Raw genomic sequence first — 114,712 nt, 5'->3', positions numbered from 1 at the left:
AGCACCCCGGCCCCGCCGAGCGCGCCGCCCCACCACCGGCCCGCCGCCCCCTCGTCGGCCGGACCGCTCACCGCGGCCGGGCGCGGGTCGCCGGTGGCGGCCGGGGCGGGCGAGGGCGGGTCGTCCAGCTCCCCCGGCTCGACCAGCCGGCCGACCGCCGCGTCGCGGGGTAGCGAGAAACCCCAGTCGAGCAGCGCCGCACCCTGCTCCCAGCCCCGGGCCGGCCGGGGCTCCGCGCCGAGCAGGGTCACCACCAGCCGACGTCCGTTCCGCTCGGCGGCCCCGACGTACGTGTGCCGGGCCAGGTCGGTGAAGCCGGTCTTGCCGCCCAGCGCACCCGGGTAGCGGTAGATCAGCTGGTTCTCGTTCTGGATCTCGAAGCCCTTGGCCTTGCGGGCGGGCTGGGCCGGGATCCGGGTCCGTTCGGTCAGCGCGTACCGGCGGAAGGTGGGGTCGGCGAAGCAGACCCGGGCGATCAGCGCCAGGTCGTACGCGCTGGTGAACTGGCCCGCGCCGTCCAGTCCGGACGGGGTGACCGCGTGCGTCTGGCGGGCGCCGAGGCGGCGCGCGTACTCGTTCATCGCGCGCACCCCGCCGGCCCGTCCCTCCGCGCCGCCGCCGAGGCGGGCCAGCAGGTTGGCCGCCTCGTTGCCGGACTGCAGCAGCAGCCCCAGCCAGACGGTCTCGATCGGGTAGCGACCGCCGGGCACCAGACCGACGGCCGACGATCCCGGCTCGATGTCCAGGTCCTCGTCGACGACCGTGACGACCTGTTTCGGGTCGAGCCGGGGCAGCATGGTCGCCGCCAGCAGCAGCTTCTGCACGCTCGCCGGGGTGCCGTACTCGTGCGGGCCGCAGCCACCGAGCACCTGCCCGGTGTCCAGGTCGGCGACCAGCCACGAGGTCGCGGTGACCGCGGGCGGGGCCGCGATCCCGGCGGGGACGACCAGCCCGGCGGTGGCCAGCGCCCGGCCACCCACCATCCGGTCCTCGGTCACCGCCGGCGGTGGCGACGGCCGCGGCGGCCGGGACACCTTCGGCGCCGGTGCCCGCGGGCAGGGCTGCGCCGGCTCGCCGGTCAGCGCGGCGGGCGGGGTGGGCGCGGTGGGCGCGGCGGCGGCCGCCGCCGGAGCGACCGCGCCGGCGGGCAGGAGTACGGCGGCCGCGGTGGCCACCAGCAGCCGAACCCTCATGCCCGTCACCCTAACGGGCGGGATTTCCGGTGACGCCGGCCCGCGGGAACCGAGCCGCCGACGCTGGTGCCGGAGGCCACCCGCCGTCCGGGACCATCGGCCCTGCCCACCGGGCCGCCCGTGGACGACGCTGGTGACCGGGTGCGGCAGCCAGCCGCCGGCCGGCGCCCGTGCCCGCCCGAGCCTGTCCGTCCGAGTCCACGGAGGTCGACCATGGAGGTCCTGTCGCTGTCCCAGCTCGCCGAGGAGCAACTGACGTCGGCACGCGAGGCGAGCAGCGGACGCAGCGGACGTTCCCTGCACCCCGGTGCGCACCACCGGCTGCGGCAGACCCTGGTGGCCCTGCTCGGCGGGCGGTCTCTGGACGAGCACGAGAGCCCGGGCGAGGCCACCGTGCAGGTGCTGCGCGGGCGGGTCCGGCTCACCGCCGGGGAGCAGTCCTGCGCGGGCGGACCGGGCGACCTGCTGGTCATCCCGCCGCGCCGGCACGCCCTGCACGCCGAGGAGGACGCCGTGGTGCTGTTGACCGTCACTCCCCGACCCTGACCGGCACGCCCGGTCCGGTCGGAGCCGCCCACCACCGGAGGCGGCCCCGGGACCCGCGGTGACGCGATCACCGGTGCGGGCGGCGCGCCCGCGCCGCGCCGTGCCGGCGGTCGTTTGGCTCACAAGCCGTTGCCCGCGGTGGCCGCGACCGACTAGAACCGGGTGACGATCGCCCGGACCGGCCGGCGACGGTGGCGAGGTGATGGCGTGGCTCTGATCTCCTTCGACGACACCGACGCGGCCGCCTTCGCCGCGACCCGCGAGCTGCCCCGCAACGGGCTGGACCGTTGGCGGCACGCGGTGGGCCAGCACCTGCGCCCCCGGGCCGGGATGACCGTGCTCGACCTCGGCGCCGGCACCGGCGCCTGGGCCGCCGCCTTCACCGACTGGTTCGGCGTCCGGGTGGTGGGGGTGGAGCCGGCCGAGGCGATGCGCTCCCGCACCACCCACCGGCCGCTGGTCGCCGGCGACGCGGCCGCGGTGCCGCTGCGGGACACCACAGTGGACGCCGCCTGGCTGTCCACGATGATCCACCACGTCCCCGACCTGGACGCGGCGGCCCACGAGCTGCGCCGGGTGCTCCGCCCGGGCGCACCGGTGCTGATCCGCTCGCCGTTTCCCGGCCGGCACCACCGGATCGCCCTGTTCCACTGGTTCCCCGAGGCGGTCCGCGTCCTGGACCGCTACCCCGATCTGGCCCGGGTGCGCTCGGCGTTCGCGGCGGCCGGCTTCCCGGTGAGCAGCGTCGAGCCGGTCGCACAGACCACCGCCGCCTCGCTGGCGCAGTATGCGCAGCGCCTCGACCGCCGGGCGCACACCCCGCTCCAGCTGATCAGCGACGACGAGTACGCGGCCGGGGTGGCGCGACTGGCCGCCGCCGCCCGGGACGACAGCGGCCCGGTCGTCGACCACCTCGACCTGCTCGTGCTGCGTTAGCGAGGTCGGCCCCGCCGGTCGCTCGCGCCGAAACGCGGCCCTTCGGTGGGCCGTGGTGGCCACCCCGCCGTCCGGCCTCCTCAGTGGCCCGGTGGCCCGGTGGCCCGGTGGCCCGGTGGCCTGGTGGCGTGGTGGCGTGGTGGCCTGGGATCAGCCGACCAGTCCCCGGTGGCGCAGGTAGTCGTGCAGCGCCGCCGAGCCGCCCAGCCGCCGCAGGCTGCGCCGGTGCAGGTCCTGCTCGCGCCGGGCGAGTTCGGCCCGGACCCGCTGCGGGCTGCCGGTGGTGCGCAGTTCGTCGAGGACGGCGGCGATGATGTCGAACGGATAGGCGCCCTTGCGCAGCAGCGCGACCACCTGCGCCGCGCGTAGCTCCGCCTCGTCGTACACCCGGTAGCCGGTGCCGCGCTCGCGCACCGGTCGGAGCAGGCCCCGCCCCTCCCACAGCCGCAGCTGCGAGGTGCGGACCCCGACCAGGCGGGCGACCACGCCGATCCGCAGGCCGCGCCGGGGCGCCGGCGCGGCGGTGGGCGGGGTGGCCACCACGGTCTCGAACGCGCCGAGCGCCCGCCGGATCTCGGCCCGCTCCCGGTCCAGCTCGGCATGCCCGGCGTCCAGCGCGGCCAGCGCTGCCGGCAGGTCACCGCGGTGCACCGCGGCCATCACCTCCCGGGTACGCGCCCAGCCGTGCCCGTCGGCCAGCCGCCGGGCCACCTCGAGCGCCCGGGCGTGCCCGGCGGTGAAGATCCGGTAGCCGGCCGGGGTTCGCGCGACCGGTGGCAGCACGCCGAGGTCGACGTAGTTACGGACCTGCTGCACCGAGATGCCGACGGTCGCGGCGAGGTCGACCGCCCGCAGCCGCCCGTCCCGCCCGTCCACCGGCTCACCCTACCGCTTACACGTCGTTTGAGACTTTGCCGGGCCTTTCCGGCGAGCTTGGCGCTGAGCTGCGCGGAAAACCCTCTATGTGCGAATGAATGAGACAATTGAAGGCTGCCAGACCCGTGGAAGCCCGGGCGGGATTCACCCTGCCCACGATCTCGCGAAGGGTTCGCATGCCGCAGCCAGCACGGTCCGCTGCCGACAGCCACGACATGATCGAGGTACGCGGAGCGCGGGAGAACAACCTCGCCTCCGTCTCGGTCGACATCCCCAAGCGCCGACTGACCGTCTTCACCGGAGTGTCCGGGTCAGGGAAGTCCTCGCTGGTCTTCGGGACCATCGCCGCCGAGTCGCAACGCATGATCAACGAGACCTACAGCGCCTTCCTGCAGTCGTTCATGCCGAGCCTGAGCCGCCCGGACGTCGACTCGCTGCGCAACCTCACCCCGGCCATCGTGGTCGACCAGGAGCGGATGGGCGCCAACTCCCGCTCGACCGTCGGCACCGCGACGGACGCGTACGCGATGCTGCGGATCGTGTTCAGCCGGCTGGGCAGCCCGCAGGTGGGTGGGGCTGGCGCGTTCAGCTTCAACCTGGCCGAGGGGATGTGCCTGACCTGCGAGGGCCTCGGCCGGGTCTCCGACCTCGACGTGCACGAGCTGGTCGACGTCGAGCGCTCGCTCAACGACGGCGCGATCAAGGTGCCGAACTTCGCCGTCGACTCGTGGTACTGGCAGACCATCGTCGGCTCGGGCCTGTTCGACCCGGACGCCAAGCTCCAGGACTACACGCCGCAGCAGTGGGAGGACTTCCTCCACAAGCCGGCCACGAAGATCAAGATGGGCAGCAACAACTGGACGTACGAGGGCCTGGCGGTGAAGGTGCGCCGGCTCTACCTGAGCAAGGACCGCGAGTCGATGCAGCCGCACATCCGTGCCTTCGTCGACCGGGCGGTCACCTTCACCACCTGCTCCGCCTGCGGGGGCACCCGGCTCAACGAGGCGGCACTGTCGTCCCGGATCGCCGGGGGCAACATCGCCGAGTGTTCCGCGATGCAGATCAGTGACCTGGCCGAGTTCGTCCGCGGCATCGACGACCCGTCGGTCGCGCCGCTGGTCGGCAACCTGCGCGACCTGCTCGACTCGCTGGTCGAGATCGGCCTGGGCTACCTCAGCCTGGACCGGGAGTCGGCCACCCTCTCCGGCGGCGAGGCGCAGCGGGTGAAGATGGTCCGGCACCTCGGCTCCAGCCTCTCCGACGTCACGTACGTCTTCGACGAGCCGACCGTGGGCCTGCACCCGCACGACATCGCCCGGATGAACGACCTGCTGCTGCGTCTGCGCGACAAGGGCAACACGGTGCTGGTGGTCGAGCACAAGCCGGAAACCATCGCCATCGCCGACCACGTGGTCGACCTCGGGCCCGGGGCGGGCACCGCCGGCGGCCAGGTCTGCTACACCGGCGACGTCGCCGGCCTGCGCCGCTCCGGCACCCTCACCGGCCGGCACCTGGACCACCGGGTCCGACTGCGCGAGCAGGTGCGCCGGCCCACCGGGCAGCTGTCGATCCGCAACGCCGACCTGCACAACCTGCGCGACGTCAGCGTCGACGTGCCGCTCGGCGTGCTGACCGTGGTGACCGGGGTGGCCGGCTCGGGCAAGAGCTCGCTGATCCACGGGTCGCTGCACCGCCGCGACGGCGTGGTGATCGTCGACCAGTCGCCGATCCGCGGCTCCCGGCGCAGCAACCCGGCCACCTACACCGGGCTGCTCGACCCGATCCGCACCGCGTTCGCCAAGGCCAACGGGGTCAAGGCCGCCCTGTTCAGCGCCAACTCCGAGGGCGCCTGCCCGACCTGCAAGGGCATCGGCCTGGTCTACACCGACCTGGCCATGATGGCCGGCGTCGCCTCGGTCTGCGAGCGGTGCGAGGGTCGGCGCTTCACCGACGAGGTGCTCACCTACCGGCTGCGCGGGAAGAACATCAGCGAGGTGCTCGCGATGTCGGCCGCCGAGGCCCGCGACTTCTTCCCCACCGGCCAGGCCCGGGTGATCCTCGACCGGCTGGTCGACGTCGGGCTCAGCTACCTCACCCTCGGCCAGCCGCTCAACACGCTCTCCGGGGGCGAGCGGCAGCGGCTCAAGCTGGCCATCCACATGGCCGACAAGGCGAGCACCTACGTGCTCGACGAGCCCACCACCGGCCTGCACCTGGCCGACGTCGACCAGTTGCTCGCCCTGCTGGACCGGCTCGTGGACGCCGGCAACACGGTGATCGTCATCGAGCACCACCAGGCCGTGATGGCGCATGCCGACTGGCTGATCGACCTGGGGCCGGGTGCGGGGCACGACGGCGGCCGGATCGTCTTCACCGGCACCCCGGCCGACCTGGTAGCCCACGGCGACACCCTGACCGCTCAGCACCTGCGCGAGTACGTCGCGGCGTGAGCCCGTGGTCCCGGTGCCCCTGCACCGGGACCACGGCGGCCAGCGACCGGACGCCGCGCCGGCGGTCGGCACGGTGGTCACGGTGGTCAGCGGCCCGACGCCGCGCCGACACGGCGCGCGTGCCCGTGATACCCGGACGGCGCCGGGCGAACCCGTTCATGACCGGCACCACAGGCCCGGCAAGCCTCGTGAGCAGCGGGTTCAGCGTGGTAGTCGGCGTAGCCAACGCCGCTGCCAGGGTGTCTCCACCGCGCGCGGACGGTAGTTCGCGCGTACCCACTGCACCGCCCGCTCGGCCGGCAGTCCGTCGAGGATCGCGAGCGCCGCGATGGCGGTGCCCGTCCGGCCGGTACCGCCACGGCAGGCCACCTCGACCCGCTCACCGTCGTGCGCCCGGCGCAGCGCCTCCCCCAGCGCGTCGAGCGCGTCGGCTCGGTCGACCGGGATCCAGAAGTCCGGCCACCGGATCCGCCGGTGCGGCCACTGCGGCGCCGGCCCGTCCGCCAGCAGCAGGGCGAAGTCGGCCGGTGTGGCCGGATCACCGATGCGTCGACCGCGCACCGTCACGCCGCTGGGCAGAGCGACCGCTCCGGTCTGCTCGGTCCATACCTGCTCGACACCCATCCGGGCATTGTCCGCTCCCCCGCGCCCCTACCGAAGCCCCGTTCGCCCTCGGCTGAGGGCGATCTCCACACCGGCTGTCGGCCGCTGCGCCGCGCCCGGCTCTCGGACTTGGCCGGCGCGCGGGGCTGCGGGCCGTCTGGCTCTCGGGGGCGGCACGGGCGGACGAGACAGCGCCGCCCCCGGGCCCGGACGGGCTCGGGGGCGGCGCTGGGGTGTCGGTGTGCAGGTCGCCTCTCGGCGAGTGGCGCGACGCGGCTCCAGCCGTACGGTATTCCGCGAAGGCAATATGGTGAGGCCCGGGGACACTGATCACACCGACACCTCCCTCAACCTACCGACCCCGGTTCTTGTTCCCGGCCAGGTGAGACTGATTTCTCAGGGCTGCCGGCGGGTCATCGGACGGCCCCGTCCCGGTCGAGGGCCCGCTGGTGACGGGCGAGCGCCCGGCGGTACGCGTGGTCGAGCAGCCGATCGACCTCCGGCAGCCGCTCGACGCCGGGGTTGAGGACGCACGCCCAGCCGTGCAGCCCGTACGCGGGATGGGGCTGGATCTCGTCCAGCCGGCTGAAATCGACTTCCGACCGGTGGTCGGGCAACCCCGCCGGCGGGTAGCCGAACCGGCGCTGGAACTCGGCCCGGCCCAGCTCGACGTTCAGCCGGTAGACGCCCGGCCGGTCGAGCCGGGAGTCCTCATCGAAGCCGGGCGTGTCGTGGTAGACGATGGTGGCGAACGGCCGACGCCGGTCCGGCCCGACGAAGAAGAACCGGTCACCCCAGTGCGTCTCGGGCACGCCCGACGTCTCGTCGGCCACCACCTGGGCGACGTCGGGCAGCGCGAGGATCCGCTCGGCGAGCGCCTCGGCGGACACCGGCTCCCGGCCCTCGTCGTACGACCAACCCACCGATGATTCACGTCCAGAAGTCATGGCCTCAACCGTATCCTTGAACTACCTTGTGAAGGTTCGAGGTCGCGTAGCACAGGAGAGTCCCCCTGAAGTCTCAATCCGGAGTACATGCCAAGGCGGGTGGTCACCGGCCGGTGGACCTCGCCCGCGAGCACGGCATCTCCACCCAGGCGGTCCGCAACTACGAACACGCCGGCGTCATCCCGGCGGCCCACCGCACGCCGAGCGGGTACCGCCGCTACTCGGCCCGGCACGCAATAGCTCTGCGGGCGTACCTCGCGCTGATCCCGGCGCACGGCTACGCGACCAGCGGCGAGATCATGCGCGCCGTCAACGCCGGTGACCTGGACACCGCCCTACGGGCGATCGACCGCAGCCATGCCCAGCTGCTACGGGACCGGGAGACGCTCGACGCCGTCGAGTCGGCCGTCGGCATCCTCGCGAACCCGCCGGCCACGGACCGGCCCGACCGTCCGCTGACGGTGGGCGCCCTCGCCCACCGGCTCGGGGTGACACCCGCGACGCTGCGGAAATGGGAACGAGCCGGCATCCTCGAGCCGGTCCGCGACCGCGCCACCCACCACCGCCTGTACGACCCGGACGACGTGCGCGACGCCGACCTGGCCCACCTGCTCCGGCGCGGCGGCTATCTGCTGGAGCAGATCGCCACCGTCATGCGGCGGGTCCGCGACGCCGACGGGCCGGAGGCGCTGGCCGGCTCCTTGGAGGGCTGGCGCGCCCGGCTGGCTGCCCGGGGGCGCGCCATGCTCCTCGCCGCCGCCCGCCTCGCCGACTACCTCCACGTCGAGGACGACGAACGCCGGGGCGCCGCCGCAACCGCCGAGCTCGCAGGCACGACCGGCTGAAACGACTCCGGCTGGAGGCCGACCAGCTGACTACGGATGCACCCCGGCCGGCGTCCATGATCGGATGCGGCCAGCCTGCTGCGTCCGGGTGCTCGGACACGCCGCAGGGCCGGCACCCGTTGGTGGGGTGTCGGCCCTGCGGTCGGTGGATGTGCTGCTGGCCGGCACCCGGTGTGGGTGTCGGCCAGCAGTCCCCCTATGAGGAAAGTGTTTTGGTGGGTTGGGTCAGCTGTTCCAGTGCTTGGCGACGAGGTCGGCGGCCTGCTGCTCCCACTGGGCGTAGTGGAACGGGTAGGCCGACACCTGCACGGTCTGCGCGGCCTTGGTCAGCGGCATGTCCTGCCACCCGTCGACCTGCTTGAGACCCTTCAGGAACGCCATCGTCGAGTACTCGGGGTCGGTGATCTGCTCCACCGTGCCCCAACCCGAGGACGGGCGCTGCTGGAACAGGCCCTGCGAGTCGTGGTCGTTGCGCTCACCCAGGTGACCCAGGTTCTCCAGCTTCGACTCCTGCAGCGCGGTGGCGATCGCCACCACGGCGGCCCGCTCGTCCATGTTGGACTTCTTCGTCGCCGCGATGATCGCCTTCACGTTCTCCACCTGCTCGTCGTTCAGGTCGATGCGCGACTGCTCACCCTGCACACCATGCGGGATCAGCTTCGCCTTGTCGACGCCCGGCTTGTCGGCCTGCACGCTCACGGCGACCGGCTTCACGGCCTCAACCGGGGCGGCCTCGGCGTTGGTGGCGGGGCCGGCGAAGATGCCACCGGCGAAAGCCAGACCAGCAATACCCAGAACGCTCTTACGCATGATCGTGGTCATCACAAGCTCCTTCGGGGGATGACGCCACCAAACCCAGGGGGACGGGCGAGGTAGCGCAAGCACCATCAGGCGCTCAAGACTTGGGGGAAGAACTCTTCGGCACTCGCGCGGCGGGGGATGCCCGTGGTGCCAGATGCCCGACCAAACCAGCGGGGCGGGGGTGCCCAGCCGCGGTGCCGGACTGTGTGTAACGACCGCCAGCCCACCATCATTCCGGGGCCACGACCCTCGACCAGCCGGAGCCAGGCGGGGTGTTGCTGCGATCGCCGGGGGATGTAACGACCCGCCACCCGCCATCATTCCGCCGAGCCCACCGGGCCGGTCGGTGCCGGCGACGTGCCCTTGCTCGATCGTCCGCATGATGTAACGCCCCCGACCCGGCCCCGATTCCACCACCCGGATGCCACCGGTCACACCCCCAAACCCGACAAACACCCCAGCAGGTGGGTCGAACCACCGACCCGGGCGAAGGGCTGGACGGCGTGATCGACACCGGGTCGCCGATATGGGGCCATCCCGGACGGGTCGATACCGCCACATCGGCGAAACGACGACGGGCCAGCACGCCCCCCCCGGAGCCCGATGCGCGGATGCGCGGAATGTTCGGATATCGGATGCCCGGGTGGACTTCGGGGGTTTGCAACACCCACCGGCAGGGAAGCAGCCGGCGGATCCGCAGGCGCTTCAGAGCTGCCCCGTCTGTAGGGGCGCGCGGCCCGTCTGCAGGGGCGCGGGACATCGTGCGCGAGCACGACGACCGGTCGTCGCCAGCCCAGTGGTCCCATGAACGGGGCAGCTCGACAGGACGCCGCACCAAGCATCAACCACGGCAAGGCCGTCGGCTCCTGGTAAGCCCGACAACGCGGCCGACAAGCACGACGTGGGTGTGGCCCGCCGTGACCGGCGCAGGGATCAAGCCTGACCGCCCGAAGCCGGTCACGGCGGGCCACACCCCAACCGCAACCACCCACCCACCGCACACGGACGCCGCGCCCCAACCAACCCCGCCAACGCACGAACCGGCAGCCACAACGGCACGGCTCAGCCCGGCGCGATTGCGGGTGCGGCCGCCAGCATCAAACCGAGGGGGACGGGCCGGTCAGACGCCCAGGTACCGCAGCACCGCGAGCACCCGCCGGCTGTACCCGGACGTCTGCGACAGGTCGAGCTTGTCGAAGATCGTGTTGATGTGCTTCTCGACGGCGCTCTGCGACACGTGCAGCCGTTCGGCGATGGTGGCGTTCGTGTGCCCCTGGGCCATGTGGTGCAGCACGTCCCGTTCGCGGGGCGTCAGCCGGGTCAGCGGATCGGCTGGTTCCGCGCCGGCGAGGACCCGGCGGACCACCTCGGGGTCCAGCGCCGTGGCGCCGGCGGCCACCCGGTCGAGGGCGTCGAGGAAGTCGTCGACCTGGGCGACCCGGTCCTTGAGCAGGTACCCGACCCCCTCCGGGTGGTCGGCGAGCAGCCGCGTCGCGTACCGCCGCTCGACGTACTGAGAGAGCACCAGGACCGCGGTCGCCGGCCAGCGACGCCGGATCTCCAGCGCCGACCGGAGGCCGTCGTCGGTGTTGGTGGGCGGCATCCGGACGTCGGTGACGACGACGTCGGGTCGGTGCCGTTCGACGGCGGTGACCAGGTCGTCGGCCGAGGCTACCGCCGCGACGACCTCGTGCCCCTCCTCGGCGAGCAGCCGGGCCAGCCCCTCCCGCAGCAGGGCCGAGTCTTCCGCCAGCACTATCCGCACGGCAGCTCCGCGAGCACCGTCGTCGGCCCGCCGGGCGGGCTGTCCACCCGCAGCCGGCCGTCCAGGGCGGCCACCCGGCGGGCCAGGCCGGTCAGGCCGGCGCCGGTCGGGTCGGCGCCGCCGACACCGTCGTCGTGCACCCGCAGCCGGATCGTCCCCGCCCGGCTCTCGACCTCCACGATGATCAGCTTAGCCGCGGCGTGTTTCGCGGCGTTGGTGAGCGCCTCGCAGGCCACGAAGTAGAGCACCGTCTCGACCGGACGGTCGGGGCGGGTCGCCACGTCGTACCGGATGCGCACCGGGATGTCGGAGCGGTCCGCGACGACGCGGAGCACCTCTCCCAGGTCACCGTCGTCGAGGGCGGACGGGTAGACCCGCCAGGCCACCTCGCGCAGCTCGGCGATGGCCTGCTGGGCGTCCTGGTGCGCCTGGGCGAGCAGGGCAGCGACGCGCTCGGGGTCGCGGCTGCGCCGGGCCCGGCCGAGCAGCATGCCGAGGGCGACGAGACGCTGCTGGAGACCGTCGTGCAGGTCCCGTTCGATGCGCTGCCGCTCGGCGTCCACCGCGGCGACGACCTCGGCGCGGCTGGTGGTCAGCTCTCGGACGCGCCGTTCCAGTTCGGCCCGGGAGCCGGCGTCGAGCAGCCGGCGGGCGAGCCGGACGTCCAGCGCCGCGATGCTGGCGACGGCCTGGACGTTGACCAGCAGCAGCGCGGCGCCGATGACGACCTGCACCAGGGCGTCGGCGGGTTCGAGCGTGCCACGCAGCACGGCCCACAGCACGATCACGGCCAGCACCACGCCGACGGCGAGCAGCCCGTACGCCAGGGCGCCGAGCGCACCGGGCAGCAGCCGGGCCGCCAGGTAGCCGACGTCTCGCCAGCCTGGTGTGGCCGGCCCGCCCGAGGCCACCTCGGTGGTGAGGAAGCCGGCCAACCGGCGGCGTTCCAGCCGGACCAGCCGGGCGGCGTACCGCAGGATCGCGGCGTGCGCCCGGCGGCGGGACGGCGGGACGACCACCGCGACGGCGGCCGCGACGGCCGCGACGACCAGGAACAGCAGTTCGCCGACGGCGGTCAGGATCCCGGCGGCGACGCCGATCGGCACCCTGGCCGCGCGCGGCAGCGCGGGCCGGGGCTGCTCCCGCGGATTCACCGCACCCCGTCGTAGTCCCAGCCGCTGTGCTGACTGTCGGTGTAGGCGCTGCGGTAGATGGTGCCCCGCCCGCGAGGGTCGGGCACGCCGGCGGCCGGCGGCGCGGACGGCGGCGGCGCGACCGGCTCCGCGCCCGCCCTGGCCCGCCGGCGCAGCCGGGAGACGACGAACCAGCCGAGGGCGGCCACGCAGGCGACGATGACGAGGTTCTGCAGGGCGCCGACGTACCCCTCGACGAGGTGCCAGTTGTCGCCGAGCAGGTAGCCGGCGAGCACGAAGGTGCTGTTCCAGATCAGGCTGCCCAGCGTGGTGTAGACGACGAAGGTCCAGACCGGCATCCGCTCCACGCCGGCGGGAATGGAGATCAGGCTGCGGAAGATCGGAATCATCCGCCCGAAGAAGACCGCCTTGACCCCGTGCTTCAGGAACCACGCCTCGGTCCGGTCCACGTCGCTGAGCTTGACCAGCGGCAGCCGTTCCGCGATGGCCCGCACCCGCTCCCGGCCCAGCGCGGCGCCGATCCAGTAGAGCGCGAGCGCGCCGAGCACCGAGCCGAGGGTGGTCCAGAAGATCGCGCTGACCACGCTCATCCGGCCCTGGCCGGCGACGAAGCCGGCCAGCGGCAGGATCACCTCGCTCGGGATCGGCGGGAAGAGGTTCTCCAGGGCGACGGCCAGGCCGGCGCCGGGGCCGCCGAGCCGTTCGACCAGGCCGGTGACGTAGCCGACCAGGCCGTCCTGGGGTGGTTCGGCCTGACCGGTGGCGGCGAGCAGGGCGTGCGGCGCGCTACGAATCATGGCCCACACGCTACGAACCGTTCCTGGGAGCCGGCCATGGGGCTGGCCGTCGATCCCGGCGGGCGGTCCGCACCGGGCGGGGTGCGGAAAACCACAGGGTCACCGCCTATCCTGCGGGTCCGTCGTGGAGAGGAGCCGCCATGCGTACGCCGTTGCGCATCGTCGTCGCGCAGCCGCCCTGTGTGGCGTACGACGTCGAGGTGAACGCGGCGACGCACGCCGCCATGGTCCGTGCGGCGGGCGCCCGGGTGGTGGTCTTCCCCGAGCTCTCGCTCACCGGCTACCAGCTGGACGCCCCACCGGTGGACGTCGACGACCCCCGGCTGGGGCCGCTGGTCGAGGCGTGCGCCGACACCGGCACGCTGGCTCTGGCGGGCGCCCCGGTACAGGGTGAGCACATCGCCATGCTGGCCGTGGACGCGACCGGAGCACGGGTGGCGTACCGGAAGATGTGGCCCGGTGGGGCGGAGAGCGAGCGCTTCTCCCCCGGCTCGGCGCCGGCGGTGCTGACGGTGGACGGCTGGCGGCTCGGGCTGGCGATCTGCCGGGACACCGGGATCGCCGAGCACGCGGCGCGGACCGTGGCGCTCGGCGTCGACGGCTACGTCGCGGGTGTCCTGGAGCACGCCCGGGACGCGGCGGTCGTCGCGGAGCGGGCGCACCGGATCGCCACCACGCACCGGGTGCACGTGGCGGTGGCCAGCTTCGCCGGGACGACCGGCGGCGGGTACGCCGAGGCGGCCGGTGGGTCGGCGATCTGGGCGCCGGACGGCACGGTGCTCGCCCGGGCCGGCGACGCGCCGGGCGGGACGGCCGGCGCGACCCTGGGCTGAGTCCGCCCCCGGCGCAACGGCGGTCACGCGTGCCGTGCCGCCCGGGCCGCGACGGTCCGGGCCGTCTCGTGGTGCGCGGCGGCCCGTTCGGGGTGGCCCAGGGCGGCCGCGAGGTCGCCGAGGTGCCCGGCCACCGGGCCGAGGGTGAGCACGCCGCTGCCCGCACCGGCGAGCTCGCCGGCGGCGGGGAGCAGTTCGGCGTAGGCGTGCCGCATGGTGGCGTGGTCGTCGAGGGCGAGGGCGGCCCGGGCGGCGAGGCAGAGGCGGGCCTCGCGGAGCAGGTCGTGCGGCGACTCGGGCAGGGCACGCAACGCCGCCGCTGCCTCGTCGTGACGGCCGGCCCGGAGCAGCACGAACGGCCGGGCCCACGGCTGGTAAGGCCCGAAGTCCCAGCCTGCCCAGTCGTCCGGGTCCCCTGGTCCGCCCGCTCCGGCGGCCGGCCGGCCCGCCTCGTCGTGCGGCCCGGTCAGCCCCAGGCAGAGCAGCGCCAGGGCGAGCAGCCCGTGCTCCATGCCGGGCATCCCGCTGCCCGCGAGCCGGGCCTGGGCGGCGCGGTACCCGGCCTCCGCCGCGGCCGGCTGCCCGTCGACGGCCAGCCGCAGGGCCGCGTACCAGCCGGTGAAGACTCCCACCAGCGGCAGGTCGTACCGCTCGGCGAGGCGGTCGGCGGCGCCGGCGTGGGCGTCCGCGGCGGCCAGGTCGGCGAGCGCGCAGTGGGCCTGGAGCAGGACGAGGTGACCGAGAACCTCGAAGCTCACCAGCTCGTGCCGGGCGGCCAGATCGACCAGTTCGGCGCCGATCCGGGCGCGTTCGGCCGCGAGGCCGGTGCGGGCGAAGGTGTGCAGGTAGCGCGCGTTCAGCGCGACCGCCAGCAGCCCCGGGTCCGCCAGCCGGCGGGCGATGGTCTCCGCCTCGCCGGCCGCCCGCCGGCCCCGGTCGGTGGTGGTGCCGCGCGACTCCAGGGCGAGCGTGCTCAGCAGCCGGCCGCGTCGTTCCGGCTCGTCCCCGCCGGGTGCGGCCAGCGCCTGCTCGGCGGCCCGGACCAGTTGCCGGGACAGCTGCTCGTCGTCGTTGCGGGTCCAGCTGGCGGGCACGTCGTACGCGGTCAGCAGGCTGGTGGTCAGGTCGGGGTCGTCGAGCCCCGCGGCGGTGGCGAGCGCGGTGGACCGGAGCCGGCGGGCCTCGTCGAGGTGACCGGTGACGGCGAGCGCCCGGCCCAACCCCATCACGGCCGCCAGCCGCCCGCGTACGTCGCCGCCGCCCGCCCGGTCGTGGGCGGCGACCGCCTGCCGCCACCGGCGGGCCGCCTCGTGCGGGCTGAACCGGCGCTCGGCCTGCTCGGCGGCGGCCCGGGCGTAACGCGCGGCGCGTGGCGCGGTGGCCCGACCAGCGGCGTGGGTGAAGTGGTGCGCCAGGGTGGCGACGTCGTCCGGGTGCAGCCGTTCGACGGCCTCACCGGCGGCGGCGTGCCACCCGGCGCGGCGCGGCGCGGACAGGTCGCCGTAGAGCGTGTCGCGCACCAGGATGTGGGTGAACCGCAGCTGGCCGTCGGCGCCGTGTTCGGTGAGGAAACCGGCATGCAGGGCGTGGTCCAGCGCGTCGAGCACGGTCGCCGGGTCACCGTTCAGCGCGGCCAGCACCTCCGGGTCGACGTCCCGCCCGAGGACGGCGGCCTGGCGCAGCACTGTCTGCGCGGCGTGCGGCAGCCGGCCCAGCCGGTGCCGGATGACATCCCGCACCCCGGCGGGCACCTCGCGCAGCGCCGGGTCACCGTCGGCGGCGAGCAGCCGCGCCAGCTCGCGGACGAAGAACGGGTTCCCGCCGCTGCGCTGGTGGACCAGGTGCAGCACGGACGGGTCGAGGTCCGGCCCGGCGACCGCGCGGGTCAGCTCGGCGGTCGCCGGCTCGGCGAGCCCGCCCAGGTAGACCCGGACCGGCTCGGTCCGGGCGACCCGGGCCAGCGCCGCGGTCAGCTCGGGACCGATCTCGGCGGCCCGGTACGTGCCGACGACCAGCACCGGGCCGGTGACCGGTTCGGGCTCGCCGACCAGGGCGGTCAGCAGGTCCAGGGTGTCCGGGTCGGCGCGGTGCAGGTCGTCGACGACCAGCAGCACCGGCGCCCGGGCGGCGGCCGCGGTGACCAGCGCGGCGACGGCCCGGTGCAGCCGGAACCGGCGCGCCGCCGGGTCTTCGACCCGGTCCGGACCGGGCTCCGGGAGGCCGCCCGCCGGGGGTGGACCGCCGGCCGACGGGGTCGCCGGTGCGCCGGGCCCGGTCTCCGCCGGTCCGGGCCCGGCCTGCGCCGGTGCGCCGGGCCCGGCCCTCGCGGGCCCGGACGGTCCGGCCGCTGCTGTGAGGGCGTCGGTGAGCTGGGTCCACGGTCCGGCGACGGGGGCGCCCTCGTACTCGGGGCTGCGGCCCCACGCGGTCGTCCAGCCGGCGGCCGACAGGCGTCGGGCGAGCGCGTCGGCGAGCGCGGTCTTGCCGGCGCCGGCGTCGCCGGAGACCAGCGCGAGCGCGGGCCGGCCGCGCCGGACGACCCGCTCGGCGGCCTGCCGCAGCTGGCCGAGTTCCGCATCCCGACCGACGAACGGCCGCCGGTCCGCCGCCTCGGTGACGGCCGGCGCCCGCCCCTCGACCTGCCCGGGGCCGGCGACCGACGTCGGCCCCTCGGCCGGCGCCGGACCGCCGGCCGGTTCTGGCCGGTCGACCGGAGCCGGCTGGTGGGCCGGCGCGGCGGTGGGCGGTTCGGGCGGGTTCAGGTGCGGGGCCTGGGCGAGGATGTCCGCCTCCAGCTGCCGCAACCGGCGGCCCGGGTCCACGCCGAGTTCGCCGACCAGGGTGGCGCGGGCCCGGCGCAGCGCGGCAAGCGCCTCGCCCTGGCGGCCGGACCGGTAGCGGGCCAGGGCCAGCAACGCCCAGGCGTCCTCGCGGAGCGGGTGGGCTTCGGTGTGGGTCCGCAGGTCGGTGGCGGCCTCGGCGGCGCGGCCCAGCGCCAGCAGCGCCTCGGCCCGGCGCTCCACCGCCAGCATGCGCAGCTCGTCCAGCCGGTTGATCTCCGCGCGGGCCCAGCCCTCGCCGGCGAACTCGGCGTACGCGGGGCCGCGCCACAGGGCGAGCGCGTCGGTCAGGCTGTCCAGTGCCGTACCGGCCTGGCCGGCGGCCAGCAGCCGACCGGACTCGGCGACCGCGTCCTCGAACCGCCAGGCGTCGACCGCGTCCGGCGCGGCCCGCAGCGCGTAGCCGGGCGGCGCGGTGACCAGGATCCGGGCGGGCTGTCGGGGCCGCCGACCGGGTTCCAGGGCCCGGCGCAGATCGGCGACGAACGTCCGGATCGCCGCGACCGCGCCGTCGGATGGCTCTGCCCAGAGGTCACCGACGAGCCGCTCGACCGGCACCACCCGGCCCCGGGCGATCAGCAGCCGGGCCAGCACCGCCCGCTGGCGGGGCCCCTTCAGCGGGACGGGGCCACCGGCGTCGACGGCGCGCACCGGCCCGAGCACGCCGAAGGCCACCCCGTCCGTCGCCGCCCCCGTCATGGCACCCAATCTAGGCCGGCGCCGGTGGCGAGGTGATCGCCCTGGTCGGCGGCCACGGCACTCATCCGCTGCTCATCCACCGCTGACTCCCGCCGGTCAGGCTCGACGGGTCCGAACGCCGGCGGCCCGCCGGTGACACCACACCTGACCTCCAGGAAGGCCCGTCGTGAACCAGAGGATCCCCGGATTCGACTACCGCCGCGTCACCGTCGCCGACGGCGTGGCGCTCAACGTGGCCGTCGGCGGCTCCGGCAGCCCGATCGTGCTGCTGCACGGCTTCCCGCAGACCCACCTCATGTGGCGGCACGTGGCCGCCGATCTCGCCGCCGACCACACGGTGATCTGCCCCGACCTGCGGGGCTACGGCGACAGCGACAAGCCCGGCGACCCCGACGGGACCGGGTACGCCAAGCGGACGATGGCCGCCGACATCGTCGCGCTGGCCCGGGCCCTGGGCCACGAGCGCTTCGCCCTGGCCGGGCACGACCGGGGCGCCTTGGTCGCGATCCGCGCCGGTCTCGACCACCCGGCCACGGTCACCCACCTCGCCTCGCTCGACGTGCTGCCCACCCTGGACATGTGGGCGGTGATGCGGGGCACCAGCGCCGCCGTCGGCTTCCACCTCTACCTGATGGCCCAGCCGCCCGGCCTGCCCGAGCAGCTGATCGGCGCCAGCCCGGACGCCTTCTTCGGCCACTTCCTCGACAGCTGGACGCGGGATCCGGAGGCCATCCCGGCGGAGGTGCGGGACGCGTACCTGGCGGCGTCCCGGGCGGCGGTCCCCTCGATCGTCGCCGACTACCGGGCGTCGGCCGGCATCGACGTGGCCCACGACGAGGCCGACCGGGCGGCCGGCAACCGGCTGCGGATGCCGGTGACCGTGCTCCAGCAGGACTGGGGCGCGGCGCTGGGCTTCGACGCCGCCGGGCTGTGGCGGGCGTGGGCGGCGGACCTGGAGCACCGCACCGTCTCCTGCGGGCACTTCATGGCCGAGGAGGCCCCCGCCGAGGTCGTCAAGGCGCTGCGCGCCCTGCTGGCCCGGTAGCCCTGCGCGGGCCGGTGTCGCGGCGGGCCGACCCGGACGGCACCGGCCCGTTCGTGTCGGACCGGCCGCCTACAGTCACCAACACTGGCGACAGGGGGCGGTGGCATGGGCAGGCAACCGACGACCGGGACGGTCCGCTCGGCGGACGGCACCACGATCGCGTACGAGCGCAGCGGCAGCGGACCGCCGGTCGTCATGGTCGACGCGGCCGGCGGTTTCCGGGAATTCGGCCCGATGCGGTCGCTGGCCGCGCCGCTGGCCGACGGGTTCACCGTGTACACCTACGACCGGCGCGGGCGGGGCGACAGCGGCGACACCCTCCCGTACGCCCCGGAACGCGAGGTCGACGACCTGCGCGCGCTGGTCGACGCGGCCGGCGGGCCGGCCTGCCTCTACGCGTTCTCCTCCGGCGCGGCGTTGGCGCTGCTCGCGGCGGCCCGCGGGCTGCCGGTGCGCCGGCTGGCGCTGCTCGAACCGCCGGTCGTGCTCGACGCCGGGCCGCCCGACGACGGCGATCTCGCCGCCGAGATCGGCGAACTGGTGGCGGCCGGCCGCCGAAGCGACGCGGTCCGGCACTTCCACGCGAGCATCGGCGTGCCGGAGGAGTTCACCGCCGGTCTTCCGCAGCATCCCGCCTGGCCGGCGGTGACGGCGGCGGCGCACACCCTGGTGTACGACCTGACCCTGCTGGGGGCGCTCTCCCCCGCCGACCTGGCCGGCGTCACCGCGCCGACGCTGGTGCTCGACAGCGAGGGCAGCGACGCCCAGTTGCGGGAGTGGGCGCGCGGCGTGGCCGAGGCGCTGCCGGCGGGCCGGCACCGCAGCCTGCCGGGCGGCTGGCACGGCATCGCCGAGGCGGACCTGGTACCCGTCCTGGCCGACCACTTCGCGGGCCGGAACTGACCGGCTCGCGTCCCGCCCTGGAGCCTTCGGGCGGTTATGGTGGCGGCGTGACCGCGTCGCTCCCCCTCGCCTTCGGCCACGACGGCGGCGTCCACCCGCTCGACGCCGGCCGGGTGCTGCGCCGCTACCGGCGCGGTGACGACGTCCGGCACGAGGCGGCCGCCCTGGTCCGGGCCGGGGTGACCGGATGAGCGGCCGGCTGGCCCAGCTCTGGCGGTACCCGGTCAAGTCGATGCTGGGCGAGCGGCTGACCGCGGCCGAGGTGACCGCGACCGGTGTGACCGGCGACCGGGGGCTGGCCCTGGTGCACCGGGAAACCGGCCGGGTGGCCAGCGCCAAGCATCCGCGGCACTGGCGCGGCCTGCTCACCCTCCGGGCGTCCGGCACCGCGCCCGGGCCGGTCCGGATCGCCCTCCCCGACGGGCGGACCGTGTCGAGTGTGGACGGCGAGGTGGACGAGGTGCTGTCCCGGGTGCTCGGCGCGCCGGTGACGCTGACCGCCACGCCGCCCGACGGGGCGGTGCTGGACCGGGCCCGTCCGGAGGCGGTGCTCGACGCCGGCGTCACCGCGGACGTGCCGGTGGACCTGAGCCCGCTCGGCACCGCCGCGCCCGGGACGTTCTTCGACTTCGCCCCGATCCACCTGGTCACCACCGCGACCCTGCGCCGGCTGGCGGCCGACGCCCCGGGCGGTGCCACCGGCCGGGACGGCGCCGGCACCAGCGGCCCGCTCGGCGACCCGACCAGTGCACCGGGCGACCGGGCCGGCGGCCTCCTCGGCCACCCGACCGGGGAGCGGGACGACCGCGCCGGCGGCGAGGCGCCCGGCGGCGGCTTCGAGCCGGTGCGCTACCGGCCGAACCTGGTGCTCGACGTCCCGGCGGACGGGTTCGTGGAGAACGAGTGGGTGGGACGGGAGCTGCGGATCGGGGACGCGCTGGTGCTGCGGGTGCTGGCGGCCACGCCGCGCTGCGCGGTGCCGACCCTGGCGCACGGCGAGCTGCCGCGGCAGGTGGCGGCGCTGCGGGCCCCGGCGCGGCTCAACCGGATCGCGCCCCTGCCCCAGCTCGACCCGCAGCCCTGCGTCGGCGCGTACGCGCTGGTGCTGCGGGCCGGGCGGATCGCGGAGGGAGCGCCGGTCGAGGTCGGCTGAGCCGGCTCAGTCGTCGTCCTCGTCGTCGCCGGGCACCCCGGTGACCCGGTCGAGCAGGTCGTTCAGGCGGTCCGCGGCGTCCGGCGAGATCCGCTCCCGCTCTTCCGCCTCGGCGATGCGCTTGCGCAGGTCCTCGATCCGCTTGGCGCGGTCCTTCGGCTTGCTGCGGGCCAAGTCGACGAGCTTGTCCCGCAGCTCCTCGACGGTCCGCCGGTCGATCTCGCCCCGGGCCTGGATCTGGGCGAGCAGCGCGGCGAATTCGGCGGCCAGTTGCCGGAACCCGACCGGCTGTGCCCCGTTGCTGGTCGACGGTGGGGCGCTGCTCGGCTCCGGCGCGGGTTCGCTGCTGGTGGGCGGTGCGGCCGGGGCGGAGGCGGACGGACCGGCCGTGCTCGGCGCGCTGCCGTCGCCGTCGGCGAGCACGAGCACCCCGACCAGGCCGAGCAGCAGCGCCAGACCGGCCGCGACCAGCCCGGTCAGCGCCCGGTTGGACCGGTCGGGAGCCCGCTCCGGCGGCGTCGGACTCGGCGTCGCACCCGCTGCGGGCCGGGGGTACGCCAGGGACCGGTCGACCAGGGTGGGCGGGTGTCCGGCCGGTGGGCGGGCGGCGGCGGGAACGGTCGGCAGGATGGCGGTGGGCGGGTCGGCCGGCTGGCCGGCGGCGAACCGGTTGGCCAGCTGCGCCGCGGTGGGGCGGCGGGCCGGGTCGGCGGCGAGGCAGGCCAGGGTCAGCTCGGCGATGTCGGCGGGCAGGCCGGGGATCCGCAGCGGGGGCACCGGCGTGTGCCGGGCGTGCACCTCCATCGCGTCCTCCCAGGTCTGCACGGGCAGCGGGGCCCGACCGGTGAGGGTGCGGTAGAGCAGCGCGCCGAGGGCGTAGACGTCGCTGGCCGGGTTCGGCGCGCCGGAGGTCATCCGCTCCGGCGCGAAGTACGCCGGCGTGCCCATCAGCAGTTCGCCGGTCTGGCCGGCGAGCGGGTGGTGCGGGCCGGCGAGGGCGGCGATGCCGAAGTCGAGCACCTTGGCGCCGGTGTCGGTGAGCATGACGTTGCCTGGCTTGATGTCGCGGTGCACCACGCCGATGCGGTGGGCGGCGGCGAGCGCGGCGGCGACCTGGCCGGCCATCCGCACCGCGTCGGGCCAGGCGAGCGGACCGGCGGCGAGCCGGTCGGCGAGGTTGCGCCCCTCGACCAGCTCCATCACCAGGTACGGCACCACGGTGCCGCCGGCCAGGGTGGCCTCGCCGTAGTCGTACACCTGGGTGACGTGCGGGTGGGTGAGCCGGGCGGCGGCGCGGGCCTCGCGCTGGATGGTGGCCCGCAGCTGCGGGTCGGCCGCCAGCTCGCCGGCGAGCGCCTTCACGGCGACCGGGCGCCCGAGCACGTCGTCGTCGGCGCGCCACACCTCGGACATCCCGCCGAGGCCGATGCGCTCGCGCAGGACGTACCGGTCGTGCAGCCGGAGGCTGGGAGTGAACGGCGACATAGGCGTCCAGTCTGCCTGGCCCGCCGGACCGGCCACCAGCCGCGGTGCCCGGTCCGGCCTCGGGCGTGCCGGATCGTGCCGGTACGTCCGGTGTCGCGGACCCGCGACACCGCTACGAGCAGCGCGGAGGTGCCGGCAGCGGCGCCGGCTGGATCCGGTCGGCGAGCCGGCGCAGCGCGGCGGCCGTGGCCCGCCGGGTGGGCGCGAGCCGGGCGGGCCGGGGCCGCTCGGGGCGCACCGGCGCGTCCGGCCGGGCCGAGTTGACGTGTCGGGTCACCGCGTCGATGGCGAAGATGTAGCCGGTGGGCTGTTCCATGGTCAACTCCTCGGGACGGGTCCGGTGGTCGACCGGACGACGAGTGCGGTGGGCAGCAGGACGTGCCCTGCCGCAGGCTCCGTGGGCGGGTCGAGCAGCAGCTCGGCGGCGATGCGCCCCTTCTCCTCGGCCGGCTGGCGGACGGTGGTGAGGCCGGCCTCGGCGGCCTCGGCGATGTCGTCGAAGCCGGTCACCGAGACCGGGGGCCGGCCGGCGTCGCGGTGGGCGGCGAGCGCGTCGAGCACGCCCAGCGCCAGCACGTCGGAGGTGGCCAGCACGGCGGTCGGCGGGTCGGCCGCGGCGAGCGTGTCGGTCACCGCCGCGGTGGCGGCCGCCCGGTTGTTGTCGGCGGCGTTGAGCACGGTCAGCTCGGACCAGGCGACGCCGATCTCGGCGAAGGCGTCGGCGAACCCGGCGAACCGGCCGTGGGTGGTGGGGTGCGGCGCGTCGTCCGGCCCGGCGAGCCGCAGCGGGCCGGGCGCCGCGCCCGGCAGCACACTGTCGCCGAGCAGCGCGACCCGCCGGTGGCCGAGCCCGGCGACGTGGGCGGCGATCGAGCGGGCCGCGGCGCGCTCGTCGATGCCGACGTAGCGGTCGGCGGGACCGGCGTGCGGCCGGGGCACGGTGGTGACGATCGGCAGGCCCCGCTCGCGGAGCACGTCGACCACCCAGCCCTCGTCGCCCACGCAGTAGACGCAGAACCCGTCGACCGCTGCGTTCTCCACCGCCCGCCGGGCGGCCGCCCCGTCGGGCGGCACCGGCACGAGCAGCAGGCTGGTGCCGTGCCGCTCGGCCGCCGCGGCGACGCCGGCCAGGAAGCGGACCGCGAACGGGTCGGTGAAGGCGTACGACAGCTCCGGCTCGAAGAGCACGCCGATCGCGCCGACGTAGCCGCGCCGCAGCGACCGCGCGGTGGGGTTGGGGCCGGGGTAGCCGATCCGCTGGGCGGTCTCCAGGATCCGCCGGCGCAGCTCGGCGGAAAGCTGGTCGGGACGACTGTAGGCGTTGGAGACGGTGCTGCGGGAGACGCCGACGGCGTCCGCCACGGCCTGCAGGGTCGGCTTCACCGGCACCCCCTTCTGGATCGATTCAGTCTGGATCGATTCAGAGACTAACCGGAGGACGGACATCGGTCAATGCGAAAGCGAGAACGCGCCGGCCCGGCCGGCGCGGCGGCGGTCAGGACCTGCGGGCGACCGCTCCGTACATGCTGACCTCGGCGGCCGACGGGCGGGGCCGCGGCTCGCCGTCGGCCCGCCACTCGGCGACCGAGGTGAGGCCGGGGTCGACCACCTCGAGCCCGGCGAAGAACCGGGCCACCTCGGACCGGCTGCGCAGGGTGATCAGGCCGTGCGGTCCACCGCCCCGCCCGGCCGCCTCCGCCTCCGCGGCGACCTCGGGCGGCAGGTAGTCGGCGGTGGCGTGCGACGCGGCCAGGTAACTGCCCGCGGGCAGCGCGTCGAGCAGCCGGCCGACCAGGCCCCACGGGTCGTCGGAGTCCGGGACGAAGTGCAGGATCGCCACCAGCATCAGCCCGACCGGCCGGGACAGGTCGATGGTGCGCCGCAGATCGGGATGGGCCAGGATCCGCTCCGGGTCGCGCAGGTCCGCGTCGAGGTACGCGGTCGCGCCCTCGGCCGAACTGGTGAGCAGCGCCCGCGCGTGGGCGAGCACGATCGGATCGTTGTCGACGTAGACCACCCGGGACTCGGGCGCGATGGCCTGGGCGACCTCGTGGGTGTTGTCGGCGGTCGGGATGCCGGTGCCGATGTCGAGGAACTGGCGGATGCCCGCCTCGCGGGCGAGATGACCGACGGCGCGCTGGAGGAAGCGGCGGTTCTCCAGGGCGGTGGTGCGGATGGTCGGGAAGGCCGCCGCGATGGCGTCGCCGGAGTCCCGGTCGGCCTGGAAGTTGTCCTTGCCGCCGAGCCAGTAGTTGTAGCGGCGGGCCGGGTGGGCCACCGAGGTGTCGATGCGGTCGCTGGGGTGGGCGGAGCCGGTCACGGCCCCCGGGGCGTCGGTGCTCACGGCTGCCTCCACGACTCTCGTGCCACCCGCCGGTGGGTCCGTCCCCTGTCGCTGGTCGCCCATGATAGTCCCGGTGGCGGCAGACAGTCGATCACCGCGGGTAGAGCTCGTCGCGGAGCCGGGCGAGCAGCTCCGGCGTCCGCTCCGGCGGCTCGGCCTCGACGCAGAGCCGCTCCATCGCCACCGCGTAGTAGTCGAGGTCGTCGCGCTTGTCGAGGTAGAGCGCGCTGGTGAGCTGCTCGATGTAGACGATGTCGGGCAGGTCCTGGTCGCCGAAGCGCAGGATGCTGAAGGCGCCGCCGGCCGCGGCGTGGCCACCGGCGGTGAACGGGACGACCTGCAACCGGATGCTAGGCGCCGACGTCGCCTCGATCAACGCGGTCAGCTGCTCGCGCATCACCGCCGGCCCACCGATCGGCCGGCGCAGCGCGGCCTCGTCGACCACCGCCCAGAGCTGGGGCGGGTGCGGGCGGCGCAGTAGCTGCTGGCGCCGCATCCGCAGGTCGACCCGGCGGTCGACCTCCGCGGCGTCGGCCCGGGGGTGGCCGAGCAGCACCACGGCCCGGGCGTACGCCGGGGTCTGCAACAGGCCGGGCACGAACTGCACCTCGTAGGTACGGATCAGCGCGGCGGCGGCCTCCAGCCCGAGGTAGGACTGGAACCAGCTGGGCAGCACGTCGCCGTAGCGGTGCCACCAGCCCGGGCTGTTGGCGTCCCGGGCGAGCTTGAGCAGCGGCTCCCGCTCCTCGGGCGCGGTGACGCCGTAGAGGGTGAGCAGGTCGGCGACGTCGCGCTCCTTGAACCCGACCCGACCCAGCTCCATCCGACTGATCTTGGATTCGGAGGCCCGGATCTCCCAGCCGGCGCCCTCCCGGGTCACCCCGCTGGCCTCCCGCAGCCGCCGCAACTGGGCGCCGAGCAGCATCCGCAGCACGGTCGGGCCGGTCGCCGGACCGCCCTCTGCGGAAACCATGGTCATGTGCCGCCCTCCGCACCTCGGCCGGACGCCCCCGCCCGGCCGACGTGTAAGCATGCCATGAACCCTCAGTGAGACGAACTCCTCCGAAGCGGTGGATCCGGTCCGGTCGACGGGACGGCCGGTCAGCCGATGAGGTGGTCGAAGTCGCCGTCGCGCGCGCCGAGCACGAAGGCGGCGATCTCGTCCACTGTGTAGATCAGCGCCGGCCCCTCCGGGTGGCGGGAGTTGCGCACCGCGATGCCCGCTCCGCCGGGCAGCTCGGCCAGCTCGACGCAGTTGCCGCTGGGGTTGCTCCGGCGGCTCTTCTGCCAGGTGAGCGGAGGCAGCTGGTTGATCGGAACGCCGTTGGGTGGCTGCTGCATCAAGCGGTGTCTTTCTCTCCGGGAGCCCGCCGGCGGCGGCCGGGGGTTGCCGCGGCGGTCGACGAAGGGCCTCCTGCACGTGCATCTGCTCTTGCATCTGCATCGGACGGCGAGCATGATAACGCACGTGAATGGTGCTCACCCGTTCACGTTGAGTTACTCCGAGCTGGGCTGGCTCGGAGTAGGCAGCCACCCGGCCGACGGCCGGCGGCGTTGCGGCGATGGGAGGGTTCGTGCCGGATCCGATGTCCGTGGCGTCCGGCATCTGCGCCGCTGGCGCGCTCCTCACCTCCTGGCAGCTGCGGCAGCGCGCGCTGCGCGCCGAAGCCGAGATCGAGCATCTCCAGGCCGAACTGGCGGCTGAACGGCACGCGGCCAGCCACGACCCCCTGACCGGCCTGCCCAACCGCCGCGCCTTCTACCGGCTGGCCGCCACCCTGCTCACCCGGGCGGACGGCCGGACGCTGATCGCGGTGGTCGTCGACCTCGACGACTTCAAGCAGGTCAACGACCGCTTCGGGCACGCCGCCGGCGACCAGGTGCTGATCATCGTGGCCGAGCGGCTGACCGCGTTCGCCGGCGACAACCTGGTCGCCCGGCTCGGCGGCGACGAGTTCGCCGGCCTGCTGGCCAGCCCGACCGTCGACCGGCGGTGGATCGACCACGCCACCCGGCGGCTCGGCGAGACGCTCGGCGCGCCCATCCCGCTCGGCGGGCGCAGCGTGCGGGTCACCGCGTCGGTCGGGCTCGCGCCGGTCACCGGCCCGGCACAGCTCACCGAGGCGCTCGGGCGCGCCGACGCCGCCATGTACCGGGCCAAGAGCCTCGGCACCGGTCGTCCGCCCCGGCAGCTGGTGGACAGCCCCCGCCTCGCCGAATGCTGACGGCGACCCCCGGCGGGCCGGTCAGGCTCGCGCTGGGCGCGACCCGCGCAGGGCGGAGCGGGCGAGGGTGACCAGCCCGTCCGGCGAGATCAACCCCCGGACGATGTCCAGCGCCTGCCGCCGCTCCCCCTCGGCCCGCGCCACGTCGAGCACCTGCCCGGCCCAGTCGCCCAGGTCGTCGAGCGCACGGACGGTGAGGAACCAGGCCAGCCGGGCCGGATCGGGCTCGGTGGGGCCGTAGCCGACGCGGAACGCAGCCTGCTGCGCCGCGGTGACCGGGGCGAAGGCCAGCACCCCGCCGAAGACGAACATCAGGTCGCACTCGGGCGGGGCGAGCACGGCGTCGTCCCAGTCGATCAGCCAGATCCGTCCGGCCGGCCCGAGCAGCAGGTTGCCCAGGTGCGGGTCGCCGTGGCAGACCACGGCCCGCGCCGGCCGGCCGCGCAGCTCGGCGCCGAGCGGCTCCACCGCGGCGGCCAGCTCGGCCACCGGGCCGGCGGCGGTCCGCCAGAGCCGGGCCAGTTCGTCGGCGAGCGGGTCACCCGGCCGGTGCCGGTTCACCCGTTCGTCGACCGCGCGCAGGGTGGCGAGCACCGCCGGATGGGTGCCGCCGCCGGGCGGCAGCAGGCCGGCCAGCTCGTCGGTCACCTCCGCCGCGTGCACCCGGGCCAGCACCTCGCCGTACGAACGCCAGTGGGCGTCGGTCATCGCGCCGCCGAGCGCCCGCTCGTCGGAGACCCAGGGCAGGACGGAGAGGCGGCGGTTGTCCCGGACGGTCCACGGTCGACCGTCGGGGCCGGGCAGTGGCGCGGGGATTCCCGGCACCCGCTGCCGGGCGAGGTGCGCCGACACGATCAGCCCGGCCGGCGTGCCGCCGCCGCTCAACTTGACCGCGTACCGGCCGCCGTCGGCGGCCTCGGCCCGCCACAGCAGGGCACGCCGGTCGGCGCCGAGGTCGACCGGCTCGGTGCCGGTGAGGCGCAGCCCGAAGTCGTCGTGCACCCAGTCGGTCAGCGGCAGCGGGTCTTCGGCCATCGGCACACCCTGCCAGCGACGGCGGGATGGGCGTACCGAATTTTCGACGCGCCCCGCGCGGCGCCGCGGCCGGTGCCGGCCGCGGCGCCCACCCCGGGTCAGACACCCCAGGAGCTGAGGTGTCAAGCAGCGGTGGGTAGGGCGGTTCGGTGTGACCAAGCGGTGGCTTGGTCGTAATGGGTGTTGGTCTTGAGGCAGCCGTGGAGGATGCCGACGAGGCGGTTGCCGATCTGGCGTAGGGCGGCGGGGTGGCTGACGTCGCGGGCGCGGAGTTCGTCGTAGTAGGCACGGACGGCGGTGTCGTGCAGGATCGCGGCGCCGGCCTGCATGTGCAGGGCGTCGACGAGTCGGTCGTTGTGCACGAACCGGGCGTGGACGGTTTTGGTTTTGCCGGATTGGCGGGTGATGGGTGCGGTGCCGGCGTAGTTCTTGCGGGATCTGGCGTCGGTGTAGCGGCCGGGAGCGTCACCGAATTCTGCGAGCACCCGGGCGCCGAGGATGGCGCCGATGCCGGGCTGGCTGAGGTAGACCTCAGCGTCCGGGTGCTGGCCAAAATGGGCCTCGACCTGGCCTTCCATGGTGCGGATCTCGGTGTTGAGGGTCTGCAGGATTGCCACTGTGGCCCGGACGGTCGCCGCGTATGCGCCGGTGACGATCTCGGACTGGCCCAGGTGCGCGGTGCGCAGTGCCTGCCGGATCGCTGCCGCCTTGGTGGGGATGTCGCGTCGGCGGGCCCGTTTGAGTGCGGCGCTGATCTGCGCCACGGTCAGCTTGGCCGCCGCAGCCGGTGTCGGGGCCTTGGCCAGCAGTTCCAGGGTGTCCGAACCGGTGAGCGTCAGGACCTCGTATGCCTGCAGCGCGGCGGGGAAGTACTCCCGCAGCGCGGCCCGCAGCCGCAGCGTGTGCCGGGTGCGTTCCCAGATCAGCGTCTGGTGGGCCCGGGCGACGACCTTGACCGCCTCGGCGATGTCGGAGTCCGCGGCGACCTGCCGCAGCTGGTGCCGGCGGGTCCGCACCATGTCCGCCAGGGTGCGCGCGTCGGCCTTGTCGCTCTTGGCGCCCGAGATCGACATCAGCTCCCGATGCCGGGCGGCCTGCTTCGGGTTGACCCCGTAGACCTGATAGCCGGCCGCGACCAGCGCCCGTACCCACGGGCCACGGTCGGTCTCGATACACACCAGCACCTGCGCCGGCGAGGCATCCTCCGGCAAGAACCCGGCCACCAGGTCATGGAAACGAGCCACGCCGTCCACACCCTCGGGCAGCCGCACGGCCCGCAACGTCCGGCCGCGCTCGTCCTGCACCTCTACATCGTGATGATCTTCTGCCCAGTCGTCCCCGACGAACAGCACACCCGCCTCCGCTTCACCACACCGACCACTCTCGGCAGCCCACGGAAGAGCCCGGCGGCCTAATGGACCAGTGCTCACGCGCAGCGGCGGGCACGACACCCCATCAGCCGTTCCTCTCCCGACCACGAGCGGGGGCACGCTCTGACCCCAGGACTTCCAAGTCCAGGCGAGGGGAGTGCTCACCCACCCGCGGCTACCGGTGTCGAGTCTGCCAACGGCTCACCCGACAGCTCCCATTAGGCCAGGGTCTTCAGGTACTCCGCGAGCGCGTTGTAGGACTCGGCGGCCCCCTGCTCCATCCCGGAGCTGACCATGCCGTCCCGCTCCTGCTTCGTGTCGAAGCGGGTTGTCCCGGTGACCACGGTCCGGCCGCCCTGCTCGGTGAAGACCAGCGTCTCCACCGCGACGTGCCCCGGCATGCCCTCGTACTCGAAGGTCTGCACGATCCGGTCGGGCGCCTCGATCTCGCGGAACTCGCCGCGGAAGCCGTAGGAGTTGCCGTCCGGGGCGTGCTCGACGAACCGGTAGCGGCCGCCGACCCGGAAGTCGATCTCGACGTCGAGCGGGTTGCCCCGTCCCCACCAGCGCTTCAGGTGCTCCGCCCGGGTGTGCGCGGCGAAGACCAGGTCGCGCGGGGCGTCGAAGGCACGGGTGAGGGTGATCTCGTGGTCGGAGGGAAGCTCCACGACCAGGTCACTGAGCTGACTCATCGCTGTTCTCCTTCAGTTCTCGCAGGTAGCTGTCCAACGTGTCGTAACGGTCGTCCCAGAGCCGGCGGTACTGGTCGACCCACTCGGCGAGCGTGCGCAGCGGCGTCGGGTCGAGGCGGCAGCGGCGCCACTGCGCCTCCCGGGTGCGCACGATCAACCCGGCCCGTTCCAGCACGTTGAGGTGCTTGGAGATGGCCTGGACGCTCACCGGGAACGGCTCCGCCAATTCGTTGACGGTCGCCTCGCCGGCCGCCAGCCGGGCCAGGATGGCCCGCCGGGTCGGGTCCGCGAGGGCGGCGAAGACGGTGCTGACCGGATCTGCTGACATCACCCTCAACCAACTGGTTTATAAACCGATAGGTTGAACATACTCGTCAGGCCGGCGCCACCTACTGGGTCGGCGAGGCGCTGCACAAACTCGACTACCGTGACGCCGGGCCGAAGCCGGACACCACCGGCCGCACCGCCAGGGCGCTGGCGCTCAACGCCGCGCACCTGACCCGGCTGCTGGCCGAGCAGCCGTACCCGCCGCCGGACGCGAAGAACGCCGGGGTCGGCCCCAGCCGGGAGCCGGCCTGACCACGGTGGTCGGTCACCGCCACCCGTAGCCGGCGCGCAGCGCCCGACCCACCCGGTCGAAGCGGGCGCGGTCCAGCACCGCGCCCTCCCGCCGGATGCTGTCCTCGCGCATGGTCAGCACCCGGTCCAGTCGCACCCAGCTGGGCCGGTTGTCCCGGTCCCAGGAACCCGGGCCGAGGGCCAGCCAGTGCCGCTGTCCGTCCCGCTCGCTCTGGCTGGACAACATCAACCCGAACAGCGTCCGGCTGTGCCGGCCGACCACCAGCACCGGGCGGTCCTTGCCCTGGCGCGGGTCGTCCTCGTACGGCACCCAGGTCCAGACGATCTCCCCCGGGTCGGCGTGCCCGTCCAACTCCGGGGCGTACGTCAACTCACGGCGCTGCAGCACGGCGACCTGGCGCCGACGGGCGACCTGGGCCGGCGCGGGCCCGGAACGCCGGGGACGCGGGACGACGGCGCCGCCCACCCGGCTGATGCGTGCCGCCACGTTCCTCAACAGACCTGCCACGGCGGGCAGCCTATCGCCCGCCCACCGCGGGGCCGGCGGAGGCCGCGGCAATCCGGTGGCACTCGCACGCGGTCCCGTCGATGATCGTCGGCATGTCCGTGCCCGCCCACCAGGTCCGCGCCCGCTACTGTGCGGAGACCATCACCGTCTACCAGGCGTACCCGCCGGAGATCGCCCGCGCCGCGCTGGCCGCCGGACGCTTCGTGTCACCGTTCAAGCGGGAGCGGATGACCTGGATCAAGCCGTCGTTCCGCTGGATGATGTACCGCTGCGGCTGGGCCACCAAGCCGGGACAGGAACGCGTGCTGGCCGTCGAGATCACCCGCGCCGGGTTCGAGTGGGCGCTGGCGCACGCCGGCCTGAGCAGCTACGACCCGCGCCGGTACGCCGACCGGGCCGCCTGGTCGCGCCAGCTGAGATCCAGCCCGGTCCGGGTGCAGTGGGACCCGGAGCGGTCGCTGCGGCTCGCCCCGCTGCCGCACCGGTCGGTGCAGGTCGGGCTCTCCGGCGAGGCGGTGCGGCGGTACGTCGACGAGTGGCTGGTCGGCCTGACCGACGTGACCCCGACCGCCCGCGCCATCCGCGAACTGCTCGACGCCGGCGACGACCCGGCCGCCGAGGCGCTGCTGCCACCCGAGCGCCCGTACCCGTTGCCGCCCGAGGTCGCCGCCGTGGTCGGCGCGACGACGTCGTGACGGACTCCGACCGGTGACGACGGCGGGTGGGTGTCGAACCGCTCAGGACACCGGTACGCGGCCGGCGCGTGCTTGACTGGGGCGGTCGGTGCCGGGAAGGGTGAGGGCGGTGGCGGATGATCTTCGAGGTACGGACGCGGAGCCTGCCCGGTAGGCCGGCGGCGATCGGCTCCGCCGGGACGTACACCCTGGTGGTGGACCGACCCGCCGACGGCGGCGGCGAGGGCCTGGGGTTCAACGGGGGCCAGTTGCTCTACCTGGCGGTGGCCGGCTGCGTCTCCAACGACCTGTTCCGGGAGGCGCGGGCGGCCGGCATCGAGCTGTGGCGGGTGGAGGTGACCGTGCGCGGCGACTTCACCGGCGACCCGGCGGTCTCGACGGAGATCACCTACGACGTACGGGTGGAGGGGAACGCCTCGGCGGAGCGGCTCGGTGAGCTGGTCGGCCGGGTGGACGCGATCGCGGAGATCCCCAACTCGCTGCGCGCGGGCACGGCGGTGCGGCTGGGCCGGGCCGACGTGGTGGGCGGCGTCGGTGCCTGATCCGGCGCGCGGCAGCGGGACCGGCGGGGTCGGTCCGTCTCGCCGGACCGCCGTTGGCGCCCTTCTCGCGCTGACCCTGCTGGCCGGCTGCACCGACGGCGGCTCGCCGGGCGGCACGCCGGCCGCCGGGCCGTCGGCGGTCGCCACCACCGCGACGCCGGGCCCGTCGGCCGCCGCGCCCGTGGTCGAGACCCGCGACGACTTCGCCGCCCTGTTTCGGCAGGCGGGGCTGCGCGGCACCTTCGTGCTGTACGACGTCTCCGCCGGCCGCGTCGTGATGGTGGATCGGGCGCGGGCCGAGCGCCGGTTCATCCCCGCGTCGACGTTCAAGATCCCGCACAGCCTGATCGCGCTGGAGACCGGCGTGGTCCGCGACGAGCACGAGAAGGTCCCGTACGGCGGCCGGCCGCAGCGCGTCGCCGCCTGGGAGCAGGACATGGGGCTGCGGGACGGGATCCGCGTCTCCAACGTCCCGGTGTTCCAGGAACTGGCCCGGCGGATCGGCGCGGAGCGCGAGCGGGAGTGGCTGAACCGGCTCGGCTACGGCAACGGCGAGGTCGGTCCGGCGGTGGACCGGTTCTGGCTGAGCGGGCCGCTGGAGATCTCGGCCGACGAGCAGGCCCGGTGGCTGGCCCGGCTGGCCCGCGGCGAACTGCCGGCCGACCCGGCCCACCAGGCGACCGTGCGGGACATCCTGCGCCTGGAGCGCGGCGCCGGGCACAGCCTGTACGGCAAGACCGGGCTCACCGACGCCACTGACCCCGGCACCGGCTGGTGGGTCGGCTGGGTCGAGCGCGGCGACCGGCTCTACACGTTCGCGCTGAACGTGGACGTCACCACCGACGCCGACGCCGAGCGGCGGCTGCCGCTGGGCCGGCGGTTGCTGCACCGCCTCGGCGCCCTGCCCACCGCCTGACGAACCCGGAGGAAAGCCGCCGGTGGTCGGGCCGCCCCGGACAGCGAATGGGGCTACCGGCAGTTCACCATCGCGGGCCCCGGCGGCCACCGCCTGCACCTGTTCCGCTTCCTCGATTGAATCCACGGCAATCGAGCATGGAGGGCGGCCCACCGACCGCGGGTGGCCAGCGCGAGGTCAGATGCTGTCTACTTCGTAGTGGCCGTGGCCACAGCGATCAGAGTGCTTTGAAAATGCATGCTACCTCCGGCACATGTCGTCCTCCGGGAATTACGCCAAGGACCGTAACCTGAACGATCGCATCCCGTCCATGGCCTTCGATCGCCTAAACCATCGAGGATGGCGAGGTGATTTACTTTTCGGTCATGGGCGGAACGGCGTTGGGGTTCTGAGTCCGTACCCGGCCGAGCGCGTCCAGCTCGTCGAACCGGCTGCCGGGCCGCCGCTGCGTACGAGCCGGAGACGCCGGGTACCTCGATGCGACGGCGATGGCCGCATGGATCGCCCACCCCGATTTCCATGTCGTCAAGTGACCCGGCCCAGCAGCCGGTGGCCTGCCGCTCCTGGACCGGATTCCACGTTTCGGTGGAGGCGCGCCCGGTCGACCTCGAGCAGCCGCTACCGGCCTCGTCCGGAACGCTGCCGGACGGGGCAGGCTACGGTCGAACCGCGAAGCTGGCGACGACGCTGCGCCCACACCAGGGGGGGAACATGGCCGAACTGCCCGATGACCTGCCGATCTTCGAGCGCAGCGCGGTACGGCTGGTGGTGCTCGACGGCGACGACCGGGTGCTGCTGTTCCACACCCGCGACCCGGACCACCCCCGGCTGGGCACCTGGTGGGAGCTGCCCGGCGGCGGGATGGACCCCGGCGAGACGTACCTGGACACGGCGGTGCGCGAGCTGCGCGAGGAGACCGGCATCGTGGCCGATCCCGCGCAGATCGGCCCGCCCACCTGGCGACGGCGCGCCAGCTTCGTGCACCGGCAGCGGCGGCACCTCCAGGACGAGGTGATCGTCCCGGTACGGCTGGCCGGACCCGGACCGGACGTGGACGAGGCAGACCGGCTCGACTACGAGCTGGAGGACTACTTCGGGTTCCGGTGGTGGCCGGTCGCCGAGGTGGTCGCCAGCGGCGAGCGGTTCTACCCCGGCCAGCTGCCCGCGCTGCTGACCGGCTTCCTGGCCGGCGAGGAGATCGACGAGCCGTTCGAGCTGTGGTCGTAGCCGGGCCGGAAACCGGTCGGCCGACGGTGGTGACGCGCGCCCGCGCGGCGGGCACAGTGGAGCGGTGACGACGGACATCCGCACTCCCCTGGCCCGCTACGCCGACCGCCTGCACGCCCGGGCCGGCGACGGGCATCATGTCGCCTCCCCGCTAGGCGCCTGGCTGCTGCTGGCGCTCGCCGCACCGGCGGCCACCGGCCCGGCCCGCGCGGCGCTGGAGGAGGCGCTCGGCACCGACGCGTCCACCGCCGCCGAGGCCGCTCACGCCCTGCTGGCGGCGCCGCACCCGCTGGTCCCCTCGGCCACCGCGTTCTGGCACCGGCCCGACCACGGGACCGCCGCGCTCGACCGGTGGCGGGCCACCCTGCCGGGGCCGACCGCCACCGGCTCGGTGCCCGACCAGGCCGGCCTCGACGCGTGGGCCCGCGAGCACACCCTCGGCCTGATCGAGGCGTTCCCGCTGAAGGTCGACCCGGAGGTGCTGCTGATCCTGGCCAGCGCGCTGGCCACCCGGGTCTCCTGGGCCGACCCGTTCGACGTGGCGCCGGCCGCCGCGTTGGGGCCGGACAGCGCCTGGGCCGGCCGGCTGGACCGGGTACTGCGCACCCCGCGGCGCGGCCACCGCTGCTGGATCGCCACCGACCAGCGGGCCGGTGACGTCGTCGTGCACGCCGCGCCCGCCCAGCCGGCCGGGACCGGCGACGGCGAGGCCGGGTTGCTGGTGGTCTCCGTCGCGGCCGCGCCCGGCGTGCCGGCCGGGGACGTGCTGGCCGCCGCCCACGGGATCGCGACCGGTGCCCTCGACGCACCGGGCGATCAGCCCCCGCCCGGCCGGCGTTCCCTGTTCGACCTCCCGCTCGGCGACACGCCGCTGTGGACGCTGCGGGAGGAGCCGACCCGCACCTACGCCCCGGACGGCCGCGAGGAGCGCACCGCTGCCGTCCTGCCCTGCTGGTCGGCGGAGAGCCGGCACGAGCTGGTCGCGCCCGAGCTGGGGTTCGCCGCCGCGAACGCGGCCTTCGCCGAGCTGCTGGACGTCGTTCCGGAGCCGGATTTCGCAGCGGCCCAGGTGGCGATGGCCCGCTACGGTCGGTACGGCTTCGAGGCCGCCGCCGTCACCGCGCTGATGGACTGGATGAGCCTGCCGCCGGAGGGCGTCGCCCGGGTCGCCGAGCTGCGCTTCGGCCACCCGTACGCGGTGATCGCGGTAGCCACCGACACGCGGACCGGCGGGGCGACCGGGCCGTGGCACGGCCTGCCGGTCTTCTCCGCCTGGGTCGCGGAGCCGGATGAGCTGCCGGCGGCCGACCTGGCCGACCGGTACGAATGACCCTCGGGGGGCCCGCCGGGCGGGCCCCCCGGGAACACTCACACCCCTGCCAGCACCTTCTCCTCCGCGCGCTCGGCGGCGCGGGCGGCGAGCCGCCGTTCCCGCTCCTGCGCGCCGATCAGGTCGTCCGGCAGCGAGTCGGGCACCTCGACGTCGAACCGGCGCAGCAGCCGGATCGCGAACCCGCCGAGGGTGACCAGCACCAGCGCCGCGCCGAAGCAGACGTACGCGAAACCGATGCCGCGGCCCTCGCCGGTGCCGATCACCGCGCCCACCGAACCGGCCAGTGCCCCGCCCGGGGCGAGCATCGGCTCGAACAGCGCGGTGGCCCCCGGCGCGAGCAGCGCGAAGCCGATCGGCAGGGTCGACCAGGAGATGGTCTGGTTCAGGCTGAACACCCGGCCGTGGAACCGCTGCGGCACCTTGACCTGCACGATGGTGGCGTAGATGGACTGCGCGGTGGTCATCGCCATGGCCAGCCAGAACGCGCCCACGCAGATCATCGCCACCGAGGCGTCCAGGCCGATCAGCACGCAGCCGACAGCGGTGCCCAGGTTGCCGATCAGCACGCCGATCATCCGCCGGTGCCGGGGCCCGCCCCAGATCGACATGAGCACGCCGCCGGCCACCGCGCCGCACGCCTCGGCCAGCGCCACCTGGGCCACCTGCGTCGCGGTGCCGAAGGAGAGCACCAGCGGCGTGGTGAGCACCAGCGCGGGCGCCAGGAAGATGTTGCCCACCGCGAAGTAGCCGAGCATCAACCGGAAGCCGCGGTGCTGCCAGGAGTAGCGCAGCCCGTTGGCGATCGCCACCAGCAGCCGCTCCTTGGGCCGCCACCCGAGCAGGTCCGGGAAGCGGACCACCGCCAACGTCAGCACCGCCACCAGGTAGCTCGCGACGTCGATCAGCAGGATGCCCTTGAGCTCGATGGCGGCGAGCAGCCCGGCCGCGAAGACCGGCATCAGCAGCATCGCGAAGCCGTTGGAGAGCTGGGTGATGCCCATCGCGTGGCCGAGGTAGCGCTTCGGCACCAGCTGTGGCACCGCCGACTGGAACGCGATGCGTTGGAACGATCCGGCGACCTGGCTCAACGCGACCAGGCCGTAGATGTGCCAGAGGGCCAGATTGTCGGTCCACAGCAGCGCAGCCAGGACGACCTGCACCGAGCCGGCACTGCTGCTGGCGATCATCATGATCTTCCGGCGGCTGACCCGGTCGGTGATCGCCCCGGCGACCGGCAGCATCAGCACACCGCAGATCAGCGCGAGCGCCCAGAGCAGCCCCAGGTTGGCCACCGACCCGGTCTGGGTGAACAGCCAGATCGGCAGGGCGAACGCGGTGAGCGCCGACCCGGTGGTGGAGACCAGCTGCCCGATGGTGATCGCGACGAACCGGGCCATCGACGGCTTGACCGTCGTCCCCGCCGGCCGGTCGGTCACGCCGACCCGCTGGTGGGCCGCCAGCACCCAGCCGGCGTCCTCGCCCCGCGCCTGCGGGCCGAGGTCCGCGACGTCGCCGGCCGCGACGGCCCGGTGGGTGCGGGTGACGATCTCGGCCAGCTCGTCGGCGCGGTACTTCAGGAAGAAGTGCCCGGCCTGGTCGAGCACCACCAGCGCCAGGGTGTCGCTGAGGAACTGCCACTCGGCGTACCGCTCGGTGTGGTAGTCGGTGACCGGATCCTCCGAGCCCACCACCGAGATAATCGGGGCACGCAGCTTCGCCGCCCCCCGGTCCAGCAGCCCGGTGAAGTACTCCTCCGACGCCCGGGAGTCGGCCCGCATGTTGCTGATGATCCGGTCGGCCTGCTCCGGATCCAGCTCGTCGGTGTCCACGCCCATGGACTTCAGCCAGCTGGCGTAGTGCCGGTTGCTGCGCAGCCGCTCCAGCCGGTTGCGCAGCGCGGCGAACGCCCCCTTGGGCCGGGCGAACGGGAACATGGCGCCGATGTAGAGCGCCTCCAGTTCCCGCCCGGCCGCCTCCACCTTGCGGGCCACCTCGGCGACGATCGCGCTGCCCACGCCGCAGTGGCCGTAGAGGGCGATCGGCCCCTCGATCCGCTCCAGGATCTCCTCGGCGACCCGGGTGGTCAGCTCGTCGAACGGCAACGCGTCCTCGCTGAGCCCGACGTCGTGGCCGGGGATGGCCAGCGACCAGAGCGCGTGCCCGGCGGGCAGCGCGTCGGCGAGCGGCTGGTAGACGATCGCGCTGCCGCCGCCGTACGGGACGCAGACGTAGGTGAGCACCCGCTGGGCGGCCGGGATGGGCCTGGTCAGCTCGTAGAGCAGCCGGCGCGGGCCCTCCGCCTCGCCGGTGCCGGACATGAACGCGGCCAGCTCGCGGATGGTCCGCTGCTGGAACAGGTCCATCACGCCGACCGGCCGGCCGCCGTGCTCCGCCTTGCGGATCTTGGCGACCACCTGGGTGGCGAGCATCGAGTGCCCGCCGAGGTCGAAGAAATCGTCGTCGATGCCGAGCGTGTCGACGCCGAGCACCTCCGACCAGATGCCGGCCAGCAGCCGTTCGGTGTCGTCGCGCGGCTCGACCAGCGCGACGGACGCCTCCCGGGTGACCACCGGCGCGGGCAGCGCCCGGCGGTCCAGCTTGCCGTTCGGGCTCAACGGCAGCGCGTCCAGGGTGACGAACGCGTTCGGCACCATGTACTCGGGCAGGGTCTCCTTCAACGCCGCCTTCAACGCCGCGTGCTCGGCAGCACCAACCAGGTACGCGGTCAGCCGCTTGTCGCCCGGGCTGTCCTCGCGGACGATCACCGCCGCCTCGGTCACCCCCGGCTGCTCGCGCAACGCGCTCTCGATCTCGCCCAGCTCGATCCGCAGGCCGCGCAGCTTGACCTGGTGGTCGATCCGGCCGAGGAACTCGATGACGCCGAGATGGTCCGCGCCGGGCGCGGTGCGCCAGCGGGCCAGGTCGCCGGTGCGGTACAGCCGGGCGCCCGGCTCGCCGGAGAACGGGTCCGGCACGAACCGCTCGGCGGTGAGCGCCGGCCGGCGGTGGTAGCCGCGGGCCAGCCCCACCCCGCCGATGTGCAGCTCGCCGGCCACCCCCACCGGGCACTCGTTGCCGGCCGGGTCGAGCACGTGCAGCCGCAGGTTGGCGATGGGCGCGCCGATCGGCACGCTGGTCAGGCCGGCCAGCAGCGCCGGGTCGCAGTGCCAGGAGCTGACGTCGATGGCCGCCTCGGTGGGGCCGTACAGGTTGTGCAGCCCGCACCACGGCAGCCGGGCGGTGAAGTCCACCGCCGAGGCCAGCGGCAGCTCCTCACCGGAGCAGATCACCCGGCGCAGCGCCGTCGCCGCCTCGACGCCGTCCTCGGCGAGGAAGACGGTCAGCATCGACGGCACGAAGTGGGCGGTGGTGACCCGCTCGGCGACCAGCAGGTCGCGCAGGTAGCCGGCGTCCTTGTGCCCGCCGGGCTTCGCCACCACCAGCCGGGCGCCCTCGCGCAGCGGCCAGAAGAACTCCCACACCGACACGTCGAAGCTGGCCGGGGTCTTCTGCAGCACCGCGTCGTCGGCGCCGAGCCGGTAGGTCGTCTGCATCCAGTCGAGCCGGTTGACGATGCCCCGGTGGGTGTTCGGCACCCCCTTGGGCCGGCCGGTGGAGCCGGAGGTGTAGATGACGTACGCCAGGTGCTCCGGGCCGGCCGCCGGCGCCGGGTCCACGGTCGGCTGGTCGGCCCAGACGCCCTCGTCGTCGAGGGCGAGCACGGTGGCGCCGGTGTCCGGCAGCACGTCGCGCAGGTGCCGCTGCACCAGCACCACCGGCGCGGCCGCGTCGGTGACCATGAACGCCAGCCGGTCGGCCGGGTACTCCGGGTCCAGCGGCAGGTAGGCGCCGCCGGCCTTCAGCACGCCGAGCAGCCCGGCGACCAGCTCGACCGACCGCTCGGCGCAGACGCCGACCAGGGTCTCCGGGCCCACCCCGGCCGCGCGCAGCCGGTGCGCGATCCGGTTCGCGGCGGCGTTCAGCTCGGCGTACGTGACCGAGCGGCCCTCGAAGGTGACCGCCACCGCGTCCGGGGTGGCGGCGGCCCGCTCCTCGATCGGCCCGTGCAGGGTCTGCTCGCGCGGGAAGTCGGCGGCGGTGTCGTTCCAGCTCGCCAGCAGCCGCCGCTCGGCCGGGGCGAGCAGGTCGAGCGCGGAGATCGGGGTGTCCGGCGCGGCGACCACCGCGTGCAGCAGCGCGGCGAGCCGCTCCGCCATCCGCTCGACGGTGGCCCGGGTGAACAGGTCGGTGTTGAAGACCAGCTTGGCGTAGAGCCCGTCGACGGTCTCCACCGCGTGCAGTTCGAAGTCGAACCGGGTGGCCCGCAGCTCCATCGGCTTCCAGTCGAACGTGACGTCACTGGCGTCGGAGACCTCGTTGAACCGGCCGATCTCGTAGTTCTGCAGCACGAACATGGCCTGGAACACCGGCGAGCGGCTGACGTCCCGGGGCAGCCCCAGCTCGTGCACCACCTTCGCGAACGGCACCTCGGCGTGCTCCAGGCCGTCCAGCACGCTGCGCCGGGTGCGCTCCAGCAGCTCGGCGAAGGTCGGGTCGCCGGTCAGCTCGGCCCGCAGCGGCACCATGTTGATGAACATGCCGACGACGTCTTCCAGCTCCGGCACCGACCGGCCGGCGACCGAAGCCCCGACGGCGAAGTCCTCCTGACCGGCGTGCCGAGCCAGGAACACCTGGTACGCGGCGAGCAGCGTCATGAACAGGGTGCCGCCGTACGAGCGGGTCAGCGCGAGCAGTCCGTCCGCGGCGGCCCGGTCCAGCCGCAGCTCCACGAAGTCGCCGGTGTAGGTCTGGGTGGCCGGGCGCGGCAGGTCCAGCGGCAACTCCAGCGGCGTGATGCCGGCCAGCCGCTGCTTCCACCAGTCCAGGTGCCGGCGGGCCGCCGACCCCTCCAGCTCCCGCGCCTCCCAGTGGGCGAAGTCGCCGTACTGGATCGGCAGCGCCGGCAGCTCGCCGCCGCGGTAGAGGGTGATCAGGTCGCGCAGCAGCACGTCCACCGACCAGCCGTCGCCGACGATGTGGTGCTTGCTGAGGAACAGCACGTGCTGGTCGACGTTCAGCCGGATCAGCAGCGCCCGCAGCAGCGGCCCCTCGGCCAGGTCGAACGGCTCCGTCGCGGCCGCCTCCACCAGCGCCTGCGCGGCTGTTTCGTCCGGCGCGTCCACGATGGTCAGCGGCACCTCGACCGCGTCCTGCACCACCACGGTCGGCCGGCCATCGGCGTCGGCCGGAAACCGGGTGCGCAGCGACTCGTGCCGGCGGGTCAGCCCGGCCAGCGCGGCGCGCAGCGCCGCGACGTCGAGCGGCCCGCGCACCCGCAGCGGCACCGCGATGTGGTACGCCGCCTCGCCCGGAGCGAGCTGGTCCATGAACCAGACCCGCTCCTGGGCGTACGACAGCGGCACCTCGGCGTCCGGCGGACGCGGGCCGATCCGGGCCGCGGGCACGGCGGACTGCCGCTTGCGCAGCCGCTGGGCGATCAACGCCTGGCGGGCCGCGTCCCGGGCCGGATCCTTCAGGTCGGTCATCGGGGATTGTCCTTCTCCGCCGCGAGCAGCGCGGCGACCTCGGTTTCGGAGAGCTCGTCGAGTTCGGCGGCGATCCGCTGCTCGATCTGGGCGGCCAGGTCGGCCACCACCGGGGTGCTGAACAGCGCCCGCATCGGCAGGTCGACGTCCACCTCGGCCCGGATCCGGGCCATCGCCCGCATGCCGCGCAGCGAGTTGCCGCCCAGGGCGAAGAAGTCGTCCAGGGCACCGACCTTGTCCACCTGCAGGATCTCGGCGTACACCTCGGCGACCAGCGCCTCGGCGTCGGTGCGCGGGGCGAGGAACCCGTCGGCGGCCGGCTCGGCGGCGGCCGGGGCGGGCAGCGCCGCGGTGTCCAGCTTGCCGTTCGGGGTCAGCGGCAGCGCGTCGAGCCGGACGAACGCCGACGGCACCAGGTGCGCCGGCAGGTCCCGGGCCAGGTCGGCGGCGAGGGCCGCCTCGTCGGCCGTGCCCACGAGGTAGCCGACCAGGGTCGGCTCCCCGGAGTCGGTACGGACCACGACCGCCGCCGCGGTCACGTCCGGCCGGGCCAGCAGCGCCGACTCGATCTCGCCCAGCTCGATCCGCATGCCCCGGACCTTGACCTGGTTGTCGCGGCGGCCGAGGTACTCCAGCGTGCCGTCGGGCCGCCAGCGGGCCAGGTCGCCGGTGCGGTACATCCGCTGCCCGGCCGGCCCGTACGGGCACGGCAGGAAGCGCTCGGCGGTGAGGCCGGGCCGGCGCAGGTAGCCCCGGGCCAGCTGGTCGCCGGCCACGTACAGCTCACCGACCACCCCCGGCGGGACCGGGTTGAGCGCCCCGTCGAGCAGGTACGCCCGCGTGTTCCAGGTGGGCCGGCCGATCGGCACCGCGCCGGCGGGCAGTTCCCCGCCCGGCGCGATCCGGGCGGCCACGCAGCCGACGGTCGCCTCGGTCGGGCCGTATTCGTTGATCATCGCGACGTCGCCGTGGGCGGCCCGCCAGCCGGCGAGCTGCTCACCGGTGAGCGCCTCGCCGCCGATCACCAGGTCGGTGGTGGGCGACAGCTCGGCGTCGAGCAGCGGCAGGTGGCTGGGGGTGACCTTGAGGAAGGTCGGCCGGCCGCCGGCCCGCGCGCCGGGCTCGTCGATCGCCGCGAGCCGGACCGCGCCGCCGGCGGTGAGCGGGCCGAGCAGCCCGGTGACGGTCAGGTCGAACGAGACCGGCGAGTGCAGCAGCGCGGTGCCGGCCAGCCCCGGGTAGGTGTCCCGGGCCCAGGCGAGGTACGCGGTCACCGCCCGGTGCTCCACCACCACGCCCTTCGGCCGGCCGGTGGAGCCGGAGGTGTAGAGCACGTACGCCGGGTGCTCCACGCGCAGCGGGGCGACGCGGTCGGCGTCGGTCAGGTCGTCGCCGTCGCCGTCGAGCGGGCCGTCGAGCACCAGCGCGCCGGCCGGCACCAGCGCGGCGGTCTCCGGGGTGGCCAGCACCAGCGCCGGCTCGGCGTCGGCGAGCAGGTAGGCGATCCGGCCGGCCGGGTAGCCGGTGTCCACCGGCACGTACGCGGCGCCGGACTTGAGCACCGCGAGGATGGCGACCACCAGCTCCACCGAGCGGGGCAGCGCCAGCGCGACCCGGGTCTCCGGGCCGGCGCCGCGGGCCACCAGCAACCGGGCCAGCCGGTTGGCGTCGGCGTTCAACCGGGCGTAGGTCAGTTCGGCGCCGTCGCGGACCAGGGCGGGCGCGTCCGGGGTGGCCGCCACCTGCCGCTCGAACTCCGCCACCAGGGTGCTCGGCGGCACGTCGCGGGCGGTGTCGTTCCAGGTGGACAGCACCAGGTCCCGCTCGGCGTCGGTGAGCAGCGGCAGCGCCGACACCCGCTGCGCCGGGTCGGCGACGGCGGCGGTGAGCAGCCGCACGTACCGGGCGACGACCGTCTCGGCGGTGGCCCGGTCGAACAACGCAGTCCGGTACAGCAGCCGGCTGGTGCCGGTGGTGATGTCGAAGGCCAGGTCGTCCTTGGTGGTGCCGAGCGGCGCCGGGTCGAGGCCGGAGTCCGGGATGTAGTTCAGCGCGGTCTGGAAGACCGGCTGCACCGACGGGTCCCGCTGCGGGTCGATCGCCTCGACGATCCGCTGGAACGGGGTGCCGCCCTGCTCCATCGCGTCGACCAGCCGGTCGCGGACCCGGACCAGCAGCTCGGCGAAGGTCGGGTCACCGGCCAGGTCGCAGCGCAGCGCCACCGGGTTGACGAACATGCCGATCAGCCGGGCCAGCTCCGGGTTGTCCCGGCCGGCGGTGGAGACGCCCACCACCACGTCCTCGTCGCCGGAGATCCGGGACAGCAGCGCGGTGAACGCGGCCAGCAGCACCATGTACGGGGTGGCCGCCGAGCCGGCGGCGAGCTGGCCGGCCCGGTCCAGCAGCCCGGCGGGCAGGTCGAAACGCACCTCGTCGCCGGCGAACCCCAGCTGCGCCGGGCGGGGCCGGTCCAGCGGCAGGGCGGTCACCGCCGGCGCGCCGGCCAGCTGCTCGCGCCAGAAGTCCAGCTGCCGGTCCAGCTCCGGGCCGGCGAGCTGGTCGCGCTGCCAGACCGCGTAGTCCGCGTACTGGATGGGCAGCTCGGGCACGTCGGCGGGCGCGCCGGTCAGCGCCGCCCGGCTGAACGCGGCCAGTTCCTCGGTGAACAGCACCGCCGAGTGGCTGTCGAACACCGCGTGGTGCACCACGAACAGCAGCGCGAGCTGGTCGTCGGTGAGCCGGAGCAGCCGCGCCCGCCACAGCGGCGGCGCGTCCAGCGGGATCGGGGTGCGGGCCAGCCCGGTCAGCAGGTCGTGGGCGTGTCGCTCGCGCTCCGCCGCCGGCAGGTGCCGCAGGTCGGTCTCGGGCAGGTCGACCGGCTCCGCGGCGCGGACCACCTGGACCAGGTCACCGTCCTGCGTGCGCAGGTGGGTGCGGAGCGACTCGTGCCGGGCGACGATCTGCCCGAGCACCGCGTTGGCCTGCTCCCGGGTGAGGCCGGCCGGGAACCGGCACGGGCTGGACACGTTGTAGACCGGCGAGCCGGCGTCGAGCTGGTTGGCCAGCCACACCCGCTCCTGGGCGAAAGAGGCCGGGAAGGTCCACTCGCTCATGACGCGGCCTCGCGGACCGAGCGCGGACGCATGTCCGTCCAGACGGTGTCGATGTGCGCCAGGCACTCCTCCCGGGTGCCGGCGAAACCGGCCTCGTACCACCCAGCGGGGAGGTCGCGCTCGGCCGACCAGATCGAGTACTGCTCCTCGTCGTTGCGGACGACCAGGAATCGGGTTTCGGCCATCACTTCGCTCCGTTGCTCTCGGGGGTGTGCGGTTCGGCCATCGCCACAGCAATCTTGCGGGGGCCGGTGAACGGCTCCCGCCCGTGCGCGGCGGTCATGTTGTCCACCACCAGCACGTCGTCGCGCTGGTAGTCGAAGCGGACGCTGGCCGCCCGGTACGCGGCCCGCAGGTGCTCCATCACGTCGGCGGGGATCTCCCCACCGTCGCCGTAGTAGGTGTTCGACGGCAGTTCGTCGGCGCCGAACATGGCCAGCAGCCCCTCCTGGTAGTCCTTCGGCAGGGTGCTGATGTGGAAGAAGGTGGCGTGGTTGAACCAGCGCGGGGTGTCCGAGCCGGGCCGGTGGTGCACCACGTCCCGCACCGCCCGGGTCCGCAGCCCGTCCTTGCCGCGCCACTCCAGCTCGATCCGGTTCGCCGCCGCGTACGCCTCGACCTCGGCCCGGTCGTCGGTGTTGAACACGTCCTGCCAGCGGGTGCCGAAGTCGGCGTGGAAGTTGCGCACCAGCATCCAGCGCCGGCGCACGAACTCCTCCCGCACCGCCGGGTCGATCTCGGCGTACACCCGGCGCACGTCGGCCAGCGGCGTCGCGCCCTGCGTCTGCGGCGGGGTGATGCAGTAGAAGAACAGGGTCAGCGGCCAGCGCGCCTGGTAGGAGTTCTCGTTGTGCAGGAAGATCTCCTCGTCCGGCGGATAGTCGGTCGAGGTGTAGACCCGGCCCTTGATGGCGTGCCGGGGTGAGGACCGTTCGGTGTAGACCAGCGGTTCGCCGGACAGCGCCCGGACCACCCGGTCGAAGCCGTCCACCCCGCCGACGTCGAAGCCGCGGAACAGCAGTCCGCCGTGCTCGGCCAGCGTCGCGCGCAGTTCCGCGCGGCGGGCGTCGATCAACTCGGTCAATTCCCGGCCGTCGTTCTCGACGACCACCGGCAGCGTGGCGATCGTGTCGTTCAATGCTCTGTCACTCCTGGTTTCTCGGTGCTCACGCGCGGGGCAGCCGCGGGATGGCGGGGATGGTGGCCGGGGTGGCCGGCTCGTCGGTGGCGGCGGCGGTGGCCCGCAGCTCCTCGATCCGGGCGGCGAGACCGGCGACGGTGGGCGTCTCGAAGAGGCTGCGCATCGGCAACCGCACCCCGGTCGCCTTGCGCATCGCCGCGATCAGCTGGACCGCGACCAGCGAGTTGCCGCCGAGGGCGAAGAAGTCGTCGTCGACGCCGATCTCCGGCACGCCCAGCGCGTCCCGCCAGACCCCGGCGATGGTGACCTCCAGTTCGGTGCTCGGCGCGGCCGAGCCGCCCCCGGTCGCGGCCGGCGTGGCGGCCGGCGTCTCCGGCTCGTTCTCCAGGCTCCCGGTGGTCACCCGGCCCGCCCGGTCGCGGATGTCCGCCACCGTCCGGGTGGCGATCACCACCTGGGCGCCCAGCCCGGCGGTGAGGCTGCGCCGGAACGCCTCCGCGCCGTCCACCGGCCGGATGTCCTCGGTCGGCCCGGCCGGCACCGGCTCGGCGGCCGCCGCCGGCGCGGCGGCGGCCAGCCCGCCGGTGACCGCGCCCTGGTCGACCCGGCGCAGCACGAAGTCGCTGATCGCGACGAGTTCCCGGCCGGCCGGGTCGAGCAGGGTCAGGTCGGCGGCGACCACCTCGTCGGTGGCGCTGTCCCGGTGCCGCAGGTGGCTGTGGAACTCGGCCGGCAGCGACCCGCGCACCACGATCCGCCCGTAGGACAGCGGCAGGTAGGTGCCCGCGCCCTGGCCCCGGCCGAACGCGGTCGCCACGTCGAGCAGCGCCGGGTGCAGCCCCCAGGCCGGCAGGTCACCGACAGCCTCGGCGGGGGCCGCGATCCGGGCCAGTTCCTGGCCGTCGCCGAGGTGGTGCTCGCGCAGCGCGGCCCAGCGCGGCCCGAAGGTCAGCATGCTGGTGCGGCCACGGCCGAACGACGCGTCGTCGTCCACCCGCCGGCCGGCCACGGCCGGCTCCCGCGCCGGCGGGGCCGGCTCCAGGGTCCAGCCCGCCGAACCGCGCACGTGGGTACGGGTCTGGCCGGCGGCGAGGCTGCGCACCGCAAAGTCGGCGCCGTCCTCGCTCGGGGTCAGTTCCACCCGGTACTGGGCGACGGTGCCGTCCGGCACCGAGAACGGCTCCAGGAACACCACGTCGCGCAGTTCCACGCAGGCGCCCTCGGCGGGGGCGGGCAGCGCGGCGGCCACCGCCGCGCGGACCGACTCCAGGTGGGCGGTGCCCGGCACCACCGGCACCCCGCCGATGCGGTGCTCGTCGAGCAGCCAGTGGGTGGCCGCGGAGACCAGGCCGTGCAGCACGGTGCCGTCGGGGCCGGTCACCTTGGTGGTGAGCACCGGGTGGTCGACCGGGGTGGTGACGGTGTCCCGCCCCGCGGCCCGGAACCCGGCCGGCGCGTTGGTCTCCACCGCCATGCCCACCTCGGCCCAGCCGCCCCAGTTCTGCGACACCACCGGCGCCCGCCAGCCCAGCCCGGAGCGGGCGTAGGCGTCCAGCGCGTTGTTGGCCGCGCAGTAGTCGACCTGGCCGAAGCCGCCGATCACCGCGGTGATCGACGAGCAGAGCACCACGAAGTCCAACGGCAGGTCGCCGAAGACCTGGGCCAGCGCGAGGGTGCCGGCGAGCTTGGGCGCCAGCACCCGTTCCGCCTCGGCCCGCTCCTTGATCTCGGCCATGCCGCCGCCGGGCAGGCCGGCCGCGTGCACGATGCCGTCGATCCCGCCGTACGCGGCCTCGGCCGCCGCGCGTACCCGGCGCAGGTCGGCCGGGTCGGTGACGTCGGCGGCGAGCACCAGCACCTCGGCCCCGGCCGCCTCCATCCGGCGGATCGCCGCGATCGCCCGGCCGGTGCGGTCCGCGCCGCCGTGCACGGTCAGGTGCGCGTCCCACTCCTCGCGGGCGGGCAGCCCGGATCGGGCCAGCAGCACCAGCTTCGCCCGGGCCCGCTGGGCGAAGTCCTCGGCCAGGGTGATGCCGATGCCGCCGAGGCCACCGGTGATGACGTACCGGCCGCCCTCGCGCAGCGCCCCCGGCTCGCCCTCGGCGTCCACGGTGACCTGCTCGTAGCCGGTCACCCAGCGGCGGCCGCCGCGCAGCGCCACCTCGGGCCGCTCCGGGTCGACCGGCCGGCGCAGCTCGGCCAGCAGCGCCCGTCCGCCGTCGTCGGCCGGGTCGGCGTCGACCAGCCGGACGGTCAGCCCGGGCAGCTCGACCGGGAGCACCCGGGCCAGCCCGGTCAGCGTGGCGTGCTCCGGCCGGCGCAGGTCGGTGCCGCTGACGTCGCCGATGCCGCTGGTCACCAGGTCGAGCGTGAGGGCGCCCTCGGCGCCGGTCAGGCCGGCGCCGGCCAGCGCCTGTACCAGGTGCAGCGCGCTGAAGAAGCCGCGGTCCTGGGCCGCCCAGGTGGCCGCGATGTCGGTGCCGGCCGGTTCGCCGTCGAGGGCGAACGCGTGCACCAGCCGGACCGGCACGCCGTCGGCGGCCAGCGCGGCCACCAGCGCGTCGTAGTCGTCCCGCACGCCGGGGCGCAGCCGCCAGCCGTCCCCGTCGGCGGCGAAGGCGTCGCCGGGGCGTACCGTCAGCGGCTGCTCCCCCGCGGCCCGCAGCGCCGCGACCAGCGCGTCGCCGCGCGGGCCGGCGACCAGGACCAGGCAGCGGCCCAGCCGCTCGGTGCGCGGCTCCGGCGCGGCCTGCCGCCACACCGGCACCGCGAACCACTCCGGCAACGGCCGTGGGCCGATCTCGGCCGGCGCCGCGGCGACCTGCTCCACCGGGTCCGGGTCGACCCAGTAGCGGCGGCGCTCGAACGGGTACGTCGGCAGCGGCACCCGCCGGGCGTCCGGGTCGGAGCCCAGCCGCACCGGGGTGCCCTGGCACCAGAGCGCGGCGGCGACGCCGAGCAGAGTGGCCAGGTCGCCGGTCGCGTCGCCCGGGCCGGGCAGGCTGCCCAGCGGGGTGAGCTTGCGCTGCGCCTCGGCCGCCTTGGCCACCTGCATCCGGGCCAGGTTGGCCAGCTGCCTGCCGGGGCCGCACTCGACCAGCTGCCAGGTGCCCTCGCCGAGCAGGGTGGCCACGCAGGCCCCGAAGCGCACCGGCTGGCGCAGGTGCGCCGCCCAGTACGCCGGGTCGGTGGCCTGCTGCTCGGTGATCCAGGTGCCGGTGACGTTGGACAGGAACGGGATCGCCGGCGCGCGCAGCGGCACCCCGGCCATCAGCGCGGTGAACTCGGCGAGGATCGGCTCCATCATCGGCGAGTGGAAGGCGTGCGACGTGCGCAGCGGCTTGGCCTTGCCCTTGAGCGTCTCGGCGAACGCGGCGACCGCCTCGGCGGGGCCGGCCACCACGCAGGTGCCGGGGCCGTTGACGGTGGCCACGGCCAGCCCGTCGGGGAGCCGCTCGGCGACCACCGACTCGTCCAGTGCGACGGCCAGCATCGCCCCCGGCGGCATGGACTGCATCAGCCGGCCCCGGGCGGCGACCACCCGCAGCGCGTCCGGCAGGCTCAGCACGCCGGCCACGGTGGCGGCGACGTACTCGCCGATCGAGTGCCCGATCATCGCGGCCGGCCGCACCCCGGCGGACTGCCAGAGCGTGGCCAGGGCGTACTCGACGACGAACAGGGCGGGCTGGGTGTAGCGGGTCTCGGTCAGCTTCTCCTGGGCCTGCGGGTCGCGGCCGAGGATCAGGTCGCGGATGTCCAGCCCCAGCTCGGGGCGGAGCAGCTCGGCGCAGGAGTCCACGGTGGCCCGGTAGCCGGGCTCCTCGGCGTAGAGCTGCGCGCCCATGCCGGCGTACTGGGCGCCCTGGCCGGAGAAGAGGAAGGCCGGCCGGGGCGCCGGGCCCTCGGCCACCCCGACCTGCCGTCGGCGCGGGGTGTTCAACGCGGTCACCGCGTCGGCCAGGTCGGTGGCCACCACGGCGACCCGGTGCGGGTACTCCTGGCGGCCGACCCGCAGCGTGTGCGCCACGTCGGCGAGGTGCTCCGGCCCCCGGTCGGCGGCGGACTCCAGGTGCTCGGCGAGTCGCCGTACGGCGGAGTCCAGCGCGGTGGGGGTCTTCGCCGACAGGTGCAGCAGCTGCGCCGGGCGGACCCGTCGGGACGGGCGGTGTGCCGCCGGGGCCTCCTCCAGCACCACGTGGGCGTTGGTGCCGCCGATGCCGAACGAGCTGACCCCGGCCCGCCGGGGTACGCCGTCGGTGTCCCACTTGGTCAGCGTGTTGGTCACGTAGAACGGGGTGTCGGCGAACTCGATGGCCGGGTTCGGCGTCTCGTAGTTGATGGTCGGCGGGATCAGCCCGTGCTCCATCGCCAGCACCGTCTTGATCACGCTGACGATGCCGGAGGGCTGACTCAGGTGGCCGATGTTGGACTTCACCGAGCCGATGCCGCACCAGCCCCGGTCGTCGGTGTCCTTGGTGTAGACGGCGGAGAGCGCGGCCACCTCGATCGGGTCACCCATCGCGGTGCCGGTGCCGTGCGCCTCGACGTAGCTGATGGTCCGCGGGTCGACGTCGGCCATCGCGACCGCCTGGGCGATCGCCTCCATCTGCCCGTCCAGGCTGGGGGCGGTGAAGCCGACCTTGCCGGCGCCGTCGTTGTTGATCGCGTTGCCGAGCACCACTGCGCGGATCGTGTCGCCGTCGGCGATCGCGTCGGAGAGGCGCTTGAGCAGGGTCACCCCGACGCCGCTGCCCCAGACGGTGCCGTTGGCGCCGGCGTCGAACGGGCGGCACCGGCCGTCGGGCGAGGTGAAACCGTCCATGCCCAGGTAGCCGACGTGCGGCAGTTCGATGTTCGCCCCACCGGCCAGCGCCATGTCGCACTCGCCGTTGCGCAGCGCCTCACAGGCCAGGTGGAACGCGACCAGCGAGGTGGAGCAGGCGGTGTGCACGGTCAGGCTCGGCCCGCGCAGGTCCAGCCGGTACGACACGTTGGTGGCGATGTAGTTGGGCGAGTTGCTGGTGGCGATGGAGACCGCACCGTGCGGGCTGCCACCGACCCGCTTGTTCCGGTACACGTAGCGGTGCAGGTAGAGGTTGCCGCCGGTGCCGGCGTACACGCCGACCGACCCGTCGTAGCGACCCGGGTCGTAGCCGGCGTCCTGCAACGCCGTGTAGCAGGACTCCAGGAACAGCCGGTGCTGCGGGTCGGTGACCTCCGCCTCCCGGGCGGTCATGCCGAACAGCCCGGCGTCGAACTCGTCGTACCCGTCGACCAGCGGCGCGCGGTTGACCCAGCCCGGGTCGTCGACCTCCGCCTCGGTGGCGCCCCGGGCGAGCTGCTCCTCCCGGGTGAGTTCGGTGCTCGACTCGACCCCGTCGACCAGGTTGCGCCAGAACTCGTTCACGTCGGCCGCGCCGGGCAGGCGGGCGGCCATCCCGACGATGGCGATCGGTTCGATGCCGTCGTCGGGCAGGTCGGTTGCGGTCGGGTTGCTCATCAGGCTGTCCTTCGTCACGCGGTGCCGCCGGGGCGGCGGGGTGGGTTACGGCGGGTACGGCTGCGTCGGGCGGCGGCGCGCAGCGCGGCGCGGGCCAGTTCCGGCCGGTCGGCGGCGCCGTCGAGGCTGGCGGCGAGCGCCCGGATGGTGGGGTGGCGGAAGAGGTCGAGCATCTTGATCGAGCGGCCGGTGGCGGCGGTCAGCCGGGCGTGCACCGCGGCCAGGGCGAGCGAGTGCCCGCCGATGTCGAAGAAGTTGTCGGTGACCCCGACCTGGTCGCGTTCCAGCACCTCGCGCCAGATGCCGGCGATCAGCTCCTCGGTGTCCGTCAGGCCGTCCGGGCCGGCCGGCAGCACGCCGCGGGGCGGCTCGGCGGCCGCCACGCTCATCGCGCCGAGCTGGGGGGTGGCCACGGTCGGCCGGGGCAGTTCGGCGGCCACCCGGCCGGTGGCGGCGTCCGGCGTGGTGGCCAGCGCGCCGACCAGCGCCACCAGGTCGGCGAGCAGCGCTTCGACCCGTTCGGCGTCGAACAGGTCCGGGTTGTAGACCACCTCCACGCCCCAACGGCCGTCCCGCTCGACCACGTAGACGGTGATGTCGAACGGCGACCCCGGCTTCGGCACGGCGACCGGCTCGGCGGTCAGCCCGGCCAGCGCGAGCCGCGGCGCGGCGAAGTTGAGCACGTTGAACAGCACCTGCACCAGCGGGGCGCGGGCGGTGTCCCGGCCCACCCCGAGGGCCTCGACGATCTTCTCCAGCGGCGCCCCCGGGTGGGCGGTCGCCTCGTGCAGTTCGGTCGCGCACCGGTCGACCAACTCGGCGAAGCTGGCCGCGCCGCCGCGTACCCGCACCGGCACGGTGTCGATGAAGAAGCCGACCACGTCGTCGAAGGCGGCCAGCCGCCGGTCGGCGACGATCGCGCCGAGCACGTGGTCGTCGGCGCCGGTGAGCCGGCGCAGCAGTTCACCGAAGCCGGCCAGCAGCACCGCGGCGACGGTCGTGCCGCGCCGCTCGGCCAGCGCGCGCACGGCCCGGTCGGTGGCCTCGGGCAACCGCACGGCCGCCTCGGCCCCGGTGTAGGTCGCCACCGCCGGCCGGGGCCGGTCGCGGGGCAGTTCGAGGACGGTCGGCGCGTCCCGTAGGTGCTCGCGCCACCAGTCCAGGTCGGCCGCGCCGCGGTGCCGGTCCCGCTCGGCCCGCCACACCGCGTAGTCCGCGTACGTGGCGGCCAGCGCCGGCAACCGCGGCGTCCGCCCGGCGACGGCCTGGGCGTATGCCGCCGCGAGGTCGTCGTAGAGCAGCTTCTCCGACCAGCCGTCGAAGACCGCGTGGTGCAGGGTGATCGCCAGCACGTGCTCGTCCGCGCCGAGCCGGTAGACGGTCACCTGCCAGGGCGGCCCGGTGGCCAGATCGAAGGCGTGCGCCGCGCCGGCAGCCAGCATCCCGGCCAGCGCCGCCTCGGCGTCGGCCCCGCCGGTCAGGTCGACCACCGGGACGGCCACGTCGGTCGGCTCCTCGCGGACCGCGTACGGCACGCCGGCGGTCTGCGGGATCCGCCAGCGCAGCACGTCGTGCCGCTCGGCGACCGCGCGCAGCGCCGCGCCCAGGGCGGCGGTGTCCAGCGGGCCGCGCAGCCGGTGCGCCACGGCGATGTTGTACGGCGCGCTGGACGGGGCGAGCTGGTCGACGAACCAGAGCCGCCGCTGCGGCGGGGAGAGGGTGGGCGGGTTGCCGGTGGTCAGCCCGTCGCCGTCGGCGGGAGCGGCGGCGCGGACCCGCTCGACGAGCCCGGCCAGGGTCCGGCCGGTGAAGACGTCCCGGGCGTCGACCTGCCGGCCGAGTTCGGCGCGGAGCGCGGCCACCAGCCGCATGGCCGCGATCGAGTTGCCGCCGGCGGCGAGGAAGTCGCTGGTCGGGTCGGGCGCGGCACCGAGCAGCCGGCCCCAGATCCGGGCCACCGCCGCCGCCAGCGGTTCGTCGACCGGGGCCGGTGCGGTCGGCTCGGCCGGGCGGCCGGACGCGGCCAGCGCGCGCAGCGCCGCCCGGTCCAGCTTGCCGCTGGTCGGGCTGACCGGCAGCTCGGCCAGGCGCAGCACCCGGGCCGGCAGCATCGCGGCGGTTAGCCGGGGCCCGGCGTACGCCCGCAGCAGCTCGTCGTCGGGCGTGTCGGCGGGGGTGAGGAACGCGACCAGCTCGGTGCCGGCCGGGCCGGGCAGCGCCTCCACCGCCACCCGGTCCACCCCGGGCAGGTCGGCCAGCACCGCCTCCACCTCGCCCAGTTCGATTCGCTGGCCGCGCACCTTCACCTGCCGGTCGGCGCGGCCCAGGTAGACGATCCGCCCGTCCGGTTCCTGCCGGACCAGGTCGCCGGTGCGGTAGAGCCGCTCGCCGGGCAGGTCGGAGAACGGGTCGGGGACGAACCGCTCGGCGGTCAGCGCGGGCCGGTTGAGGTAGCCGTCGGCCAGTCCGGGGCCGCCGATCAGCAGCTCGCCGGTCTCCCCCGGCGGCACCGGGCGCAGCCGCTCGTCCACCACGTACGCCCGGTGGTTGGGCAGCGGCCGCCCGATCGGCACCGGGTCCCGTTCGGCGGCGGTCAGTTCGCCGCTGACCGCGAGCACGGTGGTCTCGGTGGGCCCGTAGCCGTTCAGGAAGAGCCGTCCGGGCGCCCAGCGGGCGGCCAGCTCGGCGGGCACCGCCTCCCCGCCGCAGAGCACCACCCGCCAGGCCGGCAGCTCGCCCGGGTCGAGCATGGACAGCACGGTCGGGGTGATGAACCCCCAGTTCACCTCGTGCGCGGCGATGAACCGGGCGAGCCGCACCGGGTCGGCCCGGTCATCGGCGCCGAGCAGCTGGACGGCGCCGCCGAGCAGCAGCGGCAGGAACAGGTCCATGGTGGCCGCGTCGAAGCCGAGCGAGGCGATGCCGAGGCTGCGCACCCCGGCGTCGGCGCCGGTCAGCGCGGCGCAGCCGGTGACGAACTCGACCACGTTGCGGTGGGTGGTGAGCACCCCCTTGGGGCGGCCGGTGGAGCCGGAGGTGAACAGCACGTACGCCGGGTCGCCGGGGCGCGCCGGGCAGGGTGCCAGCGGAGCGGCGCCGGGCAGGCCGACCGCCTCGACGCCGGGCACGTCGCCGAACTCCGCCTCGGCGGCGTCGCCGACCACCACGGTCACCCCGGCGTCGGCGGCGATCTCCCGCAGCCGGCGGCGCGGCCCGCCCGGCTCCAGCGGCACGTAGCAGCCGCCGGCGAGCAGCACCCCGACCACGGTGACCACCAGGTCGGGGGTACGGGCGCCGCAGACGCCGACCCGGGTCTGCCGGCCCACGCCGCGCTCGCGCAGCGCGGCCGCCACCCCGGCGGCCCGGGCCAGCAGCTCGGCGTAGCTGAGCCGGGTGTCCCACTGGCGCACCGCCACCGCGTCCGGCGTGCGGGCGGCCTGGGCGCTGATCAGCTCGGCCAGCGTCGCGTCCGGCCAGGGCAGGTCTTCCCCGTGCACGGCGCTGATGGACAGGATGTCGGTCACCCGTTCACTCCCCGGTGGCTAACTGGATCGGTGATCTGCATCCGCAGCTCGCTGACGTAGCCGCGGCCCCGCGCGTCGGTCACCCACGAGTCCGCCGGGTCCGGCAGCAGCTCGCTCACGGTGACCGTGACGGCCGGGCCGGTCTTCGCGGCGGCGTCGACCATGGCGCAGAGCGACTGGGCGTGCAGCGGGCCGGTGAGGTCGACATAGCAGGGCTTGACCTCGGTGCCGACCTTGACGAAGACCCGCTCGGGCAGCCCGAGGCGCGCCCGCCAGCGGCGGACCGCGAGGAACCGCTCGGCCTCGCCGGCGACCCCGGCCAGGCCGGTCTCCGCCACCGTGGTCCGCCAGGTACGCCGGGCCACGACCAGCCGGTCGATGGTGATCCGGGGCGTGTGCGCGGCCGGGGCGAGCAGCTTGAACGCGTCCAGCAGCAGCGCGCCGAGCAGGGTCGCGAAGATCTCCATCACCGGCCAGCGGGTCCCGTCGGGCAGCACCGCGACCCACCCGTCGTCGCCGGGCTCGACCAGCGCCTCGGTGGCCCGCACCAGCCGGTCGACGTCCGCACCGTGCGCGGTGTCGATGCCGAACTGCCGGTCGGCGGGCCCGTCCAGCGCGTACGTCATCCGGGTGCTGTGCCGCGGGAAGCTCTCCGGATAGAGCACCCGGGCCCGGGCCGGGCCGAGGTCGGCGTCGAGCGCCGCCCGCAGCGCCGCCCGGTCGGGGTGGAACGGGGTCAGCACCGCGCTGTCGAACGGGACGTACGCCGGGTGCAGCTCGCCGAGGACGAGCAGGAACTCGCCCCGGTCGACCGCGTCCGGGCCGGCGGCGCTGAGCTGCACGTCCGGGCTGTGGATCCGGGCGGACGGCCAGCCGGGCCGATCGGCGTCGAACAGGGCGCGGGCCCGCTCGGCCAGGTCGGCGCTGCGCAGCCGCAGCTCGGCCTGGCCGGGGGCGGCCGTGCCCAGGCCGACCAGCTCCGCCCAGCGGGCGGTCAGTTCGGCGCCGGCGCGGGCGATCGGACCGTCCGGGGCGAGCAGCAGTCCCTGCGCGAGGGCCCAGACGTCGGCCAGCCGCACCGGCCCGTCACCGCGCAGTTCCGCGTGCAGGTCGGCCACGATCCGCTCACCGGCCGCGCCGACCTCGGCGGTCAGCCAGCGGGCGGCGGTCAGCACGATCGCCAACGGTTCGGCCAACGCGTCCAGCACCCGGGAGCCGACCGTGAAGTCCAGGTCGCGGGCGGTCTCCTCGTAGAGCACCGTGCGGCCGACGTACATCTGGCCGGCCTGGCGGGTGGCGGGCCGGCCGGTGACGGCGGTGAACTCGGTGTTCAGCGCGGCGAGCGCGGCACCGAGCCGCTCCGGGTCCCCGGCGGCAGCGGCCACCGCGTCCCGCGCCGCGCGCAGCCGGTCGAACGCGGCGGCCACCTCGGCGCGGACCGGCGGGTCGCCGATCGCGGCGATCCGCTCGGCCAGCACGCGCTCGGCCGCGGGGCTGACCGGCAGGCCGGCGTCCCAGGTCAGCAGGCTCCGCTCGACCAGCCGGTCGAGCAGCAGGTAGCCGTCGTCCGGACTGCGCAGGTCCCCGTCGGCGCACAGCCGCCGCACCAGCTCGATCGCCGGGGTACGCCCGTCGCAGGCGGCCAGCAGCCGCGCCTGGACGGCGGACAGCTCGGTCGGCGGCAGCAGCGGCCGGGTGACCTGCCGGCCGGACAGGCTCAGGTGCGGCGGCAGGGCCGGTGCCCACCACCGGCGCACCGCCAGGTCGTCGGCGAGCCGGTCGGCGTACGCGATCAGCGCCCACGCTTCGAAGTGGACCTCACGCCGGGACACCAGCGCCGGGCCGGGCCGCAGCCGGGTGGTCGGCTGGTCGGGGTCGAGCCGCCCCCAGCAGACCGGCCCGAAGAAGCCGATCGTCTCGGCCTTGCCGCAGTAGCGCTGCCAGTAGCGCAGCAGGCTCAGCTCGCGCTTGCGGCGGCGGACGTTGCGCACCGCCGGGTCGGTACGCAGCAGGCCGTCCAGCGCGATCAGCATCTCCGGGTTCTGCCAGGTGACCGCCTCGCGCAGCAGCGGGTCGGCGGCGATCTCGCCGCACACCGCCGAGCTGTCGGCGAGCGTCGCCGTGAACGCCTTGTCGAACAGGTCGGCGGTGTCCTCGCCGGCCAGCAGGGCGTCGGCGGCGGCGGCGACCTCGGGGGCGGCGAAGGCGTCCAGCCCGGCGGCCGGGAAACCAGCGGTGCGCAGCACGACGTCGCGCCACACCGACCAGCCGGTGTCGCCGAGCGGAATCCGGTGCCTCATGACGGCACTCCGCTTCGCTCCGTGCCGCCATGAGGCACCACCGCGCTGCACCGATGATTCACTCGCTGACGGCTCGCTCATCGAAGGGCCTCCCGCTCGTCGGCGTCCACGATGTGCAGGCGCAGCTCGCTGAAGTAGCGCCGGCCGGCCGCGTCGGGCACCCAGGCGTCCGCCACCGTGGGCAGCATCTCGCTGATCACCAGCGAGGTGTCGTCGCCGCCGTCGGCCCGGGCGGCCCGCACCATGGCGCAGAACATGTTGCCGAACGCCGGGCTGCTCAGGTCGACGAAGCAGGGCTTGGTCTCGGTGCCGAGCTTGACGTAGACCTGCTCGGGCAGACCGAGCCGGCGCCGCCAGTCCCGGACGGCGAGGAAGCGTTCCCGCTCACCGGTGACGGTGGCCAGACCGCTGCCGCCGACCGTGGTACGCCAGGTCTGCCGCGCCACCACCAGCTCGCCGAGGGTGATCCGGGGGGTGTACGGCGCGGCCGCGACCAGCTTGAACCCGTCCACAGCGTGCGCGCTGAGCAGTGGCGAGAAGACCTCGGTCAGCGTCCAGCGCTGCCCGTCCGGTGCGACGGCGAACAGCTCGCCGCCCTCGTCGACGACGGTCAGCTCCACGGTCGGCAGCACCCGGTCCGGGTCGGCGCCGGGCGCCGGCGCGAAGGCCAACTGCCGGTCGGTCGGCCCGGCCAGCGCCTCGGCGACCCGGCTGGTGCGCCGGGGCCAGTCGGTCGGGAAGAGCAGCCGGATCCGGCGCTCGCCGAGGTCCGCGGTGAGCGCGTCGCGCAGCCGGCCCACGTCCGGGTGCGCCGGAGTGAAGACCTGGCAGTCGAAGGACGCCCAGGCGGCGTGCAGCTCGCCGAGCACGACGGTGTAGTCGCCGCGGGCCAGCGCCTCCGCGTCGGCGGCGCAGATCTGCAGGTCGGGGCTGTGCAGCCGGGCGTTGGGCCAGGCCGGCCGGTCGGCCGGGAAGACCTCGGCGACCCGGGTGGCGAGGTCGGCCACCGGCAGCCGAACCTCGGTGGTCCCGGGTGACAGCGAATCCAGGCCGAACAGTCCGGCCCAGCGGCCGGCGAACTCGGCGGCGACCGCGTCGACCGGCCGGGTCCCGTCGCCCCAGAACAGGCCCTGAGCCAGGAACCACAGGTCGGACAGGGCGACCGGGCCGCCGCCGGACTCGGCGCGCAGCTCGTCGTGCAGTTCCCGGAACGCCGCGCCGTACGCCCGCTCCAACGCCGCGACCAGCCAGCGGGCGGCCTGGAGCAGCACCGCGAGCGGGGCGGCGATCCGGTCCAGCAGCGGCTGGCCGAAGACCACGTCGAGGTCCCGGCTGGTGTCCTCGTAGCAGAGGGTGCGACCGGCGTACATCTCGCCGGCCCGGCGGCGCGGCGGCTGCCCGGTCAGCTCGGTGAAGGTGGTGTCCAGGGTGTCCAGCGCCGCACGCAGCCGCGCCGGGTCGCCGGCCGCGGCGGCCACCGCGTCCCGGGCGGCGCGGAGCCGGTCGAAGCCGGCGCGGGCGTCCCGCCGCGCGGGCTCGTCACCGATCGCGTCGATCCGCCGGCCCAGCACGTCCTCGGCGTCCGGGCTGACCGGCAGCGCCGCGTCCCAGGTGACCAGTTCGCGCTCGACCAGCCGGTCCAGCAGCGCGTAGCCGTCCTCCGGGCGGCGCAGCCCGATCGCCGGGTCGGTTACCAGCTCACGGGCCGGGCGCCGGCCGTCGGCGGCGGCCAGCAGCGCCGCCTCCACGCCGGTGAGCGACACCGGCGGCCGGCCGGGCCGGCGGACGGTGCGGTCGGCGAGGCTCAACTGCGGGCAGAGCATCGGCGCCCACCAGCTGCGCACCGCGAGGTCCCGGCCGATCCGGTCGGCGTACGCGCTGAGCGCCCAGGACTCGAACCACACCCAGCGGCGCCGGGTCAGGCCGGGGCCGGGGCGCACCTCGGCGGTCTCCGTGCGGGCCGGGTCGAGGGTGACCCAGCAGCTCGGTCCGAAGAAGCCGACCGTCTCGTTCTTGCCGCAGTACCGCTGCCAGTACTTGAGCAGGGCGCGTTCCCGGTCGCGGCGCCGCACGTTGCGGGCCGGCTCGGGGCCGCCGCGGGCGAGGCCGTCCAGGGCGACCAGGGCGCCCCGGTTCTGCCAGGTGACCGCCTCCCGCAACAGCGGATCGCCGGCCAGCTCGGTGAGCCGGCGGCCGGTGGCCGCCACCGCCTCGGCGAACTCCTTGTCGAACTGCTCCACGCCGGCGCCGGTCGCCAGCAGCTCGTCGGCCGCCGCGGCGGCCTGCGGGGCGGTGAACAGGGCCAGCCCGTCGGCCGGGAACCCGGTGGTGCGCAGGATGGCGTCGCGCCACACCGACCAGCCGGTGTCGCCGAGCGGCACCCGGTGCCCGCCGGACACCGCCGTGGCGGCCGGGGCGCCGGACGGACCAGTCGCCGTGACCACGGTCGCGGGGGTCGTCGCCGCCGCGTCGGCGAGCGCCCCGTCGGCGAGCACGGTGTCGTCCAGCGCGGCGTCGGCGAGCGCCGGGTCGAGGTCGGCGCGGATCATGGCGAGCAGGTCGGGCAGCCGGTCGTGCAGGAAGAAGTGCCCGCCGTCGATGTCGCGCAGGGTGAAGCCGGCGGCGGTGTGCTCCCGCCACGCCGCGCTGTGCGCCCGGGTGACCGCCCGGTCCTGCCGGCCGCTGAACGCCACGATCGGCACCGGCAGCGGCTCCTCGGGGACGTAGCGGTAGCTGTCCACCCGGCCGAAGTCGGCACGCAGCAGCGGCAGCAGCAGCTCGACCAGCTCCGGGTGGTCGAGCAGCTCGGCCGGCAGCCCGCCACCGGCGCCCAGCCGGCGCAGCAGCTCGTCGTCGTCCACCCGGGACAGTCCGTCGAACAGGCTGGGCGCGGTGACGTGCGGGGCGCGGGCGCCGCCGACGTACAGCCGCAGTGGCAGCGGCAGCCCGGCCCGGCGCAGCTCGCGGACCACCTCGAAGCCGACCCGGCCGCCCATCGAGTGGCCGTAGATGGCGTACCGGGCGGCGGCACGCCCGGCGATGGCGTGCGCGACGTCGGCCACCCGGAACCGCGGGTCCTCGCTGATCCGGTTCTCCCGGCCGGGCAGCTGCACCGGCAGCACCTCGACATCCGGGCCGAGGCCGTCCTGCCAGCGGCGGAACGCGCTGGCGCCCGCACCGGCGTAGGGCAGGCAGAACAGCTGGACCGGTGCCGGTTCCCGGCGGCCGGCGGAGACGAACCAGTTCACCGCGCGCCTTTCTGAGGGGGGTCGATCCAGTACCGCTGGCGCTGGAACGGGTAGGTGGGCAGTCCGGTACGCCGGAGGGTGCCCTCGGGGTGCAGTGCCGCCCAGTCCACGTCCCGGCCGGCGACCCAGGCCGCGGCCAGCTCGCGCAGCTCACCCGCCGGCCCGGCCACCCGGGCGTCGGTGCCGAGCAGCTCGTCCAGCGCGGCGACCGCGCCGCCCGGGTCGGTCGCCACCACGGCCGCCCGGCAGCCGAAGGCCCGCCGGCCCACGGCCAGCGTGGCGGCCACCTCGGCCAGCACCGGTCGGGTGCCGGCGAGGTGCTGGCGCAGCCGGGTCAGCGCCGACCGCAGCGCGACCGGGTCCCGCGCGGACACCGGCAGCAGGTACGCCGCGGCGTCCGGGACGTCGACCGGCTCGACCGGCGGGGGTTGCTCCACCACGACGTGCGCGTTGGTGCCGCCGACGCCGAACGAGCTGACCCCGGCGACCCGGCGCGCCGCGTCGGGCCAGTCCCGCGCCTTGGTCGGCACGTAGAACGGACCGGCGGCCAGGTCGACCTCGGGGTGCGGGCGGGTGAAGTGCAGGTTGGGCGGGATCACCCCGTGCCGCACGGCGAGCACCGCCTTGATCAGCCCGGCGATGCCGGCGGCGGCGTCCAGGTGACCGATGTTGGTCTTCACCGAACCGAGCGCGCAGGTCTCGGCGGGACCGGCGCCGGCGTACACCTCGTGCAGCGCGGCGACCTCGATGGCGTCGCCGAGCGGCGTACCACTGCCGTGCGCCTCGATGAAGCGGACCTCGCCCGGCGCGACCTCGGCGGCGGCGAGCGCGTTGGCCACCGCGGCGGCCTGCCCGGCCGGCCCGGGCACGGCGAAGCCGGCCCGGTCGGCGCCGTCGTTGGTGACTCCCCAACCGGGCAGCACCGCGTAGATCCGGTCGCCGTCGGCCTGCGCGTCGGCGAGCCGGCGCAGCGCCACCACGCCGACGCCGGAGCCGAAGCCGGCGCCGTTGGCCGCCTGGTCGAACGCGCGGCACCGGCCGTCCGGCGAGGCCAACCCGCCGGGGGTGTGCCGGTAGCGGGGCCAGGTCACATTCACCCCGCCGGCCAGCGCGATGTCGCACTGGTAGTCGGCCAGGCTCTGAGCGGCGAGGCAGACCGCGACCAGCGAGCTGGAGCAGGCGCTCTGCACGGCGACCGCCGGCCCGGTCAGCCCCAGCCGGTACGCCACCTGCCCGGGCAGGTGGTCGGTGAACTGCCGACCGACCAGCCGGGCCTCCCAGTCGTCCGGGTCGACGTCGCCGACGACGGCCGGGTTGTCCATCAGGTGGAACAGGAAGTAGCGGTTGGCCGAGGTGGCCGCGTAGACCCCGACCAGCCCGGGGAAGCGGGCCGGGTCGTGACCGGCGTCCTCCAGCGCCTCCCAGGCGGTCTCCAGGAAGAGCCGGTGCTGCGGGTCGGTGCGCGCCGCCTCCTGCTCGCCGAAGGAGAAGAAGCCGGCGTCGAAGTCGGCCACCCCGTCCAGCCGGCCCGCCGCCTTGACGTGCCGGGGGTCCTCGCGCAGCCGGGAGCCGATGCCCAGGGCGGCCAGCTCCTCGTCGGTGTGGTCGTGGATCGAGTCGACACCGGCGCACAGGTTCCACCAGAAGGTGGCCACGTCGGGGGCGCCCGGGAAGCGACCGGCCAGGCCGACCACCGCGATCTCGTCGCCGGTGTAGTCGCGGGCGGCGGTGGTGGGCGCGGCCGGCGGCGGCATCGGCACGCGCACCGGTTCCGGCGGCGCGTCGAGCAGCCGGGCCTGGTCGGCCACCGTGGGGTGGTCGAAGAGGCGCAGCAGCGGCAGCCGCACCCCGAACCGCTCGGCCAGCCGCTGCTGCACCTGGCCGAGCAGCAGGGACTGCCCGCCGACGTCGAAGAAACTGGCGGTGCGGCCGACCGCGGCGCGGCCGAGCACCGCGCACCAGATGTCGTGCACGATCCGCTCGGTGGGCGTGGTGGGCGCCTCGTCGGGCGGCACGTCGGCGGCCGGGTCGGGCAGTGCCCGCTCGTCGACCTTGCCGGTGACGGTGAGTGGGAACTCCTCGACCACCACCACCGCGCGCGGCAGCGCGTAGTCCGGCAGCCGCCGGGCGAGGGCCGCGCGCAGGGCCGCCACGTCGAGCGGCCCACCGGCCGGCCGGGCGTACGCGAGCAGGTCGCCGTCGCGGGCGATGGCGCGCACCGCGGCGACACCCGGCTGTTCGGCGAGCACCGCCTCGATCTCGGTCAGCTCGACCCGGAACCCGCGTACCTTGACCTGCCGGTCGAGCCGGCCGAGGCAGACCAGCTCGCCGCCGGGCAGCCGCTCGGCCAGGTCGCCGGTGCGGTACGTCGGCACCCCGTCCGGGTCCACGCCGAACCGGTCGCTGTGCTGGTCGAGGTAGCCGGGGGCGAGGTGCCGGCTGCGCACCACGAGTTCGCCGTCCGGGGCCAGCCGCAGCTGGTAGCCGGGCAGCGCGGTGCCGATCGGCAGCGGCCCGGTGGCGGCCGGGTCGGCCGCGGCCAGCGGCAGCGCGTACCGGGCCGCGAAGGTCAGCTCGGTCGCGCCGTATCCGTTGACCAGCAGGCAGTCCGGGGCGAACCGGTCGCGGCCGCGCGCGGCGTCGGCGTGGGTGGCCTGCTCGCCGCCGAGCAGCACCACCCGGACGTGGTCGAGCCGGCGCTCGCCGAGGGTGTCGAGCAGGAACCGGTAGACGGTGGGGGTGGAGTGGTAGACGGTGACCCGGTGCCGGGCGAGCTGCTCGACGGCGTGCGCCAGGCCGTGCCGGCGCAGCTCCACCGGCACGACCGCGGCGCCGGCCAGCAGGGCCGGGTAGAGGTCGGGGATGGCCGCATCGAAGCTGAACGAGGCGAGCAGGCTGAGCCGGTCGGCCGGGCCGAGGTCGAGAGTGGCGATCTGGTTGTCGACGACGTGCAACAGGTTGTGGTGGGTCTGCCCGACCGCCTTGGGCACGCCGGTGGAGCCCGAGGTGAACAGCACGTACGCCAGGGCGTCCGGCTCGACCGGCACCGGGCGCAGCGGGGCGGGTGGTGGTGCGTCCACGGTGAGCACCCGGGCGTCGGCCCGGTCGGCGGTGAGCCGACGCGCGAGTTCCCCGTGCTCCGCTCCAGTCAGGACGGTGCCGACCGCGGCGGCGGCGAGCATGTGCCGCAGCCGCTGCTCGGGGAACCCCGGGTCCAGCGGCACGTACGCGCAGCCGACCGCGAGGGTGCCGAGGATCGCCGCGATGGTGGGCGTGCCGTGCGCGGTGAGCAGGGCGACCCGGTCGCCCGGCCGGACGCCGGCAGCGGTGAGCGCCGCGGCGTACCCGCCGGCCGCACCGGCCAGGTCGGCGTAGCTGAGCTGTTCGGACTCGCCGAGCACGGCCGGCAGTTCGGGACGACGTGCGGCGACGCCGCCGAACCGATGGATGACCGTCGATTGTTCCATTTCAGACTACGGACGTCGCCCCGCAACAGGACAGCAGACAGCGTTCGACAAGGCCGACCATGATCCCCCCAGGACTCAACAGTGGGTTGAGCATATGGCTCAATACCTGGGAAGAAAGATCATCGATTAGAGTCGGGCCGAAGAGCCGAACGGGCCCTCGGACGAGGGACGAAGAATATCGTCCGATCATCCCCCTAGCGCGTAGAGGACCTACCGCCTAAGGGTCTACCGTCAAGTAATCTTACGGTAAAACGGGGCTCCGGCCGCGAAAGTTCCCGAAATGTAGGCCATGTCCACACTCCGACACGGCCACTGCCGATGCCCGACTGCTCATCCGTCGTACGGCGGAACCGGCAGGATCGTGCCGTCGGAACCGCGCGGAAGCCGCCCCACCATTTCCCGGAACTCGCCGACCGTCACCGCCTGCCGCAGCGTCGCGAAGACCGCGCCGGCACCGGCCCGGGCGGCCGCCTCGTCGACCCCGGCCCGCTCGCCCACCCGGCGCAGGAACTCCGCCGGCCCGAACGCGGCCGACCGGCCCTCGATTGCCCCGGTGCCCGGCGCCAGGTAGTCGCCCAGCTCGTCCGGGAGCTGCCCGGCCAGATCGTCAGCCTCGCCGCCGGTCACCCGCTCGGCCATCGTCTGCAGCACGGCCCGGGCGATCGCGGCGGCCTGCTCGGGCGGCAGCCCGGAGCGGCGGGACACCGCATCCACGAAGCGGGGAAAGCGCACGGCGCCTCCTGTCGTCACCGGCCCCGCGCATACCCCCGCCCCACCCCGACAAACGCCGGGCGCGCGCGACCTCAGCGCAGCCCGGCGGACGCCCGCAGGTGGTCGAAGATGAGCTGGTCCACCGGCGAGACGCGGTCCCGGTCGGCGTAACCGAGCCAGCCGACCTCGGCGATCTCGCTGGCCGCCCGCAAAGTGCCCCGGTACTCCGCCGCGTAGCAGGTCATCCGGCCAGCGTGCCCGCCGGGTGGCCGTGCGCCTGCGCGGTGAAGGTGCCGACGTGCACGGCGCTCTCCGGCAGCACGACGACGCTCAACTCCTCGGCGATCTCCCGACAGAGCGTCGCCAGGTCGGTCTCGCCCGGCTCCCGCTTGCCGCCCGGCAGGTACCAGACCTCCCGGCCGTGCGAGCGGGTGCTGAGCACCCGGCCACCCTCCAGGCGGATCCAGGCGATCTTGTCGACGTACCCGACAGCTCTCCCCCTCCGTCTCAACCCACCGACTCATGATCGGCTGATGCGGAGCAGGGCGACACGCCGGGTCAGCCCCTGCGGACCGTCACCCGATCATGAGGTGTGCCCGCCCGCGCGGGTGAGCAGCGCGCCGCGCCAGTCCAGCCGCGCGACGAACTGCCCGGTGAGCGGGACGAACTGCCCGGTGAGCGGCAGGAAGATCGTGCTGGCGAAGCCCGCGACGATGGTGACGGCGAGCAGGGCCCGGTCACGGCGGGGCGGCGCGTACCAGGAGACGATGACCGCGAACGCCGGTTCGTAGAGGACCATCGCACCGGTGACGCCGTTGCCGATCATCACCGCGTAGAGCTGTCCGACGGTGTCCACCTGGGACCAGGCGATCAGCAGTGCCGCGGCGGCCAGCGACCCGCCGGTCATCAGGCCGCGCCCGCCGTGGCGGTCGAGCCACCGTCCGACCGGAACGGCGGCGAGCGCCCCGGCGATCACGGACGCGGTCAGCGCGCCGGTGACGGCGACGGTGGACGCGCCGAGGGTCGCCGCCATCGGCGCCAGCAGCACCGCGTACGCGTAGTAGAGGATGCCTTGACGTTCTCCCCGCCCTAAAGGGCGGGGATTCCCTCCGCGCTGCGCGCGGAACAGCGCGCGGCGCCCGAGCGGATTCCTGCTTCACGGCGCGGCGCCGGCACGGATGCCGGTCTTACCTGCGCTCCACAGGCGTTTGAGTTGTCCCAGCGTCCCTGGGCCAACACATTGATCGCCGCGTTCACGTCCCGGTCATGGGTCGCCCCGCATGGGCAGGTCCATGACCGGACGTTGAGCGGCTTGGGTCCGTCGATCCGGCCGCACGCCGAGCAGGTCTGCGACGTGGGTGCGAAACGGTTAACCTTTGCGAACCTCCGCCCGGCGCGGGCGGCCTTGTACTCCAGCATTGCGGTGAAGCTGGCCCACCCGGCGTCGTACACGGACTTCGCCAGCCGGGTACGGCCGAGACCAGCCACGCACAGGTCCTCGACGTACACCGCTTGGTTGTCGCGGATGATCGCCGTGGACAGCTTGTGCTGCCAGTCCCGCCGGGTGTCGGCCACCCGGGCGTGCGCCCGAGCCACCTTCTTGACGGCCTTCTTGCGGTTGCTGCTGCCCCGCTGCTTGCGGGACAGATCCTGCTGCAACCGCTTGAGCTTGCGGGCCGCGCGGCGCAGAAACTTCGGTGCCGTGACCTTCGTGCCGTCCGAGAGGACCGCGAAGTGCGTCAGCCCCAGGTCGATACCCACCTCGGAGTCGACCGGCGGCAGCGCTTCGTCTTGCTGCGTCGTGACGACAAACGACGCGAAGTACCGCCCAGATGCGTCCCGGATAATCGCCACGGAGGACGGCTCGGACGGCAGGGACCGAGACCAGCGCACCGCGAGGTCGCCGATTTTCGGTAGGCGCAGGCGGCCATTGTCGAGGACCGTGAACCGGGAGTTCTTGGTGAACCGGATGGCCTGCCGGTTGTCCTTGCGCGACCGGAACCGCGGCGGCGCGACCGTGCGGCCCCTGCGTTTGCCAGACAGGGAGTTGAAGAAGTTCCGGTACGCGGTGTTCAAGTCCGCGAGTGCCTGCTGCAACACCACGGCCGAGACCTCGCCCAGCCATGCCCGCTGCGGGGTCAGCTTGGCCTCGGTGATCAGCCGTCGGGACAGCTCGGCGTCGCAGATGTACCTCTCGCCCTGCTCGCGTGCCTGCTGGCGCAGGCGCAGCCCGTCGTTGAACACCACCCGCGCGCACCCGAACGCCCGAGCCAGCTCGATCTGCTGGCCGGGCGTCGGGTAGACGCGGAAGTTGTAACGAAGCTGCACATCGGACAATCTACCATTGGTCTATGGCTGGCTCCCTGGATGTTCGCACCGGTAGGCACTGTGTCTTCGTCCTGCACGCCCACTTGGTCTTCGTGACGAAGTTCCGGCACAGGGTGTTCACCGACCAGCACCTGACCCGCCTAGAAGAGATCATGCGGGCGGTGTGCGCCGACTTCGAGTGCGACCTGGTCGAGTTCAACGGCGAGGGCGAGCATGTGCACCTGCTGGTCAACTTCCCGCCGAAGGTCGCCTTGTCGAAGCTGGTCAACAGTCTCAAGGGTGTGTCCTCGCGACGGATGCGGCAGGAGTTCCCCGACCTGGTACGCCACTACCACCAGGCCAACAGGCTGTGGTCCGCCTCGTACTTCGCCGGGTCCGTCGGCGGTGCCCCCATGACCGTTCTGCGCCAGTACATCAAGCAGCAGAACAGGCCAACTTAGAGCACGCTCGGGCCTAGGCGGCCCTCCCGCGCGGGCCTTCACCCCCGCCCTAAAGGGCGGAGCACTGGCCCGCATCTCGGTAGCCGATGGTCTGGGTGACGGCCAGCGCGGCGACCATCCGGCCCGGGCGCCGCACGGGGCGCCCGCCGATCCCGGCGTCGGTGGGCGCCCCGGTGGCCGTGGCCATCAGCCGCCGCAGCAGCCGGCGTCGCCACCGACGGTGGTCAGTGGGATCAGGTTGACCGGCGCGGCGAGCAGGCCACCGCTGACGCCGGTGGCCAGCCCGCGGCCCGCTGGCCGGGCAGCCGGTGCGGTGCCGCAGCAGCTGTCGCCGCTCACCGCTTCCGCCGGGTCGCTGTTGCACACGCCGGTCTCCGGCAGTTCCAGCCGCACGTCGCGGGCGGCCGCCCAGTCGCCGGCCAGCGCGGCGACCACCGAGCGGGCCTGCTCGTAGCCGGTGGCCATGAGGAAGGTCGGCGCCCGCCCGTAGCTCTTCATACCCACCGCGTAGTAGCCGGGCTCCGGGTGGGCGAGTTCGTCGGCGCCGTGGGGCGGGACGGTGCCGCAGGAGTGCTCGTTGGGGTCGATCAGCGGGGCGAGCGCCCGGGTGGCGCCGAGCACGGGGTCGAGGTCCAGCCGCAGCTCGGCGGCGATGGAGTGGTCGGGGCGGAAGCCGGTGGCGGCGACGATCCGGTCCACCACGACGGACTCCTCGCCACCGTCGCCGGCCCGCACCACCACGGCGACCCGCCCGCCGGCCGGGTTGAGCGTGTGCACGGAGAAGCCGGTGAGCAGCCGGATCCGGCCGGCCTCGACGTGCTCGCGCAGCCGGGAGCCGAGGGCGCCCCGGGCCGGCAGCGCGTCCGCGTCGCCGCCGCCGTAGGTGCGGGCCGGGCTCGCGCTCCGGATCGCCCAGGTCACCTCGGTGCCGGGCGCGCCGGTCGCCAGCTCGGCCAGGGACAGCAGGGTGTTCGCCGCCGAGTGGCCCGCCCCGACCACCAGGGTGTGCCGGCCGGCGAACCGGTCCCGGTCGGCGCCGAGCACGTCCGGCAGGGCGTGCTCCAGGTACGCCTCGGCCTCGACCTCGCCGCGGGCGGGCAGGCCGGAGGCGCCGAGCACGTTCGGCGTACCCCAGGTGCCGGAGGCGTCGACCACCGCGCGGGCGGTCAGTTCCTCGCCGTCGGCGAGCCGGACCAGGAAGGGGGTCTGCTCGCGGCCGGCGGTGCGCAGCCGGTCCAGGCCGAGCCGGCTGATCGCCACCACCCGGGCCCGGTACCGCAGGTGCGGCTTGAGCTGCGGCAGTTCGGCCAGCGGCTGGAGGTAGTCGGCGGCGAGCTCGGCGCCGGTCGGCAGGGCGTCGGGGTCGGGGGCGACCCAGCCGGCCTCGTCAAGCAGCCGCCGGGCGGCCCGGTCGATGTTGTACCGCCACGGGGAGAACACCCGCACGTGCCCCCACTGCCGCACCGCCGCGGCGGCGGAGTCACCGGCCTCCAGCACGGTGAAGGGCAGGCCGCGCTCGTGCAGGTGTGCAGCCGCGGCGAGCCCGACCGGCCCGGCGCCGACGACCACGACGGGCAGTTCGTCCAGGACGTTCATCAGGAAACTCCTCTGTCTTGAAGATGATCGAAACAAAAGGGCGGACGGCGGCCCGGGGCGGGCCGGTCACGCGGTGGTCAGGTGATGACGGGGCTGCGTCGTTCCAGCAGCACGACGTCGCGCCACCGGCCGTGGTGCCGACCGACCCGCTCGCGGACGCCGATCACCCGGAAGCCCGCCCGCTCGTGCAGCGCCAGGCTGGCGACGTTCTCCGGGAAGATGCCGGACTGGATGGTCCAGATGCCGGCCGCCTCGGTCGAGGCGACGAGCGTGTCGAGCAGCAGCCGGGCCACCCCGCGCCCCTGCGCGGCGGGGTCGACGTAGATCGAGTGCTCGACCACCCCGGCGTAGACCGCGCGGGTGGAGGTCGGGGTGACCGCTACCCAGCCGAGCACGGCGTCGGCACCGTCCGCCGCCACGAAGCGGTGCGCGGGCAGCCGGCCCGCGTCGAACGCGGCCCAGGTCGGCGCCACGGTCTCGAAGCTGGCGTTGCCGCCGTCGAGGCCCGCCTGGTAGATCGCCAGGACCCGGTCGGCGTCCTCGGGTCGCATGGGTCGGACGGCGAGGTCGGCCATCAGCAGGCTCCGTTCGGGCTGGGGGCCGGTCGGCCCATGACCACGTCGGCGGCGGACGGGAAGCAGTCGACACAGGCGTCGTTGACGCGGTAGAGGCGGGCGGTGCCGACCGGCTCGGCGAGCACGAACCGGACCTCGGTGAGGATCTTCAGGTGCTGGGAGACGGTGGACTGGGCCAGCCCGATCGCCGCGACGATCTCCCCGACGCTCATCGGCCGGGCCTGGCGGGCCAGGTACTCCACGATCTGCACCCGGGTCGGGTCCGCCAGCGCCCGGAACCACGACGCGTACGTCCGCGCCGTCGCCCGGTCCAGCAGGTCAGCCATTCCCACCCTCTCTATCGTTAATCGCCGATCGACGATGAAAGTGTAGCGGGTGACGACGCGGCCAGCCGCACCGTGGCCACCACCAGCCGCGCCAGGGCGGTCATGGTGCCCGGATCGACCCGGTCGGCGGTGTCCGCGGGGCTGTGGTAGCCGGCCATGCCGGCGCCGATGCCGACGGCGGCGAGCCCGGCGCCGCCGTAGCGCCGGTTGTCCGAGGCCACCGGCCCGGCCGCCAGCGGTACGCCGGCGTGCCGGCCGGCCTGGTCCAGCAGCGCGAGCAGCCGGTGGGCCGGCCCGCCCGCCTCGACGGCCGCCGCCCGGCCCAGCCGGCCGGCTCCGTCGACGTTGACGACGAGCGGGTCGGCACCGGCGGCCCGCAGTCGGCGGGCGTGGCGCGCGGAGCCGAGGGCGCCGATCTCCTCGGCGTCGAGCAGGGCGACGGAGAGCCCGACGCCGTCGCCGGGCTCGGCGGCCAGGATCCGGGCCGCCTCGAGCACCACCGCGACCCCGCTGGCGTTGTCCGACGCGCCCGGCTGCCGCAGGCCGGGGTGGTCGCCCACGCCGTCGTAGTGCGCGGTGAGCAGCACGTCGGCCCGGCCCGGCGCGGCCCGGCGGACGGTGGCGTGGATGTTGGCGCCGGTGACGTCGAGCCGGCGCAGCGGGGCGTCGGCTGCCAGCCAGCCCTGCTCGCCGGCCGCGGCGAGGAGCGCGCGGTGCGTGGCGGGGTCGAGGGTGAGGGCCGGCACCGGACCCGGGTCCGGGCCGGCGAGGGTGGTGTACTGCCAGCCGTCCGCGTCGACAGGGCGGCCGACCAGCAGTCCCGCGGCGCCGTGGGCGTATCCGTAGGCGTCGAAGAGGCGCATCCCCGCCGGCACCACCAGCCACCGGCCGGCCGGGTCGCCGGCGCCGGCCACGCCCAGCCCGCCCCGCCGGACCTCGGCGGCGTACGCGGACGCGAGGTGGACGGCGACCTGCCGGCCGGCGGTGAGGCGGTGCGCGCCGGCGCCGGCGCCCCAGGTCACCGTGGGCGCGGCGGACAGCTCGGGCACCGCCCGCACGGGAAACTCGTCGGTGTCCACCGTCGCGCCGAGCGCGGCGAGGTGATCGGCGAGCCAGGCCCGGGCGGCCGCCCCGCCGGCGGAGCCGACCCGCCGGCCGGCGAAGCGGTCCGCGGCGAGCGTGGCGACGGTGGCCGCCATCCGGTCACCGGAGATCTCCTCCGGCGGCGCGGTCGGGTCCGCGGGGATCATCCGCAGCACCCCTGTCCCGCGCCGACGGCAGCGGTCTTCGCCTCGGTGCCGCAGCAGGCGCCCGCGGTTTCGGCCTCCTGCCGGGTGCCGCAACACGGCCGCGACGTCGCGGGCAGGTTGGCGGGCGGCAGGATCGAGCCGACCGCCTGCGCGGGGCTGCCGCAGCAGTCGCCGGAACCGGTGACCGCCAGGGCGGCGGCCGGGTCGCCGGCGAACCCGCCGGTCGGCTGGATGTTCTCGTTCATCGTGGTCGCCGTCCCGTCGCTCATCGAGGGCTGATCAGGGTGTGGACGCTGGCGCGCACGCGGTCGTAGCGCCGCTCCGCACGCTCGGTGGCGGTGGACACCTGGGCGCAGGAGTCACAGAAGCGCACTTCCGCCCGAGCCGCCGCCGACCGCCGGACCTTGCCGAACATGACGATCCCCTTTCCATGGAGCCTGTCTTGACGTCCGTCTAAGCAGAGACTTGCACGCTGATTAGAGAGATGTCAACCTAGAGGCATGTCAAAGCAGCCGACACCGCTGACCGTGCTGGACACCGACACACCGTGCTGCCAGCCGCTGGCGCAGCACCGGGTGCCGGCGGAGACGGCCACCGTTCTCGCCCACGCCTTCAAGGCCCTCGGCGACCCGGTCCGGCTCCAGCTGATGTCCATGATCGCCTCCGCCGAGGGCGGCGAGGCCTGCGTCTGCGACCTCACCCCCGCCTTCGACCTCACCGGGCCGACCATCTCCCACCACCTGCGGACGCTGCGGGAAGCGGGCCTGGTGGACGCGGAGCGACGGGGCACCTGGGTCTACTACCGGGCCCGCCCGGGCGTGCTGCGCCAACTCGCGGCCCTGCTCACCGTCGAGACGACCCCCGCCAGGTAGCCGAATCCACCCGACTCACGGCCGGCCGCCGGCAGCCGCGCGCGGGGCCGCCGGCCGGCGTCGCGACCGGCCCGACACGTGTGCGGCGAGCGCGGCCATCACGTACGCCGCGTCGCGCCCCACCCCGCGCAGGGTGTTCGACGAGAACGACCGCTGGAACTCCAGACCGAGGTAGCCGAGCCCGGGATGGGTGGTGGAGATCCCACCGCGCTGTCGGGGCTGGCCGCCGTCGAGGGTGCCGAGCGGTGCCAGGTAGTCCAGGTGCGGGCGGTAGCCGGTGGCGAAGACGACGGCGTCGACCCGCTCGGCGCCGCCGTCACCCCAGAGCACCCCGTCGTCGGTGAACGCGGTGAACATCTCCCGCCGGGCCGGCGCGCCGGCGGCGATGGCGTCGCGGTAGATCCCGGTGTCGAGCACGGCGGCGTGCCGGACCAGTCGGGTGAGCACCGGGCGCGGCAGCAGGTCCGCGCCGGTGACGCGGAGCCAGTGGTGCAGGTCCCGGCCCCGGATGCGCTGCGGCAGGAACCGGACGGGTGCGCGGGCGGCCAGGGTGACGTCCGCGTACCCGGCGAGCTCGTGGGCGACCTGCACCGCCGAGTTGCCGGCCCCGACGACGACGACCCGCCGCCCCGCGTACGGTTCCGGCCGGCGGTAGTCGGCGACGTGGCACAGCTCGCCCGCGTACCGCTCCTGGCCGGGCAGGACCGGTAGGTAGGGGTTGCCGAACGAGCCGCTGGCGGCGACGACCCCGGCCGCCGCGAGTTCGTCACCGGCGTCGGTGTGCACCAGGTAGCCGCCGTCGGGCCGCGACCGTACGCCGGCGACCCGGACCCCGGTGCGAAGGTCGGCGTCGAGACGGGCGGCGTAGCGCCGCAGGTACGCCACCACCTCGCCGCGGCTCGGGTAGCGCTCCGGGTCGCCGCCGAAGTCGAGGCCGGGCAGGGCGCTGTAGCGCGCCGGCGAGAAGAGGGTGAGGCTGTCGTAGTAGTCGGGCCAGGATCCGACCGGCTCCGCGCCGGCGTGCAGGACGACGGGACGGAGGCCGGCGGTCAGCGCGGCCCGGGCGGCGGCGAGGCCGGACTGGCCACCGCCGACGATGACCACGGGTTCGGTTCGAGGAGTCACGCAACCGATCATATCGTCATTTTGTTGAATGACAATATGATGATGGTGAGGGAAGGTGGGAGGCATGCAGCAGGCGACGTCCGGACGCCCCACCCACTCGACCGCGGCCCAGGTCGACGCCCCGTCCGGGCTGGCGCCGGAGACCCAGGAGTTCCTCAGGGCGCTGGGCAGCCCGACCCGACAGCGGATCATGATGCTCTTCGCCCAGGGGGCCGAACTGTCGGTGGGCGAGGTGGCCGAACGCACGGGCATCAGCCAGGCCACGGCGTCCCAGCAGTTGACGCTGCTGCGCAGGGGCCGGGTGGTGACGTCGCGGCGGGACGGGAAGACCGTCTACTACCGGGCGGACCGCGACGGCGCCCTCGCCGCCCTGGCCGAGCTGCAGTCCTACCTGGCGACCTGCTGCTGAGCAACCAGTCACGCCACGTCGGCCAGCCGGCGAACCCGCCTGACACCAGGCGCCACCCCCGCTTGACGTGCTGTACCCCGACGCCGGCGCCGCCGCGGACCAGGTCGTCGTACCCGCCGGCGACCAGGCCGCCACCGACCGACCCCGTTGATCAGCAGTCGTCGGCGAGCACGTCGAGCAGTAGCGCCGCCGTCCAGCCGAACGCCGGCGAGCCCAGGCCGGCCCCGGTGTCCGGATGGAAGTACTCGTGGCAGCCGGCCCGGGCCACCAGGTCCAGCATCGACCCGCGCAGCCCGCCGGCCAGCTCGGGCCGGTCGTGGGTGAGCAGCCCGCGCCGGACCAGCCAGGTCATGTTCAGCCAGCTCGGCCCGCGCCAGTAACGCAGCGGCTCGAAGTCCGGGGCGGTCCGGTCGTAGCTGGGCAGCGGGCGGTCCATCCGGCCGGCCACCCCGAACCGCGCCGAGCACGCCTCCACCACCAGCGCGTCGACCTGCCGGGTGGGCAGGTCGGGCAGGGCCAGCGGGGCGAGGCCGAGCACCGTCCGGGCCGGGACGAGCCGGCCGGTACGCAGGTCGAGCGGCTGGAACGTGCCGGTCCCCGAGTCGTACAACCGCCACACCAGCGCCTCGGTGATCCGGGCCGCCCGCCGCCGGTGCGGGCCCGGATCGGCGCCGACCACCGCGGCGATCCGGGCGAGCGCGTGCTCGGCCAGGCCCAGCGCAGCGTTGAACAGCGGGCACTCCACCAGGAACGGGTGCCCGCCGGCCAGCCCGTCGTCGCGGTAGCCGTGGTCCCGGTAGGCGGCGACGATCGCCAGGTAACGCGCGTAGTCCAGGTCGGTGGGGCGGTGCGCGGCGTCGGCGTGCGCGGTGTCGTGCCGGCGGTACGCGCGCATCACCGCCGCGTCGGCGGGCACCGCCGCCATCGGGGCGTCCCAGGCGGGGCTGTTGTCCAGCCCCGACTCCCACGGGTGCACGATGGCGGCCAGCCCGCCCCGGCCCACGTCGCGCCGCTCGGTGAGGTAGCGCTGCTGGGCCACCAGCCGCGGGTAGAGCCGGCCCAGCGCCGCCCGGCTGGCCGCGCCGGGGTCGCGGCGGTGCACCAGCCAGGCGGCGAGCGCGTGCACCGGCGGCTGGACCAGCCCGGAGGTGGCCACGGCCGGCGCGGCGGCGGCCACCTCGGTACGCCAGAGGTCCGGCCCGGGAAAGTACGCGCCGACCCGCGTCGCCGGGTTGAACACGATGTGCGGCACCCGCCCGTCGGCCCACTGGGCCCGGAACAGGCTGTCCAGCTCCCGCCAGGCGTGCTCCGGACGTACGTGCGCCAGCCCGATCGCGATGAAGGCCGAGTCCCAGCTCCACTGGTGCGGGTACAGCGTGCGCGAAGGCACCGTGTGGTCGTGCTCCCAGTTGCCGTCCAGCGTGGCCAGCGCGAGGCGGCGCAGCCGGGTGCGGGTGCCCACGCCGGCCGCACCCGCGCTCACGCCGGCACTCCGCTTCGCTCCGCGCCGGCCGGAGGCACCACCGCGCCGCACCGGTGATCCGCTCGCTGCCGTTCCCTCATGCCGCCGCCTGCCGGGGCTCGGCGTGCCGCAGCACCGTGGCGGCCTGCTGGAGGGCGCGTACCGGGTCGCCGCGCAGCCGGCACTCCAGGGCCAGCCAGCCCCGGTAGTCGATCTCCAGCAGGGTACGCAGCAGCGCCGGCCAGTCGAGGTGCCCGGCGCCCGGCTGGTAGCGGTTGGAGTCGCTGACCTGCACGTGCCCCAGGTAGGGCGCGGCGGCGCGCAGCGCCCGGTGCACGTCGTCCTCCTCGATGTTCATGTGGAAGGTGTCGGCGACCACCCGTACCGACGGCAGCCCGACCGCGGCGCAGAGCCGGACCGCCTCGTCGAGCCGGTTGACCATGTGGTCCTCGTACCGGTTGAGCGGCTCCAGGAAGAGGCTCACCCCCTCGGCGCGGGCGTGCTCGCCCAACTCGCCGAGGGTGTCGACGAGCAGTTGCCGGTCGCCGGCGGGCGAGCGGGGCGGGTCGAACGGCGGCAGCCGCCGGGAGAACATCCCCCACGCCGCCGGGGTCATCGCGCCCATACCGCCGAGCTCGGCGATCACCGACAGTTGGGAGCGCAGGTTGCGCACGGCGTCGCGGGACCGCTCGGCGTCGAAGTCGCCGATGAAGTGGTCCATCTCGACGCAGACGGTGGGCATCACCACCCCGGCGGCGCGGGCCCGGCGCAGCTCGGGCAGCCGGCGGGCCAGGGCGAGATCACCCCGCCCCCGCAGCTCGATGGCGTCGTAGCCGAGTGCGGTGGCCAGGGCGTACTTCTGGATCAGGTCGGTGCCCGGCAGGAGCTGCTCCTGGCAGGCGATCGGGATGGTCATCTCATTCGCGGCGTGGATCCCAGCTCTTCAGTGCCGGGCGAACGCCGCTCCCTCCCCTCGGGCAACGTCTTATCTGGACTGCAGGCATGATCTGGGTGTGGGTGACGTGGTGCGACGGGCAGCTCACCCTCGCCAAGATGGACGCGCCCCTGGCCATCGCGTGGTAGCGGCCCCTGCCGGAGGGAGCCGAGCCGTCGACGGTCACCGTGTCCCGCGATGCGGCAGGCCGGCGGCACGTGGCGATCCTGGTCGAGGATCCCGGCGTGCAGCCCCTGCCCCCGCAGGCCACGGCGGTCGGCGTGGACGCGGGCATCACCAGCCTGCTCACCCTCTCCACCGGCGAGAAGATCACCAACCCGCGACATGAGCGCGTCGACCGGCGCAAGCTGGCCAGCGCGCAGCGCAACCTGTCTCGCAAGACCAAGGGCTCCGCCAACCGGGCCAAGGCCCGCCTGGCGGTGGCCCGTATCCACGCCCGCATCGCCGACCGGCGGCGCGATCACCTGCACAAGCTGTCGACTCGACTCGTCCGCGAGAACCAAACAGTCGTGATCGAGGACCTCAGCGTGCGCAACCACCGCCTGGCCCGCGCCATCTCCGACGCAGCCTGGTCGGAACTGCGCCACATGCTGGAATACAAAGCCGCCTGGTACGGGCGCACCGTGATCGCCATCGACCGCTGGCATCCGAGCACGAAGACCTGCTCGGCATGCGGACGGATCAACACCACGATGACCCTCGCCATGCGCGTCTGGACGTGCCCCGGCTGCGGCTCGGAACACGACCGGGACGTCAACGCCGCCAACAACATCCTCGCCGCCGGGCTGACGGAGAGGTAAAACGCCTGTGGAGGGCCGGTAAGACCCCACCCGCACAAGCGGCGAAGGCACGACCCAGCGAAGCAGGAACCCCCTCGGGCGACCGAGGGAATCCCCGCCCTTCAGGGCTGCGGAAGATGTCAACAGAACCTCAGCACGACTTGGACGGCATCAGCGTCACCGCGGTCGAGCAGCGCCAGCGCGTCGGCCACCGCGCCGGCGTCGACGACGTGGCTCACCAGCGGCAGCGGGTCGACGCTGCCCTCGGCCACCAGGTCCATGAAGGTGTGTGCGACGCGGGCACCGGTCCACCGGCCGGCCAGGCCGGGCGCCGGCGTCGGCCCGGACACCTGGGCCGCCACCAACTGGATCCGGTTGTGATGGAACTCCTCGCCCAGGCCGAGCCCGTCGGCCTGGCCCTGGTAGAAGCCGGCGGCCACGACGCGGCCGGCGTGGGTGGTGGCCCGGATCGCCTCGTGCAGCGCCGGGTACGCGCCGGACAGTTCCAGGCAGACGTCGGCGCCGCTGCCGCCGGTGGCCCGGCGCAGCACGTCGGCCGGGGACTCGGTGGTCGCGTCGACGACCAGCCGGGCGCCGAACCGCCGGGCGTGCGCCAGCCGGCCGGCCACCCGGTCGACGGCGACCACCCGGGCGCCGGAGAGGGTGGCGAGCCGGGTGGCGAGCAGCCCGATCACGCCCTGCCCGAAGACCCCCACCCAATCGCCGAGGTGCAGGTCGCCGGCGAGCACGGCGGTGAGCGCGATGGCGCCGGGCCGGGCGAAGACGGCGGCGAGGGGATCCAGGCCGGCCGGCAGCGGATGCGCCAGGTCGGCCGGCAGCACCGCCTCGGCGCGGTGTCCCCAGATGCCCCAGACGAGTTGCCCGGGTTGCCGGTCGGTGACCTCGGGCGCGACCTCGACGACCTCGCCGACCTCCTCGTAGCCGAAGCCGACCAGCGGGTAGGGCACGGTGGTCTGCCGGGGCACGAACATCCGGCTGACGTCGTCCCAGTCCTTGCTCAGTCGCGGGTTGCTGCCCCGGTAGAGGGTGAGTTCGGTGCCGGCCGAGATGCCGGAGTAGCAGGTGCGTACCCGGACCTGGCCCGGCCCGAGCGGATCCCGGGGGCAGGGCTCGAGGCTGATCCTGCGCGGCCCGGCCAAGGAGACAACCCAGTTGACCATGAGTCACATCCCGGTAGCACTGGGTTCCATCCTAGAACAAAAAATCGGCATATGTCTTGTAATTGATCAATCGACGGCGTTGAATCCCTCATGTACCCTTCGAGAGGAGTGCCACCGATGTCAGCACCTCCGATGCGGATGCTCGCCGCCACCCTGATCGTGACCCTCACCGGGGCCAGCCTGCTGGCCTGCGGCGACGACGATTCCGGCGACGACAGCAACACGATCACGGTGTGGAGCCTGGAGGACGTGGCCGACAGGGTCACCGCCACCAAGGCGATCATCGCCGACTTCACCGCGAAGACCGGGATCACCGTCGACCTGGTCACCGTCAACGAGGACCAGTTCCCCTCCCTGATCGCCGCCAGCGCCGCCGCCGGCGAACTGCCCGACGTGGTCGGCTCGGTGTCGCTGGCCGGCGTACGCACCCTGGCCGGCAACGAGCTGCTGCACCCCACGGCGAACGGCGAGGTGGTGGATTCGCTCGGCCGGCAGACGTTCTCCCCGCGGGCGCTGGAGCTGACCTCCGACGACGGCAAGCAGCTCGCCGTGCCCAGCGACGGCTGGGGGCAGCTGCTCGTCTACCGCAAGGACCTCTTCGCCGCCGCCGGGCTGCCCGCCCCCGACACGTACGAGAAGATCACCAACGCCGCGCGGACGCTGCACCGCGGCGGCGTCGCCGGCATCACCGCGGCCACCGCCCCCGGCGAGGTGTTCACCCAGCAGACCTTCGAGCACCTGGCGCTGGCCAACAACTGCCAGCTCACCGACGACTCCGGCACCGTCAAGCTGGACTCGCCCGAGTGCGTCGAGGCGTTCCGCTTCTACGGCGACCTGATGCGCAACTGGTCGGTCAAGGGCGGGCAGGACGTGGACACCACCCGGGCCACCTACTTCGCCGGCAAGGCCGCCATGCTGATCTGGTCGCCGTTCATCCTCGACGAGCTGGCCGGGCTGCGCAACGACGCCAGACCCACCTGCCCGCAGTGCCAGGCAGACCCGACCTTCCTGGCGAAGAACAGCGGCTTCGTCACCGGGATCCAGGGCCCGAACGGCAGCGCACCCGCCCAGTACGGCGAGATCAGCTCCTGGGCGGTGCTCGACGGCGCGGCGACCGACGCGGCGAAGTCCTTCGTGTCGCACCTGCTCGACGAGGCGTACCCGCGCTGGTTCGGCATGTCGCCGGAGGGCCGCTTCCCGGTCCGCAAGGGCACCCCGGCCGAGCCGGAGAAGTTCCTCACCGCCTGGAACACCAGCCAGGCCGGGGTGGACGCGAAGAAGCCGCTCGCCGAGGTGTACGGCGACGAGGTGCTCGCCGGGCTGCGCCGCAGCCCGGACACCTTCCAGCGCTGGGGCCTCGCCCAGGGGCAGGGCAAGCTGGTCGGCGCGATCCTCGGCGAACTGCCGGTGCTTAAGGCGCTGAGCGACGTCGTCGCCGGCAGGTCCGACGCCGCCGCGGCCGCCGGACGGGCCAAGAAGGACGTGGAAGCCGTCAAGGCGGGCGTCAATTGACCACCACCGCACCCGGTGCCGGCCGCTCCCCCACCCGGGAGCGGCCGGCACCGGCCCGCCGCCGCAAGCCGCTCACCCTGCGCCGCCGCGAGTCCCGGGCCGGGCTCGCGCTGGTCGCCCCGACCGTGCTCGTCGTCGTCGCGGCGATCGGCATCCCGATCGTCTGGACCGTGGTGCTGGCCTTTCAGCGGGTCCGCCTGGCCACCCTGCGCCGGACGGGGCTGTTCGGCGAGTTCACCCTGGACAACGTCGAACGGGTGCTGAACACTCCCGGCTTCGCCGAGACGCTCTGGACCACGCTGGTCTACAGCGTCGGCGCCACCGCCGGCTCGATCGCGCTCGGCCTGGTGGCGGCGCTCGTGGTCCGCCGGCCGTTCCGGGGCCGCACCCTGGTCCGCGCGTCGATGCTGCTGCCGTACGTGGCCCCGGTGGTCGCGGTCACCTTCGTCTGGCAGGTGATGCTCGACCCGCAGCTCGGCATCGTCAACGACTGGGGCCGACGGTTCCTCGGCTGGGACACCCCGGTGCCCTTCCTGTCCCAGGAGTCGACCGCCCTGGCCACCGTCGTCGCGTTCGAGGCGTGGCGCTATTTCCCGTTCGCGTTCCTGTTCCTGCTCGCCCGCCTCCAGGCGGTGCCCGGCGAGCTGGAGGAGGCCGCCCGGGTGGACGGGGCCACCCCCACCCAGCGGTTCCGGCACATCCTGCTGCCCCAACTGATGCCGGTGATCGCCATGCTCGGCGTGCTCCGGTTCATCATGACCTTCAACAAGTTCGACGACGTCTACCTGCTCACCGGCGGTGCGGCCGGCACTGAGGTGGTCAGCGTCCGGGTCTACGAGTTCCTCACCGCCCGTACCGACATCGGCGCGGCGGCGGCCCAGGCCGTCGTGCTGGCCGTGGTGCTCGTCGTGTTCGTGCTGATCTACCTGCGCTTCTTCGGACGGAGGGTCGGCTGATGGACCGCGACCGGGTCGAGACGGTGAGCCTGCGCTGGCTGCGCCGGCTGGTGATCGCGGCGTTCCTGCTGGTCACCGTCCTCCCCTTCTACTACATGCTGGTGCTGTCGGTACGCCCCATCGAGCGGCTGCTGCTCGACCCCGGCTCGCTCGTCGTCGGTCTCGGCGAACTGACCGTCAGCACGTACACCGAGGTGTTGCGGGCCGCCGACGACGGCGGCCAGGGCTTCCTCACCTTCATGCGCAACAGCGGGCTGGTGGCGGTCGCGGCGACCCTGCTCACCCTGCTGGTGTCGATCCCCGGCGCGTACGCCGTCGCCCGGCTGCGGTTCTTCGGCCGCCGGCAGGTGCACTTCCTCTTCCTGGCGGTCTACCTGTTCCCGTCGATCGTCATCGCGATCCCGCTCTTCGTGGTCTTCACCCGGGCCGGGCTGCGCGGCTCGTTGTTCGGCCTGATCCTGGTCTACATCTCGCAGACCCTGCCGGTCTCGGTCTACATGCTGAAGAACTACTTCGAGACCATCCCGGTCAGCCTTGAGGAGTCCGCGGCCATCGACGGGGCCGGCCGGCTCGGCGTCATCCGGCGGGTCAGCCTGCCCCTCGCGATGCCCTCGATCGTGGCGGTCGCGCTCTACGACTTCATGATCGCTTGGAACGAGTTCCTCTTCGCGCTGCTCTTCCTCGTCGACAAGCCCAACCGGTGGACCGTGTCGCTCGGGCTGGCGCAGCTCGCCGACGGGGTCGAGGTGCCCAAGACGGTGCTGATGGCCGGGTCGGTCATCCTCACCCTGCCCATCGTGATTCTCTTCTTCGCCAGTGAGCGGCTGCTCACCGAGGGTCTCACCAGCGGCGCGGAGAAGGGGTGACGGACTGCCGTCGGCGCGGGGCGCCGGTGACGCCCCGACACCGCCCGGTCACCCGGCGCACAGCTGCACAAACTGGCCGGTCAGTTACCCCACGGGCCGCCCCGGAGGCCGTAGCATCGGGGCCGGCCCGCCCCCGGGCGGCCCGGGGGAAACCGCGCGCACAGCTTCTACCGACGCAGATAGAGGATCCGGCGATGAGTCAGACAGGGCAGGAGAACCACACGGGCACCGCTGGCGAGGACTACACCCGCCGCCTGCAGCGACTGGGTGGCGCCCGGTGGAAGCAGGTGCTCGACGTGCAGGCGCCCTACCGCTGGAACCTGCGCCGGCTCCAGTTGGGCCGCACTCTCGACGTCGGCTCCGGCCTCGGCCGCAACCTGATCAACCTGGGCGCCGACAGCGTCGGCGTGGACCACAACCCCACCTCCGTGGCGCACTGCCGGGAACTCGGGCTGGAGGCGTACACCACCGAGGAGTTCCTCGCCTCCGAGTACGCCCGCCCGGACGCCTTCGACTCGATGCTCGCCGCGCACCTGCTCGAACACATGCCGGCCGAGCAGGCCCGCGAGGTGATCTCGATGTACCTGCCGTTCCTGCGTTCCGGCGGCCGGGCGGTGTTCATCACGCCGCAGGAGCGCGGTTACCGCAGCGACGCGACGCACGTCCGGTTCGTCGGCTTCGCCGAGGCGGCGGAGACCTGCCGTGAGCTGGGCCTGACCGTGGAGCGGCAGTACTCGTTCCCGTTCCCCCGCGTCTTCGGCAAGATCTTCACCTACAACGAGTTCATCACGGTGGCCCGGCTGCCGTGACGCTCCGACCCCCTCGCTAGCGTGGGGGCATGGCGAACCCGACCCGCTGGGCGACCGACACCGGCCCGGAGCACTCGCAGTGGTACATCGACCGGTTCCGCCGGCTGGCGGCCGAGGGCGCCGACCTGGCCGGTGAGGCCCGGTTCATGGACGCGATGGTGGCGCCCGGGTCGCGGATCCTCGACGCCGGCTGCGGGACCGGCCGGGTCGGTGCCGCGCTCGCCGCCCGCGGGCACACCGTGGTCGGGGTGGACGCCGACCCGGCGCTGGTCGAGGCCGCCCGGGCCGACCACCCCGGGCCGCGGTGGCTGGTCGCCGACTTGGCCGAACTGGATCTGGCCGCGGCCGGCGAACCCGAACCGTTCGACGCGGCCGTGGTCGCCGGCAACGTGATGGCCTTCGTCGCGCCGGGCACCGAGCCGGCGGTGCTGGCCCGGATCACCGCGCACCTGCGTCCCGACGGCGTGGTGGTGGTCGGCTTCGGCACCGACCGGGGCTATCCGCTGACCGAGTTCGACGCCCACGCGGTGACGGCCGGGCTGCGCCTGGAGCACCGTTTCGCGACCTGGGACCTGCGGCCGTGGCGGGCGGACGCCGACTTCGCCGTCAGCGTGCTGCGCCGCCCGGCCTGACGGCCCTCAGGTCGGGGCGGCCACCACCCGGGCCGCCGCGGGGTCCAGGGTGGCGCCGGCGGGGACCAGGCTGACCAGCCCGGCCGGCAACCGGACCGGCCGGACCTCGCGGTAGCCGAGCATGCCGAGCACCTCGCCGACGGCCAGCACGTACCGCCGCCCCAGGTCGGTGACGACGGAGACCGCGCCGCCGGTCGCCCCCGGCCCGGCGACCGACTCGACGACCGCGCCGCGCCCCGGCTCGACCAGGACATGGTCGGCCAGCACCCCGCCGCCGGCCGGTGCCGGGGTGCGGGGCGTGGCCCCGAGGTCGGGCAGGGCCGCCCCGAGCCGCACGTCGACCACCGCGCCGTCGTCGCCGAACCGGGCGCAGAGCGCCGCTCCGTCCAGCGCGGCCAGCCTCGGCGGTACGGTCGGCGGCGCGGCCGAGCCGGTCGGCGCGAGGTCGGGCAGTTTCGGCAGCGCGGCGAACCGGCCCAGGGTGATCGACTCCGGCTCACGCTGGCCGGTGCGGGCGAGCAGCAGGCTGGCCTGTAGTTCGGTGATGCCGGCCAGCCCGTCCCGCAGCGCCACGGCGTACTGCCGGCCGCCGCCGGAGTTGCGCACCAGGTAGACGTCGCCGATCCGGGCGCCGGACACCCGCTCGGAGGGTTCGCCCTCGTCGGGCAGCGCCAGCGGCGCCAGGTCGGCGCCGGCCGGCAGGACGTTGAGCAGCGCCGGGGCGACCGGGACCGCGCGGGCCCGGGTGGCCGCCAGCGCCGCGAGCACCCGGTTGGTGTCCCGGACGAGGTGCCGCCGGTGCTGCCAGAGCAGGTGCAGCCCGCCGTCCGGGTGCCGCAGCAGCAGCGCGTCCTCGCCGAGCGGCCGGCCGCCGGCGGCGTCGACGCCGACCAGCAGCGCCGATCGGGGCGCTTCCGGCGCGGTCCCGGCCGGGGGCGCCGAGCAGACCGTCCAAGGCGCGGTGACCAGCCGGCCCGGGGCGGGCAGCGAGTCGGGGGCGTCGGCGATGCCGAGCGGGACGCCGCGCGGCACCCCGTCGATGGAGCGGCGGGAGACCAGTACCGTCTTCGGCCGGTCCGCGCCGATGATCAGCAGCGCGGAGGCGTAGTTGAGCACCGGGTGCAGCTTCTGCTCCCGGTAGACGAACCGGGCGCCGGACTCCTTCTCCACGATCACCGCACCGGCGTCGCGCCACTTGCTGCCACCCCCGGCGAACAGCCCGTAGAGCGCGGAGCCGCCCACGCCGATGGCCGCGACCAGGACGCTGGCCAGCGCGGCGCCGGCCAGCCGCCGGAACGGCGACTGCGCCGGGTCGGTCTCGCGCATCACCAGCGCGGCGACCGCCCGCTGGACGGTGAACTGGTACGAGTGCAGCTGGTCCTGCCGCGACGGCATGGGATCCCTTCCGGCGAGTCGGTCGGGGCACAGGATAAGCGCTGCGTCGATATCCCGACGACCCTCCGTCGCGAGCCCTCGACGGCTCGGCGGGTGGGCACCCCGCTCGGGGTCAGGGCCGCAGGATCAGCCGGATCGGGTTGCCCTGCTTGGTCTGCACCCGCCGCACCGCCTGTTCCGCCTCGGCCAGCGGCAGCACGTCGCTGACCGAGGCGGACAGGTCCAGCCGCCGCTGCCGGGCCAGCGACACCAGCTGCTCCACGTGTTCGGCCTCCGAGCCGTAGTGCCCGAGCACCGCCTGTTGCAGGTAGTTGAACGCGACCGCCTCGCCGGGCCGGGTCCGCCCGGTGTCGGTCACCGCCGCCGAGGGCGTGGAGACCGCGTCGGGGATGATGCAGGCCTGCTCGAACGGCAACTCGTCCGGGATCGGGACCACGGTCTCCTGGCTGGCCATGGCGTACTCGGTCCAACCGCCGTCGTAGTCCACGACCCGGATGAACACGGTGCCACGCCGGTCCCGCTCCCCCGCCTGGAGCAGCACCCGGCGACGGCGGATCGATGCGCCGCCGCCCGCCGGCGTGCCGGCCGCCGGCGTGCCGGCCGCCGCCGGGCGCCGGGGCGGGTAGCATCCCGGCCGGTGAGCACGCGATTCGAGGAACTGGCCTGGCGGGAGACCCCGATCGGCGCCATCAGCCTGCGCCGGCGCCGCGACCCCTTCCTCGACACCGAGGTGTACGAGGTGAAGCTCGACGACGAGTACCTGATGTCCAGCCTGTTCCCGGTCGCAGAGATCGAACTTGCCCGGCTGGGACTGGCCGCGCTGACCGGCCCGGCGCTCGACGTGGTCGTCGGCGGCCTCGGCCTCGGCTACACCGCCCGGACCGCGCTGGCCGACGACCGGGTCCGCTCGCTGGTCGTGGTGGAGGCGATCGCGGACGTCATCGACTGGCACCGGCGGGAACTGCTGCCCTTCGCGGCCGGGCTGGCCACCGACCCGCGGACCCGGTTCGTGCGGGCGGACTTCTTCGCCGCGGTCGCCGACGGCACCGGCCTCGATCCGGACGCCCCCGGGCGACGGTTCCACGCCGTGCTGCTCGACGTCGACCACTCCCCCCGCCAGGTGCTGCACCCGAGCCACGCCGCCTTCTACACGCCGGACGGACTGCGCCGGCTCGCCGCGTGCCTGCACCCGGACGGGGTGTTCGCGCTCTGGTCGGACGATCCGCCCGACGCCGGCTTCGAGTCGGTCCTCGCCGAGGTGTTCACCACCGCACGGGCACACGTCGTGCCGTTCGCCAACCCGCTGACCGGCGGCGAGTCGGCCAACACCGTCTACGTCGCGCACGCCCCGGCCTGACCGCCCGCCGAGCGGAGAGCGGACGGTGTCCACACCGGACGGCCCCTACGATCGCCGATCCGACAGCGCCGCAACCTTCCACCGCGACCGTGCGTCTTGCGTGTGCCGAGCCCGGAGAGCCGGGCCGTACACGGGGGAGGAACCCATGACCCAGATCGCTCGACGCCGGATCCTGGCCGGAGTCGCCGCCGGCCTGCTGACCGCCTCGCTCGGCGTCGCCGGCACGGCCGGTGCCGCGACCGCGGCGCCCGGGAAGAGCATCCGCCTCTGCGCGCTGCGGCCGCTGGCCTACCCGGTCGACTCGTACCGGGCGTCGGCCGACGCCATCGACCCGACCGGCCGGTACATCGCCGGTTCCGGGCTGCGGACCACTGGTGGCGTCAACCAGCCGCTACTGCTGATCTGGGACGGCGGACGGCTGACCACCGTCGAGTCGCCCATCGTGGAGTTCGTGGTGGACGTCAACACCGAAGGTGTGGTGATCGGCAACGGATGGGAGGACGGCAGCCGGCCGTGGCGGTACCACGCCGGTCAGGTGGAGACCCTGCCCGTCGGCGAGTTCCGCTACGTGGACCTCGCCGCGATCAACGGCAGCGGAGACATCGTCGGCTCGGGCTACGACTCGAACGACGTGCAGGTGGCGTTGCGCTGGCCGGCCAGCCGACCGGGAACCGTCGAGGTGCTGGACGTGCCGGCCGACGCGAGCGCGCAGGACATCACCGAGGACGGCACCATCATCGGCACGGCCGGCTCGTTCACCGACCCCACCGGCTGGGTGCGCACCCCGGCCGGCGAGGTCCGGCCGCTGACCGTACCCGGTGCGCAGGCATCGCGGCTGGACGCGGCCAGCGGCCGGTACGCGATCGGCCGGGTCGACCTCGGCGGCCCGAACGAGGTGAAGGTGCGCTGGGACCTCACCAGTGACGCCGGCGTCGACCTCGACCCGCGGTTCGAGTGGCTGACCGACGTCAACCGGCACGGCGTGGTGGTCGGCGGGAACCGGATCAGCCGGGGCGCCAGCTCGGTGATCCTGCCCGGCGGCGGCACCGGTGTCGCCATCGGGGCCCGCGCGATCTCCGACAACGGCATCGTGGTCGGCTTCCACAACGGCACCCGGGTCAGCCCGGTGCGCTGGACCGGCTGCTGACGCACCCGCGCAGCTCGCGATACGTGGCGCGCGGCCGTCGTCCGACGGTCGCGCGCCACCGGACGGTCAGCCGACCGGCGGGCCGATCCGCCGGACCCGCCCCCATGACCGGCAAGGACAGGCGGCCGGCGCACCCAGCGACCGGGTCAGAACCAGTCCTCGCGCATCTCCAGGGTGGTCCGGTCCAGGCTCTCCAGCAGGTCGAACTGGGGCCCGGTACGGGGCAGCTCGTACCGGAAGAAGTACCGGGCGGCCTGCCGCTTGCCGGCGTAGAAGGCCACGTCGTCGTCGGAGTCGGTCGGACCGCTCGCGGCCTCGACGGCGAGCAGCTGCTCCAGCCACATCCAGGCGATCACCACGTGGCCGACCGCCTCCAGGTAGACGCTGGCGTTGGCCAGCGCCAGCTCCGGCTCGCCCCGCTCCCACAGCCGCCGGGTCACCAGGGAGACCCGGTCCAACGCACCGCCCAGCCGGGCGGCCAGCTCGGCGGGCTCGCCCTCGGCCTTCCAGGCCCGGCCGACCGTGGCCCGGATGGTGTCGACCAGCAGCGCCAGGCCGGCCCCGTCCCGCATGGTCACCTTGCGACCGAGCAGGTCCAGCGCCTGGATGCCGTACGTGCCCTCGTGGATCGGGTTGAGCCGGTTGTCCCGCCAGTGCTGCTCCACGTCGTAGTCGCGGGTGTAGCCGTAGCCGCCGTGCACCTGGATGGCCAGGTCGTTGGCGGCCAGGCACCACTGTGACGGCCAGCTCTTGGTGATCGGGGTGAGCACGTCCAGCAGCAGGCGGGCCCGGTCCCGGTCGGCCTCGGCCGGTGCGGTCCGCTGCTCGTCGAGCAGCCGGCCGCAGTAGAGCACCAGCGCGAGCGCGCCCTCCACGTAGCTCTTCTGCGCCAGCAGCATCCGCTTGACGTCGGCGTGCGCGACGATCGGCACCTGCGGCGCGGTCGGGTCCTTGTCGGCCACCGGCCGGCCCTGCGGGCGCTGCCGGGCGTACGCCAGGGACTTCAGGTAGCCGGTGTAGCCGAGCGCCGTCGCGCCGGCGCCGACCCCGATGCGCGCCTCGTTCATCATGTGGAACATCTGCGCCAGACCCTGGTGCGGTCCGCCGACGAGGTAGCCGACAGCGCCGGGACGCCCGCCGGGTCGGTGCACCCCGTCACCGAAGTTGAGCAGCGTGTTCGTGGTGCCCCGGTAGCCCAGCTTGTGGTTGAGGCCGACCAGCACGACGTCATTGCGGGCGCCCAGTGCGCCGTCGTCGTCCACCAGCACCTTGGGGACGATGAACAGCGAGATCCCCCTGACCCCCGGCGGGCCGCCGGGAATCCGGGCGAGCACCAGGTGCACGATGTTCTCGGCGAGTTCGTGGTCCCCACCGGAGATCCACATCTTGGTGCCGTGCAGCCGGTACGTCCCGTCGTCCTGCGGCTCCGCCCGGGTGGTGATGTCCGCCAGTGAGCTGCCGGCCTGCGGCTCGGACAGGCACATGGTGCCGAAGAACCGGCCCCGCACCATCGGCCGTACCCAGGTGTCGACCTGCTCGGCGCTGCCGTACGCCAGCAGCAGGTTGGCGTTGCCCAGGGTGAGGAACGGGTACGCCGAGGTGGCCACGTTGGCGGCCTGGAACCAGGCGAAGCAGGCCGCCGAGACGGCGTGCGGCAGTTGCATACCGCCGACCGAGGAGTCCAGGCTGGCGGCCAGCAGCCCGGTCTCGGCAAACACGTCCAGGGCCGCCTTGACCTGCGGGATCAGCCGCACCCGCTGGCCGTCGAAGGTGGGCTCGGTGAGGTCGGCCGCCCGGTTGTGCGGGGCGAACCGCTCGGTGGCCACCCGCTCGGCGAGGTCCAGCACGGCGTCGAAGGTCTCCCGCGAGTGCTCGGCGTAGCGGGACCGTTCGGTCAGCCGCGCCACGTCCAGCCACTCGTGCAGCAGGAACCTCAGGTCACGGCGGGAGAGCAGGGTGGACGGCACGGGTCTCCTTCCTCGGCGGGGCCGACGGCACCGCGATCCGGTCCGGCCGCCCTTCCGCAGCTCATCCTGGCCGATCGCGCCGCCCGACGCACCAACCGCGCACCCGCGCCGCGGCGCGCCGGATCCGCTCGGGCCGGCCCGCCCCCGTCCCGCCGGGCCGGCCCGTCCGCGGTCCCCCGTCGGCTACACCGGTCGCCAGGACGCCGGGTCGTCCCACCCGTCCACCAGCCGGATGGACGCGGCCAGGTCGAGGGCGCCGGCCCGGCCACCCACCGCCGCCTGCCCCGCCACCGTCTCGGGGTTGACCTCGCCGACGCAACCGGTGCAGCCGCCGGGCAGCTGGGCGACCCGGTAGACGCCGGTACCGGAGAACTCGTCGGCCATGGCCCGCCGGCCAGCCACGGTGAGACCGGCCTTGAATTCGTCGGCCTTGAAGATCCCGTTGCTCCCGCCGAGCATGTAGTCGGCGCGCACCTCGGCTGAGCCGACGTTCTTCGGCAGCACGTACCGCAGGCTCGCGTCCAGCCACCCGCCCCGGAAGTTCCGTATCTCGGTGCCCTCCAGGACCACTCCCCCGGGGGCGGCGACCGACGCGAAGGGCACGGTCACCGGTCGCTCCTCCCAGACCAGCCCTTCGGCGATCTGGCGGGCGAGTTCCTCCGGACGCTCGTACTCCCGGACGCTGATCGCGATCCAGCCGTCCGGGGCGTACTGCCAGGAGAGCACGGCAGCGTGCTGGTGGGTGTAGAAGAACGCGGGCTGCCCGTTGACCGGCGCCACGGGCGTGCCGGGCAAGGGCCACCGGCGAGGACGGTCCCGCCGAGCACCGCGACCACGGTCAGCACGGCGGCCGCCCCGGCGACGGCGAACCGCCGCCGCAGCAGCCGCTCGCCGCCGGTGACCAGTTCCGCCGCCGGCACGCCCCCGGCCGGCAGGTAGTCGGCCACCCGGCTCAGCAGGGTGCGCACCGCCCGCTCCTCGTTGTCGTTCACCGCGCCACTCCCTCCGAGTCCGTGTCCACCGGAAGCCAGCGGCGCAGCGCGGCGAGGCCCCGCGCGGTCTGGCTCTTCACGTTGCCGGTCGAGCAGCCGAGCACCCCGGCGGTCTGCTCGACGGAGAGGTCCGCGTAGAACCGCAGCACCGGGACGACCCGCTGCCCCGGCGGCACGGAGGCCAGCGCGCGGCGTAGCGTGACCGCGTCCGCCACGGCGTCGTCCGGGCCGGCCGGATCGTCGCGGGGCACCGGCTCGGGCGTACGGTCCAGCAGCCGCCCCCCCCAGCGGGACCGCCGCTCCTCCTGGAAGACCCGCACCAGCATCCGGTGCACGTACGCCTCGACGTCGTCGGCGCCCCGCACCCGTGGCCACTTGAGGTAGAGCTTGGTCAGCGTCTGCTGCACCACGTCGTCGGCCCGGTGCTGGTCACCGGTGAGCAGGTAGGCGGTGCGGCGCAGCTTCGGGGTGGTGGCCGTGACGAATTCGACGTACTCGTGCCGTTGTGTCGCCTGCATCCACCACTCCCGTCCACCGCCGTCACCGTAGGGATGGGCGCGGCGCCCGATCCGGTTGCACGCACCCCGAAACAGCGTCAGCCCAGCTCACCGACCAGGTGGTCGACCAGGTCCCGGGGCAGCCCGTGGGTGTCGTGCAGCCAGTGGTAGTCCTCGCCGGTCAGCGGCCCACGGGAGCGGCGCCGGCTGACCAGCGGCCGCCCGCGCCGCAGCAGTTCCCGGAACCGGCGCTCCTCGCCGCCGAACACGTCGCGCACCTCGCCGACCCCGGTCTGCTGCCCGAACCCTTCGAGGGTGTGCCGGATCGGTTCGGTCGGCAGGTCGGAGAGGGTGCGGGACGGGTCGTCGCGCCACAGGGTGGTGAGCACCCGGCGGACCAGCCGGCGCAGCACGTATCCCCGGCCGGTGTTCGACGGGCGCACGCCGTCGCCGACGACGACCGCGCCGGAGCGGAGGTGGTCGCAGACCTGGCGCAGCGGCACCTCGTCCAGCCGCCACAGGCCGCCGACGCCGCGCACCCACGGTCGCAGGCCGTCGCCCTCGAAGACCGACCGGGTGCCGCTCAGCACCATCTCCAGCCGCTCCAGCCCCATCCCGGTGTCCACGTTGGGCTGCCGCAGCGGCTCCAGCCGGCCGTCGTCGTGCCGGTGGTAGCGCATCTGCACGTGGTTCCAGACCTCCATCCACCGGTCGTCGGTGCCCGGGGTGCCGCGGGGCGGGCCGTCCCCGGTCCAGACGAAGATCTCCGAGTCCGGTCCGCAGGGCCCGGTCGGTCCGTTGGACCACCAGTTGTCCTCGCCGCGGGTCAACTCCGCCGGTACGCCGAGCTCCGCCCAGGTTTCCAGCGAGACCCGGTCCGGCCCGAGCTGCTCGTCGCCGCCGAACACGGTCGCGTGCAGCCGGTCGGGTTCGACGCCGAAGCCCTCCCGCAGCAGCCGGTGGCCCCAGCGCAGGCTCTGCGAGACGTCGTAGTCGCCGAGCGACCAGGAGCCGAGCATCTCGAACACGGTCAGGTGGGTGCGGTCGCCGACCTCGTCCAGGTCGGTGGTGCGCAGGCAGCGCTGGACGTTCACCAGCCGGCGGCCGAGCGGATGGGGACGGCCCTCCAGATGGGGCGTCAGCGGGTGCATCCCGGAGGTGGTGAACAGGACCGGGTCACCGGGCGGCGGGATGAGTGAGCTGTCGGGCACCGGCCGGTGGCCGCGCTCGCGGTAGAAGTCGAGGAAGGTGCGGACGATCTCGTCGCGGTTCATGGCGGGTGCCTTCCGGGTCGTGGTGACCGGAAAGGGTCCGCTGGCGCGGGACGGGCTGCCCCGGGACGCGAAGAAGCCGGCGGACCGTTTCCGGTCGCCGGCGAGGGGTCGGGAGATCAGGCGGCGGCGACCGACGAGCTGGCAGCTCGTGCGGCCGCGGCGATGCTTCGGCGCCTGGACTCCATGCCCTCGACTGTACGTCGCCCCGGCGCCGCCGCCCACCGGTTTGCCCGCCGGCCCCCGCCCCCTGGGCGCCTGCGAGCCGCCGGCGGGCGGCGGGCCGGGGCGGACCCGCCGGGCGGCGTCCCGGTGCCGGTCAGCCGCCCAGCGACGGCGCGAGGGCCCGCGCCGGCCGGTCGTCGGCCGGGCTCGGGTCGGCCGGTGCCCGGTTGGGCAGGGAGAGCCGGAAGACCTTCTTCCAGGCGGAGAAGACCTGCCGGGGCAGCGAGCCGGTGGTGTAGCGCAGCCCGTACCGGTCGAAGAGCGCCCGCACCTCGGGGGCGATCTCCTGGTAGCGGTTGCTCGGCAGGTCCGGGAAGAGGTGGTGCTCGATCTGGAAGGACAGGTTCCCGGTCATCAGGTGCAGCAGCCGGCTGCCGCTGATGTTCGCCGACCCGAGCATCTGCCGCAGGTACCACTCGCCGCGGGTCTCCCCCTCGATGGAGCGCTTCTCGAAGGTCTCCACGCCCTCGGGGAAGTGCCCGCACATGATCACCGAGTGGCTCCACAGGTTGCGGATCAGGTTCGCGGTGAAGGTGGCGGCCAGGGTGCTGAGGAACGAGGGGCCGGACAGCAGCGGGTGCAGCACGTAGTCCTTGAGCACCTGCCGACGGATCTTGCGCCCGACCGCCTTCGCCCGGGCCCGGAACTGCGGGTCACGGTGCCGCCCCTGCTGCAGGTTCTTGCCCAGCTCCAGGTCGTACGCGGCGATGCCGTACTCGAAGAAACACGCGTTGACGAAGTTCCACAGCGGCTGGCCGAGGTGCATCGGATGCCACGGCTGGTCCTCGTCGACCCGCATGATGCCGTAGCCGAGGTCGTTGTCCTTGCCGATGACGTTCGTGTACCGGTGGTGCAGTTCGTTGTGCGAGTGTTTCCACTGGTCCGCCGGCGAGACGTGGTCCCACTCCCAGGTGGTCGAGTGGATCTTCGGGTCGCGCATCCAGTCCCACTGGCCGTGCAGGACGTTGTGCCCGATCTCCATGTTCTCCAGGATCTTCGCGACCGCGAGCCCGGCGGTGCCGACCACCCAGGCCGGCGGGAAGAGCGAAAACAGCAGCACCGCCCGGCTGCCCAGCTCCAGCCGCCGCTGGGTGGCGATGACCTTGCGGATGTACGCGGCGTCCCGCTCGCCCCGGCTGGCCACCACCCGGTCGCGGATCGCGTCGAGTTCCCGGCCGATAATCTCGATGTCCTCGGCCGTCAGGTGCGCGATCGGGTTGTCGGGCTTCTTCTGGATCACGGTCACGTCGCGGGCTCCGATCAGAGGTCGAGGTCGCAGGGGCCGGCGGCCGCCGACACGCAGGTCTGCACGAGGACGCCGTCGCCGGGCACGGCGGTGGTGAGCTGGCCGTTGCGCAGGTCGCGGACGGCGCCCTGGCGCAGCGGGACGACACAGCCGAAGCAGATGCCCATCCGGCAGCCCGAGGGCATCAGCACCCCGGCCCGCTCGCCGGCGTCCAGGATCGGGGTGGCGCCGTCGGCCTCGACGGTCACCGCGGCCCGGGTGAAGGTGAGCGTCCCGCCCGCGCCGGGCGTCACCACGGTCGGCCGGAACCGTTCGGTGTGCAGCCGGTCGGGGTACCCGCGCGCCGTCCAGTGCTCTTCCAGCGCGTCGAGCAGGCCGACCGGCCCGCAGGCCCAGGTCTCGCGGTCCAGGTGGTCGGGCACCAGGGCGTCGAGGTCGGCGACGCCGAGCAGGCCGTCGGTGTCGGTGTGCCGTTCCACCAACCGGATCGCCCCGTCGGTGGCGAGCCGGCGCAGCTCGGCGCCGAAGATCACGTCGGTCGCGGTGGGCGCGGAGTGCACCACGACCACGTCGGCGCCGGCCAGCGCGCCGGCGCGCAGCATTCCCATCACCGGGGTGATCCCGCTGCCGGCGGTGAGGAAGAGGACCCGGTCCGGGGCGGTTGCTGGGAGCACGAAGTCGCCCTGGGCCTGGTCGAGGTGCACGATCGTCCCGGGCCGCAGCCGCCGGACGAGGTGGTTGCTGACCAGCCCGTCGGGGATGGCCTTGGCCGTCACGGTGATCGGGTCGGTGCGCCGCCCGGGCGCGGAGGTGACCGAGTAGGCCCGCCACTGGCGTACGCCGTCGACGTCGACGCCGAGCCGGACGTACTGCCCGGGGGTGTGCCCGCGCCAGCCGCGGCCGGGCCGGATGACCAGCGTCGCCGCGTCCGGGGTCTCCGGGCGGACGGCGAGGATCCGGCCGCGCAGGTCCGCCGAGCGCAGCGGCGCGACCAGGTCGAGGTAGTCCTCGGGCAGCAGCGGGGTGGTGACCGCGGCGGCCAACCGGAGCAGTCCGCCCCGAACCGACCGCTTTGCCCGAGAGGCGGGGACTGTCGTGGTCATATCTCGATGGTCGCGGCGTGCTGGCATAAAATCTTGGCCTGTGCGGGTGAAGCGCTCCCGCATTCTTGTGCGGAGGGAACAACTCGTGACGGAGGGTATCGGGGCGACGTACCGCGCGGCCCGCCTGGAACTCGACGAGGAGGTGGCCCGCGCCCTGCGTGACCGGCTGCCGCTGCTGGCCGAGCGCACGGTGACCGCGATCACCGCCGAGGTGCCCAGCTACTCCGGCACCCTCACCGGTCAGATGCGCGCCAAGATCGCCAACGCGGTGCAGATCGCGCTCGGCACGTTCCTCCAGCTGATCGAGCGGCCCCGGACGGCTAACCCGAGCACGCCGCTGGTGCCCGCGCTGGAGGCCGCGTACGCCCTGGGTAGCGGCGAGGCCCGCTCCGGCCGGAGCATGGACGCGCTGCTGGCCGCCTACCGGGTGGGCGCCCGGGTCTCCTGGCGGGAGATGGCCGCCACCACGGTCGAGGGCGGGCTCGCCGCGGCGACCGTCGCCGAGTTCGCCGAGCTGATGTTCGCCTACATCGACGAGCTCTCCGCCGCGAGCGTCGCCGGCCACTCCGACGAGCTGGCCAGCGCCGGGCGGGTCCGGCGGCACAACCTGGAACGGCTCACCCAGCAGCTGCTGGCCGGCGATCCGGAGGAGGTGCTGCTGCGCAGCGCCGAGCGGGCCGACTGGCCGCCGCCGCAGACCCTCACCGTCGTCCTGCTGCCGCGGGCCAACCTGCGCCCGGCGCTGGCGCTGCTCGACGAGCACACCCTGGAGAGCGCGGAGGACCTGCCCACGGCCGAGCCGGACGCGGAACTTGCCGTGCTGCTCGTTCCCGACGCGCACGGCGACCGGCGGCGGCAGCTGGCCCGGGTGCTGCACGGCCGCCGGGCAGTGCTCGGCCCGGCCCGCCCGTGGACCCGGACGGCGTACGCCTACCAGCGGGCCGTACGGGCGCACACGCTCGGCATCGACCACCCGGCGGACGGCGCCCCGCTGGACACCGAGCGGCACCTGGCCGAGCTGCTGCTCGGCACCGACCCGGAGGCGCTGGCCGACCTGCGGGCCCGGGCGCTGGCCCCGCTGGCCGGGCTGCCGCCGGCCACCGCCGACCGGCTCGCCGAGACGCTGCGCTCCTGGCTGCTGCACCACGGCCGGCGCGACGACGTGGCGGCCGACCTCTTCGTGCACCCGCAGACGGTCCGCTACCGGATGGGCAAGCTGCGCGAACTGTACGGCGACCGGCTCACCGACCCGGCCAGCGTCCTCGACCTCACCCTCGCCCTCGCCTACCCGGTCAGCGCACCGACTCCCTCGTGACGCCGGGCGACGGCGACGGTGCCTATCCGCCGCGCCCGGCGGAGGCGGACGGTCCGACCCGCCGCCGCCCGCTCAGGCGACGTGCTCCCGGTACCCGGCGATCGCCTCGTCCAGCACCACGCGGCCGGGCCGGGACCAGACCTCCTCGGCGAAGACCTCCACCTCGATCGGCCCGGTGTAGCCGGCGGCGTCCACCGCCTCCCGGAAGCGCCGCAGCTCGACGCAGCCGGCGCCGGGCAGGCCCCGGCCGAGCAGCACCCCGGCGGGCAGCGGCGTGACCCAGTCGGCGACCTGGAAGCAGGCGATCCGCTCCGCCCGCCCGGCCCGGGCGATCTGCGCCCACACCTGGTCGTCCCACCACAGGTGGTACGTGTCCACCACCACTCCCGCCGCCTCCGGCGGGTACGGCTCGACCAGGTCGAGCGCCTGGCCGAGGCTGGCGACCACGCACCGGTCGGAGCAGAACATCGGGTGCAGCGGCTCGACCGCGAGCCGTACGCCCGCGGCCAGCGCGTGCGGCACCAGTGCGCCGACCGCCTCGCCGACGTGCGCCCGGGCGGCGTCGAGGTCCCGGCTGCCGGCGGGCAGCCCGCCGGAGACCAGCACCAGCACCGGCGCGCCGACGCAGGCCGCCTCGTCGATCGCCCGCCGGTTCTCGTCGAACCAGCCCGGCGCGTCGAAGAACCCACCGCGGCACAGCGAGGTGACGGTGAGGCCGGCGTCCCGGACCAGGGCGGCGGCCGCCTCGACCCCGTACCCGGCCAGGTCCTCGCGCCACAGCCCGACGTTGCCGACGCCGGCGTCCACGCACCCGGCGACCAGGTCCGGCAGCGGCCAGCGGCGGGTGGTGGCGGAGTTCAGCGCGAACCGCCTCACTGTGCCACCCCCGCCGTGGTCAGGTACGCCCGCGCGCGGTGGGCGGCCAGCTCGGCGTCGGGCAGCAGGCCGGCGGCGTCGGCGAGCCGTAGCAGCCGCGTCAGGTGCGCCGGTGACCGGCCCGACTGCAGGCCGCCGACCATGGTGAAGTGCTCCTGGTGGCCGGCCAACCAGGCCAGGAAGACGATACCGGTCTTGTAGTAGAAGGTCGGCGCGCCGAACAGGTGCCGCGCCAGCGGCAACGTCGGGGCCAGCAGCCGGTCGTACCCGGCCAGGTCACCGCCGTCGAGCGCGCGCAGCGCGGCGGCCGCCGGCGGAGCGATGGCCGCCAGCACGCCGAGCAGCGCGTCGGAGTGGCCCTGCGCGTCGCCCCGGATCAGCGCCGGGTAGTTGAAGTCGTCGCCGGTGTAGAGCCGCACCCCGGCCGGCAGGCGCCGGCGCAGCGCCACCTCGAAGTCCTCGTCGAGCAGCGACAGCTTGATTCCGTCGACCTTGCCGGGACGGCCGGCGATCAGCGCCACCACGGTGTCCGCGGCCCGGGCCGGGTCGGCGTCGCCCCAGTACCCGGCCAGCGCCGGGTCGAACGCCGGCCCCAGCCAGTGCAGCACGACGGGACCGTCCGCGTCGTCGATCAGCCGGCCGTAGACGTCGAGGTAGTCCTCGGCGGAGCGGGCCGCCGCGGCGAGGTGCCGGCTGCACATCAGCACCGGCCGGGCGCCGGCCTCCTGCACGTCGGCGAGCTGCTCGGTGTACGCCTTGCGGATCTCGTCGAGGGTGGCCGGGCCGGCCGGCAGCTGGTCGGTGGCGACGCCGGCGCAGATCGCACCGCCCTCGGCCCGGGCCGCCGCCGCGGAGCGCCGCACCAGCTCACGCGCCGTCGGGTAGTCCAGCCCCATCCCCCGCTGGGCGGTGTCCATCGCCTCGGCCACCCCGAACCCGTACGACCACAGGTGCCGGCGGAACGCCAGCGTCGCGTCCCAGTCGACGGCCGCGGGCGCGCCCGGCACGTTCTCCGCCCGTGGGTCGGCGACCACGTGCGCGGCGGCGTACGCCACCCGGCTGGTGAACGGCGCACCGGGCACGGCGTGCTCGCCGCCCGCCCCGGAGAGGGTGTACGCCCCGTCGGGCAGCCGCACGGTGGCACTCATGCCGAAAGCTCCGGAATCTCCACCCGCCGGCCCTCCCGGGCGGACAGCAGACCCAGCTCGGCCAGTTGCACGCCGCGCGCGCCGGACCACAGGTCCCAGCTGTACGGGGCGTCCTCGGCGACGTGCCGCAGGAACATCTCCCACTGCGCCTTGAAGCCGTTGTCGTACACCTCGTTGTCCGGCACCTCCTGCCACTGCGACCGGAAGTCGTCGGTGGACGGCAGGTCCGGGTTCCACACCGGCTTCGGGGTGCTGGCCCGGTGCTGCACCCGGCAGCGGCGCAACCCGGCCACGGCGCTGCCCTCGGTGCCGTCGACCTGGAACTCGACCAGCTCGTCCCGGTTGACCCGGACCGCCCAGGACGAGTTGATCTGCGCGACGATGCCGCCGTCGAGTTCGAAGATGGCGTACGCCGCGTCGTCGGCGGTGGCGTCGTAGGGCTGGCCCTCCTCGTCCCAGCGAAGCGGGATGTGCGTGGTGACGTGCGCGGTGACCGCCCGCACCGGCCCGAAGACCTGCTCCAGCACGTAGTGCCAGTGCGGGAACATGTCGACCACGATGCCGCCGCCGTCGGCGGCCCGGTAGTTCCAGCTCGGGCGCTGCGCGGCCTGCCAGTCGCCCTCGAAGACCCAGTAGCCGAACTCGCCGCGCACCGACAGGATCCGGCCGAAGAACCCGCCGCGCACCAGCCGGTCGAGCTTTCGCAGGCCGGGCAGGAAGAGCTTGTCCTGCACGACGCCGTGCCGTACGCCGGCCGCGTCGGCGGCCCGGGCCAGCTCGACGGCGCCGTGCAGGGTGGTGGCCAGCGGCTTCTCGGTGTAGATGTGCTTGCCGGCCTCGATGGCCAGCCCGATGGCCTTCTCCCGCTCGCTGGTCACCTGGGCGTCGAAGTAGATCGCGGTGTCCGGGCGGGCGAGCGCCGCGGCGAGGTCGGTGGTCCAGTCGGTCAGCCCGTGCCGTTCCGCGACGTCGCGCAGCTTGGCCTCGTTGCGGCCGACCAGCACGAGTTCCGGCCACAGCCGCCCGCCGCCGTGCAGCGGGACGCCGCCCTGATCGCGGATCGCCAGCAGGGACCGGACCAGGTGCTGCCGGTAGCCCATCCGCCCGGTCACGCCATTCATGACGATCCCTATCGGGATACGTGCCGTCATCGCCTCGCCCTCCAGGTAAGCGGGGTTCTCGCGCACCCGGCCGACCGGCCGGGCGCCACATCTCGGGGTGCTCCGGCGGGGTACGGCGGCCACGTCGCCGCCGCACCCCACCGGCGCGGCGTCAGGCCGGTGTGCCGGTCACCGTGAGGTGCCGCAGCCGGCCGACGTTGTCGAAGGAGCCGAAGCCGACCCGGCCGGAGCCGAAGGTGGTGTCCTTCGCGGTCATCAGCGGGTCCTTGTGCCCGTCGACGTAGACCGCGATCTCCCCGGTGGCCGGCAGGTGCTTCACCCGCACCTTGTGCCAGTCGGCGTCGGTGATCGCCGGGTTGGCGCCGCGGGACCGCCCGTTCCACTGGTGGTCGATGCGTTCCCGGTCGGCGTTGTCGACCTTGAAGATGCCGTTGTGCGGGTAGATCGTGTGGTCGGTGGAGAGGTGGGCGTAGTAGAACTCGGTGTCCGACCGCCAGCCGAAGACGATGATGACGTCCCGGTTGGTGACCTCCACCGGCGTGTCCAGCCGTACCCGCGCCTCGACCTCGACCGACGACCAGGCCGGCCCGGCGGTGAGCACCGCGTACTCGAACGGCCGGCGCGGGCCGGGCCGGCTCACCCCGGCCTCGGCGAGGATCACCTCATCCCTGGTGAACTGCCACTTCGACGGGGTGACCGGCGCCCAGTTGTGCGCGCCGGCCGTCTGGCGCAGCCGGGTGTCGCCGACGTCGCCGGCGGCGAAGACCCGGGTGCCGGTGACCTTCCAGACCTTGCCGTTGGCCTTGGCCAGGATGTAGAGCTCGCCGGCGGCGTCGGTGCCGAAGCGCAGGTCGACCCGGTTGGGGTCGCCGGGCGCGCCGGGGCCGGAGAGGTCCTGCATCCGCACCGGGTTGCCGGCGGCGTCGAAGAGCGCGAGGCGGTGGATCGGTGCCAGGCCCGCGCCCCGGCGCATCCGGTTCGCCTCGGTGTAGAGCACCCGGCCGTCGACCAGGTCACCGAAGACGTACTTGCCGCGCAGCGCGGGCAGCGCCCTGCCCCGGTAGACGAACCCGCCGGCCACCGCGACCCCCACGTCCGAGGTGCAGTTCCAGCCGGGCGCCGGGTCGTGGTCGTACGCGGCGACCGGGTAGGTGTAGCCGTAGCCGGCATCGTCGGCGGGCAGCGGCAGCAGCTTGTCGCAGGGGTTGGTGGCCGTCTTGTCGAAGACGTACGCGCCCTCCCGTTCGCTCCAGCCGAAGTTGTCACCGGCGCGCACCTCGTAGATCGCCTCGACGGCGTGCTCGCCGATGTGCCCGAGGTACATCCGGCCGGTGGCCCGGTCCCAGCTGAACCGGTGCGGGTCGCGGAAGCCGACCGCGTAGATCTCGCCGAGCGCGCCGGGCTGGCCGACGAACGGGTTGCCGGCCGGGATGCCGTACTGGCCGTTGGCGGAGTCGCTGCCGCGCGGGTCGATCCGCAGCAGCTTGCCGTGCGGCATGGCCAGGTTCTGCGGGTCGGTGTTGCGCGCACCGAGGCCGCCGTCGCCGACGGCCAGGTACAGCAGCCCGTAGTCGCTGTCGTGGCGCTTCGCCGTGGGGTTGAAGTTGATCTCCTGGACGCCGTGGATCTGGCCGCCGAACCCGATCCGGAGGATCTCCCGACGGCTGCCGGCGAAGGCGTCGGCGGCCGGGTCGGTCGCCGTCCACTCGGTGATCACCCCATGGAACAGGGTGGTGGCCTGCGCGTAGTCCGGGACCTCGGTGGTGGCCGACGCCTGTTCGGTGTGGATGGTGTAGAACCGGCCGTTGCTGCCGAACTCCGGGTGGAAGGCGACGTAGCCGAAGCCCTGGCCCAGCCCGCGGCCGGAGAAGAACTGCGGTGCGAACGTCGCGGCGACGTCCAGGTAGACGTGCGGTACGCCGTCCTCGACCAGGTAGAGCTTGCCGTTGAGGTCGGGCACGGCCCGGCGACCGGAGCCGTCGGGCAGCTCCATGATGGTGTTGATCCGCGCGGTCCGCATGAGCCGCTGGTCGGTCGGCGCGGGGGTGGGGAACGACTGCGGGAAGCTGGTGTACTCGGTGAGCACCAGGCCGAGCCGGGACTGGGTGGGCATCTCGGTGACCGGATCGTCGATCGGGTCGGCGGCCCGGGCGGGCGCGGCGACCAGGGTGGACAGGACCAGGGCGGCGGCCGTGAGCCCGGCTGCCAGCGCGGATCTGCGGATGCTGCCGATACTGTGCACGCGGGTCTCCTTCTCGGTGGGGTCGTGCCGAGGGTGGTCAGCGGGCCAGGTAGCGGTACTGCTTCTCGACGTCGCGGGCGGAGACCGCGGTGTCGAGGAACATCAGGGCGTCCATGCGGCAGTCGCACGGGTTGCGTTCCAGGTTGTCCTGCGGGAAGCTCCCGCCGATCTTGATGCCCCGCGGGTCGGAGGCGGTGGTGACGTGCGGGCCGGGCCCGGACACCAGCCACGGGTCGTCGGCGCGGGTGTAGAAGCCGTCCAGCGCGCGGCCGTTGCGGTAGAGCGCCATCGCCCCGGTGTTGAAGTCGAAGGTGGCGGCCAGGTGCACCCACTCCCCCTTCGGCAGCAGGGTGCGCCAGTCCCCGCTGGCGGCGAAGGTCTGCGAGTTGCCGCCGTCCAGCCGCCGGCCGAGGGCGACCAGGCGCAGTTCGCCGTTGACGTCGATGAGTTCGAGCAGCGCCCGGACGCCGTGGCCGTCGGAGTCACCGGTCAGCACGCCGGCCAGGCCGATGGCGTTGAACCGGTCGTCCGGGTTCGGGGTGGTGGAGTTGGGCAGCGGCGCGTCCATCTCCAGCTTGAACCAGCCCATCACTGTGGTGCCGGCGACGGCGCTGAACGGGCGCAGGGTGCGTACGCCGCTGGCCGAGAAGATGCCGGCCTTCCAGTCGTCGTTGCCGGCCTGGGCCGGGTCGACCTGCCGGGTCTGCAGCGCCCTGCCGCTGCCGGGGTAGGCGCGGTCGGGCACCCGCATGGCGGCGCCGCCGTTGACGAGTTCGATCTCGGTGCCGGAACGGCCCTGGTCGCGTTCCAGCGCGACGTCGCCGGGCACCGGGTGGTCGAAGTCGTAGTAGGCGACCAGATGCTCGCGCAGGGTGGGGTGGACGTCGCGGGTACGGTTCCGGTCCGCCTGGGCCGGCGCTGTTCCGGCGCCGGCCAGCACACCGGCCGCCAGCAGGGCGGCGGTGACGGCGGCGGCGCGTCTGGCTCTGGTCATCGCGTACACCTCTCCTCGTGTCCGCGTGGCACGCAACCGCTTTCGTAAGCGCTTACGTGTCGCGCCCGGATCATTCGTCGTGCCGTTCGTCGGGGTCCGTTGCGGGTCGGTGTCAGCGCTTCGGCGTGACCGCCGGCTCGGCGGGCCGCCCGCCGAGATACAGCTCGCCGAGCTGGGGGTCGGCGAGCAGTTGCGCCGCCGGCCCGGAGATGTGCACCCGCCCGAGGTCGAGCACGCAGCCCAGGTCGGCGGTCTCCAGCGCCCGCCGGGCGTTCTGCTCCACCAGCAGCACGGCGGTGCCGGCGTCGCGCATCCGCACCACCTGCTCGAACACGGTGCTGGTGGCCTTCGGGTCCAGCCCCATGGAGGGCTCGTCCAGCAGCACCACCTTCGGGTCGACCATCAGCGAGCGGGCGAACTCCACCTGCTTCTGCTGGCCGCCGGAGAGCAGCCCGGCCAGCGCGTTCCAGCGCTGCGCGACCACCGGGAACAACTCCCGGACGAACTCGGTCCGCTCGGCGATCAGCGCCTTGTTCCGCAGCGTGTAGCCGCCGAGCAGCACGTTCTCCGCCACGGTCATCTCGCGGAAGACGCTGTGCCCCTGCAACACGTGCGCCACCCCGGAGGCGAGCATCCGCTGCGGGCCCTGGCCGGTCACGTCCACCCCGCCCACCAGGATCCGCCCGGCGCGCGGCTTGAGCAGCCCGCTGGCCACCTTCAGCACGGTGGACTTGCCGGCCCCGTTCGGGCCGACCAGGCAGACGATCGTGCCGGCCGGCACCGAGACGGTGAGGCCGCGCAGCACCGGCGCCGCGCGCCCGTAGCCGGCGTGCACGTCGACGAGTTCGATTTCAGACGCCAAGGTAAGCCCCCAGGACGCGTTCGTCGGAGCGGATCAGCGACGGCGGACCCTCGGCGATCGGGCGCCCGCGGTCGAACACCACGATGTGGTCGCTGACGCTCATCACCAGGTCCATGTTGTGCTCGACGATGACGAAGGTCCGCCCCTCGGCGTTGAGCTCGCGCACCAGGGAGCCGATCCGGTCCAGCAGCGCCGGGTTGACCCCGCCGGCCGGCTCGTCGAGCAGCACGGTCTCCGGGTCGCTCATCAGCACCCCGGCGAGTTCCAGCAGCTTCTGCTGCCCCCAGGACATGGTGCGCGCCTCGGAGTCGGCGAGGTGCTCGATGCCCAGCCGGGTGAGCCACCCCCGGGCCCGGTCCACCTCCGCCCGGGTGTGCGCGCCGCGCAGCAGCCCGGCCAGCCCGCCCGGGCGGACCGCCGCGAGCACGTTGTCCAGGGCCGACATCCGGGGGAACACCCGGCACAGTTGGAAGGTGCGGCCGATGCCGGCGCGGGCGATGGCGTGCGGCGCCCGGCGGGTGATGTCCTGCCCGCGGTAGGTCGTCCGCCCGCCGTCCGGGCGGATCATCCCGGTGACGCAGTTGAAGAACGTCGTCTTGCCCGACCCGTTCGGCCCGATCAGCGCGTTGACCTGGCCGTGCCGGAAGGTGACCGTGGCGCCGTCGAGCGCCACCACGCCGCCGAACGCCTTGGTCAGCCCCTCGGTCGCCAGGCTGCCCAACTCGCTCGTACCGGCACTCCGCTGCTGAGCCTCGCTCATGGCCGCTCCTGTGTCGGTTGGGCGCGGCCGGGGACCGCGGCGACGTCGACCGGTTCCCGCTCCCCCGCCGTACGCGCCTCGCGCAGTTGGGCGGCGGTGACCTCGCGGATGGAACTCTGCGTCGTCCCGGCCAGCCGGTTGGCCAGCGCGCCGATCGCCGGCAGCACGCCGTCGGGCATGAACAGCACGACGAGCGCGAGCAGCAGGCCGGTCGCGACCAGGTGCAGCGGCGTGTTGCCGAACTCGACCTTGAAGTACTCCAGCGCGATGCCGACCACCAGCGCGCCCACCAGCGGGCCGAACAGGTGCCGGACCCCGCCGAGCAGCGCCATCAGCACCAGGTAGGAGCCGGTCAGGATGGAGAACTGGAAGACCGGGTCGAGGTCGCCGAACCAGAGCGCGTAGAGCCCGCCGGCCAGCGCGGTGAACCCGGCCGAGACGACGAACACCACGAGCTTGTACGCGAACGTCGGCGTGCCGAGGGCCTCGGCCTTGTCCTCGTCCTCCCGGATCGCCTTGAGCCCGAGACCGAACCGGGACCGGTCGATCAGCCACCAGGCCAGCAGCGCGAGCCCGAGCAGCCCGGCGAAGAGGAAGTAGAACACCCGGTGGTGCTCCGGTCGCAGCAGCCCCGGGAACGGTCGCGGCACCACCAGGCCCCGCGAGCCACCGGTGAGCGAGGCCCAGCTCTGGAAGACCAGCAGCAGGATCAGCACCAGCGCGATCGAGACGATGACGAACGAGGCGCCGCGCACCCGCAGCGCCGCGTACCCGATCGGCACGGCGAGCGCGGCCACCAGCAGCGCCGCGACGACCAACGCCACGAAGCTGGGCAACCCGGCCCTGGTGACCAGCAGCGCGGTGCCGTAGCCGCCGAGGCCGGCCAGCGCGCCGTGGCCGAGCGAGATGTAGCCGGTGAACCCGCCGACGAAGTTCCACGACGTGGCGAGCACCGCGTAGTTCAGCACCACCACGCCCGCCGACAGGATGTACGGGTTGGGCGCCAGCGACGGGAACGACAGCACGGCGGCGGCGAGCGCCAGCAGCGCGACCGCGCGGAGGACGAGCCCGCCCCGCCGGCGCCGTACCGCCGTGGTCGCCGGGCGGGCCGCTGCCGTACCACCGCCCGTCGCGGTGGCCGACTCGGCCTCGGCGCCGCCGCGCCTCGCGGCGCTGGCCGGGGCGCCGGCCGGGTCCGGACCGCCGGCGCTCGCCGGGTCCGGCCGGGCGGCGCTGGCCGGGGTGGTGGCCGGGTCCGGCCCGGTGGGGGCCGGGGTGACGGTGGGGTCAGAAGCGCTGGGCAAGGCGACCTCCGAAGAATCCCTGTGGCCGGAACGCCAGCGTGGCGAACAGGGCGAGGTAGAAGATCGTCTGCGCCCAGGTGGTGCCGAGCGGGATCTGCAGCAGGCTCTGCGCCATCCCGAGCACCATGGCGGCCATCGCGGCACCCGGCACGCTGCCGAGGCCGCCGACCACGATGATGGCCATCAGCGGACCGATCCAGTGCCAGTGCAGCGACGGGTAGATGGTGGTGTCCAGGGCGAGGGCGGTGCCGCCGACCGCGGCGGTGGCCAGGCCGACGCCGAAGCCGTACCCGGCCACCCGCTCGGTCTCGATGCCGACCAGCCGGGCCGCGTCGCGGTGCTGGATGGTGGCGCGCAACGCCCAGCCGAACGTGGTCTTCTTCATCAGCAGGTAGAGGGTCAGCAGCGCGACGGCGGCGAGGCCGAACGCGATCAGCTTCACCACCGCGATCCGGGCGCCGAAGAGGCCGAAACTGGCCGAGCCGTAGCCGAGCTGGATGCGCCGCTGGGTGCCGGTGAAGGCGTAGCCGAGCAGCCCCTCGATGGTGACCGCGATGGCGAACGTCAGCAGCACCGACATCATGGTCAGCGTGGCCGCGCGCAGCCGGGCCAGCAGCAGCCGTTGCAGCAGCACGCCGGCGCCGAAGAAGAGTGGCACGGTGACCACCATCGACAGCAGCGGGTCGACACCCAGCCGGGTGTGCGACCACCAGGCCAGGTACGCGGCCAGGATGAGGAACGCCGAGTGGGCGATCATCACCACCCGCATGATGCCGAAGTAGAGGGTCAGGCCGGCCGCCAGGAGGGCGTAGAGCCCGCCCAGCAGCAGACCCAGGATGACGCTCTGGAAGAGCAGCGCACCGGAGGGCATCGCCGCCTACCAGGCCGGCTTCGGGTAGACGAGGTCGGCCTCCTTGGCATCGGCCGGGAGCACGATCTGGATCTCGCCGCCGACCCACTGCTGGATCATGTGGGCGCCCTTCGGCTTGCCGGTCTCGTCCCAGGACAGCGGGCCGACCACCGTCTCGACGGTGTTGCCGCGGACCCACTCGACCAGCTTCTTCTGGCACTCGCCCTGCTCGGCGCAGCCCACCGCGGTCACCGCCGCCGCGACGACCTGCCCGGTCGTGTACGCGTTGGCCTCGTCCTCTTCGGGCGCGGTGCCGAACTGGGCGGTGTACTTCTCGACGAACTCCTTGTTGCTCGGGTACGGCGCCTGCTGGGTGTAGCCGGTGGGCGAGAGGATGCCCTCGGTCTTGTTGCCGATGGCCGCGGCGAACTCCGGGTTGGTCGGGGCGGTGGAGAACGCGGCCAGCTTCGGCTGGTACCTCAGCTGCTGGAGGGCGACGATCAGGTTCACCCCGTCCTGGTACTGCGAGCCGCCCACCACGATGTCGGCCCGGGAGGCGGCGATCTTCGCGGCGATGCTGCCGAAGTCGGTGGTGTTCGGCGGGTAGACCTCGTCGACGACGGTACGGATGCCGGCCGCCGCCAGCTTCTCCTTGAGCCCGTACGCCGTGCCCTGCGCGAACGGGTCGTCCATGGCCGCGTACGCCGCGGTCTTCGGGCGCTGGTCGGCCGGCAGCGCCAGCAGGTATTCGGCCAGGTGGTTGTAGTGGTCGTTGGCCACCGCCGGGGCGGCGTAGAACAGGTTCTTGAAGCCCTGCTCGAAGACCTCCTTGGCGGCACCGGCCGGCTCGACGAAGAGCATGCCGTACTCCTCGGCCACCCGGGCCGCGGGCACCACGAGGCGGGTCGAGAACGGCCCCACCACGAGGTCGACCTGGTCGGAGCCGATGAGCTGCTCGTAGTCGGCGACCACCCGGTCGGCGTTGGACTGGTCGTCGAGGATCTTCAACTCGACCTTGCGGCCGAGCAGACCCCCCTTGTCGTTCGTGATCTTCGCCCAGGCCTCGTACCCGCGCTGCACGCCCTTGCCCGGCTCGGAGAAGTCTCCGGTGAGCGGTAGGGAGATGCCGACCACGATCGGGTCGTCGCTTCCGGCGGAATCCCCGCCGCCGTCACCACCACAGGCCACCAGCGCGAGCGTCATCGTCGCGCCGATCGCCGCCATCCAACGGATTCGTCTGTATCGGTTCGTCATCCCGCAACGCTCCTTTGCCGGGGACGGAAGCGCTTACGAAAGCGCTTACGTAGCCTAGGCTGTGTCCTGCGCCACTGGCAATACCGTCGATGCATCGATGTTTCCGGGGAGTTGCGGATGCCCAAGCCTGGCCCGAGGCTGCGCCTCGTCGACGTCGCCGAACGCGCCGGCGTCTCGCTGGCCACCGCGTCCCGCGCCCTCGCCGGGCGGGAGGGGGTGAGCGAGGAGGTCGCCCGGCACGTCCGGCAGGTTTCCCGCGAGCTGGGTTACGTGGCCAACCCGTACGCCCGCACCCTCGCCGGCGGCGCCAGCTCCACCGTGGGCCTGGTGGTGCACCAGATCGACGACCCGTACTTCTCGGAGATCGCCGGCGGTGTCATCCAGGTCGCCGCCGAGGAGGGGCTGCTCGTGCAGATCTGCCACTCCGGCCGCGACCCCGACAACGAGCTGCAACAGCTGCGGCACCTGATCGCCCAGCGGGTCGGCATCATCCTGATCGCCGGCTCCGGCTACAACGACCCCCGCATCGAGGCGGCGGCGCGCGCCGAGCTGTCGGAGTTCCAGGGCGGCGGCGGCCGGGTCGCCGTCATCGGCCGGCACGCCCTGGGTGTGGACGCCGTCCTGCCCGACAACGAGGCGGGCGGCCGGGCGCTCGCCGAGCACCTGCTGGAGCTCGGCCACCGGCGGATCGCGGTGGCCGCCGGCACCGCCGCGCTGACCACCGTCGCCGACCGGCTCGCCGGCGTCTCCGCCGCGCTCGGCCGGCACGGGCTCGCCCTCGCCGACCTGCCCGTGGTGCACTGCGACTTCACCCGCGACGGTGGCCGGGCGGCCGCCGAGCAGATCCTGCGCGAGCACCCGGAAACCACCGCGATCATCGCGCTCAACGACGCGATGGCCATCGGCGTGCTGTCCACGCTGCGCGCGCACCGGGTCCCGGTGCCGGAACGGATGTCGGTGGTCGGCTTCGACGACGTCTCGGTGGCCGCCGACCTCGCGCCCAGCCTCACCACCGTCCGGCTGCCGATGACCGACATGGGCCGGATGGCGCTGGGCCTGGCGCTCAAGCCCCGCGCGGCCCGCCCGCGCCGCCGCTCCACCGGCCACTCCCTGGTCGTACGCGACTCCACCGCCCCCGCCCCGGGCCCAGGCCGCCGTTGACCATGAAGTTGTCGACGCGACACGCCGAGGTCGTCGTCAACAACTTCATGATCGACGGGCCGGGGCGGGGGTCTTCTCGTTCGGTTCGGCGCCGGCGGTGGCGGCCGCCTCGGCCTCGGCGATGATCCGCCGCTCCTCCTCGCGGTTGGCCAGGTACCGGCGGACCGAGTACGCGAGGGCGGCCGCCCAGACGACGAAGATGACCGCGGAGACCGGGTAGCGGACGCTGTCCGGCGCGTCGATCCAGTCGCTGCGCAGCAGGGTGCGGGTGTTGGTCAGGATGATGATGCCGCCGACGGCCGAGCCGAGCACCCGCGGCGGGATGTGCCGCACCAGCCAGGCGGCGATCGGCGCGGCGATGATCCCGCCGACGAGCAAGGTCACCACCCAGGCGAAGGTCACGCCCTCGGAACCGATGCCGACGATGAAGCCGACACTCGCCGCGACGGCGACGAGGAACTCGCTGGTGTCGATCGAGCCGATCGTCTTGCGCGGCTCCAGCCGGCCACTGGCCAGGATGGCCGGCGTGCCGACCGGCCCCCAGCCCCCGCCGCCGGTCGAGTCGACGAACCCGGCCACCACACCGAGCGGGGAGAGGAACCGCTTGCGCAGCGGCTTGCCGAGGTTGCCCTTGGGCAGGCCGACAGCGGTGAACCGGATCAGGATGTAGAGGCCGAGCGCCAGCAGGATGAGCGACATCAGCGGCGCCGCGGTCTCGGTCGGCAGGCTGGACAGGAACGTGGCGCCCGCGAGCGCGCCGACGGCCCCCGGGATGCCGATCTTCCAGACCACCTTCCAGTCGACGTTGCCGAACCGCCAGTGCGCGGCGCCGGAGACCAGGGTGGTGCCGATCTCGGCCAGGTGCACGGTGGCCGACGCGGCAGCCGGGTTGGTGCCGATGGCCAGCAGCAGTGTCGTGGAGGTGACCCCGTACGCCATGCCGAGACTGCCGTCGACGAGCTGGGCGCCGAGGCCGACGAGCGCGAGCAGGATGAGTTTTCGCATGTCAACCACCAGTCCGGGGTCAGGGTTGGTCAGGTTCGTCAGTCGATCGGTCGTCGTCGGTCCGTCGAGCGGCGCTGCCCGGTCGGCGGACCCACGCGGAGTGGGCCATGGCCAGCTTCCCGATATTTCCCACTGATTAAGTGGAGAATAGGAGTCGGAGTGGGTCGGGACAAGCCCTCGTCCCAGGTACTGGTAGCCGGGCCGGTCACGGCGGGTGGGCTTTCCGCCGTCCCCCGATGCCCCTAACCTCGATCCGTGACCGTCCACGGGTTGTCCCGTACCGGCGCGGCGCCGTACCCGGACACCGTGCTGGGGCCGAAGGACCGCCGGACGACGCGGGTCATGTCGCGCGACGACTTCGTGCGCACGGCCCGGAAGAGCTGCGACTGAGCCCGCAACCGGGGATGTCGACACGTCGCGCCGCCCCGTCGCCGCCGGTCGACCGGCGGCGACGTGTTCTGGCCCTGGTCGTCCCGGGTGTGCTGCTGCTGGTGGCGGCGCTCGCCGGGGACACGTACGTCCGCCCCGGCGACCCGGCCGCGCCGACCGCGCCCGGGGTACGGACTTTCTGCCCCGGGTCCGGCCCCTGCGCCGAACTCGGCGGCCTGACCGGTGGCCCCGTTGGACACCGGCCCGGACGGGACGAGCCGCCGGGCACGCCGTTCGCCGCGCTGCAACTCAACCTCTGCAACAGCGGTTTCGCGTCGTGCTACGGCCAGGTCAACAACGGCCGGGCGGTGGCCGAGGCGTACGCGGCGATCACCGCGCTGCGACCGCAGGTGGTGACCCTCAACGAGGTCTGCCGGGACGACGTGGTGACCGGCCTCCACCCGGCGATGGTCCGGGCGTTCCCGGGTGATCCGGTGTTCTGGGCGTTCCAGCCAGCGGCCGACCGGGTCGTACGCTCGCGGCCCTACCGGTGCCGCACCGGCGAGCCGTACGGCATCGGGATCCTCGGCCGGCTCGACCGCGCGGCCCGGGGTGGCGTTTCCGTGTTCAACGGGCTCTACCCGCAGCAGGCCGACGGCCCGGACGAGTTGCGGGTCTGGCTCTGCGTGGCGGCGGCCGACCGCTACCACGCCTGCACCACCCACCTGACGTTCGTCTCCGCGTCGGTCGCGATCCGGCAGTGCCAGCACCTGCTGCGGGTCGAGATACCCGCGATGCGGGCGGCCGCCGGGTCGTCCGCCCCGGTGCTCGTCGCCGGCGACCTGAACCTGGCCACCGGCGGCTCGCCGGACGTCCGGGACTGCGTACCCGCGGGCTACCACCACGTCGGCAACGGCAACGTGCAGCACGTCATCGCCACCAGCGACCTCCGCTTCGGGGACGCCCGCTCGTATCCGCTGCGCCACACCGACCACAACGGCTGGTTCGTCAGTGCCGAACTCTGACCGCGCGAACCGCGGTCGCTGGGTGTGCAGCCCGGATCAGCCCGGGGTGGAGCGCGCGACCAGCCCCCATCCGGTCGCCGTCCAGCAGCTTCCCCACAGCAGGAAGAACGGTGACCACAGCAGCAGGTCCCAGCGCGCCAGGTCGCGGGCCAGGGCGGCGTGCTCGACCGGCGGCGGGCGGACCCCGGCCAGCAGCAACCCGTCGCCGACGAAGCCGAACCCCAACACCCCGACCGCCCGGGCGATCATGAAGATCCCGAGCACCCACGCGACCGCCAGCAGCAGCCGACGCGGGACGGCCGCACCCCACGGGCGTACGGCGGCCAGCGCGACGACGACGCCGACCACGGCGGCACCGGCCAGCACCCAGTGGCTCGCCACGAACAGCGGATCACGGGCCAACAGCCGCTCGCGTAGCTCCGGGGGCAGCGGATCCTTGTTGGCCAGCGCGTTGGCCCCCAACGCCTGCGCGAGCTTCATCGATCCGTACGCCGCCGCGCACACCGCCGCTCCGTACGCCCCGAGGATCGCCCGGTCAGCCCGCGACACGTCGCCTCGTCGCCGTCTCGTAGGAGCGGATGGTCGCCAGCAACAGCCCGATCACGACGAGCCCCAGCACCCCGTGGTGCCACTGCCAGCCGACGCCGAGGCCGACGAACCCGTCCAGGATCATGATCCCCGCGCCGCCGCCGACGGCGAGCAGCATCCCGGCCAACGCCAGCAACATCACGGCTCGCGGCACCCGGCGGCCCAGCGGCGTGACCGTGGCGAGGGCGAGGCACGCGCCCAGCACACCGGTCGCGGCGGCGGACCACTGTGCCACCGCCGGGTCCAGGAAGTAGCTCTCGGCCTCGGCAGCCGAGACGGGCGGGCCGCCCGGGAACCCGAGCCGGGACTGCACCGCGAAGACGGCCTTGCCCAGGGCGTAACCGAGAAACAGCACCGCCATCGCGTACGCCGGCCAGCGACGAGGGTGAGCGAGATCGACCATGATCGCGACGGTAGCCACCCGGGCGCCGGGCCCGACTCCCGACGAAAGGGGAGCTCTCTCCCCCGTGGGAGGGAGTAACCGCGGAGTGATCTGCTTCACCCAATGTCACGCCCGTCGACTACGCGGTGTCTCGAGGCCGAATCCCGGAAGACGGAGGAGACACGATGACAGGCAGCACCGAGGTGGTCGTGGTCGGCGGCGGATACGCCGGCGTCCTGGCCGCCAATCGCCTAATGGGAGCTGTCGGGTGAGCCGTTGGCAGACTCGACACCGGTAGCCGCGGGTGGGTGAGCACTCCCCTCGCCTGGACTTGGAAGTCCTGGGGTCAGAGCGTGCCCCCGCTCGTGGTCGGGAGAGGAACGGCTGATGGGGTGTCGTGCCCGCCGCTGCGCGTGAGCACTGGTCCATTAGGCCGCCGGGCTCTTCCGTGGGCTGCCGAGAGTGGTCGGTGTGGTGAAGCGGAGGCGGGTGTGCTGTTCGTCGGGGACGACTGGGCAGAAGATCATCACGATGTAGAGGTGCAGGACGAGCGCGGCCGGACGTTGCGGGCCGTGCGGCTGCCCGAGGGTGTGGACGGCGTGGCTCGTTTCCATGACCTGGTGGCCGGGTTCTTGCCGGAGGATGCCTCGCCGGCGCAGGTGCTGGTGTGTATCGAGACCGACCGTGGCCCGTGGGTGCGGGCGCTGGTCGCGGCCGGCTATCAGGTCTACGGGGTCAACCCGAAGCAGGCCGCCCGGCATCGGGAGCTGATGTCGATCTCGGGCGCCAAGAGCGACAAGGCCGACGCGCGCACCCTGGCGGACATGGTGCGGACCCGCCGGCACCAGCTGCGGCAGGTCGCCGCGGACTCCGACATCGCCGAGGCGGTCAAGGTCGTCGCCCGGGCCCACCAGACGCTGATCTGGGAACGCACCCGGCACACGCTGCGGCTGCGGGCCGCGCTGCGGGAGTACTTCCCCGCCGCGCTGCAGGCATACGAGGTCCTGACGCTCACCGGTTCGGACACCCTGGAACTGCTGGCCAAGGCCCCGACACCGGCTGCGGCGGCCAAGCTGACCGTGGCGCAGATCAGCGCCGCACTCAAACGGGCCCGCCGACGCGACATCCCCACCAAGGCGGCAGCGATCCGGCAGGCACTGCGCACCGCGCACCTGGGCCAGTCCGAGATCGTCACCGGCGCATACGCGGCGACCGTCCGGGCCACAGTGGCAATCCTGCAGACCCTCAACACCGAGATCCGCACCATGGAAGGCCAGGTCGAGGCCCATTTTGGCCAGCACCCGGACGCTGAGGTCTACCTCAGCCAGCCCGGCATCGGCGCCATCCTCGGCGCCCGGGTGCTCGCAGAATTCGGTGACGCTCCCGGCCGCTACACCGACGCCAGATCCCGCAAGAACTACGCCGGCACCGCACCCATCACCCGCCAATCCGGCAAAACCAAAACCGTCCACGCCCGGTTCGTGCACAACGACCGACTCGTCGACGCCCTGCACATGCAGGCCGGCGCCGCGATCCTGCACGACACCGCCGTCCGTGCCTACTACAACGAACTCCGCGCCCGCGACGTCAGCCACCCCGCCGCCCTACGCCAGATCGGCAACCGCCTCGTCGGCATCCTCCACGGCTGCCTCAAGACCAACACCCATTACGACCAAGCCACCGCTTGGTCACACCGAACCGCCCTACCCACCGCTGCTTGACACCTCAGCTCCTGGGGTGTCTGACCCGGCGCGACGACGTGACGGTGACGCTGATCAACCCGCGCCCGACCTTCGTCGAGCGGATCCGCCTGCACCAACTGGTGGGCGGGTCCCACGACGCGGTTACCGACTACCAGACGGTTCTGGCCGGACGCGTTCGGCTGGTGGTCGACACGGCGACCCGGATCGACGTGGCCGGGCGCGGCGTGACGCTGGCGAGCGGCGGCACGATCGGCTACGACTACCTGATCTACGCGGTGGGCAGCGGCAGCGCCGACCTGCGCGTGCCCGGAGCGGCCGAGTTCGCCTACCCGATCGCCAGCCTGGAGGACGCGCAGCGGCTGCGGGCGATCCTCGACGCCGCGCCCGCGACGGCCGCGGTGACGGTCGTCGGCGCCGGTCCGACCGGCATCGAGGCCGCCGCCGAGCTGGCGGAGGCGGGCCGCACCGTGACCCTGGTCTGCGGCGAGCTGCTCGGCCCGTACCTGCATCCGCGCGGCCGGCGCTCGGTCACCAGGCGGCTGGCCAGACTCGGGGTGACCGTGCTCGAAGGCCCCGACGCGACGGTGACGGCGGTGACGCGCGACGCCGTACGGCTCAGTGGTGGCCGCGACCTGCCCAGCCGGGTGACGATCTGGACCGCCGGGTTCGGCGTGCCGGACCTCGCCGCGCGCAGCGGGCTGAGCACCGACGCCGCGGGCCGGCTGCTCGCCGACGAGACGTTGACCAGCGTGGACGACCCGCGCATCGTCGCGGCCGGCGATGCGGCCGCACCGTCGGACCTGCCGTTCCGGATGAGCTGCCAGGCCGCCACGAGGATCGGCGCACATGCCGCCGACACGGTGCTCAGCCGGATCGCGGGTGACCGGCCAGCGCCGATCAACCTGGGATTCTTCGGCCAGTGCATCAGCCTGGGGCGGCGTGCCGGCATCTTCCAGTTCGCCGCCAGGGACGACACCGCCAACAGGTTCCACCTCGGCGGCCGCCCCGGCGCGAAGCTCAAGGAGTTCGTCTGCCGGCACACGGTCATGCATCTGGCGAACGAGGCACGCAAGCCCGGCTCGCTCACCTGGGTCAAGGACGACAAGCGCCGGGAGCTGCTGCGGGCCAGGCGCGGCGCACCGCCGGCCGCCGCCGATCGGGCCTAGCCCGACACCTCCGGCCGGTCCCGGCCGAGCGGGACGGATCCGAACGCAGGTCGTGCGGCGACGCCCCTCGCCGCGGGCGCCGCCGCACGCAGGCGTTCATTCATTCAGCGGCCGTGGGTGACGAATCGTCGTCGACACGGCCGGCTGAGGTCCCACTCCGGACCGGGGCGGATCGAACGCCCACCAAGGAGAGAGGTCGAGACATGAGCCACGGCACTGACCCGGCGACGGAAGCGTTCGTCGCCCACCGCAACCTGCTCTTCACCGTCGCGTACGAGCTGCTCGGGTCGGCGGCCGACGCCGAGGACGTCCTCCAGGAGACTTGGCTGCGGTGGGTCGAGGTCGACCCGGGGCGGGTGCGCGACCAGCGCGCCTACCTGGTCCGGATCACCACCCGGCAGTCGCTCAACCGGCTGCGCACGATAAGTCGCCGCAAGGAGGCGTACGTCGGCCCGTGGCTGCCGGAACCGATGCTCACCACGCCCGACGTGGCCGACGACGTCGAACTCGCCGAGAGCGTGTCGATGGCGATGATGCTCGTCCTCGAAACGCTGTCGCCGACCGAGCGGGCCGTCTTCGTGCTGCGCGAGGCCTTCGGCATCAGCTACGACGAGATCGCCGCCGCCATCGACCGGAGCCCCGCAGCCGTCCGCCAGATCGCACACCGAACCCGCCGGCACGTCACTGCCGGCCGCCCACGCGGGGTGGCCTCCCCGATCGAGACCCGGGCGGCGCTGGAGGCGTTCCAGCGCGCGATCGAGACCGGGGACCTGCAGGGCCTGCTCGACGTGCTCGCCCCGGACGTCGTCCTGGTCAGCGACGGCGGCGGCGTCAAGCAGGCGGCGCTGCGGGCGATCACCGGCGCCGAGAAGGTGGCCCGCATGTTCCTTCGTGGCCTGGGCCGGGTCGACGGCACGCTCAGCGGTGCACCGACCGTGGTCAACGGCGGCCCGGCACTGCTCGTACGCCTGGACGGCGAGATCGACGGCGTCCTGGCGCTCCGGGTCGAGGCCCGGCGGATCACCGGGCTCTACTACGTCCGTAACCCGGAAAAGCTGACCCACCTCGCATCCGCGACCCGCTCGCCCGGCGCTGAGCACCGTGGCGGACAGCCCTGGCAGTCGGAGCTGCCCGACTGCTCCACCGGCACCACTTTCGGCCGGCGCCTCCGCCGGGCGTCGCACCAGGGGCGGTACCCGACGGCGATGCGCCCGATCGGCCGTCAGGTCGGTAGGGTGTCGCCGATCGGATCGCGCAGTGAGGTCGGCGAGAGCAACGGCTGGAGGAGACGGTCGTCGACGGCCCCCGGCAACCTCCGGGCCACCCCGGCGAGCAGGTCGGCGACCTGAACCCGCGGATCGTCCCGGGAGTCGACCATCACCAGCCCGACCAGCGGCGATCCCAGGGCGGAGGACGATCCGGCGCGG

Annotated in this window: 96 protein-coding genes and 2 pseudogenes (2 of these 98 running past the window's edge); 33 read left to right on the top strand and 65 right to left on the bottom strand. The window is 74.2% G+C overall.

Going from position 1 to position 114,712, the window contains the following annotated elements; all coding sequences use genetic code 11:
- On the bottom strand, positions 1-1,193 hold the 5' portion of the coding sequence (locus FHX32_RS33170; protein WP_167191946.1) for a serine hydrolase. 55 nt of this gene lie to the left of the window's left edge; 1,193 of the gene's 1,248 nt are visible here — the first part of the coding sequence; the start codon lies at positions 1,191-1,193; its stop codon lies beyond the left edge, outside the window.
- Between the two features lie 213 nt (positions 1,194-1,406).
- On the opposite strand from FHX32_RS33170, the gene FHX32_RS33165 reads away from it, so the two are divergent.
- Together FHX32_RS33165 and FHX32_RS33160 are read left to right on the top strand one after the other, a co-directional pair.
- Positions 1,407-1,739, top strand: a complete 333-nt coding sequence (locus FHX32_RS33165) for a cupin domain-containing protein (protein WP_167191944.1) — start codon at positions 1,407-1,409, stop codon at positions 1,737-1,739.
- A 207-nt stretch (positions 1,740-1,946) separates the two neighbouring features.
- Positions 1,947-2,675, top strand: a complete 729-nt coding sequence (locus tag FHX32_RS33160; protein ID WP_167191942.1) for a class I SAM-dependent methyltransferase — start codon at positions 1,947-1,949, stop codon at positions 2,673-2,675.
- A 150-nt stretch (positions 2,676-2,825) separates the two neighbouring features.
- Here the strand turns inward: FHX32_RS33160 and FHX32_RS33155 are convergent, their stop codons facing one another.
- A complete protein-coding gene (locus FHX32_RS33155) occupies positions 2,826-3,551 on the bottom strand; it encodes a MerR family transcriptional regulator (protein ID WP_167191940.1) in 726 nt (241 codons plus the stop codon).
- A 176-nt stretch (positions 3,552-3,727) separates the two neighbouring features.
- On the opposite strand from FHX32_RS33155, the gene FHX32_RS33150 reads away from it, so the two are divergent.
- Complete coding sequence (locus FHX32_RS33150) at positions 3,728-6,001, top strand: excinuclease ABC subunit UvrA (protein ID WP_167191938.1); 2,274 nt, start codon at positions 3,728-3,730, stop codon at positions 5,999-6,001.
- A 201-nt stretch (positions 6,002-6,202) separates the two neighbouring features.
- Here the strand turns inward: FHX32_RS33150 and FHX32_RS33145 are convergent, their stop codons facing one another.
- Together FHX32_RS33145 and FHX32_RS33140 are read right to left on the bottom strand one after the other, a co-directional pair.
- Positions 6,203-6,625, bottom strand: a complete 423-nt coding sequence (locus tag FHX32_RS33145; protein WP_167191936.1) for a protein-tyrosine phosphatase family protein — start codon at positions 6,623-6,625, stop codon at positions 6,203-6,205.
- Between the two features lie 392 nt (positions 6,626-7,017).
- On the bottom strand, positions 7,018-7,551 hold the full coding sequence (locus tag FHX32_RS33140) for a DUF6194 family protein (RefSeq protein ID WP_167191934.1): 534 nt from the start codon (positions 7,549-7,551) through the stop codon (positions 7,018-7,020).
- 113 nt (positions 7,552-7,664) lie between these two features.
- Here FHX32_RS33140 and FHX32_RS33135 point away from each other — a divergent pair, with 113 nt between their 5' ends.
- On the top strand, positions 7,665-8,396 hold the full coding sequence (locus FHX32_RS33135) for a MerR family DNA-binding transcriptional regulator (RefSeq protein WP_486481457.1): 732 nt from the start codon (positions 7,665-7,667) through the stop codon (positions 8,394-8,396).
- A 225-nt stretch (positions 8,397-8,621) separates the two neighbouring features.
- Here the strand turns inward: FHX32_RS33135 and FHX32_RS33130 are convergent, their stop codons facing one another.
- The 4 genes from FHX32_RS33130 to FHX32_RS33115 all read right to left on the bottom strand — a co-directional run bounded on the left by FHX32_RS33130 (position 8,622) and on the right by FHX32_RS33115 (position 12,913).
- On the bottom strand, positions 8,622-9,218 hold the full coding sequence (locus tag FHX32_RS33130; RefSeq protein ID WP_167191932.1) for a hypothetical protein: 597 nt from the start codon (positions 9,216-9,218) through the stop codon (positions 8,622-8,624).
- Positions 9,219-10,317: 1,099 nt separating this feature from the next.
- Positions 10,318-10,962, bottom strand: a complete 645-nt coding sequence (locus FHX32_RS33125; RefSeq protein ID WP_167191930.1) for a response regulator transcription factor — start codon at positions 10,960-10,962, stop codon at positions 10,318-10,320.
- On the bottom strand, positions 10,953-12,116 hold the full coding sequence (locus FHX32_RS33120) for a sensor histidine kinase (protein ID WP_486481456.1): 1,164 nt from the start codon (positions 12,114-12,116) through the stop codon (positions 10,953-10,955). The genes FHX32_RS33125 and FHX32_RS33120 overlap by 10 nt, the downstream gene beginning before the upstream one ends.
- The gene (locus FHX32_RS33115; RefSeq protein ID WP_167191928.1) at positions 12,113-12,913 is read right to left on the bottom strand and encodes a DedA family protein; all 801 of its coding nucleotides are present in this window, start codon (positions 12,911-12,913) and stop codon (positions 12,113-12,115) included. The genes FHX32_RS33120 and FHX32_RS33115 overlap by 4 nt, the downstream gene beginning before the upstream one ends.
- 140 nt (positions 12,914-13,053) lie before the next feature.
- On the opposite strand from FHX32_RS33115, the gene FHX32_RS33110 reads away from it, so the two are divergent.
- Positions 13,054-13,746 (top strand): carbon-nitrogen hydrolase family protein, encoded by a 693-nt coding sequence (locus tag FHX32_RS33110; protein ID WP_167191926.1) that lies wholly within the window; start codon positions 13,054-13,056, stop codon positions 13,744-13,746.
- 23 nt (positions 13,747-13,769) lie between these two features.
- Here FHX32_RS33110 and FHX32_RS33105 read toward each other — a convergent pair whose 3' ends face one another.
- The gene (locus FHX32_RS33105) at positions 13,770-17,285 is read right to left on the bottom strand and encodes a BTAD domain-containing putative transcriptional regulator (RefSeq protein ID WP_167191923.1); all 3,516 of its coding nucleotides are present in this window, start codon (positions 17,283-17,285) and stop codon (positions 13,770-13,772) included.
- Positions 17,286-17,451: 166 nt separating this feature from the next.
- Between FHX32_RS33105 and FHX32_RS33100 the strand changes: the two genes are divergently transcribed.
- The 4 genes from FHX32_RS33100 (at position 17,452) to FHX32_RS33085 (ending at position 20,386) form a co-directional block, all read left to right on the top strand.
- Positions 17,452-18,330: an alpha/beta fold hydrolase gene (locus tag FHX32_RS33100; RefSeq protein ID WP_167191921.1), complete on the top strand. Its 879-nt coding sequence runs from the start codon at positions 17,452-17,454 to the stop codon at positions 18,328-18,330.
- Positions 18,331-18,435: 105 nt separating this feature from the next.
- The gene (locus tag FHX32_RS33095) at positions 18,436-19,233 is read left to right on the top strand and encodes an alpha/beta hydrolase (RefSeq protein ID WP_167191919.1); all 798 of its coding nucleotides are present in this window, start codon (positions 18,436-18,438) and stop codon (positions 19,231-19,233) included.
- A gap of 47 nt (positions 19,234-19,280) precedes the next feature.
- Positions 19,281-19,424 carry a hypothetical protein gene (locus FHX32_RS33090; protein ID WP_167191917.1) on the top strand — a complete coding sequence of 48 codons (144 nt, stop codon included), beginning with the start codon at positions 19,281-19,283 and terminating at the stop codon, positions 19,422-19,424.
- Entirely contained in the window at positions 19,421-20,386 is a 966-nt protein-coding gene (locus tag FHX32_RS33085) for an MOSC domain-containing protein (protein WP_486481455.1), read from the top strand. The genes FHX32_RS33090 and FHX32_RS33085 overlap by 4 nt, the downstream gene beginning before the upstream one ends.
- A 6-nt stretch (positions 20,387-20,392) precedes the next feature.
- Here FHX32_RS33085 and FHX32_RS33080 read toward each other — a convergent pair whose 3' ends face one another.
- The 6 genes from FHX32_RS33080 to FHX32_RS33055 all read right to left on the bottom strand — a co-directional run bounded on the left by FHX32_RS33080 (position 20,393) and on the right by FHX32_RS33055 (position 25,556).
- Complete coding sequence (locus FHX32_RS33080) at positions 20,393-21,871, bottom strand: protein kinase domain-containing protein (RefSeq protein WP_167191916.1); 1,479 nt, start codon at positions 21,869-21,871, stop codon at positions 20,393-20,395.
- 112 nt (positions 21,872-21,983) lie between these two features.
- Positions 21,984-22,187, bottom strand: coding sequence for a hypothetical protein (locus FHX32_RS33075; RefSeq protein ID WP_167191913.1), 204 nt, complete (start codon positions 22,185-22,187; stop codon positions 21,984-21,986).
- 2 nt (positions 22,188-22,189) lie between these two features.
- A complete protein-coding gene (locus tag FHX32_RS33070) occupies positions 22,190-23,254 on the bottom strand; it encodes a LacI family DNA-binding transcriptional regulator (RefSeq protein ID WP_167191911.1) in 1,065 nt (354 codons plus the stop codon).
- Positions 23,255-23,366: 112 nt separating this feature from the next.
- The gene (locus FHX32_RS33065; RefSeq protein WP_167191909.1) at positions 23,367-24,215 is read right to left on the bottom strand and encodes an SAM-dependent methyltransferase; all 849 of its coding nucleotides are present in this window, start codon (positions 24,213-24,215) and stop codon (positions 23,367-23,369) included.
- A gap of 91 nt (positions 24,216-24,306) precedes the next feature.
- Positions 24,307-25,194, bottom strand: a complete 888-nt coding sequence (locus FHX32_RS33060; protein ID WP_167191907.1) for a Scr1 family TA system antitoxin-like transcriptional regulator — start codon at positions 25,192-25,194, stop codon at positions 24,307-24,309.
- 122 nt (positions 25,195-25,316) lie between these two features.
- Entirely contained in the window at positions 25,317-25,556 is a 240-nt protein-coding gene (locus FHX32_RS33055) for a DUF397 domain-containing protein (protein ID WP_167191905.1), read from the bottom strand.
- Positions 25,557-25,789: 233 nt separating this feature from the next.
- On the opposite strand from FHX32_RS33055, the gene FHX32_RS33050 reads away from it, so the two are divergent.
- Positions 25,790-26,440: a GGDEF domain-containing protein gene (locus tag FHX32_RS33050; protein ID WP_167191902.1), complete on the top strand. Its 651-nt coding sequence runs from the start codon at positions 25,790-25,792 to the stop codon at positions 26,438-26,440.
- 21 nt (positions 26,441-26,461) lie between these two features.
- On the opposite strand, the gene FHX32_RS33045 is transcribed toward FHX32_RS33050, so the two are convergent.
- The 5 genes from FHX32_RS33045 to FHX32_RS33020 form a co-directional block, all read right to left on the bottom strand.
- Entirely contained in the window at positions 26,462-27,475 is a 1,014-nt protein-coding gene (locus FHX32_RS33045) for a phosphotransferase (protein ID WP_167191900.1), read from the bottom strand.
- A gap of 122 nt (positions 27,476-27,597) precedes the next feature.
- Positions 27,598-28,827: an IS110 family RNA-guided transposase gene (locus FHX32_RS33040; RefSeq protein ID WP_167179979.1), complete on the bottom strand. Its 1,230-nt coding sequence runs from the start codon at positions 28,825-28,827 to the stop codon at positions 27,598-27,600.
- 236 nt (positions 28,828-29,063) lie between these two features.
- Entirely contained in the window at positions 29,064-29,537 is a 474-nt protein-coding gene (locus FHX32_RS33035) for an SRPBCC family protein (protein ID WP_167191898.1), read from the bottom strand.
- A complete protein-coding gene (locus FHX32_RS33030) occupies positions 29,521-29,865 on the bottom strand; it encodes a metalloregulator ArsR/SmtB family transcription factor (RefSeq protein WP_167191896.1) in 345 nt (114 codons plus the stop codon). Before FHX32_RS33030 ends, FHX32_RS33035 begins: the two co-directional genes overlap by 17 nt.
- Positions 29,866-30,129: 264 nt before the next feature.
- Positions 30,130-30,624 (bottom strand): type II toxin-antitoxin system PemK/MazF family toxin, encoded by a 495-nt coding sequence (locus tag FHX32_RS33020; RefSeq protein ID WP_167191894.1) that lies wholly within the window; start codon positions 30,622-30,624, stop codon positions 30,130-30,132.
- 92 nt (positions 30,625-30,716) lie between these two features.
- Between FHX32_RS33020 and FHX32_RS33015 the strand changes: the two genes are divergently transcribed.
- From FHX32_RS33015 to FHX32_RS32995, 5 genes are all read left to right on the top strand, one after another.
- A complete protein-coding gene (locus FHX32_RS33015; RefSeq protein ID WP_167191892.1) occupies positions 30,717-31,319 on the top strand; it encodes a DUF4291 domain-containing protein in 603 nt (200 codons plus the stop codon).
- Positions 31,320-31,435: 116 nt separating this feature from the next.
- On the top strand, positions 31,436-31,861 hold the full coding sequence (locus FHX32_RS33010) for an OsmC family protein (RefSeq protein WP_167191890.1): 426 nt from the start codon (positions 31,436-31,438) through the stop codon (positions 31,859-31,861).
- Positions 31,854-32,777 carry a class D beta-lactamase gene (gene blaOXA, locus FHX32_RS33005; RefSeq protein ID WP_208419642.1) on the top strand — a complete coding sequence of 308 codons (924 nt, stop codon included), beginning with the start codon at positions 31,854-31,856 and terminating at the stop codon, positions 32,775-32,777. Before FHX32_RS33010 ends, blaOXA begins: the two co-directional genes overlap by 8 nt.
- A gap of 711 nt (positions 32,778-33,488) precedes the next feature.
- Positions 33,489-34,004: an NUDIX domain-containing protein gene (locus tag FHX32_RS33000; RefSeq protein WP_167191888.1), complete on the top strand. Its 516-nt coding sequence runs from the start codon at positions 33,489-33,491 to the stop codon at positions 34,002-34,004.
- A gap of 64 nt (positions 34,005-34,068) precedes the next feature.
- Complete coding sequence (locus FHX32_RS32995) at positions 34,069-35,334, top strand: serpin family protein (protein WP_167191886.1); 1,266 nt, start codon at positions 34,069-34,071, stop codon at positions 35,332-35,334.
- Positions 35,335-35,372: 38 nt separating this feature from the next.
- On the opposite strand, the gene FHX32_RS32990 is transcribed toward FHX32_RS32995, so the two are convergent.
- The 13 genes and pseudogenes from FHX32_RS32990 to FHX32_RS32930 all read right to left on the bottom strand — a co-directional run bounded on the left by FHX32_RS32990 (position 35,373) and on the right by FHX32_RS32930 (position 66,215).
- Positions 35,373-40,883, bottom strand: a complete 5,511-nt coding sequence (locus tag FHX32_RS32990) for a non-ribosomal peptide synthetase/MFS transporter (RefSeq protein ID WP_167191884.1) — start codon at positions 40,881-40,883, stop codon at positions 35,373-35,375.
- Positions 40,880-43,996 (bottom strand): non-ribosomal peptide synthetase, encoded by a 3,117-nt coding sequence (locus FHX32_RS32985; RefSeq protein WP_167191882.1) that lies wholly within the window; start codon positions 43,994-43,996, stop codon positions 40,880-40,882. The genes FHX32_RS32990 and FHX32_RS32985 overlap by 4 nt, the downstream gene beginning before the upstream one ends.
- Positions 43,993-44,181, bottom strand: a complete 189-nt coding sequence (locus tag FHX32_RS32980; RefSeq protein WP_167191880.1) for an MbtH family NRPS accessory protein — start codon at positions 44,179-44,181, stop codon at positions 43,993-43,995. Before FHX32_RS32980 ends, FHX32_RS32985 begins: the two co-directional genes overlap by 4 nt.
- Positions 44,181-45,134, bottom strand: a complete 954-nt coding sequence (locus FHX32_RS32975; RefSeq protein ID WP_167191870.1) for a TauD/TfdA family dioxygenase — start codon at positions 45,132-45,134, stop codon at positions 44,181-44,183. The genes FHX32_RS32980 and FHX32_RS32975 overlap by 1 nt, the downstream gene beginning before the upstream one ends.
- A gap of 28 nt (positions 45,135-45,162) precedes the next feature.
- Entirely contained in the window at positions 45,163-50,637 is a 5,475-nt protein-coding gene (locus tag FHX32_RS32970) for a type I polyketide synthase (RefSeq protein ID WP_167191867.1), read from the bottom strand.
- A gap of 14 nt (positions 50,638-50,651) precedes the next feature.
- Positions 50,652-54,161, bottom strand: coding sequence for a non-ribosomal peptide synthetase (locus FHX32_RS32965; protein ID WP_167191865.1), 3,510 nt, complete (start codon positions 54,159-54,161; stop codon positions 50,652-50,654).
- Positions 54,158-56,461, bottom strand: coding sequence for a lantibiotic dehydratase (locus FHX32_RS32960; RefSeq protein ID WP_167191863.1), 2,304 nt, complete (start codon positions 56,459-56,461; stop codon positions 54,158-54,160). The genes FHX32_RS32965 and FHX32_RS32960 overlap by 4 nt, the downstream gene beginning before the upstream one ends.
- Before the next feature lie 77 nt (positions 56,462-56,538).
- Positions 56,539-59,709, bottom strand: a complete 3,171-nt coding sequence (locus tag FHX32_RS32955) for a thioesterase domain-containing protein (RefSeq protein ID WP_167191861.1) — start codon at positions 59,707-59,709, stop codon at positions 56,539-56,541.
- Positions 59,706-63,176: an AMP-binding protein gene (locus tag FHX32_RS32950; protein ID WP_167191859.1), complete on the bottom strand. Its 3,471-nt coding sequence runs from the start codon at positions 63,174-63,176 to the stop codon at positions 59,706-59,708. The genes FHX32_RS32955 and FHX32_RS32950 overlap by 4 nt, the downstream gene beginning before the upstream one ends.
- Before the next feature lie 330 nt (positions 63,177-63,506).
- Positions 63,507-63,908 (bottom strand): DUF2267 domain-containing protein, encoded by a 402-nt coding sequence (locus FHX32_RS32945; protein WP_167191857.1) that lies wholly within the window; start codon positions 63,906-63,908, stop codon positions 63,507-63,509.
- A gap of 71 nt (positions 63,909-63,979) precedes the next feature.
- Positions 63,980-64,398: pseudogene (locus FHX32_RS35585) on the bottom strand (NUDIX hydrolase).
- Between the two features lie 72 nt (positions 64,399-64,470).
- Complete coding sequence (locus FHX32_RS32935; RefSeq protein ID WP_486481477.1) at positions 64,471-64,956, bottom strand: MFS transporter; 486 nt, start codon at positions 64,954-64,956, stop codon at positions 64,471-64,473.
- Positions 64,957-64,976: 20 nt separating this feature from the next.
- Positions 64,977-66,215 carry an RNA-guided endonuclease InsQ/TnpB family protein gene (locus FHX32_RS32930; RefSeq protein ID WP_167191855.1) on the bottom strand — a complete coding sequence of 413 codons (1,239 nt, stop codon included), beginning with the start codon at positions 66,213-66,215 and terminating at the stop codon, positions 64,977-64,979.
- A 23-nt stretch (positions 66,216-66,238) separates the two neighbouring features.
- Between FHX32_RS32930 and tnpA the strand changes: the two genes are divergently transcribed.
- Complete coding sequence (tnpA, locus tag FHX32_RS32925) at positions 66,239-66,655, top strand: IS200/IS605 family transposase (RefSeq protein WP_167191853.1); 417 nt, start codon at positions 66,239-66,241, stop codon at positions 66,653-66,655.
- Between the two features lie 186 nt (positions 66,656-66,841).
- Here the strand turns inward: tnpA and FHX32_RS32920 are convergent, their stop codons facing one another.
- The 6 genes from FHX32_RS32920 to FHX32_RS32895 all read right to left on the bottom strand — a co-directional run bounded on the left by FHX32_RS32920 (position 66,842) and on the right by FHX32_RS32895 (position 70,817).
- The gene (locus tag FHX32_RS32920; protein WP_167191851.1) at positions 66,842-68,251 is read right to left on the bottom strand and encodes an FAD-dependent oxidoreductase; all 1,410 of its coding nucleotides are present in this window, start codon (positions 68,249-68,251) and stop codon (positions 66,842-66,844) included.
- A gap of 77 nt (positions 68,252-68,328) precedes the next feature.
- Entirely contained in the window at positions 68,329-68,826 is a 498-nt protein-coding gene (locus FHX32_RS32915) for a GNAT family N-acetyltransferase (protein WP_167191849.1), read from the bottom strand.
- Positions 68,826-69,152: a metalloregulator ArsR/SmtB family transcription factor gene (locus tag FHX32_RS32910; protein ID WP_167191847.1), complete on the bottom strand. Its 327-nt coding sequence runs from the start codon at positions 69,150-69,152 to the stop codon at positions 68,826-68,828. Before FHX32_RS32910 ends, FHX32_RS32915 begins: the two co-directional genes overlap by 1 nt.
- A 17-nt stretch (positions 69,153-69,169) precedes the next feature.
- Entirely contained in the window at positions 69,170-70,402 is a 1,233-nt protein-coding gene (locus tag FHX32_RS32905; RefSeq protein ID WP_167191845.1) for a M28 family peptidase, read from the bottom strand.
- Positions 70,399-70,671, bottom strand: coding sequence for a hypothetical protein (locus FHX32_RS32900; protein ID WP_486481454.1), 273 nt, complete (start codon positions 70,669-70,671; stop codon positions 70,399-70,401). Before FHX32_RS32900 ends, FHX32_RS32905 begins: the two co-directional genes overlap by 4 nt.
- On the bottom strand, positions 70,668-70,817 hold the full coding sequence (locus tag FHX32_RS32895) for a hypothetical protein (RefSeq protein WP_167191843.1): 150 nt from the start codon (positions 70,815-70,817) through the stop codon (positions 70,668-70,670). The genes FHX32_RS32900 and FHX32_RS32895 overlap by 4 nt, the downstream gene beginning before the upstream one ends.
- 85 nt (positions 70,818-70,902) lie before the next feature.
- Here FHX32_RS32895 and FHX32_RS32890 point away from each other — a divergent pair, with 85 nt between their 5' ends.
- Positions 70,903-71,274: a metalloregulator ArsR/SmtB family transcription factor gene (locus FHX32_RS32890; RefSeq protein WP_167191841.1), complete on the top strand. Its 372-nt coding sequence runs from the start codon at positions 70,903-70,905 to the stop codon at positions 71,272-71,274.
- 15 nt (positions 71,275-71,289) lie between these two features.
- Here the strand turns inward: FHX32_RS32890 and FHX32_RS32885 are convergent, their stop codons facing one another.
- Entirely contained in the window at positions 71,290-72,399 is a 1,110-nt protein-coding gene (locus tag FHX32_RS32885) for a flavin-containing monooxygenase (RefSeq protein WP_486481453.1), read from the bottom strand.
- 64 nt (positions 72,400-72,463) lie between these two features.
- On the opposite strand from FHX32_RS32885, the gene FHX32_RS32880 reads away from it, so the two are divergent.
- Positions 72,464-72,808 carry a metalloregulator ArsR/SmtB family transcription factor gene (locus FHX32_RS32880; protein ID WP_167191837.1) on the top strand — a complete coding sequence of 115 codons (345 nt, stop codon included), beginning with the start codon at positions 72,464-72,466 and terminating at the stop codon, positions 72,806-72,808.
- A gap of 151 nt (positions 72,809-72,959) precedes the next feature.
- Here FHX32_RS32880 and FHX32_RS32875 read toward each other — a convergent pair whose 3' ends face one another.
- Both FHX32_RS32875 and FHX32_RS32870 read right to left on the bottom strand, forming a co-directional pair.
- Entirely contained in the window at positions 72,960-74,291 is a 1,332-nt protein-coding gene (locus FHX32_RS32875) for an MGH1-like glycoside hydrolase domain-containing protein (protein WP_167191835.1), read from the bottom strand.
- Between the two features lie 76 nt (positions 74,292-74,367).
- Complete coding sequence (locus FHX32_RS32870) at positions 74,368-75,186, bottom strand: sugar phosphate isomerase/epimerase family protein (RefSeq protein WP_167191833.1); 819 nt, start codon at positions 75,184-75,186, stop codon at positions 74,368-74,370.
- Positions 75,187-75,359: 173 nt separating this feature from the next.
- On the opposite strand from FHX32_RS32870, the gene FHX32_RS32865 reads away from it, so the two are divergent.
- Positions 75,360-76,025: an RNA-guided endonuclease TnpB family protein gene (locus FHX32_RS32865; RefSeq protein ID WP_486481476.1), complete on the top strand. Its 666-nt coding sequence runs from the start codon at positions 75,360-75,362 to the stop codon at positions 76,023-76,025.
- Between the two features lie 119 nt (positions 76,026-76,144).
- Here FHX32_RS32865 and FHX32_RS32860 read toward each other — a convergent pair whose 3' ends face one another.
- Complete coding sequence (locus FHX32_RS32860) at positions 76,145-77,185, bottom strand: zinc-dependent alcohol dehydrogenase (RefSeq protein ID WP_167191831.1); 1,041 nt, start codon at positions 77,183-77,185, stop codon at positions 76,145-76,147.
- 117 nt (positions 77,186-77,302) lie between these two features.
- Between FHX32_RS32860 and FHX32_RS32855 the strand changes: the two genes are divergently transcribed.
- The 5 genes from FHX32_RS32855 to FHX32_RS32835 all read left to right on the top strand — a co-directional run bounded on the left by FHX32_RS32855 (position 77,303) and on the right by FHX32_RS32835 (position 81,960).
- Entirely contained in the window at positions 77,303-78,697 is a 1,395-nt protein-coding gene (locus FHX32_RS32855) for an extracellular solute-binding protein (protein WP_167191830.1), read from the top strand.
- Positions 78,694-79,653 carry a carbohydrate ABC transporter permease gene (locus FHX32_RS32850; protein ID WP_167191828.1) on the top strand — a complete coding sequence of 320 codons (960 nt, stop codon included), beginning with the start codon at positions 78,694-78,696 and terminating at the stop codon, positions 79,651-79,653. The genes FHX32_RS32855 and FHX32_RS32850 overlap by 4 nt, the downstream gene beginning before the upstream one ends.
- A complete protein-coding gene (locus FHX32_RS32845; RefSeq protein WP_167191826.1) occupies positions 79,653-80,519 on the top strand; it encodes a carbohydrate ABC transporter permease in 867 nt (288 codons plus the stop codon). The genes FHX32_RS32850 and FHX32_RS32845 overlap by 1 nt, the downstream gene beginning before the upstream one ends.
- Positions 80,520-80,713: 194 nt before the next feature.
- Positions 80,714-81,328: a class I SAM-dependent methyltransferase gene (locus FHX32_RS32840; protein WP_167191824.1), complete on the top strand. Its 615-nt coding sequence runs from the start codon at positions 80,714-80,716 to the stop codon at positions 81,326-81,328.
- 29 nt (positions 81,329-81,357) lie between these two features.
- Positions 81,358-81,960, top strand: a complete 603-nt coding sequence (locus tag FHX32_RS32835; RefSeq protein WP_167191822.1) for a class I SAM-dependent methyltransferase — start codon at positions 81,358-81,360, stop codon at positions 81,958-81,960.
- A 6-nt stretch (positions 81,961-81,966) separates the two neighbouring features.
- On the opposite strand, the gene eccB is transcribed toward FHX32_RS32835, so the two are convergent.
- On the bottom strand, positions 81,967-83,355 hold the full coding sequence (gene eccB / locus FHX32_RS32830; protein ID WP_167191820.1) for a type VII secretion protein EccB: 1,389 nt from the start codon (positions 83,353-83,355) through the stop codon (positions 81,967-81,969).
- A 112-nt stretch (positions 83,356-83,467) separates the two neighbouring features.
- Positions 83,468-83,896, bottom strand: a complete 429-nt coding sequence (locus FHX32_RS32825) for an MDR/zinc-dependent alcohol dehydrogenase-like family protein (protein WP_208419638.1) — start codon at positions 83,894-83,896, stop codon at positions 83,468-83,470.
- A 96-nt stretch (positions 83,897-83,992) separates the two neighbouring features.
- Here FHX32_RS32825 and FHX32_RS32820 point away from each other — a divergent pair, with 96 nt between their 5' ends.
- Positions 83,993-84,712, top strand: coding sequence for a class I SAM-dependent methyltransferase (locus FHX32_RS32820; RefSeq protein WP_167191818.1), 720 nt, complete (start codon positions 83,993-83,995; stop codon positions 84,710-84,712).
- Between the two features lie 145 nt (positions 84,713-84,857).
- On the top strand, positions 84,858-85,859 hold the full coding sequence (locus FHX32_RS32815; protein ID WP_167191816.1) for a hypothetical protein: 1,002 nt from the start codon (positions 84,858-84,860) through the stop codon (positions 85,857-85,859).
- Positions 85,860-86,005: 146 nt separating this feature from the next.
- Here the strand turns inward: FHX32_RS32815 and FHX32_RS32810 are convergent, their stop codons facing one another.
- From FHX32_RS32810 to FHX32_RS32785, 6 genes are all read right to left on the bottom strand, one after another.
- Positions 86,006-87,826 carry an acyl-CoA dehydrogenase gene (locus FHX32_RS32810; RefSeq protein WP_167191814.1) on the bottom strand — a complete coding sequence of 607 codons (1,821 nt, stop codon included), beginning with the start codon at positions 87,824-87,826 and terminating at the stop codon, positions 86,006-86,008.
- 183 nt (positions 87,827-88,009) lie between these two features.
- Positions 88,010-88,621, bottom strand: coding sequence for a hypothetical protein (locus FHX32_RS32805; RefSeq protein WP_167191812.1), 612 nt, complete (start codon positions 88,619-88,621; stop codon positions 88,010-88,012).
- Between the two features lie 193 nt (positions 88,622-88,814).
- Positions 88,815-89,336 carry a SigE family RNA polymerase sigma factor gene (locus FHX32_RS32800; protein ID WP_167191810.1) on the bottom strand — a complete coding sequence of 174 codons (522 nt, stop codon included), beginning with the start codon at positions 89,334-89,336 and terminating at the stop codon, positions 88,815-88,817.
- Positions 89,337-89,413: 77 nt separating this feature from the next.
- Positions 89,414-90,589: an alanine--tRNA ligase-related protein gene (locus FHX32_RS32795; protein ID WP_167191808.1), complete on the bottom strand. Its 1,176-nt coding sequence runs from the start codon at positions 90,587-90,589 to the stop codon at positions 89,414-89,416.
- 316 nt (positions 90,590-90,905) lie between these two features.
- Entirely contained in the window at positions 90,906-92,057 is a 1,152-nt protein-coding gene (locus tag FHX32_RS32790; RefSeq protein ID WP_167191806.1) for an acyl-CoA desaturase, read from the bottom strand.
- 14 nt (positions 92,058-92,071) lie between these two features.
- Positions 92,072-93,160: a ferredoxin reductase gene (locus FHX32_RS32785; protein WP_167191804.1), complete on the bottom strand. Its 1,089-nt coding sequence runs from the start codon at positions 93,158-93,160 to the stop codon at positions 92,072-92,074.
- 85 nt (positions 93,161-93,245) lie between these two features.
- Between FHX32_RS32785 and FHX32_RS32780 the strand changes: the two genes are divergently transcribed.
- Positions 93,246-94,475, top strand: a complete 1,230-nt coding sequence (locus FHX32_RS32780; RefSeq protein ID WP_167191802.1) for a helix-turn-helix domain-containing protein — start codon at positions 93,246-93,248, stop codon at positions 94,473-94,475.
- Positions 94,476-94,547: 72 nt separating this feature from the next.
- Here the strand turns inward: FHX32_RS32780 and FHX32_RS32775 are convergent, their stop codons facing one another.
- The 10 genes from FHX32_RS32775 to FHX32_RS32730 form a co-directional block, all read right to left on the bottom strand.
- On the bottom strand, positions 94,548-95,351 hold the full coding sequence (locus FHX32_RS32775) for a sugar phosphate isomerase/epimerase family protein (RefSeq protein ID WP_167191800.1): 804 nt from the start codon (positions 95,349-95,351) through the stop codon (positions 94,548-94,550).
- Entirely contained in the window at positions 95,348-96,499 is a 1,152-nt protein-coding gene (locus tag FHX32_RS32770; RefSeq protein ID WP_167191798.1) for a DUF993 family protein, read from the bottom strand. The genes FHX32_RS32775 and FHX32_RS32770 overlap by 4 nt, the downstream gene beginning before the upstream one ends.
- Positions 96,496-97,650, bottom strand: coding sequence for a Gfo/Idh/MocA family protein (locus tag FHX32_RS32765; RefSeq protein ID WP_167191796.1), 1,155 nt, complete (start codon positions 97,648-97,650; stop codon positions 96,496-96,498). The genes FHX32_RS32770 and FHX32_RS32765 overlap by 4 nt, the downstream gene beginning before the upstream one ends.
- Positions 97,651-97,771: 121 nt before the next feature.
- Entirely contained in the window at positions 97,772-99,862 is a 2,091-nt protein-coding gene (locus FHX32_RS32760) for a PQQ-dependent sugar dehydrogenase (RefSeq protein WP_167191794.1), read from the bottom strand.
- Positions 99,863-99,899: 37 nt separating this feature from the next.
- Positions 99,900-100,856: a LamG domain-containing protein gene (locus FHX32_RS32755; RefSeq protein ID WP_167191792.1), complete on the bottom strand. Its 957-nt coding sequence runs from the start codon at positions 100,854-100,856 to the stop codon at positions 99,900-99,902.
- Positions 100,857-100,968: 112 nt separating this feature from the next.
- Positions 100,969-101,718: a branched-chain amino acid ABC transporter ATP-binding protein gene (locus FHX32_RS32750; protein ID WP_167191790.1), complete on the bottom strand. Its 750-nt coding sequence runs from the start codon at positions 101,716-101,718 to the stop codon at positions 100,969-100,971.
- A complete protein-coding gene (locus tag FHX32_RS32745) occupies positions 101,708-102,478 on the bottom strand; it encodes an ABC transporter ATP-binding protein (protein WP_167191788.1) in 771 nt (256 codons plus the stop codon). Before FHX32_RS32745 ends, FHX32_RS32750 begins: the two co-directional genes overlap by 11 nt.
- Positions 102,475-103,782, bottom strand: a complete 1,308-nt coding sequence (locus FHX32_RS32740; protein ID WP_486481452.1) for a branched-chain amino acid ABC transporter permease — start codon at positions 103,780-103,782, stop codon at positions 102,475-102,477. Before FHX32_RS32740 ends, FHX32_RS32745 begins: the two co-directional genes overlap by 4 nt.
- On the bottom strand, positions 103,766-104,653 hold the full coding sequence (locus FHX32_RS32735; protein WP_167191786.1) for a branched-chain amino acid ABC transporter permease: 888 nt from the start codon (positions 104,651-104,653) through the stop codon (positions 103,766-103,768). Before FHX32_RS32735 ends, FHX32_RS32740 begins: the two co-directional genes overlap by 17 nt.
- A 6-nt stretch (positions 104,654-104,659) precedes the next feature.
- On the bottom strand, positions 104,660-105,886 hold the full coding sequence (locus tag FHX32_RS32730; RefSeq protein WP_486481451.1) for an amino acid ABC transporter substrate-binding protein: 1,227 nt from the start codon (positions 105,884-105,886) through the stop codon (positions 104,660-104,662).
- Between the two features lie 117 nt (positions 105,887-106,003).
- Here FHX32_RS32730 and FHX32_RS32725 point away from each other — a divergent pair, with 117 nt between their 5' ends.
- Complete coding sequence (locus tag FHX32_RS32725) at positions 106,004-107,047, top strand: LacI family DNA-binding transcriptional regulator (protein WP_167191785.1); 1,044 nt, start codon at positions 106,004-106,006, stop codon at positions 107,045-107,047.
- A 45-nt stretch (positions 107,048-107,092) separates the two neighbouring features.
- On the opposite strand, the gene FHX32_RS32720 is transcribed toward FHX32_RS32725, so the two are convergent.
- Positions 107,093-108,052 carry a sulfite exporter TauE/SafE family protein gene (locus FHX32_RS32720; protein WP_167191783.1) on the bottom strand — a complete coding sequence of 320 codons (960 nt, stop codon included), beginning with the start codon at positions 108,050-108,052 and terminating at the stop codon, positions 107,093-107,095.
- Positions 108,053-108,307: 255 nt separating this feature from the next.
- On the opposite strand from FHX32_RS32720, the gene FHX32_RS35580 reads away from it, so the two are divergent.
- Both FHX32_RS35580 and FHX32_RS32715 read left to right on the top strand, forming a co-directional pair.
- Entirely contained in the window at positions 108,308-108,442 is a 135-nt protein-coding gene (locus FHX32_RS35580; RefSeq protein WP_486481450.1) for a hypothetical protein, read from the top strand.
- Positions 108,443-108,456: 14 nt separating this feature from the next.
- Positions 108,457-109,446: an endonuclease/exonuclease/phosphatase family protein gene (locus FHX32_RS32715; RefSeq protein ID WP_167191781.1), complete on the top strand. Its 990-nt coding sequence runs from the start codon at positions 108,457-108,459 to the stop codon at positions 109,444-109,446.
- A 36-nt stretch (positions 109,447-109,482) separates the two neighbouring features.
- Here FHX32_RS32715 and FHX32_RS32710 read toward each other — a convergent pair whose 3' ends face one another.
- Positions 109,483-109,995, bottom strand: coding sequence for a DUF3995 domain-containing protein (locus FHX32_RS32710; RefSeq protein WP_167191779.1), 513 nt, complete (start codon positions 109,993-109,995; stop codon positions 109,483-109,485).
- A complete protein-coding gene (locus FHX32_RS32705; RefSeq protein ID WP_167191777.1) occupies positions 109,982-110,437 on the bottom strand; it encodes a hypothetical protein in 456 nt (151 codons plus the stop codon). The genes FHX32_RS32710 and FHX32_RS32705 overlap by 14 nt, the downstream gene beginning before the upstream one ends.
- Positions 110,438-110,907: 470 nt before the next feature.
- Here FHX32_RS32705 and FHX32_RS32700 point away from each other — a divergent pair, with 470 nt between their 5' ends.
- The 3 genes and pseudogenes from FHX32_RS32700 to FHX32_RS32690 form a co-directional block, all read left to right on the top strand.
- On the top strand, positions 110,908-112,137 hold the full coding sequence (locus FHX32_RS32700) for an IS110 family RNA-guided transposase (protein ID WP_167191776.1): 1,230 nt from the start codon (positions 110,908-110,910) through the stop codon (positions 112,135-112,137).
- The gene (locus tag FHX32_RS32695) at positions 112,134-113,285 is read left to right on the top strand and encodes an NAD(P)/FAD-dependent oxidoreductase (RefSeq protein WP_486481449.1); all 1,152 of its coding nucleotides are present in this window, start codon (positions 112,134-112,136) and stop codon (positions 113,283-113,285) included. Before FHX32_RS32700 ends, FHX32_RS32695 begins: the two co-directional genes overlap by 4 nt.
- 203 nt (positions 113,286-113,488) lie before the next feature.
- A pseudogene (locus FHX32_RS32690) lies at positions 113,489-114,343 on the top strand (RNA polymerase sigma-70 factor); the annotation flags it as partial.
- Positions 114,344-114,507: 164 nt separating this feature from the next.
- Here the strand turns inward: FHX32_RS32690 and FHX32_RS35575 are convergent.
- On the bottom strand, positions 114,508-114,712 hold the 3' portion of the coding sequence (locus tag FHX32_RS35575; RefSeq protein WP_167191772.1) for a DUF3800 domain-containing protein. Its footprint extends 806 nt past the window's final position; 205 of the gene's 1,011 nt are visible here — the last part of the coding sequence; its start codon lies beyond the right edge, outside the window — the gene reads right to left on this strand; the stop codon is at positions 114,508-114,510.

The sequence above is a fragment of the Micromonospora sp. CNZ280 genome (assembly GCF_011759515.1).
This window is presented reverse-complemented; position numbering and strand designations above follow the sequence as displayed.

What these genes read in the sequence shown, in the direction of transcription:
- FHX32_RS32860 (WP_167191831.1), bottom strand. Translation starts at nt 77,185, where the DNA reads ATGGTCAACTGGGTTGTCTCCTTGGCCGGGCCGCGCAGGATCAGCCTC.
- FHX32_RS32990 (WP_167191884.1), bottom strand. Translation starts at nt 40,883, where the DNA reads ATGACCGACCTGAAGGATCCGGCCCGGGACGCGGCCCGCCAGGCGTTG.
- FHX32_RS32840 (WP_167191824.1), top strand. Translation starts at nt 80,714, where the DNA reads ATGAGTCAGACAGGGCAGGAGAACCACACGGGCACCGCTGGCGAGGAC.
- FHX32_RS33145 (WP_167191936.1), bottom strand. Translation starts at nt 6,625, where the DNA reads ATGGGTGTCGAGCAGGTATGGACCGAGCAGACCGGAGCGGTCGCTCTG.
- FHX32_RS33080 (WP_167191916.1), bottom strand. Translation starts at nt 21,871, where the DNA reads ATGTCGCCGTTCACTCCCAGCCTCCGGCTGCACGACCGGTACGTCCTG.
- FHX32_RS32970 (WP_167191867.1), bottom strand. Translation starts at nt 50,637, where the DNA reads ATGAGCAACCCGACCGCAACCGACCTGCCCGACGACGGCATCGAACCG.
- FHX32_RS33165 (WP_167191944.1), top strand. Translation starts at nt 1,407, where the DNA reads ATGGAGGTCCTGTCGCTGTCCCAGCTCGCCGAGGAGCAACTGACGTCG.
- FHX32_RS32755 (WP_167191792.1), bottom strand. Translation starts at nt 100,856, where the DNA reads ATGACCAGAGCCAGACGCGCCGCCGCCGTCACCGCCGCCCTGCTGGCG.
- FHX32_RS32960 (WP_167191863.1), bottom strand. Translation starts at nt 56,461, where the DNA reads ATGAGGCACCGGATTCCGCTCGGCGACACCGGCTGGTCGGTGTGGCGC.
- FHX32_RS32900 (WP_486481454.1), bottom strand. Translation starts at nt 70,671, where the DNA reads ATGAGCGACGGGACGGCGACCACGATGAACGAGAACATCCAGCCGACC.
- FHX32_RS32870 (WP_167191833.1), bottom strand. Translation starts at nt 75,186, where the DNA reads ATGACCATCCCGATCGCCTGCCAGGAGCAGCTCCTGCCGGGCACCGAC.
- FHX32_RS33010 (WP_167191890.1), top strand. Translation starts at nt 31,436, where the DNA reads ATGATCTTCGAGGTACGGACGCGGAGCCTGCCCGGTAGGCCGGCGGCG.
- FHX32_RS33045 (WP_167191900.1), bottom strand. Translation starts at nt 27,475, where the DNA reads ATGGCCGAAGACCCGCTGCCGCTGACCGACTGGGTGCACGACGACTTC.
- FHX32_RS33015 (WP_167191892.1), top strand. Translation starts at nt 30,717, where the DNA reads ATGTCCGTGCCCGCCCACCAGGTCCGCGCCCGCTACTGTGCGGAGACC.
- FHX32_RS33140 (WP_167191934.1), bottom strand. Translation starts at nt 7,551, where the DNA reads ATGACTTCTGGACGTGAATCATCGGTGGGTTGGTCGTACGACGAGGGC.
- FHX32_RS32745 (WP_167191788.1), bottom strand. Translation starts at nt 102,478, where the DNA reads ATGAGCGAGGCTCAGCAGCGGAGTGCCGGTACGAGCGAGTTGGGCAGC.
- FHX32_RS32785 (WP_167191804.1), bottom strand. Translation starts at nt 93,160, where the DNA reads ATGACCACGACAGTCCCCGCCTCTCGGGCAAAGCGGTCGGTTCGGGGC.
- FHX32_RS32890 (WP_167191841.1), top strand. Translation starts at nt 70,903, where the DNA reads ATGTCAAAGCAGCCGACACCGCTGACCGTGCTGGACACCGACACACCG.
- FHX32_RS32980 (WP_167191880.1), bottom strand. Translation starts at nt 44,181, where the DNA reads ATGGCCGAAACCCGATTCCTGGTCGTCCGCAACGACGAGGAGCAGTAC.
- FHX32_RS33075 (WP_167191913.1), bottom strand. Translation starts at nt 22,187, where the DNA reads ATGGAACAGCCCACCGGCTACATCTTCGCCATCGACGCGGTGACCCGA.
- FHX32_RS32845 (WP_167191826.1), top strand. Translation starts at nt 79,653, where the DNA reads ATGGACCGCGACCGGGTCGAGACGGTGAGCCTGCGCTGGCTGCGCCGG.
- FHX32_RS32855 (WP_167191830.1), top strand. Translation starts at nt 77,303, where the DNA reads ATGTCAGCACCTCCGATGCGGATGCTCGCCGCCACCCTGATCGTGACC.
- FHX32_RS32920 (WP_167191851.1), bottom strand. Translation starts at nt 68,251, where the DNA reads ATGAACGTCCTGGACGAACTGCCCGTCGTGGTCGTCGGCGCCGGGCCG.
- FHX32_RS32880 (WP_167191837.1), top strand. Translation starts at nt 72,464, where the DNA reads ATGCAGCAGGCGACGTCCGGACGCCCCACCCACTCGACCGCGGCCCAG.
- FHX32_RS33095 (WP_167191919.1), top strand. Translation starts at nt 18,436, where the DNA reads ATGGGCAGGCAACCGACGACCGGGACGGTCCGCTCGGCGGACGGCACC.
- FHX32_RS33105 (WP_167191923.1), bottom strand. Translation starts at nt 17,285, where the DNA reads ATGACGGGGGCGGCGACGGACGGGGTGGCCTTCGGCGTGCTCGGGCCG.
- FHX32_RS32715 (WP_167191781.1), top strand. Translation starts at nt 108,457, where the DNA reads ATGTCGACACGTCGCGCCGCCCCGTCGCCGCCGGTCGACCGGCGGCGA.
- FHX32_RS32950 (WP_167191859.1), bottom strand. Translation starts at nt 63,176, where the DNA reads ATGGAACAATCGACGGTCATCCATCGGTTCGGCGGCGTCGCCGCACGT.
- FHX32_RS33085 (WP_486481455.1), top strand. Translation starts at nt 19,421, where the DNA reads ATGAGCGGCCGGCTGGCCCAGCTCTGGCGGTACCCGGTCAAGTCGATG.
- FHX32_RS33055 (WP_167191905.1), bottom strand. Translation starts at nt 25,556, where the DNA reads ATGCAGCAGCCACCCAACGGCGTTCCGATCAACCAGCTGCCTCCGCTC.
- FHX32_RS32915 (WP_167191849.1), bottom strand. Translation starts at nt 68,826, where the DNA reads ATGGCCGACCTCGCCGTCCGACCCATGCGACCCGAGGACGCCGACCGG.
- FHX32_RS32815 (WP_167191816.1), top strand. Translation starts at nt 84,858, where the DNA reads ATGACCCAGATCGCTCGACGCCGGATCCTGGCCGGAGTCGCCGCCGGC.
- FHX32_RS33110 (WP_167191926.1), top strand. Translation starts at nt 13,054, where the DNA reads ATGCGTACGCCGTTGCGCATCGTCGTCGCGCAGCCGCCCTGTGTGGCG.
- FHX32_RS32800 (WP_167191810.1), bottom strand. Translation starts at nt 89,336, where the DNA reads ATGCAGGCGACACAACGGCACGAGTACGTCGAATTCGTCACGGCCACC.
- FHX32_RS32725 (WP_167191785.1), top strand. Translation starts at nt 106,004, where the DNA reads ATGCCCAAGCCTGGCCCGAGGCTGCGCCTCGTCGACGTCGCCGAACGC.
- FHX32_RS32765 (WP_167191796.1), bottom strand. Translation starts at nt 97,650, where the DNA reads ATGACGGCACGTATCCCGATAGGGATCGTCATGAATGGCGTGACCGGG.
- FHX32_RS32705 (WP_167191777.1), bottom strand. Translation starts at nt 110,437, where the DNA reads ATGGTCGATCTCGCTCACCCTCGTCGCTGGCCGGCGTACGCGATGGCG.
- FHX32_RS32795 (WP_167191808.1), bottom strand. Translation starts at nt 90,589, where the DNA reads ATGAACCGCGACGAGATCGTCCGCACCTTCCTCGACTTCTACCGCGAG.
- FHX32_RS33060 (WP_167191907.1), bottom strand. Translation starts at nt 25,194, where the DNA reads ATGACCATGGTTTCCGCAGAGGGCGGTCCGGCGACCGGCCCGACCGTG.
- FHX32_RS32770 (WP_167191798.1), bottom strand. Translation starts at nt 96,499, where the DNA reads ATGAGTGCCACCGTGCGGCTGCCCGACGGGGCGTACACCCTCTCCGGG.
- eccB (WP_167191820.1), bottom strand. Translation starts at nt 83,355, where the DNA reads ATGCCGTCGCGGCAGGACCAGCTGCACTCGTACCAGTTCACCGTCCAG.
- FHX32_RS32730 (WP_486481451.1), bottom strand. Translation starts at nt 105,886, where the DNA reads ATGACGAACCGATACAGACGAATCCGTTGGATGGCGGCGATCGGCGCG.
- FHX32_RS32905 (WP_167191845.1), bottom strand. Translation starts at nt 70,402, where the DNA reads ATGATCCCCGCGGACCCGACCGCGCCGCCGGAGGAGATCTCCGGTGAC.
- FHX32_RS32735 (WP_167191786.1), bottom strand. Translation starts at nt 104,653, where the DNA reads ATGCCCTCCGGTGCGCTGCTCTTCCAGAGCGTCATCCTGGGTCTGCTG.
- FHX32_RS33150 (WP_167191938.1), top strand. Translation starts at nt 3,728, where the DNA reads ATGCCGCAGCCAGCACGGTCCGCTGCCGACAGCCACGACATGATCGAG.
- FHX32_RS32720 (WP_167191783.1), bottom strand. Translation starts at nt 108,052, where the DNA reads ATGCGAAAACTCATCCTGCTCGCGCTCGTCGGCCTCGGCGCCCAGCTC.
- tnpA (WP_167191853.1), top strand. Translation starts at nt 66,239, where the DNA reads ATGGCTGGCTCCCTGGATGTTCGCACCGGTAGGCACTGTGTCTTCGTC.
- FHX32_RS33130 (WP_167191932.1), bottom strand. Translation starts at nt 9,218, where the DNA reads ATGACCACGATCATGCGTAAGAGCGTTCTGGGTATTGCTGGTCTGGCT.
- FHX32_RS32895 (WP_167191843.1), bottom strand. Translation starts at nt 70,817, where the DNA reads ATGTTCGGCAAGGTCCGGCGGTCGGCGGCGGCTCGGGCGGAAGTGCGC.
- FHX32_RS33000 (WP_167191888.1), top strand. Translation starts at nt 33,489, where the DNA reads ATGGCCGAACTGCCCGATGACCTGCCGATCTTCGAGCGCAGCGCGGTA.
- FHX32_RS33030 (WP_167191896.1), bottom strand. Translation starts at nt 29,865, where the DNA reads ATGTCAGCAGATCCGGTCAGCACCGTCTTCGCCGCCCTCGCGGACCCG.
- FHX32_RS32910 (WP_167191847.1), bottom strand. Translation starts at nt 69,152, where the DNA reads ATGGCTGACCTGCTGGACCGGGCGACGGCGCGGACGTACGCGTCGTGG.
- FHX32_RS32835 (WP_167191822.1), top strand. Translation starts at nt 81,358, where the DNA reads ATGGCGAACCCGACCCGCTGGGCGACCGACACCGGCCCGGAGCACTCG.
- FHX32_RS33115 (WP_167191928.1), bottom strand. Translation starts at nt 12,913, where the DNA reads ATGATTCGTAGCGCGCCGCACGCCCTGCTCGCCGCCACCGGTCAGGCC.
- FHX32_RS33035 (WP_167191898.1), bottom strand. Translation starts at nt 29,537, where the DNA reads ATGAGTCAGCTCAGTGACCTGGTCGTGGAGCTTCCCTCCGACCACGAG.
- FHX32_RS32985 (WP_167191882.1), bottom strand. Translation starts at nt 43,996, where the DNA reads ATGAGCGAGTGGACCTTCCCGGCCTCTTTCGCCCAGGAGCGGGTGTGG.